We start from the raw sequence: 109311 nt of genomic DNA on the forward strand, positions 1-109311 counted from the left end.
CGAGCGGTTCAAGACCGAGCTGGACGCGTACATCGTCCACTGGAACACCAAACGACGCCAGATACGACTCGAGGGACACACCCCGGAGGAATACCGGAACATGTCCCTCGCAGCCCGACCCCCGTATCCTAATAAACAACGTCCAACAAACAGGGCGCAGTTCAGAAAGGGAGGCCTTGATTGTTTCCGCGGACTTATGTATTACTCGCGGTCGAGACACATAAGATGCATTCGACACGCCGGAACGCGACACGCCGAAGAAGTCCCGCATATGAGAAAAGGCCCCTCCTCCAAGACGCACATGCCGACAGTCGTCGGAATCTGCGTGTCTTAGAAGAGGGGCGTGGCTCAGGATGCCGTGGCTATCTCCCGAATCTTCTGTCGCACTTCAGTGTTTGACAAGACGATCTTCAGCATGACCTCACTGATGAACAACTGCGCCGAGAGATCGCTGGACATCAGTCCTTGGATTATGTTCAGCGCGGCATTTTCGCCTTTGTCGTAGGACAAGGAGCTCACGATGTCCTCGGATCGGATGAATCCAAGGCCGTCCTTGTATCCGCCGTTAACCGCATACAGCGTGGTCTGGTTGTTGACGTACTCATCATAAGCCGCATTGAAAGCCTTGACCCCGCCGAGCGTGGTCTCAGTGGCTATCGGAAGCTCATAGTCGGAAGCCCCCCCCCGATACGGGACTGGTGTTCAGCACGCTCATCGATTGTCTCCGATCTTGGCGGCCACCCTGTCGGCGATGGCATCCAACTGCGCGTTCGTCAGTTCGATGCGCGCGACCGGGTTGAGGGGCACGGTGGTGTCGTTGTCCTTCATCCCGACGAGGCGTTTGAGCATGAGCATGGTGCGGTAGGTGCGGCTGTTGTTCCAGTCGCGCTCCGTCTTCTCGTTGTTCAGGATCGCCAGCGTCTTGTTGGCGGCCGCGTCGGTTCCCTGAACGCGGTCGCGCATGAGGGTCCCGTTTTGGTTGAAGTTCCAGACCGCTTGCGCGATCTCCTGTGCAGAGGGCATGTCCTCTCCTTCCAATAGTTCGTTCGCCCGTGCGATGACGCGGTCCACGGGCAGGCCGTTGATGGTGTTGTCGGGGCAGCCGTAGTGGTCGGTCCCGGGGATCTCCCTGTGCAGATAGATGTTGCCGTTCAATCCGTCGTGCCACAGGCGGCCGAGGTTGTGGCGGCGGCTGATGTCCGCGCACAGGCGTGCGGAGGCCTCGACCTCCTCGTCGGTGACGGGGATCGACGCGAGGCCTCCGGCGTGTTCGATGGTCACGCCGGAGCAGTCGGACGCCATGTTCGCGTCGGCCCACGAGCCGTTGTCCTCGTCGACCCATTGCAGGACGGTGCCGTCCGTGCCTACCCCGTAGTGGCTGGCGGCGCGGAACGACGCCTGTTGGAAACACGAGTCGGTGCCCCACAGGCTGCCGACCATGATGTGCAGGGTGATGTGGTCCACCGTGTACCCGTTGCGCCCCTGGTAGTGGTTGGGGCTGCCCCTCCAGATGGCCTGCGCGTATCCGCTCATAGGGCCTCACCCGCCTGCGGGGCCGGCTCCTCGCCCTCGATGGGGGCGGCGACCGGCTCGGGTTCGCCCTCCGACGCGATGCTTTCGTGGACGGCGCCGCTGGCGGTGGCGACGATCTGCCGCTTTCCGGCGGTCATGCCCAACGGCAGCGCGCCGGTCTCGCGCAACGCGGCCGTGAGCTGCTGGCCGGCGAGGGCAGCGTCGTCGGTGCTGCGCACGAGGCTGGCCGCGCCCATGGTGTCCGTCTTGCCGCTCGACGCGATGGACGTGAGCACGGATAGGATCATCGCCATCAGGGTGACGGACAGCAGGTTGAGCCAGTCGACCTGTAGGATGCCGACTGCCCCGGTGCCGATGGTGGCGACCGCGACCTGCGCTCCCGTCTTGACGGCACGCTCCAAAGCGTCCTTCCAGAAATCGGCGGATGCGAGCGCCCAACTGGTGGTTTCCTTATGATCGGCCATATTGGCTTCCTTTCTCCGGGTATGCGAAGACCCCGCCGGCTGTCGCCGTGCGGGACCTTGATGTCTCGGAATGTTCGGTTAGTTTTCTTGGTTTGGTTTGATGTGGGCTTCGCGGATGTCCTCGATCATCGAGGTGCCGACCCCGTTGCCGCCGAGCGCGTGGTAGGACGTGTAGATGGCCTCCGCGTCGCGTTTGCGCGCGGTCGGGCACACGCCGTCGTCGCGCACCATGTCCTCGTGGATCGCCTGCAATTTGAGGAAGAGAAGCAGGCGGAGGCCGGCGCGTTCGGGGTTGGCTTTGTCGAGCCTGTTGAGCAGCCAGGGGACGAGGGCTCCGAAGCCGCCGGAGCCGATGACCGCGACCACGAGGAAAGCCCACACGGGCATGTTTCCGCTCATCAACTCGCCTCCCCGGTCCCCAGTCGGACGATCATCCAACGGCTTCCGCTGAACGTGCCGCCCTCCTTCGTGGTCTGCCATGCCCATTCGATCGTGTTGCCTTTCTTGAGGCTGACGGTCATGAAGCCGGTGCAGGATTGGGCGCCGCCGCTGGTGCTTCCGTCGCCGCCCACGGCGATGGTGCATTGGGAGCCCATCGTCTTGCCTCCGGCCGTGCATAGCACGGAGCAGGATGTGGTGCCGTTGCCGGGCGCTCCTCCCAGTCGTCCTTCCCATAGGATCAGGTAGTAGCCATCCTCGGGCACGTTCGTGGATGCCATGATCGCTTTGTCGGTCAGCGTGTTGTTGAAATCAAGCGACCCGGATTTGAACACGAGGTCGTTCTTCTCCGTGGATGGCGTTTCCTCCCCGCCACCGCCGCCTCCAGTGCCGCCGGAGTCCTTCTTCTGGAACGTGGCGTCTGCGAGTTCCTTCGTGTAATAGCTCGTGAGCTTCTGATCGACCTGCGTGCGCGTGTAATAGTCCGACATGTCGGGGGCGTCCGGCTGGATGCTGGACAGGGCGCCGTTCTCGTCGAACACCATGTTGTCGCCCAAGCGCACGTTCATGGTACCGTCGGCGGAAACGCTCACGCCCTTGCCGGGCTTGACCACACCGGTCTTGTCCGCCGTGGCGACCGGGATCTCCTGTTTGAGGACGCTGAGCACGCCGTCGGCAGTCACGGACAAACCGTCCCCAACGATCACACCACCCAATGTGCTGGTGGTGGCGGGCGGCAGCACGTATCCGTCCGCGCCGGCCTGCACGATGCCGGCGCCGTCAAAGTAGATGATGCCGCGGGATTGCATCTGCTGCCATGAGTCCATGTCGAACAGGCCGACCTTGAGCACCGTCAACGGCTTTCCGTCGGCCGGCACATGCAGGCGCGCCTGCTCGGGCTTGTCCATGCGCACGACCATCGCGTGCGCATACCCGGTCTTGCCTCCGCGCAGCCACACGAGCCGACTGTTGTCGGCCATGCCAATGCTGGAACCACCCACGGGATCGAGCCCGTCGGCCGGCTGGGTGAGCACCACGCCAACGCAATCCATGTCAGGCTGCCCGTACCACGGATTCACGTATCCGTCTGTCTGCCCGGTGTTCAATGTGAGCACCAGGCCTGTGCCCGTGGAGCGTTTCTGCTGGTCGACTCCGGTCGCGGACGCGAACACGTCGGTCAGCCGTGGGTCCGTGACGAGATTCGTGGCGATGACCTTCTCTTCGATGTCTTCTGCCATATGCGCGTTCCTCCCTTAAGCGACCTTGACGATCCCGTAGCGGCCGTTGGTGATGCTTCCGCCGCTTTTGGTCGTCTCGTATTTGAAACTGATCGAAGCGCCGCTCGACAATGTGGTCATGGCGAATCCGGAGCATGTCTGCGCGCCGCCGCTGGTGCTGCCGTCACCGCCCACGGCGACCGCACACTGAGCCTGATACGTGCCGCTGCCGGCATGGCAGATGATGGAGCATGACGTGCTGCCGTTGCCTGGCAGGCTTCCCAACCGGGCGTTCCAGAAAATCAGATAGGTGCCGGCGCCGCCGCCTGCGCTGGCGCTGCCAAGCGTGGAGCCGTTGCTCAGCGAGCCGGACAGCGAGCCGCTTCGCGTCCACAGAGTCATCTCCGGCGTCTCCTGTTTCGGCACGTTGATCGTCAGCGTGCCCGAGTCCGCGTCGAACGAACCGTATCCGCTGCCGCTAGAACTGGTGTTGACGACGACGCTGGTGATGTTCGCTCCCGGATCGCCTTTCTCACCGGTCTCGCCCTTCGGGCCGATGGCGGGAATGCCGATGGTGAGCACGCCGTCGGTCAGGTCGGCGGTCGCGTTCTGGCCTCCGCCGATGGTCTTGGCGACGACCCGTTGCACGCCCGCGGGACCTGTCTCGCCTCGTTCGCCGTCCTTGCCGGCGGCGCCAGTGTCGCCTTTGGGTCCCTGCGGGCCCTTGAGGTTGACGTTGCTGATTTGCGTGACGTTCACGCTGTTCGACGCGACGCCGGTCACGCGCCAGATGTCGCCCTGCGAGTCCAATAGGAAGTCTCCGACGTTTTTGGCGAGGTCGGTGGGGTACATGTGGTCCAATGCGACGGTCGAACCGGCGTTCACGTCAAGGTCGGTGACGAACCATCCGTTGCCTCGCACGCCTTGCGCGCCTCTGATGGTCGCCAATAGGGTTCCGACGGTGACGTTCGACTCGGTGACCGTGGTGACCTTGTAGCATCGTCCGTCCACGCCCATGAGCGTGTCGCCCACGGTGATGCCTTCCGGCGCGGAGATGTCGGTCAGGTTCACGCTGGCGTTCGGTTCTATCGCCTTGAGTCCCGTGTAGAAGCCGCGTCCCTGTGGGCCGACGAGTTCGCCCGCGTCATCCCACTGCTTGCTGGTGTTGTTCCACACCCAGAAATGCTTGGTGTCGGCGGTGATGTACGCGTAGTTCGTCAGACCCATCGCGGGTAGGTTCGCTTGGGATGCGACGACTCCCTGCAACTGGTATCCCTGCCCGGCGTCTCCCTTGGCTCCCTTGTCTCCGCGCGGCACGCCCAATGCGAGCGTCCCGTCGATCAGGGTGATGGTCGCGTCAGCGCCGGCCGCCAGCGTGCTGACGGAAACGTGCTCCACGCCTGCGGGTCCGCGTTCGCCGGTCGGGCCGGCGGGCCCTAGCGGGATGCCGAGAATCAGCGTGGTCCCGTCGATGGTGGACGTGGCCGGCAGACCGGTGTCCAACGTGTGGGATTCGACCTTGGTGATTCCCGGTGTTCCCGGATCGCCCTTCGGGCCGGCGACGCCCACGTCAACCCGGTCATGCATTTCGATTTCCATAAGAAAGCTCCTTGGATATGCGAACGCCCACCGGCAAACCGCCGGTGGGCGTTCATGGGGAGATGAAGAATTATCGAGTGATTTGGGTCAGCCTGCGCGCCAGTAACCCCATGCGACTTCCTGCACTTCGCCGCTTGATAGGTCGGGCATGGTGGAAAGCAGGCTTGTTGACGCATCCTGCGCGCCGCTCCATCTGACGGTCAACGCGTCGCCATCGGGCTGGCTGGCGACGATCCGCCACACGCCGCTGCGCCGAGCCTTCCATTCGACGCCGCTCGTATCCGACGGCTTCAATTCGGGGAACGCGACGCCCTGCGCACTGCGATCCGTCACGTCCTTGTCGAGCCACAACTGGCCTTGCGCTCCATACACTTGCAGGCGCATGGTCCACGCGGTCAGGTCGACCGGTTCGCTCACCCCGTTGGCCTGGCGCGTCCAGCGGATGCGCCAACGGAAGCTCGTTCCCAACGCGAAGCTGATGTCGCCGCGTCCCACGGCGTTCGTTATCACAGCCATGTCACAACTCCTTGATCGGTTGATTGGGCGCGCAATTGGCGTATCTTGCCGACGGTCTGGTAGGCGGCGCTGGCCGACGGGCTGCTGGCCTTGCGGGTCATGCGCGCCCACGAGGCCATGCGCCGTTTCATCGCCAGCACCGGGTCGGCCGTGCCTGCCCTGACGCCTTGCACGCCCTCCCCGCACACGCGGGCCTGTAGGTCGAGCCATTGCGAATCGGTGGAGCCTGATATGTCGGTGATGATCAGGCCGAGCATCGTGTCGTCCCACGAGCCGTCGGACTTATATCCGTGCACGTACTGGTCCTTGACGCGCAGATGCACGCGGTCTCCCACCATCGGATTGAACGAGGGCGGGCATTGCAGCTTGTATGTGCGGTCGTCCCTCGACGCGGCGAGTGTGTCCTTGGCGAACGAATGCAACGCGGCCAACGACCCGTCCGTGGATTGGGATGCGTCGCCGTATTGGGCGAGGGGGAAGCCGTTGGACTCAAGGTCGATGCTGTCCGCGCGGGTCAAGAGCACCTTGTCGTCGTTCTTGCCGCCCGACGCCCACACCTGCGTGTAGGTCGCGCCTCCGCCTGAGATGCCCGTGAATCTGACCGGCTGGTCGGGCAATAGGGTGTTCCAGTCGAACGTGTGCGTGGACACGCCGTCCAACGCCCATCGTTGGCGCCAACGGAAACGTCCGTCCACGATCTCCGGGTCGAATCTGAGCTGCCCGCCCTTGTCTCGCTCCAACAGGTCCGCGAATGCGTCGGACAGTCGGGTCAGGTCCCAGCCGGTCCATTCCGCGTATTCGCCCCCGTACAGGTTCTGGGCGGGCATGGCGACGATGGGCAGGCTCCCCCATTTCTGCGTCTCCAATATGAGGCCGCGGATGATATCGCCCACTGTGCCTTGGAAACCCAATGACCATTCGGGGCCGGGATTGTCGTCGTCCACGACAATCTCGCCATCCACCTGACGGTCACGCAGACGTGCATCCAAGGCAAGCCGCCAGTCGAACATGCTCCACCCATCCCCGCACGACACCGATAGAGTGCCCGTCTGCGGGTCCCAGTCGGGCGGGCTCAGCACGGGGCCGGCGTGGATGATCCGCTCACCGTCCATCAGACAGATAAGTGCCTTGGTCTCCACTATCAGGCCATCCGGGTCGAGCGTGGAGTACTCGCTGTTCAACGGTATCGTCACGCTCATTGACCCGGCCGCGTTCCACGTCTCCTGCCAGCTGGCCTGCGACAACGGGAGGCGCGCAAGCCATGTGCCGTGGCGCATGTCGTAGAGCTCGCATCTCACAACCATGCCGGCCTCGCCTCCACCCACATAGTGCTGTTCAACGTGGCGGTCGCGTACACGTCCATGCCTTTCGGCGGTATGGGGAACGCATTGTCCGACGTGACCGTGCCCGTCGGGGGCATGAGCTTGCGGAAGTCCAGTTCCACGCTGGTGGCCGTGGCATCCGGGTCCTGCCAGTTGACGTCATGCCCCTGCCCGTCGGACACGTTCACGAAGCCGACGCCGTTCGGGTTCTCCACGACGACGACGGGCCATGTGGGCGCGTTGCCCTCGTTCTCCACGTACACGCTGTTGCCCGACATCATGTAGGCAACCGGGTCCCCGTACTTATAAGGGTCCGGGCAGGTGATCGTCAACGTGAACCTGACCGTCTGATCGTCCCGGGTGACCTGCGTCTGCGGGTCATCCGACAGGAAGCCCGTCACCGCGCGCTTGCCCGAAGACGCGATCCGATTGACCGTCAACGGCACGCCCATCAATGCGTTCACACGGTCCACGGTCTCCTCGACCTCAAGCGTGGAACGGCCGGCCCACCCGCATTCCAACGTGAGCACCCTCGTGCCCTGGTTGAATTGTGCTGGCATGTACGCGCCGGCCATGTTCACCCGGCTCACGGTCTCGTCCCGTGGCGCCGGGGTTCCGCTCCACCCCTGGTACGAGTAGAGACGGAACCCCAATGTGGCCCAACCCCAGTTCTCCTCGCGCAGCACGATGCTGTCCGACGGGCTGATGACCTCGAATCTCATGTCACACTCCTTCGAACACGCGGCGCATACGCGTCTCCACCATGCGCGCCACCAACTCGGGATCGTTCGCGTTCACCTGGAAGTTCTGCGTCACGTTCGGCGCACTGACCGTCCTGCTTGCGTAGGAGCGTTGCGTGTTCAACGTCTGTCGCGTCGAACGCGCTATCTCCTGCATGCTGGTTGCCGACATGCGTGCGCTGGCTGCCAATGCCTGCGATTCGGCACGGAACTTCGAATCCGTGGACACGGGTATGTCGCCATAGGCGTTCAGATGATCGAGGAATCCCCTGCCGTACTTCGCGTCGAGCCGCGCCACGCTTGCCGCGCGGATCACGTGCTCGCCGTTGGAAAGCATCGTGGGGATGGAGTCGCTTGTCCATGTTCCTGGTCCAGAGATCCGGCCTCCGGAAGCCTTGTAGCCGTCTTTGAATGGACCGTGTTGTTCCTGCGTTTTCATGATGTGGGTCTCGATGAAATTGCGGTAGAACGTGGCGGTGACGGACACCGACTTAGACTGAACGCTGTCAATGGCCGCCTTCAACGCCTGCACGGCCGGCAGGCCCGACGTGCTAGCCGAGATCGCGGACTTCCATTTCTGCGGGATGGCCTTGACGGCCTTCTCGGCTTCATTGGCGGTGACGATTCCATTGCCGTCCGCGTCGATGGAAGTGAACCATTTCGGCGGCACCGCGTTGACGGCGATGCTAGCTTCGTCTGCGAACGCATTGGTGTTGCCGGTCGCGTTCAGGAACGACAGCCATTCGGTCGGGATGGCGTACACGGCGTTCTTGGAATCGTTCGCCAAATACACGGTGTTGCCGTCCGCGCTCAACTTGGTCGTCCAACCGGTGGGCACGTTCCTCACGGCCTGCATCGCGGAATTGGCTTGGCCGGTCACGTTGTCGATGCAGTCGAGGACCCACTGGATCTGCTTGTCAGACAGGTTCAGCTCCGACAAGGATTCGCGCACTGTCTGCATGCGTTCCTCGGCGGTGCCGTTGCCGTTGAGCAGCCATTCGAACGTCTTCGGCTCCATGCCCAGTTTCTCTAGGTTCTTAGCGACGTTCTTCGTCTTCCATTCGGCGTCGCCATCCGCGTTCAACAGGAGCTTGACCATGCGCGTGTCCGCGCCATGAGTGAGCAGGTCGAACACGGTCTGCAATTGCGTGATGCTGGTTATGGCGCCGCTGGTCACGGCGTCGAACACCATCTTGCGTTGCGCTGAACCTTTCTTACCAGCCGGAAACTTGTCCTCGATAAGCGTGAAGTACTGCAACGTGTCGAGCTTGGCCTGCTCGGTGTCTGCTTGGAACATCGTCTTGATGCTCTCCGGCGTCGTCAGATACGTGTCGGCCAACTGTTCGACCTGACCCTGCAAGCCGGGTATCTGGCTCGCGGTCTGCTCGAACTGTCCGCGCAACTCCTTCTGCTTGGCGATGACCTCCTCCTGCGGCTTGCCGGCATCGATCATCGCATCGATGTACGAGTTCGCGCTGGAAGCCAACTGGGTGAGGGTGCTCGCCGCGGCGGCGCCGGCGGTGCTGGTGTAGTCGAAGTCGTCGGCCTGCTCATCCCACACGGGGGCGCCCTGGTCGATGAGCTGCTGGATGTTCTGGATCTGGTCGGCCATGCCCGAATACATGGAGTTGTATTGGATCGCCGCTTGAGCGTATTGGATGCTCGCGGCGCTGGCATTGTTCTGCTCGCGTGTAAGCATTTGCAACGCCTGCGCGTGGTTCTGCTCCAACTGGGTCTTCGACTGGATCTTCGCGGCGATCAGATCGGTCGCCGTGCCCTCATCCCACAGGGATTGCACGTAGCCATCCCTGATGCCGTTCTCGTCGGCGGTGGCTTTGAGCTCGTCCAGCGTGGCGTTCTTGGCGTCCTCCAACGCCTGACGCTGTTTGACCAGCGCGCTGGTGTTGGTTTGGATGCCGATGACTCCGTTCATGGCCTGACCGGTCAGTTCGGCCATTGCCTCGCTGGTGGGGGTCAGCTTCTTGAGCATCTTCTCATACGAGTCTTTGCCGCCGGCGACGGCCTTGCTCATAGCGTTGATGGACACGCCGGTCTTGGCTGACGCGTCCTTCACGCTGTCGAAGCCGGTGGTCAGGTCGCTCATCCAATTCCAGCCGGTCTCGCCGAACCTGGAATCAGACAACGCGGATTTGACCGCCGAGCCAACCGCGCCCAGCGAGGACGCCGTTTCCTTGGATACGGAGGCGATGCCCTCGATGCTTGATCTGATGTTGTTGGATGCGACCTGTGTGGCCTGGGCTTTCGACTGGTAGTCGCTGATGGCCGACGAGATGGCCGTGAACCCGGCCATGATCGCTACTCCCCAGCCGCCGCCGAACGCGCCAAGGATGCCGGAGCCGACCGTCTTGGCGACGCCCCCGACCTTCGACAATGCGCCACTGGTCTTGCCGGCCTTGGCCGCTACCTCATCCCAACTTCCCGCGGCCTTCGTGTTCACGGCCACGAGACCTGACATGGCGCTCTTCGTCTGCGCGACGTTACGCGCGGTCACGCCCATGCCACCGGACAAGGCGCCGCCGATCTGACCGTTCTTGACGGCCATCATCGCCTGTGCCAACTCGCGGAAGCTCATCGACGTGGCTTCGGCCTGCACGCCCAACTGGGCCAGCATCGACTTGTATTGCAAGGTCTGTTGGATGTTTGCCACCATGCCCTGCTTCAAGCTAGTGATGCCACTGGTCCATGTCTTGCCGAACGTGGCCCACAAGCCAACCATCGCCTGAACCGGCGCCGGCAACGCGTTGAACGCGTCGGCGACGGCCTTGGTGGCCGTGGCGATGGCCTGGATCGTCGGCGAGGCGGCGCGCAGCGTGCTGCCGAACACCGAGCCGAACGTGCTCGACAAGCTACCGGCCATGCTCAACAGGCTGCTGAACATGGGGCCGGCCTCGCCGATCGCGTCGAACGCGCTTTGGAAGCCCTCGCGCAAACCGGTGCTGAACCGGCTGATACCCGGCTCCGCCCCAGCCAACGCCTGACTGATGTTCGACACGACCGAAGCTGCGATCTCGCCGCCGTCACCCAACGCTTGGCTGATGGTGTCGCGCATGTTGTACGCGTCATCCCCAAGCTGGTCGAATATGCCACGGAACGAGGATTGTGCCGACTGGGCGCCCTCACGCCAAGTCCGTAATGTTTCCTGGAACTTGAACGAGTTGACCGCGCGATCAGCCCGATCCAGCGCTTCGGAGAAGCCTTGCAGGCCGTTCTCGCCTTCGGCGAACGCGCCGAACACGCCGGTCGTGATGCCGATCAGCGAGCCGAGCGAGTCCTTCAGGTATCCGCCTTGCTCGGCGGCCTCCCGCAGACCCTCCTGAATCTGACCGGTGTCGGCCATCTCGCGCACCCAGTCGGCCCACGAGTCCGCGTTCCGGCTGAACCATTCGGCCATGTCCGGCAGAACGTCACTGCCCGCGTCACCCAAGTCGAGGAACGCACGCATCAACGACTGCATGCCGGGCACCATGCGCATCATGGCCTCATCGGTGTCGTCGAAGATGCGTTTGATCTTGCCGGCCTCGTTGGCCTGCTCGACCATCTCCATCATCCCGGCGACGACACGGCCCTCGGCGTAAGCCATGCCGGTCATGCCGGGCACCAGTTGGCCGGCTATCGCGTCGGCCATGCTGCGGAACGTCGGAGTCACATCCGTATAGAACGCGCCGATCAGTTGGTCGTACAGTTCACCGAGCTTTGTAGTGGCTAGGTCCACTGCGGTATAGAACGTGCCGCCCTTTTGACCCCATGCCTGTTTGAGGATGTAGAACGCGCTTCCCAGTCCGATGATCGCCGCCGGGGCGGCCGCGGCGGCCTTGCTCATCGTCAGGATGGAGGAGCCGATGCCGCCGATGGTTCCCGCGATGTTGACCGCGCCAGAGCCGAGCGAGCCAAGCACGCCCGAAAGGATGCCGATCCTCGGGATGAACTTGTCCAAGGAGTCCATCGTGTTGACGAGCTTCTGGAACTGGTTCTGCACCACTCCGATGCCCGACGAGCCGGACACCATGCCATTGACGATTCGGCCCAGATCTGAGCCCTTGAAGTTCGCGATGATGTCGACCGTGCGCGGCCTGGTGAACCACGCCAAATGCGCGGACGCCAGCGCGGTCTCGAGATCAAGGTCCATCTTGAACTCGTCGTTCTCACGCTTCCACTCGTCCAACTTGTCGTTGAGCTTCGTGAAATCGCCATCAACGTCAAGCTCGTACACGGCATCCAGGTCGCCGCGTTCCACACGGTCCTTGATCTTCGCGATCTCATCGCGGATGGACTCGCTCTGCAACCTGAACTCGACCGGCACGTCGACGCGCTGATGTTCCAGCATGTCGATGCGGCGCATGACCGCTTCCATGTTCGCGTCGAGGAAATCGACGATGACCTTCTTGCGGTTCGTCTCGTCGATGTTCTCCTGCAACGCGTCGATGTCGCCCAGCAGCTCCCCGTACCCGTGTTCGATGAAATCGATGTCGATGTTCTTGAGGCTTTCGCCCCGCTCCGCCATCCTGTCGATCTGGTCGAGGTATTTGCGCATCTGGTTGATGCGACGGTTCAGACTGGCGTCGGAGCCCAACGGCTGGGCTTTGCTGATGATCCGCTGCTGTTCGGTCAGCTGCTCGTTGATGGCTTGGATCTGCTTGAGGCTTTCCGCCCACGTCTGGCGTTGACGTTCCATCGCGCTGTTCGCGTCGTTGACGACGCCCGACAGCTCCTCCTGGACATCGAAGTAATCCTTGGCGCCGGCGACGAGACGCTTATAGCGTTCGCCGCTGATCCGGTACGTTTTGTTGATCTTGTTGACGTAGGCGTTGGTCGTGTTCAACGCCTTCGACAGCATGTCGTGCGCCTTCGCGTTGTCGCTCGCCGCGTCGAGCGAACGCCGTTGAGCGGCTTCCTCGACGCCGAGCCGACGGTTCAGATCGTTTGCGAACGAACCGGTCTGGCGCAATGTCTCGGCGAACGACTCGTAGGAGGAGCCGTCGCCCTCCATCTTGGCGATGCTTTTGTTCGTCTCGTCGATTGACTTTTTGATCTGATCCAGTTGCTTTGCGACGCCGGTGAACTCGATACGGCTGTACGCGTTCCTGAGCTGGTTGAGCCTGCCCTGGTTTTTGGCGAGGCTCGCCTGCGTCGAGTCAAGGCTTTCGCCCAATTCCTCGACCCGAGCGGAAAGACGATGGTACGTGTCCCAGTCCTCGGCTTCGCCGGCGTCGGCCATGGCCTTCGACAGGTCGTCGTAAGAGGCGCCGAGCTCATCGACCTTCCGTTGAAGATCGGTGACGGTCTTGGCACGTTCGCCGATGTTGTCGCGGATGCTCAGCAGCGTGCGTTGACGATAGGAAAGGTTCTCGTATTCCTCGCCGAGGTCGTTCAGCTTGTCCTTCAACGAGGCGAACTGCCGGTCCCAGTCGGCCACGGCAAGCTGTGGCATCTTGATCCTGCCGTCGCTGAAATGATCGAGCTTGCCTTTGCCTTCGTTGATTTTCTGGTTTAGGTCGCGGAGGAACCCGGCGTCATCGACCTTGAGGCGGACCTTCATGTCCTTGAGCGCGTCGCGGGCCTCTCGTTTCGCGTTGGCGATGCTTTTCTGCAGCGGGGACACGTCGCCTTTGACGTTGATGCTGATGCTCGACCCGTCGAGCCGTTCCAGCGTGGAATCGACCTTGCGGAAATCGGGGTCGCCGTTCACGTTGACCTTGAGGTCGTCGTTGGCGATGCGCGCGAGCTTGCGTTTGAGCTCATCCCATTTCTTCAATACAGGAACGACGTCGACTCCGACTTCTCCGGCGGAATACAGTTCGGCCATAGTCAACCTCCAGAAACGGGTGGGATGATCGCGGGGAAAAAGAGCGGGTATACGAAAACCCCGGCAACCGTTGTGATTGCCGGGGTTTTCGTGTCCCTGGAAGAGGGCCCACTTGTATGGCGCGGGCCCTATGGCGCGCCGCTTTAATGGCCTCCCGAGTTGAGGAAGGCCAGCATCTCCGCATACGACGGGTCATGCCCGTCGGCCCCATGCGGAGAAGAATCGATGATCGTGTTGGGCGGAGCGAACAGTATGGGCGTGTCCTTGTCCTTGGCGCCGTGCGCTTGTCGCCACGACTGGTAGAACAGGGTGATCGTGTTCGCCATCGTCATCCACAGCATGGAGTCCTGGCTGAACCCATGCCAGCCGAGCACGCGCAGACGCTCCCTGTCCGACTCGTCAGTGCTATCGGGGTCGATGGGATGATGTTCGAGCATGTACGCCCGGTACAAGCCGTCGTACCCTTCCAAGCCCAGCAGCAACCGGTACAGGCTCAACGGGTCGATGGCATGCTTGCATGCCGGCCATGTGAGCCTGTAATAGCGTTGGAAATCAGCGGTCAGTTCGATCGGGCATTCTTTGAACCGATCCTCGACCGCGTGTATTTTCCCAACCGGTCCGAATACCAGCGCAGCAGGAGCAGGTAGGCGCCGAACGCGCCCATCGGCGGCAGGCCGCGACGCCACTCGTCGAACTCGGCCGGGTTGACGGCGATGTCCATGAGCCAGTCGTCCGCCATGGTGACGATGGCCTGCATGCGCACGCCAACCTCATACTCGTCCTTGCCTTGCATCTCGTCGCGCTGCTGGTCGCAGAACTGGCCCACGTTCATCAAACCGATGGACTGCGCCGGCAATAGGCGTTCCGGCGTGGTCAGGTCGGGGATCGTCTTCAACAGTTCGTCCGACTGCTTCAACTCATCCCAGGTCTCCGGCATCGGCGGAACCTCTTTCCCATCCTCCTCCGTCTTGACGTTCAACGTGTTCGACGCGGGCACGGGCGACGGCTGCGCGGCCTGCACGGCGACGGGCATGGTGCTGATGTTTTCTACCATGATGTTTTCTCCTGTGTTGGTTCCTGTGTGGATAAAAGGCATTCCCCGTCGGCCACAGGAAACCGGCGGGGAATGAGTTGAAATCTTCGATGGCTCAGGCTTCGTCGTCCGGAGCCTTGGGAAGCATCTTGTAGAGGGCGTCCATGTTGCGCAGCGTGCGCCCGGAGTTCAGGCGTTTCAATCCGCCTCGCCATGACTGGTAGGCGGTACGCATGTTCTCCTCGCTGATGATTCCGTTGACGGCGAGCCGGGACAGGTGCTTGAGTTTGCGTCGTTCCCTGACGATGCTTTTCCGGCATGGGCGCACTACGATGCGCCCGGTGTCGGTGATGCTCCACTTCTTCTTCAGCCATGTGAACCCGTGCGATAGTTTGACGATCTTCGTTTTCCTCGGGTTCAACGTGAGGCCGAGCTCGTAGGCCATCCATGTGATGTTGCCGAGCGCGTTCCACAAAAGGGCTTTGTCGGCGGATATGGCGTAGGTGTCGTCCATGTAGCGTCCGCTGGCTTCGACGCCGCTGCGTTCCTCAAGCCAATGGTCGATGCGGCTGGGATAGTTGACCGCGAACAACTGGTTCGGCTCCGAGCCGAGGCCAAGACCTTTGTCGCCTTGTTCTGCGTCCAACAGCATGCGTATCGCCCGCAACGCGGCCGGGTCGTCGATCCGTTCGCATGCCTGCCGATACACGATGCTCCGGTCGATCGAATTGAAATAGTCGTGGAAGTCCATGAGCAGTATCCATCCGTCGCGCCCATGCCTCCGGTAGTGCCGGACGAGCTGCTGTTTCAGCCGGTCCATCGCGTACTTGGTGCCGCGTCCCTGCATGTTCGCCGAGTTACCGGTGGTGAACGATGGCTGGTAGGAGGGTTTGACTATCGTGCGGGCGATGGCCTTCTGGATGACTCGTTCCGAGAATCTTGCTGCCTGTATGTCTCTGAGTTTGCCGCGTTCCATGATGGTGAACCGGGTGCGCGGCTGTGTGAAGTCACGTTCGGACAGGAGCAGACTATGGGCTTTGATGGCGTTGGGCAGCAATCGGAGCATGTAGCGTTGCGTGCCGGTCTTCCATGCGACGTTGCGCGCCGCCAACCGGGCGGACTGTTCGAGGATCGTGAGGCTGGCCGCATGCTCCAACGTGGCCGATCGCAGGCGTTTTCGCTTGTTTCCAGCCCTATGCCGGTCGCGTCTGAGACGACGCGCCTGTCTGCGTGAGCCCATGCTGCGCCTCCGTGTTCAGTAAAGTGTGGGGTGTCCGGCGCATCCTTGCGAAGCCGGCCTAGGTCTATGTTTTGCTAGTCCGGGTGCCGCCATGGCATGGAAAATCGGGATGCTGGGAGTGGGCGGCATGGAACGGTTTTCCACGGCCATGATGGGTTGCCGTCATGCACGTTCGCCTTGGGGATGCTACGGCGTCCGCCGCCACCCGCCGGACACATGTTCACGTCCCGTTGTGCGGGACGATGGTCTTGGACCCCTTCTGAAAAGAATGCCCGCTGCGTTCGCCCGATGATGGGGCTACTTGGTCTGGGGCATGCCGGCATATCGCCGGCGGTTTTCGGAATCAGGAAAGCGCGCCGTTGTTGTTGTTGACGTTGTTGTTGTTCGCCGTACCGTCGGTGTTGACAATGCACGCATTGTTGCTGTTCGACGCATTGGCGGCGCGGATCGGTCCAAGACCAAGACTTGTGTTAGGTCGGCCTATTTCTTGGCGTGGCCGACGAGATGCGCGTTGGTGAGCGCGCGTTCGATCTTGCGTTTCTCCTCGTCGACGGTCTCGCACAGTCCGGCCACCTGTTTGATCTGGCCTATGTTGAGCGTGCGGATCAGTTGGAGGTCGTTGATGAGGTCGTCGCAGCATGCGTTCGCTTCGATCAGATGCCGTTTGCGCTCCCATAGCCGTTGTTCGTCGGACGGATAGAACGCCATCGCATGGGTCAGATGCCGGCTCATCTCGCGCGCATGGTTGACGGTCGGCAAGCCGATGGTGAACCTGTATGACTTGGGTACGATGTGTTCGTTGCCCATCGCTTTGATGACCGACGTTTCCAATTGGCGTGCGAGCATTACGTGTCCAAGCGGCGATTCCTTGCGTTTGCGCGCTAATACTTGGCTCATTGTGCTTCTGTTGTTCTCTCTTCGCTAATTTTGATTCATGGAGTTATATCCGGAGGGAATTCTCCGCTGTAAGTCGTGAGAATGCAGTGGAACGGCTCATCGTAATCAAGGCGCGTGGGGGTTATCGAAACGTGGATCTCATCGCCAGCCTCGGCGGCGATATCCATGCTGAACGAATTCGCTATGGCGGTTATCGAGGCATAGTTCGCGGTGACGATGTTCAACCGCGATGTATATTTCACCGCGCAGACGAAATACGCACCCACTTCAAGAACGCTGTCCGGGTTGTCGGCGTAGGCGACCTGCCATCGATCGCTTGTGCTTGGGACATTATTGAGGATGCATGTTTCCCCATTGTCTATCTGCCCATAAATGCTTGTAAGCACGAGTTGCCGTTTGGAAGCCCCCCCCGATGTGGATGGGCTCAGCGCGTTCAATACACTCATATCATTCCCTTGTCTCATTTGCATCGTGTTTAAGTCGTGCCGGGCGCGCAAAGGCGCCCGGCAGAATACTCGGCGAGGCCCTGCGGGCCTAGCCGAGACAGAAGCAGGAAAGCGCGCCGTAGCTGTAGCCGACGCTGCTGTAGTCCGACGTACCGTCGGTGTTGACAAAGCACGCACGGCTGCCGTTCGACGCAGTGGCGGCGCGGCTCCAGTGGTAGTAGTTGTCGCCGTTCTCGCCGAGTTTGCGGATGCGTTTGGCGTTTGTGTCGAACCGTTCGATGTGGTGGTTCGGGATGGCGCTGGTGCCCGGGTTGACGATCTTCTCGGTGGAATACATTTTCTTTCCGAACCATTCGATCTCGCCCAGGCTGAACACCTTGCATTCGATGCCGCTGGCACGGACATCCGCGTACTCGGTCTGATTGAGTTCACGCACGATCTGGTCATACCTTTGTTCGGCGGTCGGAGCGTCCGGGTCGAGCGTGAGCATCGCATCCTCCGTGTAGGAGAACGCGCGAATCCCATCCTCTCCCGTGGCCTCTACGATGCCGGCGGTCGTCAACGCCTCAGCCAACGCCTGCTGCTCCGTGCCGCTCGAGCTCCAGCACATGACCGACACAGGTTTGATCGCATCCCTGGTCGCCTTCGGAAGAGCATTGTAGAACGTCCCCTCTTCCCACACATGCAGGTCGGACGGCTTGTACGTGTTCGAGCCGCCGCTGTCGAACTGCATGTAATTCGGCCAGCACCATGCGGACACCATGAGAGCGTGATGATCCGGGTTCGGACCGCCGCCCGTGGTCAGCCACTGGTCCATGCACGTGTACTCGTAGCGCATTTTGCTCGTCGTCCCATTGACGGTCATGTTGAACTCGTAGTAGTCGCCGGGAATGAGCGCCAGATAGTCGCCCGAATCCCAGTCCTTGACCACGCCCTGGATCATGGTCGCCGGGTCCGTGCCGCGATTCTTGAACGGCGTCCAATCGGTTCCGTTCAATGCCACGGTGAAACCGGCGGCGATGGCCTTCGGCTTGTAGGTGCCCGCGTCCACTTCCTTCATGCGCGCGTCATGCCATGCCTGCTTGTCGGCCAGCGACGCGCCGCTCTTGACCGTCACCGTGACGCTCACGCTCACACTTGGGGTGGAAACGCTCGACGCTGTGACGGTCACGTTGCCGTCCTTGACGAACGACACCGTGTACGTGGTCCCGTTCTTGAGGGCGACTGTGGCGACGCCTGTGTCGGAGCTTACGACCTTCAGGGTCTTGTTCGACGCGTCGGCGGGCATGACCGTGAACGTCACGTCCATGCTCGCGCCCGGCTTGCCCTACAGCACGGCCGGACTGGCAGTGATCGATTCCACTGGCGTTTTGGGCGTTGCGTTGACGATGATTGGATTCAAAACACTCAACTTGTTTTCTCCTTACACATAGGTGACGGTCAGGTTCACTTCGGGCATCGTGTAGCCGTTGTATTTGAGGTTGCCGAGTCTCAACGTGCCGTTGTCGGCCGAAGTCCCATACGACTTGAACGCCACACCGGTAGTGCTGACGTGGTTGTATCCTGCGGTGCCCCACTTCAACGGCGACTCGTCCAACGTGGCACGTTCATGGCTCTCATACCATTTGCCGTCATGCACCTCTTCGATGCGCCACTTCCAGTTCACCTTGACGCTGTTGGCATGGACCTTAACCGTGTCGCCGTCCTTGACCTGCGCTTGGCTGCCGACTCCGGTCGCCGAATCCTCCGGCTCCAACGTGGCATAGTAGGTGACGGTCGGCTCCGGTTCGGCCACGCTCACGCGAACCGTGTCATATGCGGACGAGTTCGCCACACTACGCACCGTGATCGTCGCCGTACCCGCTGCCCTGCATGACACCGTCCCGCTGTAATCGTTGCCGGACACTCGCGCCACACTCGTATTCGACGAACGCCAGGTGAGCGACTTGTCGGTCGCATCATCCGGATACACGGTCGGATACAAGGTCAGGGAATCGCCGACGTTCTGGCTCAACGTGCCGGACTGGTCAAGCACGACACTCGTGACATCGATGGTCGCCTCAGCAACCTCCACGTCCACGCTGTCGGATGCGGATGGGTTCGACACGCTGCGCACCGTGATAGTCGTCAAGCCGGCGGCCCTGCAGGATATCTGTCCTCTGGTCCCGTTGCCGGACACGCGCGCCACGCTCGTATTCGACGACTCCCAATCCAATGATTTGTCGTCGGCGTCGTTGGGGCGCACGGTAGCGTTCAATGTCAACGAATCGCCGATCTGCTGGTCGAGCGTGCCGGATCGGTCCAATGTGACGCTCGTGACCGGCTTGGTTTTCGCCGTGACGATGACGTTGACCGTCACCGACGGGAACTCCTGCCCGTCGTATCTCAGACCGGAGAGTGTGACCACATGGGTCCCCGTGCCAAGGGTCACAGTGCAGCCGGAGGTGGTGTTCACGCTCGTCGCAATGTTCACCGTTGCTGGATTGTCTAGCACGCTGACCGTTGACCCATCCGAGCCAGTCAGCCGGTATTCGAACGACAGGTCCGCGTTCCCATCTCCCTCAAGTTGGATGGAGCCGCCGTCTGACACCAATCCGCCGTTCGCATACACGTTCAACGTGTATGCGATCTTCGTGGTGACGACGCTGACAGTCCGATTGTTCAACTTGACACCTTGATATACGACGTCGGACACACCGTACAGGACCGTGCTGCCACCGGTGTTGATGCCGGAGAAGCCCGATGTTGTGACGGTCTCCGGAGCGGGCATGACCGTCGGCGTTTCGTCCAACGTGGTGGAGGTGGAACCGTCCGTGCCGGTCACGCGATACGTGAACGCGAACCTACGGTCCGCCCCGGCATTGACGCTACCCCCGTCCGGAACAACATTGCCAGCGGAGTCGACGAGATCAAACGTGTACGAGACCTTCGGCGGCACCACCGACCTTGACCCGCATAGGATGAGATTCGTCACACTCATTGCGGATCACCAAGTCAGCAGAATGCCCGTGAGATCCGAAGCAGGTTTCGTGGAGCAAACGCATTTCAGGCTGCCCTCGGCCACCGTCGCGTCATCCATGTGATCCACGACATACGCGCCGGCCTCGGTCCACGCGGTCATGTTGTCCGATGTCGCCTTCGGGCTGATGATCGAATCAGCGCCCAATCCATCGACCGTCACCGTGCACGAATACGGCGCAGCGGCGCCGGTGAACGAGGCAGCCGCGAACGTGACCTCCTTCTTCACGATCATCGGGTTGAACACGTTCGGCTTCACGTTCACGCCCGTGGCGTTGACCTCGATGTTCGTACCGGCCTTCACGCTCAGCGTGCCATCGCTCGCCTTGGCAAGGCCATTGCCGGTCTTCACGTCGGCGGCGTCGCCCGGATCTCCCTTCGGCCCCTTCAGAGTCAGACCGGTGTCCTGCCATTTGCCGTCGACCACCTGATACACGCCCGCGTTCACCAGCACGAGTCGCATGCTGTTGTCGACCGGCACATGCTCATCGTCAGTCGGAGGGTTCATGCTGGACGACCAGCCGGCACCGGCCGGACCGGTCTGGCCGGCCGGACCCTGCTCGCCCTGCTGGCCCCGGTCACCTTGCGGACCTTGGATTCCTGCGGCGCCGGACAGGTCCGTGATGTACGTGTATTCAGTGGCGCCCTTCACATACAGTTTCGCGTTATCGTCATCCTGCACGTTGCCGGTATCGATGAGCACGAAGCCGCCCTCAGCGACCCCATCCGTCGCATAGCCTTCATTCATCGCCGCGACAGATACGTAAGTCTTCGCGATGCTGAACGGCGCTCCCGCGTCACCCTTCTCGCCCTGGATGCCCTGGATACCCTGCTCGCCGCGAGGCCCCTGGCTTCCGGTGTCGCCCTTCGGCCCCTGAGCTCCGCGAAGATTGCCGACCTTCGTATATTGCACAGCCATAGAAGCTCCCTAAGTTCATATGGAAAAGGGAGCCACCATCTCCGGTGGCTCCCTTTCGAATCGGTTTGCGTCAGGCGACGTCCTGGCCGATGTACAGTTCGACCGCGTTGCCCTGTCCGTCGGTCTTGATCCACAGCTTTCCGGCGGTCTTGTCCTCCGGCTCTGTCGGGGAGGCGACCGGCAGAGGAGCGTCCTTGCCGGCGGCGCCCGCAGCGCCATCCTGGCCAGCCGCACCGGGCTCGCCCTGGATGCCCTGCTCGCCCTGCGCGCCCTTGAGGCTCACACCGTTGGCGACGTCGAGCTTGTAGTTGTCGTTGCCGACGGTGATGACCGGATAGGCCTTCGCGTCGCCGGCAATGATCGTGTCGCCCACCACCGGTGTGCCGGACACGGTGTTCTTCGGCACGAGGCCGTCGCCGTTCGGCGTAGCGGTGCTCGTGAAAGTGGAATGTCCGGCCACGCCGGTGTCGCCCTTCTCGCCCTGGATGCCCTGCTCGCCCTGCGCGCCCTTGATGCTGGCGACGTCTTCCACGGTCACATTGGTGGCGTCCTTGGCGGTGACGCGTAGCAGCGCGCCCGTCGTGCTGACCAGCAGATCACCCACGTTCGCCGTGGCGTCGGTCAGATCGGCGAGCGGGATCTTATGCTCGTCGGTCGGTTCGGACGTCGAGAAGCGGATGGACTTACCGTCGGCTCCGTTGGCGCCGTTCGTGCCGTCCTTGCCGGCGGCACCGGGCTCGCCCTGGGCTCCGGCGGGTCCTTCGGGTCCCTGGATGCCTGCGGCGCCGGAAAGGTCGGTCACGAAGTCGTACTTCTTCGTGCCCTTCACGTAGAGCTTCGCGTTGTCCTCGTCCTGGACGTTGCCAGTGTTGATGAGCACGAACGCGCCCTGCGCGATGTCAGCGTTGCCATAGTCGGCGTTCATCTCGTTAACGGAGGCGTACAGCTTGGCGATCTGGAACGGCTTGCCCTGCGCGCCCTGCTCGCCCTGCGGACCGGCCGCGCCGGTCTCTCCCTGCGGGCCCTTGAAGCTCACGCCCGCGATGGCGTTGGACACATGCACCGTGGTGCCGTCCTCCGCGACGGAAGTGATCGTGTACAGGTCGCCGTTCACGTCGGACACGAGGTCGTTGACGTTCAGCGGGGCGGCCGGGCTGAGGGCGCTGACCGCCACGTCGCTGTTCGACATGACGTCGACGTTGGCGATGTGCAGGCTGGCGCCGGCGAGACCGGTGTCGCCCTTCTCGCCTTGGATGCCCTGCTCGCCCTGGGGTCCGCGCAGGTTGCCGATCTTCACATACTGCAAAGCCATGTTTGCTCCTTATTTACTTGTTGTTGGTTGTTGTGTCCGAGACCACGTAGAGGTCGCCCGTGGTGGAATCGACCACGCTGTCTTCGGAGGTTTCGATGGGCACCCCGGTGGGAACGCCTTCATGCACGCGCATCGACGCGCCCTTGAATCCCTTGACCGACGGAATGAACGCGTAATTGGGTTTGGTGCGCCACCCCGGCTCCTGCAACGCCGTGTAATCCGCGGACGCCGCGTCGGGGACGATCACGTTGCGCACATTGACCTGACCCGTCTTCGGGTCCTGTTCGCTGGCGCAATACGCCCAATCCACGCCCGAGGCGGGCAGTTCGGTGGATCCGACGCCGTTCGCGTCGAGCTGCACGGTGACTGGCTGGGGAAGGATGTCGGGGATCTCGTCGTCCAACAGTCGTTTCACCGGAGTGAAATGCACGGTCCAGTTCGCGGCAGAATCACCGTAGGGGGTCTTCAGATTGATGTTGATAATGGTCACTGTTCATGCCTCCCTGAAATGAGGAAGCCGCCGACTTCGTGGGGTCGACGGCTTCCTACGGATCGGTCCAAGGTCAGGCGTTGTTGACGGTCGCCTTGCACACGACGGTCTTGGCGCCGTCGGTGCTGGTGAACGTGATGTCGACGGTTTTGCCCGAATCTGTGGCGGCGACGCCATGCACGGTGGCCTGCAGCGGGTTGCCCGTCTTCGGGGTGACGGTCGCCTTCTTCGTGTCGGCGCTGGTCCACGTGCCGGTCTTGTCGCTGGCGTTGGCCGGCTGGATCGTGACGGTAAGGTCGTCGTCGGCGCCGACGGCCACGGTGAGGGTTGGCTTGTCGATCGTCACACCAGTGACCGGAACGGTCTCCGTGGTCTTGAACGATTCCGGCGGCAGGAGGCCGAACGCGCCGGACACGCCGTTGGGTCCCTTGGGCAGCACGGTCGAGGACTTGACGGTGCCGGAGAAACCGAACTCGGCGAAGTTGTCGTCCGACGTGAAGTTAGGCATGTCGTTGAACGTGAAACTCACGTTCGGCAGGTACAGGCCGAAGCTCACGTTGTTGCCGGAATCATGCGCGAGGATGAAGAACGCCTTGTCGACGGCGCGCTTCTCCAGGGTGGCGACGATCATCTTCTGGTCGGAGGAGAGCCAGCCGTTGTAGATCAGCTGGAGGTTGTCCTTGTCGCCCTGCACGGAATTACCCGTGAACGTCAGCGTCGAAGTGCTGTACGTGGTCTGCACGCCGGCCTCGAGCCACGTGTCGTAGGTAGTGGGCTCGCCGCCGTCGAAGCTGAATTCGATGCGGTTGTCGTTGGACGTGTGGCCCATGTTCTCCCATTCGCCGACCTTCTCGGTGGTGAGGGTGAACTGGCTGGGATCGTCCGGCAGGGGCGTTTCCGCCGGAGCCATGAAGATGGTTCCGCGGACCGCCTTGAAAATGTCCTGCTTGTTGATTGCCATGATGGCTTCCTTTCAGGAATTTGGGTATGAGAAAGCCCCGCAGGCGGTTGCCATGCGGGGCCATGTAGAAATGAAGAGGAATAGAGGATGCCGTGTCAGTTGGGCGAATAGGCTTCGATGAGCTTGTCGCTGACGCGCACGTGCACGCTTTTCGCTGCGCTCATGCTCGCCTCGACGCGATGCCCGGTCGTGTTCGACAGGACGCGCGCCACCTTGCCCACGCCGGGAACCCCCGGCTGCCAGGGCCATGAGGCGACGAGCCGGTCAAGACGCCGGCTTATCTGCGAGCATTCCACCGAGTCATGCGACATGACGGTGAAGCTGACGGGCACGCGCCACGACCAAGCCTTCAAATTCGCGTCTGGCTGGTAGGTCTCCCCCACCGAATAGACGACGACCGTCTTGGTGAACGTGGTCGCGTCGGTGCTGGGGTCGATTCCTCCGCGCACGGCCACTTCCGACGTGTCGTCGTCGGGCCATTCGCGTTCCAAAAGGTTTTTGACCAGTATCTCGGCGTCGATGCCGTCCCTGATGCTCAGGTCGACGTCTTCGATGGGAACATATGTGGCTTGTTGCATATCAGCCTCCGAACGCCGCGTCGCGGATGATGTGCAGGCCGTCCATCCACCGTTGCGCCCACACATTGAAATAGCCGAACTCCAAGTGGGCGGCTATCTGGTCGTGGCGTTGCGGTCCCACGGTCTGCGTGCCGATCACGCTCAATATGACCGCATGGTGGATGCCGTGCGCATGAGTGCTGATGTCGATGTCGCGGGCGACGCTCTTGTGCTTGGCGCGAGCGTCGGCCAACGCCCTCGCCCTCAACGCGATCTTCTCGGCTATCATGCGCGTCGCACCAGGACCGTATTTACGGGCGATATCAAGTTTCAACGATGGTTTGAGCCTCACGTACCCCACGGTCTGCTGCCTTCCGGCACCTTGGGCTCCGGCACAAGGACTGGGCTGAAGTCCTTGTTGAGGACTCGCCTCGCCTGCACCTCCCAATGCTTCACGTATTTGGAGCCGTGCTCGAGGTAGGAGGGCGAGCCGTCGACCTCGTAGCAGTCGCCCTTCCACCAGACCAACGTGTTGATGTCGCCATGCCATTCCGGCGCGGCGATCGTCAACGTGAAGATCTCCGTCAGACCACCCTGCGACTGCGGCGAAGTGTCCTGCGCCCAGTTGTCGGAGAACACGGCCTGCTTGCGCGTGCGCGGCTCCACCGAACACAGGCAGTATGCGGGATCGCCCTTGTCGCGATAGTCGACGCCGTAGGGCGTCTGATACTGTTCGCGCAATTGGACGGTGATCCGGTCATGCCACAGCATCGTGTCCGGCACGCTCGCGTTCACGTTGGTGCCGTCGTACAGGTATCCGCTGGCCGCCGGATCAATGCCGTCGTACAGGTATCCAAGATCGAATGCTTCGACCATGACGGCCTCACATTCCATACAACCGGTCGAGTCCCATGTGGACCGTGCCGATGGGACCGCCCGACGACGAGGAGCCTTCGAGAAGACTCTTCTCGCGTTTGCTCAGATATAGGCTGGGACTGGCATCATAGCCGGGCGGCAGCGACTGCGGGTCATGCTCGGTGTACGAGTAGACGCCGTTCGACTCGGTCTTGAACCGTTGCCAGCGGGCCACCCGAAGGACCATGCCGCAGATGATGCCCGCGAACGTCGCCTCCGAGATCCAACCCTTCCTCGCCCGGTAGGAGAGGAACGGGCATTCGGTCAACGCGATGTCCACGGCCATCTCGCATTCCGCGACGATCCACTCGTTCGGCAACCGTTGGTCGAACAGGCCAGGATCGTTCAACGCGTAGACGCGCATCCAATGCAGCCAGTCGATTCCCTTGAAAACCGGTGCGGCCATGATGCGCTCCCTATGTTCAGAGCACGCTTGCCTTGGCGGTGCTGACGGCCTCCTGGAGAATCGGCATCATCGTGCCGTTGGCCCACAAGTCGTACTTGACCGGAGCGCCGTCGGCGAACATGGCGCCGACGAAACCGTCATTGACGCTCTTGTTGATGCCGTACTCGGGGTTCTGTCCCTCGGCGGTCGGGCCGGACGCGGTGAAGCCGAGGCCGGTGTCGTTGAACGCGGGGAACATGAGGAACGTGGAATCCGGGATCAGCGTGTTCACGTCATACGGGAGCTTGACGCCGGAGTCGAGTTCGAGGTTCAGATACAGGTCGTCGATCATGCGGATCTCGGTGAAGTCGCCCACGGCCATGAGCACGTTGATGACCTCTGTGCGTTCGAGGCGCTTGGGCGAATCGGCGAGGCTGCGGCCATAGAACTTCTGGATGAAGTATTCGTTGGTGCGGAGCGCGTCGATGACCTTGGTGGTGGTGAGCACGGCGCGCGGGGCGCGGCCCTTCTGTCTGCGGATCGTCTCACGCCAGTCAGTGATGTCCTGGCCGGGGTCAGCGGTCGGATCGGACCACAGCTTGGCCGGAGTCATGTTCGAAAGGGCGGTGGGGCGTTGGAACGTGTACGTGTTCTTCATGCCGTTGTCCTCGATGACGATCTTCGCGTCGATCATCGCGGTGATGCGCGCCAGCTCGATGCGGGCGGCGGCCTCCTGGCCGAGACGGGTGAACGTCTCCTCGGCCTTGTCGTGCAGGAACTGGTTGTCCCCCACGTGGCCGATGAGGTCGCGTTCCGTTATGTGACCCATCTTCGACAGAGGGATGAGGCCCGTGTACGATTCGGCGGTCGCCTCGCTGGTCTTGCCATAGTCTGCTTCGGCGTCCCAAGCGCGGAACTTCATCATGTCGGTAGTCTTGCCGGGGATGACCGGGGTCCACGCGACCGTGGTCAGACCGTCGTTGGACTTGACGGGGAACACCTGACTGAACGGCAGCAAGTTGTTGAGATAGTCGAATCCGGCCTGAACGTCTCCGGACGCTTCGGCCGGGCTGATGATGTTCTTCTCAAGAGCCATCATTCATTCCTTCCTGAATATGAAAAAACCCACCTCGATGGGTGGGTTTTCATTGATGCTGTGAGTGTTCGGCTACTTGGCGCTGCCGGACTTCTTCAATGCCTTGACGGTTTCGGCAACGGTCGCGTCATCCTCGATGGCGGCCTGCTTGACCAGTCCGGCCTTGCCGGTGGTGGCCTCGCCGGGAATAACTCCGTCGGCGATCTTCTCGGCGGTCACGGCCTTATCGGCGATCTTGTCGCTGGTGACGGCGTTGTTGGCGAGCTTCTCGGCGGTGATGGAACCATTGGCGATGACCGTGCCGCCGGGAGTAGTGGAGCCTGCGGCCGGGCTCAACGCGGTGACCACGTTGTCCTCAATGTCGTAGAACACGCCTCCCCATACCGCGTCGTCCGGCGGGATGACCGGCAGCTTCGACTTGACGATGTTGCCGCGCCAACGCATTCCCGCGTCCTCGCTGTCGACAATCTCCCAACCATCGAAGTTGATGTCCACGGCAAGTTCGCTTTCGAGCAGGCCCTCGATCTTGAGCTGACGGCCGTCGGTCGCATCGGAGTCATACGGGCCGAACAGGCCGGTGTCGGTGATACGGGCCAGCGGGATGCCGCTCTTGATCCACACACGCTGGGCCTTCGGACCGACGCCAGTGATGTACTGGTTCCGCTTGGCGGTGTCCGCGACGTTGAACGTGTTCACGTCAAGGGTGACGGACACCCAGTTGCCGTCGTTGTGCGGTGTGATGCGCCACTCGTCGCTCGACACATGTTCGACGACGCCGGTGGTGCGAACCATTTCGACTGCCATTGCAGTCTCCTTTCTATGAGTTACTTGTTCCTCGCGTTGCGGGCCTCGCGCTGCGCGTTAAGCTCTTGCAGCTTGCGGTCGCGCTGCTCCTGAAGGTCGACTCGCCCGCCGGCGGGATGGCCTTGGGCGACGGTGCTCAACGTCGCGCCACGGCTCGCCATCGCCAACGGGGACGGAATCTCCTTCGGCTGCGGCGCCGCGATCGGATTGAGCTGCGCGTACCTGTCGGCCCAGTCGGCAATCTTGTCCGGATCGGTTTCGGAGCACAGGGCGAGCACCTGGTCGGTGACCTGCGGGTAGGCTTGCATCGCCTTCATGCGCGCCATCTCCGTGCGCATCGAGGCAAGCTCGGCGTTGGACTGGTCAAGCTCGGCCTTGGTTTTCTGCCAAGCCGCGTAGTTGTCCTTCTCCCGGCGCTCGTGCTTGCGGCTCAGTTCCTTCCAGTCGGGGTCCTGATGCTCCGATTGGGCGGGCTGTTCCTCCGCGACGTTGTTCTGGGCGGCCGTGGCGGCCGGCTCCTGGTTGGAACCGTCCATGACGGCGGTCTGGTTCTCTTCGTTGGGCATGTGCCCTCTCCTTATGGTTCAGGCAGCCAGTTGCGACTGCACTTGATCGAGCAGGGCACGTTGGTATGCCCATGCCTGTCTCAGATGCTTGGACGGCGCGAACCGATAGCTCCGCCCGTCGTATCTGAAAGAAACTTCCTCTCCGCTGTCCGCCACCTGCTTGTAGCGTTTGGAGAATTCGATGGCCCGGTCCCTCATGCGCGCGAACTGTTCGAGCGTGCTCCTGCGGTCCGGGGTATGCCATTGCTCGCTGTCCCTGCCGGGCACTGGGTTCGGTTTCTCACGCGCGTCGTTGGCGGTGAGGATCGGCCCGAGTTCGCCGTGCGTGATGGTCCGCACGCGGATGTTCGACAGGTCGCTGGCCTTGTTGCCGCCCGCGGCCCGGTAGAGTTTGCTCAGGTCGGAGGCGTTGAGGTCGAGTCCGGGATCGTAGTCGCTGCCGGCCGGCGCCACACCGCACTTGCAATTGTTGTGCAAGGGCATCAGGCTGTCCGTGGAATACCATCGGTCGGCGGCGACGACGCATAGGCCGCACGATCCGCTCTTCGATAGTTCCGGATGCAGTACGCGCCTGTATTGCAGGACCTTGCTTCCCCGGTATCGTTCTATCGTGCTGGACGTGGACGCGGCCTGCATGTCGGTGTCGGCTATCGCCTGCATCCGGGACAACGCCGCGTCGATCCACTTGCCGACGGTCTCGTAGTATTCGTCGCCTTGCTTCGGCCATGACGTGGGACGGATGCCCGGGGTGAGCACCGCTTCGCCACGGTATGATTCCGCCGGACGCGCGTTCACCAGCCACGGGTCGGTGTTGAGCCTCGGATAGACAAGCTGCGGAACGTTGCCCCGCGGGGTCACGCCAATCATGCGCAGCGTCTGGTCGGCGTAGCTTATGCCGGCCCTGCGCGCAGCCGCGACGGCCTGTAGTTCGATGAGCGTGAGCTTGGCCGCGGCGCCATGCGTGATGGCGTCGTTCCACCAGTCAGACGGCGTCAGACTGTTCCACATGACGCGCGCCTGACGCACATACGCCTCGACGATGCTTCTGCGCAGCCGTTCGGTGGTGTCGCTCAACGTCGCCAACGTGTCGGCCATGTGCTGCTCCTAACCCGTGGCGGAACCCTTCACAACGTCACATCGGAACCGGCGCCGGCATTGGTCTCGCCGGTCGTGTCCGACTGCTCTGTCGTGTCCGGGTCGAACGATGCGGCGGTGGTGTCAACGATGGTCTGGTTCGAACCCATGCCGGTCTCGTCAGGCAGCACCGCCGGCGACTGCTCGACGGCCTTGCCGTCCAACAATGCGTTCTCCGTGGCCATCGCCTGCTGGAACTGGGAGTCCATGAGGTCCTGCATGGCCTCGGCTATCTCGATCTCGGTCATGCCATAGTTACGGCGCATGTTCGTCTTGACCGGCAGGATGCCCTTGCTGTAGTTCGCCGCCTGCGCCTGTTCCAACGCGCTCGGCGGGTTGATGGGCTTCCACACCGTCTCGAACCTGTCGTCGGCGGCGTCCTTGTGCTTGTCGGCCACCAGCGCCATGCGCATCAAACGCACGAACGCGTCGTTGGCGCGCGCGTTCGCATCTTCGACCTTGAACACAAGGCCCTCGCGCTTCAGGCTCGCGCCCTCCGCGCTGCCAGCCACGTCTGGGCTGAGGATGTCCAACGGGGTGCCGGACGACGCGGCCAACTGCTTGACATCCGCGGCGACAGCGTTGACAAGGCTTGACACGTCCACGGGGCTTGACTCCCAGAACTTCGCGTCACCGGGCACAAGCCACAAGGCGTCGGGCCCTTGTTCGAACATCTGGCTGAAGTCCACCGGGTCGCCCGCGTTGGCCTGCCCGTACATGACCTGCGGGTCGGTTTCCTTGTAGGTCATCTGAAGATTGTCGATGCTGACCGCACGCTGTTTGAACGCCTGCAATTCCTGGATGCAGAAACGTTGGAACCGCTGCTGGTCGATGCCGGACAGGGCGCGCACATGCGGCTCGAACTGTCCCTTGCCCCCTGGAGCGCCCATGCGCACGACAGGCAGGCACCCGCATTCCGCCGCGAACTCAAGGCCCTTAGAATTGGGGTGATCCTCGACCCATTCGAACACGGGCTGCAACGACGGCGGCTGCTTCGAATCATCGTTCGCCAGCTCGTAGATGTCCTCGGCGTCCTCCTCGAAATAGAGCGTGCGTTTCTGCACTTCGCGCCTGGCGTTGCGACAGTAGACGGTCTTGACGCTCCCATCGGGATTACGGATCAGACGGTACAACGTCAGGCATTCCATGGAATCGGCTTCGCTATACCAGTAGTAGACGGCGGAATCGTCATCGTCGGAGACGGCGCATGTCCACGGAGACAGCACCTTGATCCTGTTGTGCTCGTCGGCACCGTCGATCATCGCGTAGGCGGCGCCGTACACGGAGTAATCGTGGAACATCTGGCGCGACTTCAACTCCATGCGGTTCAGGTCCCACTCGTCGTCGGCCGCCGTGGAACGCATGGTCCTGTCGGCTATCAGCCTGAAGCCGGTGGGACGCTGACGGTGAATCACCGCGTCCGCGATGGCCTTCGCGAAGTCCATGCTGCACACGTCGAGGAACCGCTGATAGACCGCGTACCCCTTCATGTTGACGCTCTTGGGAATCGACTTCGAGGGGATGACCTCCTGCCCGTCGTAGAACGTCTTCAACGTGCACAGCATGGGGATGCGCTTGACCATCCGATCGACCAGCAAGGTCAACGCCATGCCGTCACCGCCCGGCTCATCATCGCCGACGACGATGCTCTGCAAACCGGCCATACGGTCCTCCTCTCACCAGATTCGTTGCGGCAGGACACTCGACTGTTCCTCGACGTTGCCGCCCAAATACTTCTGACGCGCCGCATAGGCGAGCACGCCCGCCATGGTCGCGTCGATCTTGTGCGGCGACTTCGGGGTCTCCTTGAAGATCAGGTAGCCGAAGCTCTTCTCCCTGCGTTTCGCGTTCCTGAAATGCTCGACCAACCTCGGGTCGGCCATGAGCAGAATGTTCTCCGGGTCAGGCGTCTCGCAATCATCGGGTTGGACCGGATCGTATTCGAACGCGCTGTGCGCGTTCTGCAACGCCCGGTACATGTCATGCGACCAGTTGTTCGTGTAGAAGCGCATCATGTACGCGCTGCCACGCGCATACGCCCGCATGTCGCGCCCATAGTCCGTCTCCCAGCCTTGGATGATGTTCTCGAAATACGCGGCGTCCGCGAAGCAGCCGACCACGTTGTAGCGTTCGAACACGCGGCGGGCGGCCGCGTCGAACCCATCCCTGTCGACCTTCCAATCGGGCACCGGCATGTCGGGCTTCTGCTGGAGCTTGATGACGAACAACAATCCGTCCCTGACACGGCAACCGACCAACGCGGTCGAATCGTTCCTGATGGAACCATCGAAGCCAAGCGTGATCTCCTCGTCCTTGCCAACGACCTGAGTCCACATGGAGTCCAAATCGCCATGCGCGTCGATGGTTTTGTCGACCAATGGCTTGTAGGCGAGATGGCTGATGATGGCAGGCTCGGTCAGCCACGCGTCCTCGCTGGACGCGCGACCGTTGAGGAAGTACCGGATGCTGTCGTTAGGATCGGAGTCGGGCTGGTAGATCTGCCCCATCAACCCCTCGACGTCAACCCACCCGTCCTTCGACGGGCCCGGTTCCACGCCGGGGTCGCGCAACGACCAGCCGTCCACGGTGCGCCCATCCTCGTCGACCGGTTCCAGGATCCCGTCGGGCAGGATCACATAATCCTTCCCATCGTCGGAATGCGCGGCGGAGCCATACGACTCGTACAAGGCGTGCCTCAGCTTCCTCTCGTCGGAGAACTCCTCGATGGGAAGCTGCGCGTACCGGTAGTCGAAGTACAGGCCCTTGTAATGCTTCATGCGCCCGGACCGCAGGTCCTCGGCGATCTTGAACGTGTTCTCCGCGACCGAGTTCAAACCCGGTTTGAAGAACGTCGTCATCTCCAATATCCACGGGTCCGCCTCGAGGCTGCGCTTCGGCAGGTTCCTCTGCACCGTCTTATACGTCTTGTGATGCTTCGGCAGGATCATCTCGTGGATCTCGTCGGCGGCGGCGAACGATTCGAGGTTGCCGTCGCGGGACGCGCCGCCAGACGTGGCCGGTGAAATCTCCCCGCCGTCCGGCAAGCTCACGCCTGTCTTCGTGACGACCATGCCCAAGCCCTGGAACTCGGCCAACGGGCCGGAGGTCAGGTTGTAGTAGATGCTGTCGAAGATGTTGCCGGTCTGGTCCTCGGCGGTCGCGATCAACGTGATCTTCGGATGCTGCACCGGACGGCCCACTGGCTCGCCCGGCATGTAATGATAGGTGCGGCCGAACAGCGTGTACGACTCGCCCTCTCCGGCCCAATGGTCGAAACGGCACGGACCCAACGCCTCGAACAAGCTGAGGTCATTGCCCAGGCCGCTCTTGTTGCAACCCTTCGGCCTCCACAAGGAAACACGGTTGAACCTGCGACGCCCGTTCGCCTTCAACGCGTAGGCGTTCAAATAGAACTGGATGTACTCGGGAGAATGCGTCACCGGCCTGCCGGCGGCGTCGCCACGCCCATACACGCAGAACGTCTCGACCCACCACAACGCCAGACCGCCAAGACTGCGCCTGCGATCCTCGTAGGTCAGGTTGGGGATCATCACGTGCATGGCATCACATGGCGGCGTTCAGCTTGCGCCGCCACTCCTCCATGTTGATGACCTTGCCCGTCCCGCCCTCCGGGGCAGCGGCGTGATCGTTGGCCTCCGGCACATCGAACTTCAACGCGCGCAAACTCATCGGAGTCCAACCATACTGGTCGAACAATTGACGCACCACAGGCCCTAGGGTCGCGTACCTGCCCGAGACCAGCATCTCGTCCAATTGGGCGAACGCCAATATCACGCCCATCCACATCGGATCGGTGCGGCACAGCATGGCGTTCGGACTGGAACGAAACTCGTCATACCATTTCAGGATGATCGGCTTCCACTCACGCCCCTTGGGAAGAATCTGACTGCCTGGAGGCAACTCGGGACCCAATTTCACGTCAGGGCATCTGAGCACCTGATTCGACTGCTTCTGCTTCGCGACCATCAGCACCTCGCTTGCAACCATGACGGTTGTCCCTCATGCGCGCCTCGTGACGAGCCACGCACCTGCGATGAACCACAACACGATTCGAAAGCGAATTGGCGCCACCCATGTCGAGCGGAAGCATCCAAGTCCCCTCCGGATAATCGTCTGAAAGAATGTCAACGCTCCTATCGAGCGGCTGCCCGCACTCAGGGCACACATGCGACGAACGAGACCACTCGTCCTCGCGGGTCCAGAAACCATCGGGCTCAGGCAGCATGGTCTCCACATGCCTGCGCTTGTTCGCCCGAGGCTCCCACAACACAGTGCGCAAAGGGTTCGGCTTCGAACTCACCCGTGTCCCACGGTATTTACGCGACCAAGCCATACGACATCGGGTCGAACAAAACTTACTGTCCTTGCGACTCGTCTCGAAAAACCGGCCGCACATAATGCACGCGCGCGACATACGACGACGCCGCGCCTCACCGTGATAACGCCAATGATCGTAATGACGCCGGCACATGCCCCTCGCACGCGCAGGCTCACCGCAACCATTGACCGAACACATGCCTACCCGAACGCCGGATGCCGATACCACTTCTCCTCCTCGCGCCTCCGGGCATTCAAACGACGCTGCTCGGCAGCCTCACGGCACGTCTTCTGCTCATGGTGATACGAGCACAACGACTGCAGATTCGACAAACTGTCGTCATCGCACACAGGATTACGGACGATGTGATCCACCTCCGTGGCAAGATGCCCGCATTTGCACGGACGCCCATACTCGTCATCCACAATCCACTGGCATTGATGAAGGTCACGATCCAACGCCGCGCGCCTGATACGATCCCAATCCTTGTTGAACCGGTACTTGCGGCGCGAAGTGGACCAAACCATCACCCACCCCCAGACAAATGAAAGTGACTCGCCGGCGTCAGAGCGATAGCAATGCGTGAAAGGAGGATCAACGCCAGCGAGTCACAAGCACATCGGGAGGGAATCGAACCCCCGTCAACGGTTTTGGAGACCGCCGCTCTACCACTGAGCTACCGACATACACAGCGCGCACACGGCGCACTGCGGGCAGGACCTTTTAACGTCAGGCCCAACACGACAAACGCACGACCAACACCACACAACACGACGCCGGTCAATGCGCCGGGGCCAGCCAGAATGCAATTCAACCAACAAATACTCATAGCAATTGTTTCAAATGCAGAAAAACGAACACGCAAGCAATCGTCTCAGCCAACCCCATTGACATGCCGATCCGGTTTCCACACCATCAACAACACGCCCGTTGACGAACCGTTGTTTAACGTCCCACGGCACGACCATAAGGACGGTGAAGGCCCAACACATTATGGGTGGAAGAGCCAAACCACGAGCATCGAACCGGAGTCGAACCGGCACCATCAGCTTGGAAGGCTGAGACGCTACCATTACGCCACCGATGCAAAACCGCAGCGAGAGAAGGGGAAGAGGTAAGAAACTCACTGCGGCAAGCGGATGATGCAGGATTCGAACCTGCGGGCCATCCAAGGCCACTCGTTTTCGGAACGAGCGCATTAATCCACTCTGCCAATCATCCAATATGTGTTGCAGCTGCCTTGGTTTAACGTCGCTGACTGCTGCCGGAACGACATGCCGACTCTAGAAGCGGCATGCCCGAAACATGGCGTTCCATGCAAAGGGTCTTCGCAATCTATCTCAAATCCCTACCGCCATAAAGCTAGCCTGACGTTCAGGACGAGGGCTACAAGACTGCCGAACTGCCTTCCCCGCGGATGATGCAGGATTCGAACCTGCGATGCCCCGATATATGAGCATGGCGCATTAGCACTGCGCTGCCTTAAACCACTCAGCCAATCATCCAAAGTGGTTGCGACTGGACTCGAACCAGCGAAACCCGAAGGTAGTGGATTTACAGTCCACCGCAATTGCCGCTATGCGACGCAACCAAGGGAGCTGCCTGATGGACTCGAACCATCGACCTGAACATTACGAGTATCCCGCTCTACCATCTGAGCTAAGACAGCACCGACGTGACCATTGATACCGAGTCTACGCGGCCCCGATCAACAATCCGCACAAACGACAGTGTACTCAGAAACCACGTGACAGGCAGCGTGACAGCCTGGGAATGGCAGAACCCCAATGAAAAATTCTCTTTCTGTTACGGCTTTTCCAACAAAAGCTCCCAGATGGCGCGCACTATTTTTACCAGAGGGCCAGCGGCCAAATCGCTTGCATGCCGGGTACCCTCCCCCGCCCCGGGTTTGGGTTTTCTTCGGCGTGTCGTGTGGTATTTGCGCGCGTGCGCCTAGGCATAGGCGTAGGCAGTGGCCTAGGCGTGGGTGTGCGCGCCGCGCTGTATGGGTGTGTGGCGTGCGTCGTATGGGCCATGCGCCGCGTGCAGTGCGTGCGCCGCGTGGGCCATGCGTGTGTGCCGCGTGCTGTGGGTGTGGCCGTGTGCCGCCGTGGCCGCGTGGGTGCCGCCTGGGCACTGTGTGTGGGTGCCGCGTGGGTAGGTGCTGTGGTGTGACTGTCGTGATCGTGTGACGTCGCTGTGGCGTGCGTCGTGCCGCATGGCTGTGGCTGTGGTCGGGCTGGGGCTGTGGCGTGGGCCGCGCTGCTGCCGGGGCCGGGGCCGTGCCGCGTGGCTGGGGTGCTGTGGGTGGCGTGATATGGGGTGTGCGACACGCCGATGAATGCTAGTGTTTGCAAGGGTTTGCAGTACCCGACTTGCGTCTCACTAATGAGGCGCGTATAGTCATAACTACCGCAAGGCAGACAGCCAAGAAGCCAAGGCCAAGCGGTTCGGGCCCCGGGTCAGGGGCGGATACCAATAGCAAGGCCCGCACGGGTGACAGACGCGCGGCGCGATGGCAGCTTGATAACTCAACAGTGGACGCGACTCTGTCGCTAAGGTGCGGCCCCATGTCCGCCATGGAATTGGCTGGGGTCATTGAGTCGATGTAATCGGCCCGCCGACGTGTGATAAGGCGGGTTACGATATGAATATGAGTCTTAAGGGATTGAGGCAGAAACGCGGGCTTAGCCAAGAACAGCTAGCCGGCCGCGTCGGTATTACACGCGGGCGCGTCGCCGATTACGAATCGGGGTACCGTCCAGTGGAAAACATGACGCTTGGCACGGCTATTAAGCTGTGCGACGCTTTGCGTGTGGCTAATCCGCGTAAGCTGCTTGAGCCGGATGAACCGGCGAAAGAAAACACTGCCGATTAGGTAGGTGTGTGCCCTTGGCGCCTAGCAAGGTTTTAGCTTGTTTCCGCGTGCGAGTCGCGGCTAGGCACTGCCGCTTTGCGGCTTCTTACTGAAATGCCCCGGGTAGTTGGCGCTGCTCGGGGCTGTGCTTAACGAATTGCATTGTCCATTTGTCAAGCCCCGCCATTCTAGCGTTGGGGCTGGAAAGGTGTTGTCATGGCTGTTATGGCTGAGTTGGATGCGAGGTTATCCCAGGAGTGGGATACGCTCATCGACCTTGGTGTGAGTGAGCAGACTTTGCAGATTGTCACGGATATCAATGGTTATAGCGAGGATACTTTGCGTGACGTGTTGTATGCGCACACCGGGTATCGTGAGTTTGGTCAGCTCGAAGAGGACTGACGTGGTTTCGGCGGCAGCCGTTTGAGTGCCGCCATTCTGCCCATTCGGGCGCTTAATCCAAGTTTTTCAATATTCAATCGATCTATCTAGGGAGAAGTATATTCAAATGCGTAATTTGAAGGTTGAGTTTTTTGCTGTCATGGCTGCTGTCGCGTTGACGTTGGGTGTGGGTGCTTGCACGTCCCCGGCTCAATCGGGCGGGCCGGAGTCTGAGCCGGTGAGTGTGAGCCGTGAGGCCGCGCCCGAACCGGAGCCGGTGAGTGAGCCGGAGCCTGAGCCGACGCCGGTGAGTGTGGCCGCGCCCGAACCGGAGCCGTCCGCCCAGGAGTTGGCCGATGCTGTTATGCGTGGCGAGTATGGGGATGGGGATACCAGGCGTGCGCTGCTTGGGGATAGGTTCGATGAGGTTCAGGAGATTGTGAATGGCATGATGCCACAGCCGGAACCGGAGCCGGAGGCTGAGCCGCAGACTGTGAGTGAGCCTGAGACCATGCAGGTTCCCCAGCCTGTGCAGCAGGTGCAGGTGTCTCAGTCCTGGACTGCCGAGCAGCAGGCCGACAACCAGGAGTATCAGCAGTGGAAGCATTCGATGTCGTATCTGCCTGACTGTGGTGTGGGCGGAGGCGCGTCGTGCAAGTGGTTTGCCGATGAGCATAATGAGGCTGATCCGAACAGCGTTGACAACGGTTCCCTGTGGTCGTATGCGACTGATTCCGATGGGTATTGGATTGGCGCATATTGGCGTGCGGACATCAACGATTCGTTTGGTGCGAGTTTCTGACGCTTCCGCGTGGCGGTTGGCGGGGCCGCCTTGTTTCCCCGCCGTTTCCGGTTCTTTCAATGTTGATTGTGGGGGTTTGCCATGTTTGATATGAGTGGTTTCAAGGATGCCGTTAGCGATGCGTTGGATGCGTGCGACACCGAAGCCAGCGAGGATTATTGGACTGTTGACGATTGCGGCCGGTTGGCGTCTTCCATTGTGTGGCACTTGTATTTGAATGCGTTGAACGCTTTGGAGAACGGGACTGGTGATGAGGACCAGTTGTCGCATGACTTGGCGGTGGCGCGTTCCTTGCGTCCCGTGGCTGACTCGGAGGGCAATGAGTGGCCGGAGTGTGTGCCATGGTGAGGCGTCGTGTGCTGGTGTCGCTGCTGGTGCTGGTTGTGTTGGTGGCTGGCGTGTTGGCTGGTTTTATTCGGCCGGCTGATTATTGCGCTGCCAGTGTTGCGGATGGCAGTGGCCCGTTTACTTCTGTGGCCCAGTGTAGGGCCGCCTTGGATTGATTGGAAGGTGATTGTTATGATGCGTATCATCGCTGTCGGCCTATGGTCGGCTAGTCCTGAGAATGGCCGGGAGACTTGGCGTTACCTGACTGTCTCCGGCATGGTGTGGCAGTGGTCCCGCAAGTCTGACGCGGTTGTGTGGGAACATCTGATGGTCCCCGCGGCCGCGAAGAGTGGCGTCGCCTATTTGATGCAGGCACAGGGTGGCGGGCGGCTCGATCCCGCCACGTCTGACTATGCGTCTGCTTTGGAGCATTTGGGTGGCGTGCCCGACATGGTGCGCAATGGCCTGACCGAGCTCAGTGAAGATGATGTGTCGGATGGCTGGCATGGCGACTTGCGGCGCGTGTGGCGTCCTATCCCCCAGGGTTTCGAGCCGGACGACTTCCAGGACACCGGGGAGTTCATGGACTCCGGTGTGGTGTGTGAGCCGGAGCCGGTGACGGCTGAGATTCCGGAGATACCGCCCGAGCCTGATGGTGAGGCGCGTAGTTCCTCGGTCCGTGTGTTGACGATTCCGGCCATGGTGCCGGTGCGTGAGCTCGAAGCGTTCCGCGGGTTTAGGCGTCCCAAGCATTTCAGGGACGCCAAGGGTCGCAAGTTGGCTTATGTCGCCACGGATGGCGTGCGCGTGCTTGTCGCGTACCGTGCCACTTATGAGGGTGGCGACAGTGATTTGGAGCAGCGCGTGAGCGATTACGCGCATGGATTGGAGGGAATGAAATGATACCGGATGATGATAACGAAATGTCGCGCGAAATATCACGCCTCGGCTTTTGGCTTGCGGCCAACACCGGACGACCGGGCCGACTCTTGAGGAGCGGAAACAGATAAAGCGTGAGGCGGTCCAATGGTTGTGCGCGCCCGAACACGGCGTGTCCCATGATGCGGTGCGGTTCGACACGCTCACGTTGCGAGTCAATCGCGGCGCGTTCTGAATTTTTCGGCCTTTGCGAGGCGGGCGATAATGCGCCTCGCTTGATTTGCCGCATTGTCGCGGAGAGAGAAAGGTTTGAAATGTCTTACTTCTATGCTTATTGCACGCCTAGTGGCGAGCCTTATGTGAAGTGCCCGGTTTCCGGCGAGTTCGCGTTCTCCGAACGTCCATCTGCCCGTGTTGTGCCCGAGATTTACGTGTTCGATTCTCGGCATGCGCGCGACGTGTTTGTTGCCGAACGCGATGATATGCGTGCCATGCCGGCGCGTGACGCCTATCCGTGGATGCGTTGGCATATGACTGGCTTGTGGGAGTCTTATGACAATGAGGCGTATCAGGAGCGTCGTTGGGGTAATCGCGTGCCCGACGATCGTGTTGTTTCGCATTACTTGGATTATGTGGACAATGATGATTATGGGGTCGGTGAGACGCGTTTCCTTATGGGTGAATCGTTGACTTTCGATAGGCGTAACAACACTGTTTCTGCCGCGCATTTCGTTTATAGGGAGGCGTGACCATGCGTGTTGTTTCGGACGCTGTGTTGTGCGAGGCGTTGCGGCGTGCCGGTTATGCTGGCACGCCTGGCAATGTTCGCGCCATGCGTGAATTGTTGGCTGATTTGCCTAGGTTGCTTCAGGTTGTGGCGGATAACGCGAGCCTGACTTGCAAGGCGCAATGCGCGCACTTGTTTTGATTCCATGTTCTTTGGCGGCGTATGGGTATGCGCCGCCCATGGAACATTAATGTTCGGCCGATATAATCGGCGTTGAGTGATAGGAGGTGGCGTTATGACTGCTGTTGAGTCTTTGCCGGTCTACAAGGCGGCCGCGTTGGTTGCCGAGAAGCGCGGCGACAATCTTGTGTCTCTGATCAGTGCGTATCTTTCTGGCTATGCGGCCGGTGGCGCGGATGGTGGCGCCGGTATGGATGCGTCGTATATGAGCGAGTCGGTGCTTCCGGGTGAGGTTGTGTGCCATACGCCCGAGGAGGCGCGTGCCCACATGGATAGGATCATTGCGGAGGCGTCGCGTGGTTGAGGTCAGGTTCACCGCTGACTATAACGCCGATTTGGCTCGTTTGACGCGTCATAGTGTGGATTTGGCGTGTCAGGTGCGTGATGTCGTCGATGAGTTTTTGGCGGTTGATGGTTCGGTGCCCGAGTCGTATCGTCCGCATGTGCTTGATTTGCCGGGTGGTTGTTACAACGGGTGTATCGAGTTTCATGCGTGCGATGATGACGATGTGTTGGTGTTGTATCATCGCGGGCGTGATTTTGTGCGTATGGTGCGTGTTTGCACTCATGCGGAGTTGTCCGCGTGTCGGTTCGGGCGAGAGTGGCCGCGCGGCTGACTGCTTGGAACCCCGGTTGCCTTTGGGTGGCCGGGGTTTTGTTTACCTGTTTGTGGGCGTGCGCTGTTTGGCGCGCGCCCTTTTGTTTGAAAGGTTTTCATTATGTCTGATGTCAAGTGCGATCGTTGCGGCAGGGAATTCTCCGAGCGCGACAAGATGAGCTGGGATTGCTGCGGTGGCTGTGCTAATTGCAAACGTTTCTGCTGCGGCAAGTGCATGGATTACGTCGAGGTCAAGGATGTCGGGAGCATGAGGTTTTGCAAGGACTGCCGGTCGAAAAGGCTGGTGTATGAGACCGATGTGTATTGCTTGTACAAGTGGGGCGATGGGTATCGTGCCGAGTCGGATGAATGTTTTGCGTGGCTTGATTATCCGACTGTTGCTTTCGACGAGGACGGGGAACCGCAGATAGATTTGCCGCCCGTTCATCTCGATGGCTTCATGGATATCGGCATGTATCAGAATTTCCTCGGGCGTCTCGATGATGCCGTCACTGATCTGAATGTTTTCATTGCGTCTCACCTGGAGGATTGACATGGACTTGTGCGAATACGTGGGTTTCGACCAGGCCAATAATGTCGAGCAGTGGCGTCGTGTGAGCGGTTTCGAGCTCAAGTGCATGTGGTTGTTGGATCGTGTGCGTGGCGAAAAACCGGCGCGTATCGGCTATGAGGCGTGGCTGTACGCGCAGGTGGCCGATGGCGTGCTACTGCCGGTGGAAATGCTGGACTGGCTTCAGCGGATCATCCAGGGATAGGAATACGAAAATGCCTATGCAGGTGGTATAGTCGGTTGCAGGGCTTGTGCCCGGTGTTACCGACGATAGCAGTTGGTTGTTTCCTCGCAGTGGCGGGGATGGTCCCGTAGATTATTCGGGATATATGGTGTTCCTCGCTTTTGCAGGGTTTTTACGCACGATGGTGGGACTTGTTGTTTCGGAAGTCCCACCGCTATTGGAGGTGTCGTCATGACTTTCGTAATAACCAATCTGAACGCGGCTGGTGTGCCGGTCGAGGCGGCGCGAGTGGAGTGCCTTCCGAAGCTGACATACGATCTGAGCGAATTGACCGAACCGTATGAGACGCGAGCGGCATATCCTACGATCACCGCCACAGACCCATACGGCAACGTCGTTTCCATTACGACGAACAGGGCCGGGGAGGGACGTTTCAAGCGTATCGAGACACCATTCGGTCCCGAATACCGTCAGACTGCTGGAACGTTGCGCGCGCTTCCAGGCAGCGACGCGGCGGTGAAGCGGATGCTGTGCGAGATCTACCGCGACACCTATGTCTGGGACGCGGACGATTGGGACAATCGTCCCACAGAGAGGTATTAGACCAAGTCAAAATGCGGGCTGATTGCATCGATAGCCTCTCTTTGAGTTTGTTTTGAAACTCATTGAGAGGCCATTTTAAAATAGCCGTATTGTCCATATTCCATTAAATGGAACATTGAAACTTACTTAATGCTATTTCTTGCGTTTGCGTGAGCTTGTTTTCTTCTTCTTGGTCTTGCAGGCCATGCGTTCACCTCCTTTCTTTATTTCCCGGTGCTGCCGAAGCCGCCGTCTCCCCTACTGGATGGGGGCAGTTCGTCAGCTTCCACGACTGTGATGCTCGGGATGGGAAGGATGACGAGCTGTAGGATGCGGTCTCCCTTGTGGATGTCTATCCGATCGTCGCCCTTGTTGTGGAGGAATGCGGTCACTTCGCCGCGATAACCGCTGTCGATCACGCCAATCGTGTTCACGACTTCCAGGCCTTTGATTCCCGTGGATGAACGGGGCGCGATGATGCCGACGTAGCCATCCGGGATCGCCATAGCGAACCCCAATGGAAGTAGACATGCGGTATGGGTCACATGGTGCGAATGATTGCACGCGTAGCTGCTCGTATATGCGCTGTCCGTCCTATCGCTTAGCAGTCTGATGTCTTCGGGCGCGTAGATATCGTATCCCGCGTCCGTCGGATGCGCCTTCGTAGGCAACGTCACGTCGTCGCGGAGCCTCTTGAAGATCAGCAGGTTGCCCATGCCGCGGCTCTCCTTCCCGGGTCGGTTTTGATTTCCTTGATTCTCTTGATTTGCGAAAGATTGAGTCGGAATTCCTTGTACATGTCGCTTCGCTTGTTGACGTCATTGAATATGAGTACTTCGTCAGGATGCTGACGGTCGACCTTCGCCGTGATGTCGGGCGGCATGCCCCATGAGAAGTTTGGGACACGCCGGTACCCGTCTTTCACCGCGTTGGTTACGCGCCAAGCGTTGGTGAACATTGGTTTGAAGCCGAGGCGTTTCAGCTCGATCTCGATGGGCCATGGCTGGTAGTCGCTCATGTCCAGCCAGCCGGCGCCGGTGTACGGATAGCCGGCGATGCCGTTGACCATTCGCAGTTCGTCCAGTCCGGCGCCTTCCCATATGACGCCGTTGTCTTCGTTCTTGAATTTGAAAAACGTGTTGCCGCCTCCGCCGCACCATTCGCTCCTGTAGGTGAAGACGATGTTGTCGTGGCCGTTCAAACGCCATTCGCCCAAGGATTGTTCGCCATCCATTCCCGAGCCGAGTCTCGGTTCTTCGTCCTTGGTTCGGTGGAAGCCCAGTAACTTCAGTTTCTCCGTCCATTTATCAACGGGCTTCATGGTCCGCATGTCGAGTATTTCGGTGGGTGTCTCACTCATATTGGCTGTCCTTTCCCGGGAGCGCTGGTTCGATGAAGTCTGGTGATTTGACGGCTGCGACTAGCTGCCGTCGCGTGGCATGCGTGATGACGTTTTGGATGTCGTCGAGACTGATGTCGTGCGGTCCCAACGCGTGCGCGATCTCTTCGGGCGTGTAGCCGTCACGGTAACGCCATTTGAGGATCATGTCACGAGTGATCTTGTTCACGCGCCGACCCTTTTCAACGTGGCAAGACGGTTGCCGTATTCCTTGACGATTTCCGACCATATGCCCGGGCGTCCGCTTATGCTCAACGCAGTCGGTTTCCCTGGCTGCTTGTCTGATAATGTCAGCCACAGCGCGTTTTCCCCTAGAACGCTGTCGGGGAAACGCATCAGCTCCAGCCCATCATCAGTGCTGTATTCGCCGTACTCTTTGGGTTCTTTGGCGCAATTGCGATCATCTATCGCTTCGAGGAATTCGATAGCATCGTCGTCATGCAAGTCGATCAAGTCTCTTTCGTCCAAAGCGATCAGATACTTCGTTGTTTTGCGCTTCCCGAACTCTAGGCAATCTTCTCGCATCATGTTCGACAATCTTCCGCGCAGAGTAACGCGGCCGTTTTGATAGGTCACTGCCACTATTTTGCCGATGTCCTCGAAAGTTAATTCGTTTGCTTTGATGCAATTCGAAGGACGGTATTTCACTTATGTTTCCCTCTCTTGGATAGTCCGTTGACCTGCATGGTCGGGTATTTGCGTTTCACGGCCTTGCGCACCCGTGCTTTCTCGGCCTGTGTGCCGTGCTGCGCCACGCGCGAGAGTGCCGCCCTAGCGTGGCTGCGGTCATTGATGGGATACGCGCGGCGCTCAGGAATGGCGAATTGGCTGGCCTTCATGCGTTTACGGTCTCTGCTGGTGAGTTTCGCCATCATTCCTCCTCTCTGTCTGCCGTGTATTGTCCGCAGATGAACGGTATGCGCACGATATGCTGGCCGTTACTGTCGATTGTCTGCGTGATCGGTTCTGCGCTGGATACGATGCCGCCCACGTCGATGCCGTTGATTTCGACGCTCTTGTCGAACATCATGCTTGAGTGGATGTCGATTCGTGGCAGCGGGTTGCCGTGGGCGAGCGTGAAGGCGTTCCTGAGTTTTTGCTTGGCCTCGTCCGCCAGCCGTTGCTGTTCGCGGAGATCTCCTGCCGTCTGGGCCAAGAGCGCCAGGCTGTCGGCTGTAGTGGAATAGAGGTCGGCCAAGGTGTTTTTGTTGATTGCCTCCCAGCCGTCCTCGTCCAGTATCGTGTCGACGTGTTTCGTCACCGGCGTGCGCCATCGGTGTTTCAAAGGCTTGTTCACATGCCCTGCCTGGCGTTTTGTGCGAAGGTTTCCCATAATCAATCCTCCGGTGTGGCGTATACGAATTCGGCGAGCCTGAGCAGTCCGTCGGACACGTATGTGGGTTGATTGCGCGCGGTGAGCGTTGCTATCGTCGTGCCCGCGTCGACGTCGAGCGAGTCCTCGAGGCTGGTGTCGTCGTAGACCAAGACCCATGGTCTGCCTGGTCCGAACAGTTCGTCTATCTTCCTGCTGATCCGGTCCTTTTCGTTGTCGTCCATTAGTTTTCCTTGGTTTTGAAGCCGTCGAGTTTCATAAGATCGATGATGTCGATGGTTTTCGCGGCGCCGTTCTTGCTGTTGGTGAATTTGAACGTCGGGAAGATTTCCTTTTCACGCTCGTCGTCGGTCTCGTATTTGACATCGCAGCCCACGTCGAGCGTGTTCTTGCCGACGGGCATCCATAATTCGCTCATGGTCTGGTATCCGTCGATGGAAACGCCGCTGTTCGTGGTGCTGATGTACGTGAAGCCGAGTTGCTTGAGTTTCGCGCGCCATGAGTCGCATGGCGTCGTCAGATCGAGTACATTTCCCATTTGTCGGTCATTTCACCGTTGTGTTCCCGCCCCATTCGTCCCAAGCCTGTTGCATCGCGTCGATCGCATGGCCGAAGCGCGCTGCTTGGTCACCTTCCATGAGACGATTGACGATCTCCTCGGCGTTGTTCTCCGTGCCTGCAGGCATGCTGATGATTCGTGTCCCGATGCAGACCGCTGGTTTTCCGTTGGTGTTGGCGATGAAGTCGATGTCCACCTGAACTTGACCTGTGCGCGTTTTCGTGTGGGTGTTCATTCGCTGTTTCCTTTCAAGCGGTGAGTTCCGTCGAATTGGCCGCGAGGAACTTGTTAACGAAATAGGTTTGTCCGCGCCCGGTCACCTTCGGTGTCTTGTTGATGGTGACGTGCCCGTCGGAATGCGTGATGGCCGTTTCCTTGATCTCGAACAGGCCGAGTTCCATGGATCGTTGGGTGGGCATGTTCCGGTCGGTGCCGTTCCGGCTGATCAGATACCCGTTGTCGCGTAGCCATTGGAACAGTCTGTTGGCGCCGATGTTGATTCCGTTGCCTTTGAGGATCTTCGCTAGGTCGCCGACGAGGATGCTGGTTTTGCTGGCCGACACCGCGTCGGCGAACAGTACCTTGGGTTTCTGTTCTTCGATGGTTTTCTCGGCTTCGTGGCGTCGTGCGCGTTCGTTCTTGAGATTGGTGAGCAGGCGGATGCCGAACTCGGGGTCGTTGAGGATGTTGTCGATGGTCGCGTCTGTAGCGTACATGCCATGCCGGCGGATCGAGGGCAGCACCTCGTGCGTGACCCAGCGTTTGAACTCCTTGGCCTCGGGTTTGCGGCTGCGGAGCACGAGACTGTAAAGTCCTGCTTCCGAGACGATGGTCTTGTTGGGGTTTCCTGGAATACCGTTGTTAATGGCGACGGTATTCTTTTCGTCTTCGTCGAGTCCTGATATGGCGTCACGGTTGTTTACGATGCCGAGGATGTCGCACACATCCTTGGCGACAAACCATGGGTCTCCGTTCTCGTCGACGAGGGTGCGCACTTGAGCGCCCTTGAAGTCGAAGATGGTGATTTCGCTGCTCATCGTTGTTCCTTTCACTTGACGTTGACCATGGGCACGCTGCCGTCGGGCACGACGGTCAGGTTCTTCGCGTTCCCCAGCGCATCGATGTACTTCTGCTTGAGCACGTTGTCGGTCAGGGAATCGTTGAGGACCTTGTTCGCGTCGGCCACGCCCTGCGCCTCGATCTTCTTGGTCTCGGCCTTGGTCTTGGCGACCTCCTGTTCGTTCAATGCCTTCTGCTTGTCGATCTCGGCGGCCTGCGCGTCCGCGTAACGGCTGGTGATCTCCTTGGGGTAGCGGATCTCCTGGATGCTGACCTGCGTGACCTGAAGCCCGAGGTTCTTCCACTTGGTTTTCAGAGCATGTTCGACGGCGTTGGTGTATTCGCCTCGGTTAGTGAGCAGGTCGATGGTGTCGAACTTGCCGGACACTTCGCGCGGGATGCTGCGCACGTCGACGGCGGCGACGGCCTTGACGAAGTTCTCCTGTTTGCCGTAGTCGCGGTAGAGGCTGATAGCGGTCCTCGGGTCGAGCGAATAGTTGACCTGGATGTCCAGGTCGGCGCTGGCGCCGCTCTTGTCGTTGACGGTGACCTGCGGGCCGCGCGCGGTGCCGCCGTCGTAGTCCTCCTTGCCGTCGGCGACGTAGCTGATGACGTTGTTGCGCGTGTCGTAGGTGACGGTGGACTGCCACGGGGCCTTCAGGTGGAAGCCGGCGTCCTCGCTGCTTCCGGCGATGCTGCCGCCCCAGTTCTTCAACACCTTGACTTCGCCCGCGTCCTGCGAGTAGAGGCAGAACGAGCCGATGGCGAGGACGAGGCCGACGATGGCGGTGACGCCGGCGAACAGTTTGCCGTCTTCCGCGATGAAGACTCCGACGATGCCGGCGATAACGAGCACGATTCCGATGATGGCGAGGATCCACATGATCTCTTGTTTCCCTTCTCTTATTTGGTTTGCTTGTGGTTGTCGGCGATGAGGTCCCATACGCTGTTGGTGCGGCGCGTGTCTCCAGTGGCGAGCAGGTAGGCGTCGGCCAGCAGGTAGGTTTTGTGTCCGTTCTTTTCTCCGGCGACGGGGAGTTTGCCGCGTTGCGCCCATTTGCGGATCGTGGGCTTGCGGGTGAGGATGCCTGCGCTGGCCAGAATCTGGTGGAGTTCGGTGGCGGTGAACGCCTGCTTGCTGTTGAGCAGGGCTTCCCTGCCGGCGGACATCATCTGGCCGATGGGCCATGTGGACCCGCATTTTTCGCAATGGACGGAAGTGTCTTCCTTGGCCGCGTAGAGTGGCGTGTCGCAGCGTGTGCGAGTGCCGAGTATGGCGGGGCAGTTGCCCATGAACACGCTCTTGTCCTGCGCCGGGTCGAGGTATTTCTGCGCCTTGCGTTGCAGTGGGATGAGGAACCGCATGTATTGGGGGGTGGCGCCGTTCCGTTCGAGCCGCGGGTTTGCTTGCAGCCATTCCGCGGCCTTTTTCACGGTCGTCAGGCGTGCGGGCTTGCCGTCGAGGCATTCGACGTATTCGTCCAGCGTGGGTTTGAGTTCGTCGGTGACGAACATGTAGATGCCGGCGCGCAATGGTTCCGGCGGCACCGCATGGGATGGAGTACCGCCGGCGCCGGTGGTTTCGTGCGCGTAGGCTTTGTTGACCTTGTAGGTCTCCAGGTCGTCGCCGTGGCGGATGAACCAGGCGAGCAGGTCATGGAGTCGTGCGACGCACTTGTCGCACAGGTTGCCGCCGTTGGTCTGCCGGTAGCAGTTGACGCATATCGTGTCTGAGAGCACAGAACACCCTTCCGTCTCCACGGGTTAAACGGGTTGTTTTGTGCGAGTCCCAATATACTCCGTCACGATATGCGTCGCAAGCCTGTCCTCCGGAATCTTCCCTACGGTTAGAATTCCGGACGTCCCGGATCGTATGGGGCAGGCGCGTCCCGCAACGCGCGGCGCACTTGTTCGATCAGGCTGGGCGGGTATCCGGTCAGGGTGACGATGCTGGCCGTCGGATACCCGTTGAGGATCAGTTTTTCCAATCGTTTGCGTCTGCCGTCGTCGCTCATTGGTCCGTCTCCCTGGAGAGGCTGTCGATGAACGCGCGCGTGGCACGCTCGATCGCTGAGGCAAGCGCCATTTCATCGACCACTTTGTAACGTTGCTTCCCAATCTCGATGTCAGTTTGCAACGGTGCGGGTGTCTTAGCTGTGAATGTGACGAGCGGATCGTAGTGGTTGTCGCCTTTGACACGAGCATTGATAGTGTATTCGACTTCAATGGTTCTCATGCTTCGGCTACTTTCTTGAGGGTTTCGAGGATGATTTGCTCGCATTCGGGCAGCGGGAGCGGCTGGAGTCCGGCGTCGAGGTAGTAGGGTATGAGTTCGGCGTTGCGTGGCATGGCGTTGGCGTCGTCCTCGTCGAAGGTGTATGGCGCTCCGCTGTCGGCGAGCTCGAGGTGCTCGGGGCAGAAGTAGCAGCGGTGGGATATGCCATCGAGGCCTAGCCATGTGGTGTCGTCGAAGATGTCGTCGTCCGCCATGCCGGTGTCGTACCACCATTCGTATTCTTCGTGGCCTTGATAGTGGTTGTCGCATCCGGGGTAATCGCAATGGATGCGGTAGAACATGTGGGTCTCGTAGCTCATTGTCTCGGCTCCTCGTTGATCTTGATGATGCGGTCGATTTCGTCACGCATCTCCTTGAGCGTGCCGAGATCGAGGCTGATGGTCGCCACGGGGTCGCCGTCCTCGTTGGTGATTTCGTCTTGGCAGTCAGCGTTGCCCACCACGGTGAGGAAAGCGTTTATCGAGGGGCCGTAGCCCATAGGCTTGACGCCTTGCAGGGCCAGGGTTCCATGCCATGCGCCCTCTTCATTCTGCAATTCGACACCGCAGCGTTCGCCCCTGCGGTTAATAAGCTCCCTCGTGATCATCTCATTTCTCCCGTCTGACGCCCGCCGTTCAACACGGCTTTGATCGCCATCCTCAACTGGTGTCGCAGCATGTTTGTGTCGTTCTCGTATCTGGTCCGGTAACCGCACTTGCACTCCTGCCAGTCCTCGTCGGGATTGATGCCGTGCAGATCGTGGTCGAGGTATGCGCACAACGCGTTTTCGACCATCTCGTCGGTGATCCCGACCGGATTGCCTACCTGCGAGAGCATGCCATCGACGAAGCCGATGCGCATGCTCTCTCGCAGCAGGAAGATCGTTTCGCGGTCATCATCGTCCCTGAACCGGGTCTTGTCCGGGATCGGATACCGTTTCGCGGCCTCGTCCCAGGCTTTCTCGTACATGTCGGTCATTTCGCCTCCAATCGTTTGAGTTGTTCGACGGCCTTGATGCAGCCGTCCAGATTGCAGTCCTTCAACGCGGTCCAGAACACCGCGGCGCCCGCATGATCCAATTGGGAGAGCGTGTCGAGCATGGACTTGGCGGGTTTGGCGCAGGCGTCGCCGCTGGTGGTCGCCTCGAATGGCAACGGAAGCTCGCCCGCGGCGCGCGCGTGTTTCAGATACCAGATCGCCTTGTTCAGGTCCTCTCGCGGATGCTGCTTCAACCGGTGGCGCCACACGTATTTGATCGCATTGCCCAAGCTGAATGAATAGAGTCCCGACAGGTCGATGCACTCGAACGGCCCCGACTCGTAGTGTTGAGGATGGTTCACGCTGTCACTCATCGCATCCCTCTTCCTCCGGGAAATGTTCCTTCATGAACTGGTCGATCTCACGGTCGCTTTGGTGTCTCAGCAAGCTCAGGAATTCCCTTGCTTCGAACATCCCGATCCTGTTGGCCTCATCCAATGCTCGTTTCCTTGAGAAATGCAGGTGTCCGAACCAGTACGGGACTTTCTCTCCCCAAGGTTCATCCTCGCACACGATCCCGCGATGCAAGAGTCCACCCAGATAGCTTCGGCATGAGGCCTTCAGATTGTCGTTATTCACGGCCGCGCCTCGTAATCCTCGACGGCTTCCGGCTCCTCGATGTGACGCACGTAGTCCACCGTGTAATGATTGCCGCCGTCATACGTGACCACGGCCTTGTCCCCTAAGTCGAGATGGCCGATGATGGGTCGCAGGCACATGGCGTTCAGCAATCACTCTTGGACTTGCTTCCGCTGCGCATGGAATGCCTCGCGCAAACGGTTGTTTTCGTCGATCAGAACGGCGCACAGGAACGCGTATCCGGCCATGATGAACGAACTGACGGCGTTCATCCAACTATGATCGGCCAACTGCGAGACGCCGCACCCCAATAGGATGCCAACAATGAGCAGCATGGGCCATTGAGCTTTCAGAAACCGTTTCATTCCATGGACTCCATCTTCTTGGAGAAATCGTCGATCGCATCGACTCGTTCCCTGAACTTGTGCAGCATGTCCGACGTGATAAGCGTGTACGCATTCGAATTCCTCAAGAAGCCTGCATCAGTCATAACGGATCCATACGGGATCTCGAATCGCACGCAATTGCTCGAATCGATGCTCACCGCCGGCATTTGACACTGCCAATCACTCATTTGATTTCCATCCATTTCGTATCGTCGTAAACGTTTCCTATGGCTATTGGCTTTTCCACCGCATTGGGGTATTTGACGATTATTGGTTTGCCTACCAATTCCGACATGTTGGTGCCGTCGTCGCCTACCTCGACGTCGGCTATCGTCAACAATTCCGGAAAACGCGCGGGCTTGATGGTCAGTAGGTTCCTGCTGTCCTTTCTCCGCACGTCCAACACGATGAAAGTCACGTTGAAATGCCCGATGTATTGAAGTTCGGCAGAGATGATCTTCATCGTCTCGCAGATTGGTTCGCTCATTCCTCAACCTCCGTCAGCGTGCCGTGCTTCGAGTCGTATATCCGGTCGGCGAGATTCCTGACCCCCTCGTTCGAGACGACGCCGGCTACCATCGCGTCCATGACCGCGCGCCGCAACCCTTCGCGAGTGAATATCTTCGCCTCATATGTTTTGACGTGGCTCATCCAAACTCCCTGAATGTTGTTGCTTGACTTGTTGAATGCCGGGCGCACAGAGGCGCCCGGCAGTATCCTCGGCGAGGCCCTACGGGCCTAGCCGAGGCAGAAGCAGGAAAGCGCGCCGCCGCTGCCGTCGACGCCGTAGTAGTTCGCCGTACCGTCGGTGTAGACAATGCACGCATAGTCGCTGAGCGACGCATAGGCGGCGCGGAGCAATCCGCTACGCTCGTCGCCGTCGGTGTCCTTGAAACAACGTGACTTCCTGTCGCCCCATAGGCGACATGCGTTCGTTGTCTCAACGTCATTCCCGTAGATGGCGGACCCGTACATCTCCTCCTCGCTGGGAGCCCACACGTCGCGAAGGATATGCTTGACTCCACCATTCCCGTCGGTCAACGCGATGCGCCTGGGAACGATCCGGTCGCGCACGGACTGCGGCAACCCGTTCTTGAACTCGTTGTTGAGCCACTTGTCGTAGGTGGAGTCCTCGTATTCGTTGTTCCCATCGGCGTTGAATTGAACGGAGCATGAGGGGATCGTGATCGGCGCCATGAACGCCACGGGCTTCACGCCATTGATGATCGAGAAGCGAGCGATGTACGAGGCGACGCGGTATTTGAGCGTCCCATACTCGGCGTGCTCGATCTCATACACGTCGCCGACCTTCATGGCAGAAGTTTCCGGCAGCGCCGGCTTCGGTTCGGCGTTCTCGTCCATCGGCATAACGGTCAATTGCACCACGCACGGCGTGCCCGCCAGGCCGCGCAACGCCTCGATGAGACCGTCCGGCGCATCGTTCTTGCCTAGCTTGAATGTTTTGCTCATTGTTTGGTTTCCTTTCCTTGGTTTTCCAACATTTCACGCTTCTTGCGCGCGCGGCTTTCCCGTTTGCGCTGGTTCTTGCGGTCGCACATGGCCTTGTAGCGTTCCGGGTCCTCGCGTCTGATGCGTTCCTTGCGCGCCCGTTCGAGACGGTTGCGGCGTTCCCGCATGGCCCGGTATTTCTCCGGGTCCTCCTCGCGCGATCGTCGGTCGCGTTCGCGCCGCTTCTCGTTCTGCTCGTCCTTGTGGGCCAGATACCAGGCGTGCATGTACGCTTTGGTCTCGGCCCTCTGCTCGACCGTCCGGCTGGCACGACGTTCGGCGTTCCTGGCCTTCGTCGTGAGCTTGTAGTCGAGATCATTCCGGTAGCGTTCGCGTTTCAACAGGTTCGCCCGCTCACGGTGCTCGGGATCTCGGTCGTACTCGCGCTGGTACGCCTTGCGACGGTCCTTGACTTCGGGTCGCTTTTGGTATTCGCGCTGGTACTCGGCCCGATGTCTGCGTTTGCGCAATGCGTTCAACGCCTTCTCGTCCGGCTCGCGGTCGGCTTCGATGATCGAGCGGAACTGCTCGTATTCGCCGAGGTCAGCCATCGCGCGCCTCCTTCAATGCCGACTGTTCGTCGAACCCTTGGAATCTGAGCCGCCGGTACTTCCACGTCTGATCCGCGTCGAGATTGTGCTTCTCGGCTTCGCGTCCCACGTCAGCCTCGCTGGGCTTGGCGGCTTCCTGTTTTCGCTTGGCCTTGGGATTACGGTCGACCCAGCCGCGCCACATCGCCGACCAGTCGGCTGACCTGTCCCCACGCCGCAGGTGGTAGTCGCGGAAACCGTTCGCCTCCGTCACGGCATCCAGACCATGGGAGACGGCGTAGTCGCGGTCCGTCTCACCGGGCATCCAGTCGGATGGGATCGTGGAATCCGATTGTTGTTGTTCGCCGTCGTCGTTTACGCCACTTACGTAAGCGGTAGAACAACAATCTTTATCTATATCTGTATCTGTATCTATATCTATATCTGCTTCGTTTTGCTTCGCGTTTGCTTCGATTTTGCTTCGCCCCGTTTGAAGCAATTGCTTCGATTTTGCTTCAGCATTTGCTTCAAGATTGCTTCGATTTTGCTTCGGGTTTGCTTCGTCGGCCCTGACCACGCCGGATCTGATGCCGCCACGTCGTCCTGCCTCGGCGCGCTTCTGGCTCAACCCATCCTGCTGTTCTACGGTCACCTGGGACTTCGAGAAATCGTGGATATACCAGCCTTTCTCGGTCTCCTCGATGAAACCGGCCTCGGCAAGAATGGTGATGTCCTTCGGCGTTCCGCCGAGGAAACTCCTCAAAGCGAAGTCATCGACCTCGCCGTTGGTCCTGCAATCTACCGAGTACGCTATGGCGAGCACCCATAGGAATGCGGCGCGAGGATTCTTCTTGGCAAGCTTGCGGACCTTTACGTTCAGGTAGATCTTCGAGGATAGTTTGGCGAATATCGTCATGTCGTTAGCCATCGTTCATCTCCCTGCCATGGTTGGCTGCGTATACGGCTCGGCTGAAGCCGAGCGGTGTTCTGCTTCTGAAGTTGGCGCGTTCTTCGCCGGGCGGCGCCATGTGTATGCGGTCGTCCGGCTCGCCCAATGTCGTGTCCCGTAATGGGGGGGGCTGGCGGTATCCGTTGCCTGTCCACAGGCATGTGCGTTTCCTGTAGTTGTCGTCTTTGCACCAGCCCGTGTATTCGTAGGGTTGGAACGTGTGGTCCGGCTTGCCGAAGATGTTTGCCAGGATGCTGACCGGGTTTTCGATGAAGTAGGGTGCGCCGGAAAGCTCGCCGATGACCCTGCATTGCTCGGCCACCGACACCGCCTTGGCTTGGAACAGGTGGTCCATGTCGTATTTCTTGGCGAACCATCTGGCGCCGCTCACCGCCATGTCGGTGCAGGGAGGGAATCCGGCGACGAACGCGATCCGCTTGTCGCGGATGAGTTCGCCGACCAGTCCGAACGCTTCCTCCACTGTGCGGCCGAGTTTCAGGTAGGCGCCGTCCTCGTGGTCGAGCCCGTGCTGCGGGTCGATGAGCACGGCCTTGTAGCCATGTTCGACCCATGGGCGGGCGAGGATGCCCGTGTAGTCGCACAGGCACAGCACCGTGTCACGCATCTGGGTTCCTTTCCTATAGTTCGGAGGATGTGAATATGGCGGCGCCGGTCAGGCCGATTGCCATCGGAGTGCCCAGCACGAAAGCGAGGATGATCGATGCTCCTTTGCCGACGTCGACGAGTCCGAACAAACAGCCGGCGAAGAAGGTCAGCAGAACAATGTCCACTAGTATCGCGAGTGCGTTGAGCGCGATCTTCCAGAACTTCATGTCGGATGACCTTTCTCATGATTCGACGTGGATGCGCATATGCGGGTGGCGCCACGCGTATTGCTGCATGTCGCGTATCGTCTGTTTGCCGGTGAGCATGTATTGGCCGTATTGGTCGCGGAGTTGCTGGTATGGGATGCGGTCGAGTTTCTGGAGGCAGCGGCGCAATAGTTCGCTGAATCGACGTGCGGTCATCCCGTTGATGCTGTCCCAGCCGTTGATGTGGAAGGATGGGGCTGATGTGTCTTCGATCATCTTGTAGACGCTGGCCCCGCATTGGAAGCGCAGGCCCTTGTCCCATCCGTCGGGCTCCTGGTCGCCGTCGAACCTGTAGTCGTAGCCGTAATAGTCGTGTTCACGGTCCTTGCACACGTAGTACAGGCAGTCCTCGGGTATGTCCTTGCGGTGGATGTACACGTCACTGCTCATCGTCAAGTTCCTCGATTCTCATGGTGATGCGGTGCCAGCCCTTGCGGGTTTTCTCCGGGTCGCGCCGGTAGTCGGGGCCGATCAGATGCCGGCTGTCGTCGTCGGGCCACCAGCCGGTCTCGGTCATCGCGTCCAATATGGCCTTGACCATGGGGGCCGCGTTCTCGGGGTCTGCCCGGTTGTTGGTCGGATAGGCGACATAGGCGGTCACATGGCAGCGGGTGAACGCGGGCCTGTCCATGCTGCGGCCTTCGGCCGTGCTGATGGCCTGTTTCGCGGAGCGGGCTATCAGCGTGGCGCGGGCTTTGACGGCGCTGGTGTGCGCGTATTTGACCCGCCAGTGGCCGCGTTTGTTCTGCGTCCACCATTCGTTGTCCGGGATCTCATAGCCGATGTTGATCACCATTGGTCCGCCTCCTTCTCTTCGGCTTCCTGTTCGCATTCGGGGCATGGGATGGGTCTCGCCGGGTAGAGTCTGCACCCATGCTTGGGGCAGACTGGCTCCACATCCCCTGGTTCTTCGCGCACCAGTGGGTTCACCATGCGCATCTGACCTCCACGTGGTATTCGCCGGGCTCCTCGCCCACGATGTCCCTGAACGCCTGATGCCGGTGTTGGAATGCCGCCGAGTCGACGCGGAACGATTCGATGCCGCCGTCGCGCGCCACTTCCATCTCACGTTCGGCCTCACTCCGGTCGCGGAACACGGTGGGCCAGTCCATCCATGTGCCGGGATGCTCGCTGATGGTCCGGGCGAGTTCGTACAGGCGTTCGTCCCACATGGCTAGAACTCCGGTTCGTTGATCGGCGGCTGTCCGAACGCGTTGCCGGCGCCTTGCGACGCGTCGGCCCACGGGTCCGCGACCGGCGGCTGAGCCTGCGACGCCTGCTGCTGCGCCCCGTAGTTCGGGGACGCCGCGAACGAGCCGGATACGCCAGGCACCTGCTGCGGCTGCTGGGGTTGCGCGCCTCCGAACGGGTTCGCGTCCGAGAAACCAGCGCCCTGGGCCTGACCGGGCTGGAAACCACCCTGCCCGGACTGTTGGCGCGCCACCTGAGCGGTCGCATATTTGAGGCTGGGGCCGATCTCGTCGACCTGCATCTCCATGACCGAACGGTTCGACCCGTCCTGCGCCTGATAGTTGCGCTGCTGCAAACGGCCCTGCGCGATCACACGCATGCCCTTCGTGAGACTGTTCGCGCAATGCGAGGCCATGTCACGCCATGCGGAGCAGCGCATGAACAACGCCTGCCCGTCCTCCCACTGGTTCGTGTTCCGGTTGAACGAGCGCGGCGTCGACGCGATCGTGAACGACGCGACCTGAGAGCCAGACTGGATCGTCCTAAATTCCGGGTCGGCAGTCAGATTACCCACGATCGTGATAACGGTGTCCCCTGCCATCACTTGTCTCCCTTCCTCTTGCGGTTCCATGTGACGTTGGCCCAACGCTGTTGGTCCTCTTTGCGGATGTCCTTCAACAGGTTGCTGGTCCTGTGGGCTTCGCGCGCCTTGCCCAGGCACATGAGCTCATGCGATTGCGCCTTGGGACAATCCCGCTTACGACAATCAGGGCATTCGCCGCCCATGATGCCTCCAATGCATCGCTGGCATGTGCAGCCGGCCCTACGGCTCCAGCTCATGCGACCGGCTCCAGACCATTCTTGAAATGCGATTTCATTTCCTGCTCGTTCATCGGATTGGAGACGGACTGCGCGCTGCCGACTATTCCGAAGGCCGTGAGCATCAGCCATTTGCCGTCGAGGGTCCGCAGGAACGTGCTGCCCGCATGGTTCCGGTACAGGTCCGGCTTGGTGGGAAGCTGAATCTCGTGTTCCTTCACGTCGAGGCGAATGAACGGGCCGAACGTGCGGACGCTGTGATGGTCGTCGTTCGGATAGTGCAGTGGAGTTCGCTTGACCCAAGTGCCGTTTAGGGCCTTAACGATGTACCATGCTCCGTCGGAGTTGACCCACACGCGGCCGCAACGATCCGTGTACAAGCCGGGCTCCGTGGGAACCTCGACATCGCTCTTCGGGATCGGCTTCGACTCGTAGACCATGACGTCTCTGACCTCCGGATCGCCCTTGGTGAGGTGCCCTTCGACGAACATCGTGATATTGTGTCCGTCCGGCATGGCAATGGAAAGAACGGAATCAATGTCGTGGATGTCGAACGCGACGGCTGTCAAATGCTTGACCAATGGGTCGAATTCATCTCCTAAAGAAGCTAGGCTTCCCGAGTAATGTCCTGGCTTGTTGCCATAGAATGATCCGAGCATGTCGAATTCGACCCACATGCCCGCCTTCGCATCCTTGAACGCCACTTGTTTGCCTGTCATTGCTGTTGCTCCTTGTGTTCGTCGGCCCTCTGCTGGGCCTGTTGTTGGATCTGCTTGTTGAGGTAGGCCATGACCTGTTCGGCCTGCACGTCGGTCAGGTCGCTGGCCTTGCCGATGGGACCGCACAAGGCAGTCAGGTACATGGCATGCGCGGTCTGCTGGTCGCCGACCCCCAGGGTCTTGAACATCGCGTTGATCGACTGCGCCTGCTGCGGCGTGCACGGCTGAGGTTGACGCGCCTGCTGCTGGGGCAGCCCGTCGGTGTCGTCGGCCGCCATGCACAACGCGCACTGCAACGAGTAGCGTCGCGCATAGCTGATGGCCGCACCCAACTGCTGCATCGGATTGCTGGCCTGCGAGGAACCGGAGAGGATGGGAACGGGGGCGAGCCAGTCGCTCCATTCGCCATCCTCCTTCGGCTTGTACCGGGTGACGACCTCGCGTCCGCCCTGCTCGTCGTGCTGGATGGTCTGTTCGATCAGGTATCCGTAGGCTTCGTCGACGGTCTTGATCGTGTCCGCGAGGCTCGCGTACTTATAGGAGTAGCGGCCCGCGTTCGCGGTCTTGGTTTTGCCTACTACCGGCGCCGCCATCAGAGTTCGCCCCCGTCCTCCAGGAGAAGGTTCGCCTCGGGCAGCGTGTTGCGCTGCCAGAGTTTCGATTCGGCCGTGCGGTCCATGACAATGCGCACCGTTGGCGCCGAACCCGTCGCAGGCTCCACACCGTCCGGCAGTTCGCCAGACTCCTTGACCAGCGAATCGAGGTACGTCTTCGACAATGCGGTCTCCTTGGGATAAGGGACCGGATACACGTCGTCGTCGCGCTTATGCTGGTACAGCCAGTTCGCGTAGGCGAGCTTGTCCTTGACCTTGTACCCGTTGCCGGCCGACCCTCGGGTCAGTTCCACGCGCCCCAACTGGGTCTCCACAGTCTCGCCCGGCTCCAGCTTCGATTCGAGCAGACGGTCGTACTGCTTCTCCAACATGCCGGCGCGGTTCTTGATGGCTCGCATCTGCGCCTTCTCCGACACCATCTCGCTGACGCTCTTATCAGAATCATCCAGTTCGATGATCTCGACCTGGCTCATAGTTCGCTCCTCCCCAAAAAATCCTCGATGGTCTTGTCGTTGTCCGGCCGCTCCCGCTGCGTCTCACGCAATCGGGCCAGCTCACGCCCCAATTCGGTCAACGTGACCTCCACCATGTCGAGCAGGTCATCGACCTCACCGGCCGCATACCATTCACGCCGGCCGAACAAGGCGGTCCGACCCGTGAACCTCACGGCCCGCACATCATTGGCCGTCAATAATCCAGTCATTTCAATTTCCCTTTGCTCACCCGTTCGAACCTTTCCGCCAACTCCGGGTCGCTCTCGGCGAGCGCGTCCCGGAACGACGGGTGCCGGCACCAGTTCACGTACAGCAGATCGAACTGTTCCGTCGTCACAGTTCCTCGTCCCACTTGGGGCAGATCACGTCCGCCCTCTCGTAGGCCTCGTTCGAAAACAGCACCTTGGTCTTGTTCTCCCTGCGGAACAGGTCGCCGTAGTCACGTCTCAACGTCTGCGCGCTGATGTTCAACCGGGCGCACGCGGTGCGGACCGGCCAGATCTCGAACGCGATTTTCGTGTCGCTCATCGGATGGCCTTCCCGTCGAACATGGCGTACAGCTCATACCTATCGTCGACCTTGCGGATCTCCGCATGGAAGCCGGACGCGCGTGGAATGCGTGACCCGTGCGAGACGGTCTCGTCTTTGAACGCGGTCCACACGCCGTGCGTGATCTGGTAGGCGTGTTGCTTGGCCTTCACGGGACTGTCCGTCCGTTCGACCAGCACCCATTTGCCAGGGTTGGCTCGGCATTGGTCGGCCTCGGCCTGATGCCGCAATTCCCGCACGGATTTCTGCTCGACCGGTTCGCCGGGCAGTTGCTCGTACTCGTACAACAATGAGGTTCCTCCCTCCATGACTTATGCCGTGTACACGGGTTCGTCGCCGTTCGCGTCCGTGACGGGCTTGTCCTTCAGCCCGGTGATGCGCGCGTACACTTCCCAGCCGTTGCCGGCCGGTTTCCTGCGCGTCGCCGTCTCGACCTTGAAGGACCTGAACGGCGAATTCCCGTTCTTCAGATAGTTCTGAAGGCTCTTTGCCTTCTTTTGGTCCGGTTTGAAGTCGACCAACGCCCACTGGTTCATGTGCGCCGGCTGGCTCATCAACTTCGCGGCCTCGGCCCATTTGCTTCCCTTTTTCCTGCTTGGCGTCAGATTCGGGGGAAGCTGGTCAACGAAGCGAATCTTCATCATCGACATCGAAGCCCCCCCCCCAATCAGTTGCCGTCCGTCAGACGAAAGCCGGTCCACACGCTTTCCATGAGCGGCCGATCCGACTCCCGGTACACGCACATCCTGTCGTTGACCATGGGCTCGCAGCCGTGGGCCTCCACATACGCCTTGCGCACCGCCACGCCGAACCTGAGCGCCGTCTTGCGCATCGGCTCCACGCCCTTGGAACGCATGAAATCCGACAGTGTGAGCTTCGGGTTCACGCCCGCGGCGGGCTTCGGCTCGAACTCGTCGGCGATGATCCTGCGCGCCTTGGCCTGCAACTCGTTCAACGGGAGCAGGCCGACGGCGGCGCGCAACAGGCGCATGCTCTCGACCGGTGTTAGACTGTTCACGAAAGGTTTCCTTTCACTCAAAGCCCGCTTCGATTTGCTAGGTCCGCAAGCGGGCTGCTTGCTTATTGGGACGTGGACCGCACCCGAATCGAACGGGTGTGACGGCGAACGGTCCATTACGGAAGGCCGTTCGACGCCGGCATGCCATGCGTCGGCCCCAAGGACCAGTCCCACACAAAACAACCCGTCCAAGCCATAAGGAGTCAATGGCTTGACTGGTTTCATGGGATCGGCCCGGTTCAGTTATCACGAGGGTTTTCAAGCCTTTTCCTTGGCAATCCCACCGGTTCTCGGATATGAGTGACACAAGGGATAGAGGAAGTGGCTTTCCACCCGTTGTTGGGTTGGTTAGCCATCCGGGGACCCGTGGGATCTGCCCCTCCCGGACCGTCCGACGCTCGCACCACGGGGTGCGGGCCACCGGCCAGTCCAGGAGGGGAAGCATTGACATGGCTTTATGCCGCGGTCGTGGTTTCCATGACCGCATCGGTGCGCCGAACTTTGGCGACCTCGCCCGGCTGGAAGCCGAACGCCTTGCACAAGCCCACGAGCATCGTGGTCGTCGCCACGCCGGTGCGCCGCGCACGGGTCAGCACATCCTTGCTGACGCCGATGGCGCCGGCGAACGCGTCATCGGTCTTGAGTCCGCTCATCCGCTTCGCGCGGTCGAGGAACCCGTCGTTGAACATGAGCTGATAGTCAACGGCCATCAGAATCGGCCTCCATATAAAGTGTTCATTGCGTTTTTCTACCTATGGGAAGGAGGTGAATATGTGGGAAATCCATTACAACGGAGAGGTGTTCGGCCCTTTGAACGATGACGAGTACGACAAGCTGCGGACTGCCATGCGTGACATCGCCGTCAAAGGATCAGGATGCGTCTACTGGCCGCGTGAAAGCGTAGCCACCGCTCCCATCGTCAGCCCCAGCGGCGTAGTTGAACTGCTGTGGACTCCCGGCACTCCCATCAGTTTCAAGCGAGTCTGACCGGCTGGTCTTCTGCGAGGCGTCAGGTTTCTTCATAGGGTCTGACGCCTCTTGCTTGTCTTTCATCGATTCGGCTTTGTCGGCAAGCAACACGATTTTCTCCGCGATCTGTCTCGCCTGTTCCGGCGTCATCGCACTCGTGTAGATCTTTGCAAACACCGTGCAATCTTCGTTAACCCAGCCATGGAATATGGTCTCTGGTCTTGCCGGGATGTCTACGGAGACCTCTTCCGCCGTCTCATCGACACTCGTCATCTCTCCCCTCCTTTCGTTTTTTGCTACCCGCAAGATTTATCTTGCGTTCTGCAATACATTAAATAGCATCATGCGAGATTTGTCAACACGAATGCAAAACACGGCGTGTTGCATTCTTTGAAAAAATATTGCATAATGCAAAACATGAATATTGAAACTTGGTATAAAGAGACAGTCGGCAACGACTCACAGAACATGGTAGCCGCCAACTCAGGCATAGTTCCATCTTCCTTATATAGGCAGTTGCCAGACAGGCTCTCCCCCCAAACGGTGGTGAAGATAGCCCACGCCTACGGCGTCTCGGCAATTAACGGACTTGTCGCATTGGGTTTGCTGTCCGATGAAGACATAAGTGAACTAGTGGCGTCCGACTCACTGCGTGACGCGACCGACCAGCAGTTGATCGACGAGCTGGCGCGCCGCATCGACGACTATCACGCGCACGACATCCGCAACAGCGTGTTCGACCAGCCAGTGCCGGGCAAGGACGAGGCCGCGAACGCCGCAGACCTGATGAGCGACGTGCGCGCCGACGACTTCGGCATACTCGCCGCGAACGACGACCCCAATAAGAACGTCGAGAAAACGGAGCCCGAGCTTGGAGCCTGAACGGGTTCTCCCCATCACCGGGGACATGACTTACGGAGACATGCGGCGCGCGGTCGACCACACGCCCGTCACCGTGTTCAGCACGCCACTGCCCGGCAACCTCATGGGTTTGTACAAAGAGTCCACGCAGACCATAGCCATCGACCTGAACCTCACGTACACGCAGAAACGCTGCACCCTCACGCACGAACTATGGCACTGGCATTACGGGGACCTAGGCTGCACCACCAAGGACCGCAAGACGGAAATGCGAGCGCGCAGGAAGACCGCGCTCCTGTTGATAGACCCCGTGGAATACGCGACCGTCGAACAAATGTTCGAAGGCGAGCCGACGCGCATGGCCCTGGAACTGAACGTGACCATGCAAGTGCTATCCGACTACCGGAACATGCTGCACGAGGGGGTAGTGGTCGCGGGATAATTGTTCCCATCTCACATCAGGGAAGAGGAGAATGATGACAGACCAATCGTCCCAGCCGGAGCCGATGCCCGGACAGCCGCAGGATCAGCAGGCCGCAACACCGCAACCACCATACACTCCGGCACCGCAGTATGGTGCGTTCGCCCCACAGGAGAACATGCCTGACGGCAGCGGGCAGCAACAATCATCCGAAGATCAGCAGGGACAACAACAGCCCGGACAAGAGCCGGCGAAGAGCAAGCCCGGTATCAAGCGCATCGCCATCGCGGCAATTGCCTTTGTTGCCGCACTGTGCGTCGGAGTGGCGTCTGGATATTATCTGCGCCAGCCAGAGGTGGATAATCTTGCGCAGAAGTTGAAGGACACCGAGAAAACATTGTCCGCCACCAGTGACGAATTGACCGAGAAAAGCAACGAGCTCCAGCAAAGCCAGGAAGAGAAGGCGCAGATCCAGCAAGATTCGAACAACGGAGGTTCCGACACGCTTGGCTCTGGTTCCGGTTCGAATGGTTCCAGCGATACCCAATCGCGTGCGACTGGCATGGAGACGACCACGATCAACGGAGGCCTCGCGATCACCTTGCACTCCATCGAGGAGCCGGCGTCCGTGCCGCAGGAATGGAACGGTCCCCAGACTCCGCTCACGCCACAGGCCAACGCGAAGTTCTTCGCCGCGCACGTGACCGTGAAGAACGACACCACCGGCCCCATAGACATCACATGCAGTTATCCGCTCGAAATCCGAGCCGTCAATTCGAAAGGCCAAACATATACGCCCATAGACGACCTGTTCAAGATCCCGGGCAATCCGATGTGCAACGACCAGTTGCAGCCGGGCATGACCTCGGAGGTCGACTACGTGTTCGAGATGCCGAACGACACCAAGGTCGTCGGCATCGTATGGCGTGACGTGACCGATCTGAGCGCGAACAACGAGTACTCAGCATTCAAATTCTGATGCGATTCGACCATCCGAGACCCCTCCCCGCGAGGGGTCTTTTATTATCCCCTATTATCCGAGTCCGGGGCAGTTGTCCCGTCTTTTCGAGCTAAGGCGTTTCCCATCCGATGCCTTGCATAGGCGCATCCACTTCTCATCGACCGCACTCCTCGGCACGCCATCGACCGGAGGAACGTACGGTCTCATCGGGCTCACGGCATCGCCCGTCCGCCTCGCGCGCAAGCATCCGGTCATGCGTTCACCAGACCAACGGCAGTCCGAGGCATTCACGCGCCCATTTCTCGACCTGACGGTTCTCCTCGTCGTCGCCGATCAGAAGCAGGTATCCGGCGTTCTTGCCCAATGAGGCGGGCGTGAGCTGCTTGATGAGGCCTTGTTCCTTGAGGAAACGCCATGCGTTGGATATGCGTTTCTTGGCGGTCGCCTCGCGCGATGCCATATACCGTTCCGCATCGTCGGACATGGCCTGTTCCGGAGTCAGAAGAATCATGGAATGATCCTCGGCGATACTGCGCCATCCGAGCGCATAGTAGCGGCACGGCTTGCCCAATCCTTTGAGCTTGGCCGTCGGAGGCCAGTCGTAGGTGGAGAAGCACATGTCGAGCAACACCATTGAGGCGGTCATGTCGAGGGCGATGTTGTCCCCGCGTTTCTTGGAGAGCCGCCCGGATGCCATGAGACGGTATGCCGCTTCGGCGTTCCTGTATCCCAATGCTTCCATCTCTTTCCCTCCATGCGCGTATGATTGTGCATGGAGATGTGTTTCGCGCATATTCCATTCAGCTCCGAACCCTGCCCGGTTCGGAGCTTTTTCTTACCGTCAATATACCACACCATAGAGGCATTGCAATACCACAACAGGAGGTATTTTGCTGCCAAATAGAGTGGCATCATAATACCCCGTATACAATATGTACAAGTTATACAGGCTAATACAAGCAGGTCTGGAGAATACGGCGGCTTCGCCTCGACTGATTTTCTCGGCTCACATAATCTTTGACCATGCCGACCACGTCCTCGTTGACCCGCATGATATGCGGGTCGGCCTCCATGCCGGCGATGGTCTTCCACCGGCAGTCCTTGCCGCCCACGGTGAACGAATCGTCATTCCACGCCTCGGGTTTCACGGTCACGTCGGCGACCCACAGCCTGTACACGTAGTCGCGCAGCGCCCCACCATGCGACAGCGACGGCTTCGCATGCTCCTTCTCGCCGACGTAGGCGAGCGAGAAGTCACATTCCGGGATGCAGAACGCATCGGACAGCCATGACTTCAGCACGGGCTGCTCCATGCGGACGGCGCCATTGCTATCGTGGTTCGGGAAGAAATCGCAGTCCCATCGCACGTCATGGTAGAGCAGGTAGCGCGACCGGTCCCCAGGATCGCGCACGGCGACGATGGAGCTATGCTTCGCGCTCCCGCCCATTGCATTCATGGTCTTCATCCTATTGCTCCTTCCAGCCGATGCCCTTGAGGTTCAACCCGGCCTCCAGCTTCTCCATCGCGGCCAATCGCTCCATGTCGCCGGCCTTGCGATAATGCTGGGTCATCGCCACGTTGGAGTGGCGCACTATCTCCTGTATCAACTGCATGTCAACGCCCTGCGCGGCCAGCAAGGTGACGACGCTGTTGCGCGTCTCGTGCCCCGTGTGCGTCTCCGGATCAATGCCAGATTCGCGCATCAGCCTGTTGAAGTCGTCGGTGTCCTCCTTGTTGAGGATGGGGGTGCCGTCGTCGTGTCGGAACAACAGTCCGTGCGGGTCGGGCACGCCGCGCATGTCCTTGATGTAGTCCTTGAGCACGGTGGCAAGCATGGGGATGATGGGCACCCGGTCGCCGGTGTGGGACTTGGGCGTCACGAGGCACATGCTGCCCTCGACGGGGATGAAGTCGGTTCCCTTCGGCATCCTCCATTTGGCTTTGGGACAGTTGCCGGGCTTGCGTTTGCCGCACGAAGGACGTCCCATTTCGGCACCCGTGCACCCATGTTCGCGTGGCACGGGCTGCAGCTGCCAGTTGACCGCGTATTCGCCGACCAGCACCTTCGTCTCCATGTTCTCGGTCACGTCCGTCATTATCGTGCCGACCCGTTCCACCCCGTCGTCGTCGACGAATCTGACCTCGGTGGGTTTCCTCACGGTGCGCGGCACCATGGTCGTCGCGTCGAACAAGCGAAGGTCCTCGCGGCGCGCGCCCAGTATCTCCCCCTGGCGCATGCCGGTCAGCAGACGGAACCACATGCGCGTCCCGTCCCTCAATCCCCATCGGGCGGCGGTGGCGAGCATGGCGTTCATCTCCGGCACCGTGAACGCGCGCCGCTCGTTGCGCGCCTCGCGGGCGATCACGTCGCGGCTCACACCCAGTTCCAATCCCTCGGCAGGGTTGCGGTCCAACCGTCCTTCCTTGACGGCGAGCGCGAATATCTGGTTGAGCGTGGAGCATAGTTTGCGCCGCAGGCTGGACCCGGCGTCGCCATCGCGGCGTCCACGCTGGTCGTGGGAGGACATGTCGTTGACGATCCGTTGCAATCCGGACGGGGTGAACTGGATCAACGGGGTCGCCAGATGGTCCTTCAAATGGCGGCGGACCAGTGACTCGTATCCCTCGTAGGTCTTGAACTTGACCTGTTCGCGTTTCAGGGACAGCCACGATTCCGTCATCTCGCCCAACGTGGTGCGCGCGTCCAGCGCATGCCCGTATTTGATGATCTGCCGTTCGTATTCCCGGGCCTTTCGTTGGCATTCGGTCTTCGATTTGCTGGTGAACGTCTTGTATTTGGTGCGCCCGTTCGGATACCTGCCGGCCACGATGTCGGTCCGGTAGTACAGGTCGCCGCCGATGGTGACCTCGTATGGTTCGCGAACGCCTTTCATATGACGACCAGTGGACATCGCTACCCTTTCCTCGGCGCGGGCGCCGACTTCAACTTATGTATTACTCGCGGTTGAGATATCGCCTGCATATCCAAGGGATATAGTAACAATCCAATGCCCCGGAACCGTTGGAAACACTTGGTTTCCATGCCGTCGGCCAGTGTTCTCTAGGGCTAAGGATAACATGCTTGACACGCCGTTCGTGAGGATTGTGGTTCAGAAGGTCGCGAGTTCGAGCCTCGTCGTCCACCCCACAGCCCTCTTCGGAGGGCTTTTTTGTTATCGCCGTCATCGGCGGCACCGACCCTTGGAGGACCCATGCTGAGCTTTGAGAACGACTATTCGCGCACCGCGCATCCCGCGGTGGTCCAGGCCATCGCCGACGCGGGCGAGGAACTCTATCCCGGATACGGCTCCGACGCGGCGTGCGAGCGCGCCAAGTCGCTGATCCGCTCCGCCTGCGGACTGCCGGACGACTCCCCCGTGTGGTTCCTCGTCGGCGGCACGCAGACCAACCAGACCGTCATCGACGCGATCACCCCGGCGTGGGCGGGCGTCGTGGCCGTCGAATCCGGGCATCCCAATGTGCACGAGGCCGGCGCCATCGAATATTCCGGTCACAAGGTGCTCACGATCCCCCATCACAACGGACTCATGGATCCGGCCGAGCTCGACGCCTTCTGCAGGACCTTCTATGCCGACGGCAACTACGAGCATATGGTCTTCCCGGGCTGCGTCTACGTGTCGCAGGCCAGCGAATACGGCACTTTGTATACCAAGGAGCGCCTGGCCGCCATCGCCGAGGTGGCGCATCGATATGACATGCCGCTGTTCGTCGACGGCGCGCGCCTGGGATACGCGCTGACGGCCACCGGCAATGACCTGAACCTGAAGGACCTCGCGTCGATCGCCGACGCCTTCTATATCGGCGGCACCAAGCAGGGCGCGCTCTTCGGCGAGGCCGTCGTGTTCCCGGACCCGGCGAAGGCCCCGAATCACTTCCTCACGCAGATCAAGCAGCACGGCGCGCTGCTGGCCAAAGGATTCCTGCTGGGATTGCAGTTCGAGGCGCTGTTCACCGACGATCTCTATTGCTCGATCGCGCGTCGTGCGAACGTGGCCGCCGACCGCATCCGCGAGGCTCTGGTCGCCAAGGGATACGAGCTGACCTTCGAGGCGCCGACCAACCAGATCTTCGTCACGCTGGACAAGCCGACCATCGCGCGCCTGAGCGAGCATGTGCGGCTCGGCTTCACGGAGAAGTTCGACGAGACGCATGATGTGATGCGCATCTGCACTAGCTGGGCCACCACCGATCGGGAAGTGGACGAGCTGATCGCGCTGCTGTAGTCGCACTGGTCTAGCCGCACTGACCCCGCGCGGTTTTCGGGAGTGTCGTGTCGAACGCGGCACTCCTTTTTCTATTGCGCGTCGGCGATGGCCTCGCGCTCCATCTCGACGAAGCGACGGACCGAGGCCTCGACCGAATAATGCTCCTTCGTATGCCGGGCATAGCGCTCGCCCCAGCGCGCCAGCTCGTCGGGGTGGTCAATCCACCAATCGATGCGGCTGGACAGCAGCGCCGCGTCACGCACCGGGAACAGCGATTCGTCGAGCAACGCGAACTGACTGGCCGCGCTCAGCTCGGAGGCGGCGATCACCGGCACCAATCCGCAGGCCATCGCCTCGATCACGCTCACCGATTCGATGTCGGCGATTGAGCAATGCACAAACAGATCGCAGGAGCGCAGCAGATCGGGCATGTCGGCGTTGCGATGGAATCCGATCTCGGCCCTGCGCGCCAGCCATCCGGCGCGGAAACGCAGATAATGCTTCAGCGGACCGGTGCCGGCGATGATCAGCTGGATATCGGAGGCATGCCGGCACATGGAGGCGGCCTTGATCAGCGTGATCTGGTCCTTCTCATGCGCGAGCCTGCCCGAGGCGACCACGCGGAAGGGCACACGGGCCGGCGCCTTGGAATCCCTCGGCTCGCGGGGCGAGAACCGGGGCGCGTATCCATTCGAAATCACATGTGTGCGGCCGCGGTAATGATGGCGGCGCAGCAGACTCGCCGTCATCTCGGTGGGCACATGGATGTGGTCGATCCGTCGGTAGAGCCAGAAGCGGAACAGCGCGTAGAGGAACGGCACGGCGCCGGGGACGAACCGCAGCGGCCCCGCGGAATACAGCACGTTCTCCGGCTGCAGATGGAAGCCGGCGGTCACCGGTATGCCCATCTTGCGCGCGACGCGTGCGGCACGGCGGCCGAATTTGAACGGCATATAGATATGCACGGCGTCGCAGCCGGCGAAGGCCGTGCGGAACAGCGTGTCGGAGGGTTCGGCGAACTGCATCTGCTGCTTGGCCGCGAACCAGGAGACGAGCGGCACCTTGTTGACGCGGGCCGGATATTCGGGTGCGCCGACGCCGACCAGCCGCACATGATGGCCCTGGCGCTCCAGTTCGGCCGCCCATTGCAGCGCCGAGTTGGAGGTGCCGTTGCCCTGGTTGCCGATCGTGTCGACGACCAGCGCGATGGTCAGCGGCTGCGTGGCGTTCTGGTGTGCGCTTGCGTTCTCTCCCATGCGTTTCATGGTACGCGCCCGCGCGCGGATTGTCGCATCGCGCACGCGGCATGGGCAGGTCATGGCGTGGGTCGGCGCGCGTTGGCACAATAAGGGATATGACGACTTTTGACCGCCCGCTGGGCACTCCCCTTGGCTCCCATCCCACCCGCGTGCTGTTCCTCGGCGCCGGCGAACTCGGCAAGGAGGTCGCGATCGAGCTGATGCGCCTCGGCGCGTGGGTGTGCGCGGCTGACTCCTATGCCGGCGCGCCCGCGATGCAGGTGGCGCATGAGGCGCGCGTGCTGGATATGGCCAACGCCGGCGAGCTGCGCGCCCTGTTCGACGAGGTGAATCCGGATATCGTGGTGCCCGAGGTGGAGGCCATCGCCACCTCGGAACTCGCCGGAGCCGCGGCGCGCGGCATCCAGGTGGTGCCGAGCGCCGGCATCGCGGCGATCTGCATGGACCGCGAACGTCTGCGCGTGCTGGCGCACGAGGAGCTGGGGCTGCCGACGACTCCGTATCGTTTCGCCGGTTCCTTGGAGGAACTGCGCGAGGGCGCGACCGAGGTGGGATATCCGTGCGTGGTCAAGCCGGTGATGAGCTCCTCCGGCCATGGCCAATCGGTGGTGCGCGGCGCCGAGGGCATCGACGCCGCCTGGACCGAGGCTCAGGAGGGACGCCGCGCCGCCGGCGAAGGCGATGTGTCGCGTGTGATCGTCGAGGCGTTGGCGCCGCTGGATTACGAGCTGACGGTCTTGACGGTGAGCTCGTCGGCGGGGGTCGTCACCTGCGCTCCGATCGGGCAGCGTCAGGAAAGCGGCGACTACCGCGAATCGTGGCAGCCGGCGACCGCGATCACGGAGGTGCTGGCCAAGGCGCACCGCATCGCATGCGCGGCCGTGGAGGGACTGGTGGCCTGCGCGAAGGCGGACGGCGAGCGCGGCTGGGGCGTGTTCGGCGTGGAGCTGTTCGTGCTCACCGACGGTTCGGTGCTGTTCAACGAGGTCTCGCCTCGCCCGCACGACACGGGCATGGTGACGATGGCTTCGCAGCGGTTGAGCGAGTTCGCGCTGCATGCTCGCGCGATCCTCGGACTGCCGGTGACCGAGGGGCATGTGGCGCTGTCTCTTCGCGACGGACAGGTGGCCGCCAGCCATGCGATCGTCGTGGAGGGCGAGGGGCAGGCCGTGTTCACCGATCTCACGCACGCACTGGCCGAGCCCGGCACGGACTTGAGGATCTTCGCCAAGCCGGAGGTCCACGGGCACCGGCGCATGGCCGTGGCGCTGGCCATCGGCGATTCGGCCGACGATGCGCGCGCCCGGGCCGCCTCCGTCGCCGACGCGCTCGATATTCGCGTGGCGTAACCGCGCGATACCATCCGCAAGCCGTTGCAGGACGGATGATGCCATTTAGCCTGAGACCCCCTTATACCAATATGAGGGGGTCTCAGTGCTACCTGAGCGCCATTATGAGGAACCTGAGTAATCCCAAACGGCATTTTTAGCGTTACTTTGATGCCACTACGTGGCGTGTGGGTAACGCGTGGAGCCCCTAGCGTTATCCGCACGCCACTATATGGAGCAGAGGTAACGCCTAGAGGATGCTTAGCGTTATCTGTGCGCCACTTTGCGGCGTGTGGATAACACATGGAACCCTTGGCGTTACCCACACGCCAGTACATGGAACGTAGGTAACGCATAGGAGACGCCCAGCGTTACTTGCGCGCCATTTTGCGGCTTGCAGGGAACGGTTAGAACCCGCAGCGTTACCCGCGTGCCAGTACGTGGAGCCTAGGTAACGCGCAGAAGGTGCTTGGCGTTACCCACGCGCCGGTATGCGGAATATGGGGAACGATGAGCGGGACCTACCTTGCCCGCGGACGGCACGGCGGATGTGACATAGGTAACGGGCGAAGCGAGTCCATATGCCGTAAGACGGCGGCGCAGCGGGTATGCGGGGTTATAGACTGAAACGCGATTCGTAATCCCTTTCGCGAAAGGTATCCCAGCATGACCGCTGAAGCAAACGTCGGCGTCGTCGGACTGGCCGCCATGGGCGCCAGCCTCGCTCGCAATCTCGCCCGTCACGGCAACAAGGTGGCGGTGTTCAACCGTTCCTACGGCCGCACCGAGAAGCTCATCGCCGATCACGGCGACGAGGGCGCGTTCTTCCCCGCCAAGACGATGGAGGAGTTCGTCGCCAGCCTCGCCAAGCCGCGCACCGCGATCATCATGGTCAAGGCCGGCGAGCCGACCGACGCCATGATCGATGCGCTGGCCGATCTCATGGAGCCGGGCGACATCATCGTCGACGCCGGCAACGCGCACTTCCCCGACACCATCCGCCGCGAAAAGGCCATCTCCGCGCGCGGTCTGCACTTCGTCGGCTGCGGCGTGTCCGGCGGCGAGGAGGGCGCGCTGCTCGGCCCCTCCATGATGCCCGGCGGCACCGAGGAGTCCTGGAAGACCCTCAAGCCGATCTTCGAGTCCATCGCCGCGAAGGCGGAGGGCGATCCCTGCGTGACGCATATCGGTGAGAATGGCGCTGGCCATTTCGTCAAGATGGTGCACAACGGCATCGAATATTCCGACATGCAGCTGATCGCGGAAAGCTACGATCTGATGCGTCGCGGCCTGGGCATGACGCCGTCCGAAATCGGCGATGTGTTCGCCGAGTGGAACAAAACCGAGCTGGACTCCTATCTCATCGAGATCACGGCCGAGGTGCTGCATCAGGTCGATAAGAAGACCGGCAAGCCGCTCGTCGACCTGATCGTGGACCACGCCGGCATGAAGGGCACCGGCACGTGGACCGTGCAGTCGGCGCTTGATCTGGCCGTGCCGGTCACCGGCATCGGCGAGGCCGTGTTCGCGCGTGGCCTGTCCTCGCAGGGCGAGCTGCGCGAGGAGGCCGCCAAGGTCGGCTTCGCGGGCCCGGATGGTTCGCTGAACGTGGCCGAGGCCGATCGCGCCGCCGTGATTGAGGATATTCGTCAGGCGCTGTATGCCTCGAAGATCGTGGCCTATGCGCAGGGCTTCAACGAGATCACCGCCGCCGCCGAGGAGCACGACTGGAAGATCGATCTGGCGGCCGTGGCGCGCATCTGGCGCGGCGGCTGCATCATCCGCGCGAAGTTCCTCAACCGCATCTCCGATGCCTTCGAGGCCGGTCAGGCGGATGTGTCGCTGCTGTTCGCTCCGTATTTCAAGGACGCGATCGAAGCCGCCGAGGCGTCGTGGCGCCGCGTGGTGGCCCGCGCCGCCGAAGCCGGCCTGCCGACCCCGGTGTTCGCCTCCTCGCTGAGCTACTTCGACGGCCTGCGTTCCAAGCGCCTGCCCGCCGCCCTGATCCAGGGCCAGCGCGACTACTTCGGCGCCCACACCTACGGCCGCATCGACGAGCCCGGCGCGTTCCACACGTTGTGGGCCGAGCCGGGACGTGAGGAAATCAAGGCTTGATTTCCTCACGTCAGGACAGCCCAGTGGGCTGTCCGACGGCTCGGCCTGAGTGAGGCGAAAGCCGAACGAAGGCAATATGCACTGATGGCCTCCCGAAAGGGAGGCCATTCCTTAATTGCTGGGCCGAAGGCGAGACAGGGCTTCAGTGAGGCGGCAGCCAAGAAATCCCTTCCTGTCATTCTGAGCGGAGGCCGAAGGCCGGAGTCGAAGAATCTTATGGCCGAAACCAATCCTTCAAGCAGGGAGATCCTTCGACTCCGCGCTACGCTCAGGATGACAGAGAAGATGTGCTTCGCCCAAGGTAATGGCGGGAGTTCAGAGCAACGACGCCGCGCCCTTGTCCACGAACCAGAAAAGCTCATCAGCGGCATCGGCATAGGAGGACGGCGCCTCGGGATTGCGTGGCTTGGCCAGCGCATTGGCCAAGGCCTGCGCCTTGCGCTCCTCGGAGGTGATCATCCACGTGCGCGTGGAGCGCGTGATCATCGGCACAGTGAACGTCAGTCGCAGCGGCGGCGGCTTTGGCGAGTCACGCACACCGGCGACGAGCACATGCGGATCATCCAGCTTCACCTGCGGCAGGCCGGGGAACAGCGAGGCGAAATGCGAGTCCGGTCCCATGCCGAACTGCACGAGGTCGAGGCCATCCCCCTCCCCCAGCTGTTCGGTCAGCTCACGCTGGTACGCCGCGGCAGCCTCGGCCAGCACGGCATCGGTTTCCTCGGGAGTGGCAGCGGCGACAACCGAGGCAGGCCGCGTGTCGGCAGGCATCTCGTGGATATTGGCCTCGGGCAGCGCATAGTCGGCGACCAACCAATCCAGCAACGCCTCACGCGCCTGCCCTGCGTTGCGGTCCGGGTCATCGGCGGCGACGAAACGTTCGTCGCCCCACCAGAAGTGCACGCGGGACCAATCCACGGCCTCGACCAGCGGGGACGCCTTGATCGCGGCGAGCAAACGGTTGCCATCGGTGCCGCCGGTCAGGGCGATATCGAAGCGCGTGCGACCGGGTTCAGCCAACGCGTCGACGATGGTCAGCAGCGTGCGCGCGGCCGTCGCCTCGGCCAGAATCTCCGGATTCGGATAGACGACAATCTGACGTTGCGCCATGGAAATCCTTTCTCATATGTCGGATTTACTGATCACGACTTTCCTTGTCATTTTGAGTGGAGGCCGAAGGCTGGAATCGAAAAATCTCTTCCCATCTGACCGGGTGAGATTTTTCGACTCGCTTCGCTCGCTCAAAATGACAAATGAGGGCAAGCCTCCACTCAAAATGACAAGAGGAAAGCAAGCCGCTCAACATGACAGGGTGACGCTCAGCACGAGGGATGGATGAAATCCCATCCGCGCGTGACGACCTCGGCGTAGACCTCGTCGGGGTCGAGGCGGCGCAGCTCCTCGCTCAGGCATTCCTCGAGCGTGCGGGCTGGCACCGACATGGTCTGCGGCGTCTGACCGGGCGTGCTGATGACGGCCACGCCCTCGTCGGCCGAGGGGCGCTCCAAGCTCAGCGTGCCATCGGCGCGTTCCAGATAGACGCCGGTGACGGCCGTCGCGCCGGGCACATCCTCCATCGCCACGGACACGCCGAGCTTCAGGCGCAGCCATGCGGCGAGCATATCCATCGGCAGGAAGCCCTTGGGGCCGGCGACCCTGACCGAGATGATCGGCAGATGCGGCGGCTGGTCGAGCATCGTGGCGAGCATCGCGCGCCACACGGTCAGGCGGGTCCACGACATATCGATGTTCTCGGGCGTGAAATTGCGGCGGCGGTCCTCGATGGCGCGGGACGGGTTGCTCGAGCGCATCGCGTCGGTGATGCGGCTGGAGGCCATGCGCCCCAGCAGATCCTTCGACAGGTTGGCGGGCGCCTCGGTCGGCCACCAGGCCACAACCGGCGAATCGGGCACAAGCAGCGGGATGACGAGCGTGTCGGGATGGTGCACAAGCCCGGCGCGCGGGCGCAGCACGATGATCTCGCCGGCGCCGGCGTCCGCGCCGAAGCGGATCTCGGCGTCGAGGTTCGAGGGCCCGGCCTCGCTGGCCAGATCGGCGGCCATGCCACCGGTCGTGTCGACCAGCGTCGGACCGTCGCTCTTCGCGGCCTTCGCCGCCTCGATGGCCTCGTCCTCCTGCTCGGCCTTGCGGGCCGCCTTGCCGGACTGCGGCACGATGGCGATCACACGGCACGGATGCTCGCGGCTGGCCGAGTTGGCCACCTCCAACGCATGCTCCAACTCGCCCTCGTCGGTGGCGATGAGCAAGGTCAGCACGCGGCCGAGCGCCGCCTCGCCGCGCTCCTCGTGCAGTTCGTCGATTTTGCGCGAAATCTCGCGCGTGCGGGTGTCCTTCAGGGTGATGATCATGGCAGCCTCCAATGGCGTCCGTCGCGGGCAAGCATCTCGTCGGCCTCGGCCGGTCCCCACGTGCCGGAGCGATAGGGCTGCGGCTGGCCCAGCGTGGACCAGAACTCCTCGATCGGGTCGAGGATCTCCCAGCTCAGCTCCACCTCGCGGGTGGTCGGGAACAGCGGCGGATCGCCGAGCAGCACGTCGAGGATCAATCGCTCATAGGCCTCGGGCGAGCTTTCGGTGAAGGAACGGCCGTAGGAGAAGTCCATCGACACGTCGCGCACCTCCATCGAGGTGCCGCCGGGCACCTTGGCGCCGAAGCGAATGGTCACCCCCTCGTCGGGCTGCACGCGGATGACGATCGCGTTCTTGCCGAGTTCGCGCGTCGCGGTCGATTCGAAGGGCAGATGCGGGGCGCGCTTGAACACCACCGCGATCTCGGTGACGCGCTTGCCCAGGCGCTTGCCCGCGCGCAGATAGAACGGCACGCCGGCCCAGCGGCGGGTGTCCACGTCGAGGCGGATGGCCGCGTAGGTCTCGGTCGTCGAATTCGGGTCGATGCCCTTCTCGTCGAGATATCCGGCCACCTCGTGCGAGCCCTGCCATCCGGCGGCGTACTGGCCGCGCGCCGTGTGGGCGGCGAGATCCTTGGGCAGGCGCACGGCGGAAAGCACCTTGGTTTTCTCTGCGGTCAGGTCGGCGGCGGAGAAGCTCACCGGCTCCTCCATGGCCGTCAGCGCCATCAGCTGCAGCAGATGGTTCTGGATGATGTCGCGGGCCGCGCCGATGCCGTCGTAGTATCCGGCGCGTCCGGCCACGCCGATGTCCTCGGCCATCGTGATCTGCACATGGTCGACGTAGTTGGCGTTCCAGATCGGCTCATACATCGAGTTGGCGAAGCGCAGCGCCAGCAGGTTCTGCACGGTCTCCTTGCCGAGGTAATGGTCGATGCGGAACACGCTCGACGGGTCGAAGACCTCGGAGACCACGCGGTCGAGTTCCTTGGCCGACTCGAGGTCGTGGCCGAAGGGCTTCTCGATGATGACGCGGCGCCAGGCGTCGCCGACCGACTTGGCCAGGCCGCAGTCGGCCAGCTGCCGGGAGACGACCGGGAAGGCGCGCGGCGGCACCGACATATAGAAGGCGTGGTTGCCGCGTGTGCCACGCTCGCGGTCGAGCTGGGAGACCGTGTCGGAAAGGCGCTCGAAGGCGGCCGGATCGTCGAAGGTGCCCTGCACGAAGCGGATGCCGGCGGCCAGCTGGGTCCAGGTGCTTTCGCGGAAGGCCGTGCGGCAGTGCGCCTCGACGTTCTCCTTGACGAAGGCGCGGAACTGCTCCTCGCTCCAGTCGCGCCGCGCGAAGCCGGTCAGGCCGAAGCTCGGCGGCAGCAGGCCGCGGTTGGCGAGGTCATAGATGGCGGGCAGCAGTTTCTTGCGCGACAGATCGCCGGTCACGCCGAAGATCACGATGCCGCAGGGTCCGGCGATGCGCGGCAGTCGCAGATCGCGCGGATCGCGCAGCGGATTCGTCCACGGTTGCTTCGCGGACGCAGGACTTGTCTGATTCATATTCCTTAGTCTACGGCCGTTCCTCCCGCCGCGCTCCCCTTTCCCATATCCCGGCTGAGAGCTGAATCACAATGCCCGGCGCACCCTGGATACATGTATCCCGCGGTTGGTATTCTGAAGCGGTCGAAAAGGCCATTTGCAAGGCCATCGAAAGGCTACAGGAAGGCATTTCCATGGAGAAGTTGGGCAAGCTCTACGAGGGCAAGGCCAAGCAGTTGTTCGCGACCGACGACCCGGAGGTGCTCTGGGTCGAATACAAGAACTCCGCCACCGCCGGCGACGGCGAGAAGAAGGAGGATTTCGAAGGCAAGGGGCGCCTGAACAACCGCATCACCACCCTTATCTTCGACCTGCTCAAGGCCCGCGGCATCGACTCCCACCTCGTCGAGCGCGTGAACGACACCGCCCAGCTGGTCAGGAAGATGGAGATGTTCCCGCTGGAGATCGTGCTGCGCAACACCACCGCGGGCCATTTCTGCTCGCGCCTGGGCGTCGAGGAGGGCATCGATCTGGACGAGCCGGTGCTCGAGTACTTCATGAAGAACGACGAGCTGCACGATCCCTTCGTCAACGATGATGATCTGGTGGCGCTGCATGTGTGCACGCGCCAGGACCTCGCCGAGATCGCCCCGCTGGCCAAGCGCATCAACGAGGCCCTGATCGAGATCTTCTCCAAGATCGACGTCAAGCTGGTCGATTTCAAGATCGAGATGGGCCGCACTTCCGACGGCACGCTGCTGCTCGGCGACGAGATCACGCCGGATTCCTGCCGCCTGTGGGACCAGCGCGACCATTCCGGCAAGGTCGAGCATCTCGACAAGGACCTGTTCCGCCGCGGGCTTGGCTCGATCATCCCCGCCTACGAGGAGATCGAACGCCGCCTGACCGCCCTCGCCGCCGAAGAGGGCGTCAACGTCGACTGACACACCGACCCGCACCCATGGATGCGGGTCGTTCCGTCCCACCGACCAACCTGCGATCGCAATAAGGAATACTTCATGGTTTTTCGCGTGTATGTGGAGAAGAAGCCGGGCTTTGACGTCGAGGCCCGCCAACTGTGCGACGAGCTGAGGGATATCCTCGGCGTCACCGCCCTCGAGGGCGTGCGCGTCGTCAACCGTTACGATGTGGAGGGCATCGCCGCCGACCTGTTCGAGCGGACCGTCCCGGTGGTCTTCAGCGAACCGCCGGTCGACGTGGCGTCGGCCGATATGCCCGATTTCGGCGACGACAAGGTGTTCGCCACCGAATTCCTGCCCGGCCAGTTCGACCAGCGCGCCGACTCGGCCTCCGAATGCATCCAGCTCATCAGCCAGGGCGAGCGCCCGACCGTGCGCTCCGCGAAGGTCTATGCCCTCGCCGGCAAGCTCTCCGATGCGGATGTCGAGGCCATCAAGCGCTATGTCATCAACCCGGTCGAGGCGCGCGAGGCGTCGCTCGACACGCGCGACACCCTCAAGACCGTGGTGCCGGCACCGGGCAAGGTGGAGGTCATCAACGGCTTCCGCGACATGGACGAGGCCGCCGCCCTCGCCTTCATCGAAACGCGCGGGCTCGCGATGGATTTGGCCGACCTCGAGTTCTGCCAGCGCTATTTCCGCGATGTCAAGCGCGATCCGACGATCACCGAGATCAAGGTCATCGACACGTATTGGTCCGACCATTGCCGTCACACGACCTTCGGCACCGAGCTGACCGACGTCACGATCGATGATGCGACCGTCAAGTCCGCCTTCCAGCGCTATCTCAAGCTGCGCGAGGAACTCGGCCGCGAGGCCAAGCCGGTGTGCCTCATGGACATGGGCACGATCGGCGCGAAGTGGCTCAAGAGGAACGGCGTGCTGACCGGCCTCGACGAGTCCGAGGAGATCAACGCCTGCACCGTCAAGGTGAAGGTCGACGTGAACGGCGAACCGCAGGATTGGCTGTTCCTGTTCAAGAACGAGACCCACAACCATCCCACCGAGATCGAGCCCTTCGGCGGCGCGGCCACCTGCATCGGCGGCTGCATCCGTGACCCCCTGTCGGGCCGTTCCTATGTGTATCAGGCGATGCGCGTGACCGGCGCCGGCGACCCGACCGTGCCCGTGGCCGACACGCTCAAGGGCAAGCTGCCGCAGCGCAAGCTGGTGACGACCGCCGCCGCCGGATATTCCTCCTACGGCAATCAGATCGGCCTGGCCACCGGTCAGGTCAACGAGCTCTACCACCCCGGTTACGTGGCCAAGCGCATGGAGGTGGGCGCGGTCGTGGCCGCGACCCCGGCCGACCATGTGCGCCGCGAGACCCCGGCCCCCGGAGACAAGCTCATCCTGCTCGGCGGCCGCACCGGCCGCGACGGCATCGGCGGCGCCACCGGTTCCTCGAAGGCGCATAACGTCGAATCCCTCGAACTCGACGGCGCCGAGGTGCAGAAGGGCAACGCTCCCGTGGAGCGCAAGCTGCAGCGCCTGTTCCGCCGCAAGGACGCCTGCCGCCTCATCAAGCGCTGCAACGATTTCGGCGCCGGCGGCGTGTCCGTGGCATGCGGCGAGATCGCCGATGGCCTCAACATCGACCTCAACACCGTGCCGAAGAAATACGAAGGCCTGGACGGCACCGAGCTGGCGATCTCCGAATCGCAGGAGCGCATGGCCGTCGACGTGGCCGCGGGCGATGTCGACGAATTCCTCGGCTACGCCCGCGAGGAGAACCTCGAGGCCGTGGTCGTGGGCACCGTGACCGAGGACCCGCGCATGGTGATGACGTGGAACGGCGACGAGATCGTGAACCTCACGCGCGAATTCCTCGCCTCCAACGGCGCTCCGAAGCAGCAGAACGTGCATGTCGAGGCACAGGGCAACTACGAAACGCCGGCCGCCTGGCGCGCCGGTTCGCTGGCAGAGCGCATGCATGCCCTCGTCACCGACCTCAACGTCGCATCGAACAAGGGTCTGTCGGAGCGCTTCGACTCCACGATCGGCGCGGGCACCGTGCTCATGCCCTTCGGTGGCGCGCGCCAGCTCACCCCGGCCGAGGCGATGGTCGCCAAGCTGCCGGTGTTCGGCGAGACGACGACGGCCTCCGCGATGGCGTGGGGCTTCAACCCGTTCATCATGTCCGCGAACCAGTTCACCGGCGCCTATCTGTCGGTGGTCGAGTCGCTGGCGAAGCTGGTCGCCGCCGGTTTCGAGCATGAGAAGGCATACCTGAGCTTCCAGGAGTATTTCGAGAAGCTGCGCGACGAACCGGAGCGCTGGGGCAAGCCGATGGCCGCCGTGCTTGGCGCGCTGATGGCGCAGGTCGATCTCGGCGCCGGCGCGATCGGCGGCAAGGACTCCATGTCCGGTTCCTTCGAGGATCTGGACGTGCCGCCGACGCTGGTGAGCTTCGCCGTCGCCGTAGGCGATGTGCGCCGCGCCACCTCCCCCGAGTTCAAGGCCGCCGGCCACCGCGTCTTCCGCGTTGCGCCGCGTTATCTGGCCGATGGGCTCACGCCCGATGCCCCGGCCCTGCTCGAGGCGTTCTCGATCGTCGAATCGCTGGTCGACGACGGCACCGCGCTGGCCGTCTCCACGCCGGGCTATGGCGCGAGTGCCGAGGCGTTGTTCAAGATGACGCTCGGCAACCGCATCGGCCTGGCCTTGGATCCGTCGATCAGCGCGGACGATCTGTTCGCCCCGGCCTATGGCTCCTTCTTCATCGAGCTCAAGGACAACGAGAAGATGCCCGCCACCTCGAATCTGGTGGAGGTCTGCGAGATCGGCGAGACCACCGAGGCCTACGAGTTCAAGGCCGCCGGCGAGACGCTTGATCTGGCTCAGGTGCAGGAGGCGTGGGAATCCGGCATCGAATCGGTGTTCCCCTATCGTTCGAAGACCGTGGACCCGGCCGGCGAGGGCAAGGCCGTCGAAACCGTCTCGTTCGACGCGACGAAGCGGACCGTGCGCACCGGCGCCCCCGTGGCCAAGCCGCGCGTGGTCATCCCCGTCTTCCCCGGCAACAACTGCGAATATGATTCCGCCGCCGCCTTCGAGCGCGCGGGTGCCGAGGCGACGACGCTGATCGTCAACAACCTGACGCCGGCCGCCGTGGCCGAGTCCACGCATGCGCTGGCCGAGGCGATCCACAACAGCCAGATCGTGATGATCCCCGGTGGCTTCTCCGGCGGCGACGAGCCGGACGGCTCCGCGAAGTTCATCACCGCGTTCTTCCGCGCGCCCGAGGTCACCGACGCGGTGCGTGACCTGCTGAAGAACCGCGATGGCCTGATGCTCGGCATCTGCAACGGCTTCCAGGCGCTGATCAAGCTCGGCCTCGTGCCCTTCGGTGACATCGTGGATGCCACCGCGGAAAGCCCGACGCTGACCTTCAACACGATTGGCCGCCACCAGAGCCGTCTGGTGCGCACGCGCGTGGCCTCGACGCTCTCCCCCTGGCTGGCGAAGACCTCGGTCGGCGATGTGCACACGGTGGCCATCAGCCATGGCGAGGGCCGCTTCGTCGCCTCCGACGAGATGCTGGCTTCGCTTAAGGCCAATGGCCAGATCGCCACGCAGTATGTGGATGAGACCGGCGTGCCGTCGATGGACCTCGGCGTGAACCCGAACGGCTCCATGCTCGCCATCGAGTCGATCACCAGCCCCGACGGCCGTGTGCTCGGCAAGATGGGCCACACGGAACGCCGTGGCAGCGGCCTCTACGTCAACGTCCCCGGCGACAAGTTCCAGCCGCTGTTCGAGTCCGGCGTGGAGTATTTCACCGCCTGACGCGAGCCATCCCCGTTCTACGAAAAGCCGCCCCATCCGGGCGGCTTTTCCTATTTCGTCTTCATCAATCCCGATAACGCCAATGTGGATAATCCAGCCTCCATCCACATTCTCCCCACGGCTTGACTTAGAAAAAACCGACGGGCAGGGTTGATCCACAACAGCTTGCATCGAAAGAGCCGACTTTACAGGGGCGAATGTCGAAGGAGATTCCATGTCGAAGACTCAGGCCTGGGGAGACGAAAGCATCCGCACCGCACATGTGACGGAACCCATGTATCTTATGGGGGCCTGTATCGGCGATTTCGACGAACCTACCGTGCGAACGGCATTCAACGAGATCAAGCCAACCGGCGCCAGGAAGCTCCATTGGAAGGACATGCGCCCCGCCAATAGACGAAAAGCCGTACGAGCCATGCGAACCATGGCAATGACGGGCATCATAACCTTGGCAGCCCCGATCAGTCGATGGAACACATCCGAACGAGCCCGGAGAAAATGCCTCGAAATCATGCTGCCATTGCTGGAGCATGAATACAGGGTGGAGCAATTCACTATAGAAGGGCGCGACATTGCTCAAGACAAAAAGGACATCCGATTCATTGATGCGCTGCGCAGCAAACACTATATCGACGCGCTCCGCATACACATCATGCGAGGTGATACCGACGCAAGGCTCTGGCTTCCCGATCAAATGCTCGGAGCATTTGGCGACCTACACTCGCTTGAGATGCCGCATACTGATGCGATGAATGAATACGAATCCCTCATCCAGCAAATACATATCGTGGCCGTTCCCTGAGACCCGGCAACGTCATTCACTGGTTCTATACTGACTACCAAGCCAACCCCGCAGGGGAAATGGAAGTGAAAGCCGGACGCCCCGTGTATCACGGGGGCCGGCTTTCGCGTTACCAGAGTCTCTGCCTCCATAACCAGTCGTGCATACGGGTGTCAGGAAACGGGAGGAAGGGCAAGACTGACCGTGACCTCGGTCGGGGTGTTTTGCGCGTCGACAGAGAAGCGCAGCTCGCCGCCGCGTTCGGCGGCCAGCGCACGCACGGACCGGATGCCAAGTCCATTGCCCGGATGCTTGGTGGAGGCAACCGCAGGCGCTTCGAGATCGGGGACCTCCCCCGCGCAGGTGTTGGCGATCTCAAGGAACAGCGTGCCCTGCACCGCGCACGAGGCACGCACGCTCAGGCGACCCTGCCCAGCCATGGACGAGGGCAACGCCGCGAGCGCATCGACGGCGTTCTCAAGTAGGTTTCCGAAGACGACGGACAGGTCGGCGTCCGGGATGGCGACGCGCGCGGGGATATCCATATGCACGTCGATCCGCGCGCCCGCGGCACGGGCCAGGTCGGCGTAATAGACGACGATGGAATTGATGGCGAGATGGTCGCAATATCGGATGCGGGAGGAGACCTCCGCCCCGACCGAAGCGTTCAGACCGTCGAGATAGGCTTTCAATCCCGCGTCATCGCCCTTGTCCACCAGCGCGCGGATCGCCACCAGATGCTGGCGCAGGTCATGACGGGCGCGTTGGGCCGCGGCGATGCGCATTTCAAGATGCTCCTGCTGCATTTGGCGCATCTCCAAACGACGGTTGGCCTCATTCACGGCCGTGTTGCGCTCCGCCTGCACGACCACGCCCCATAGCAAGGCGTAGACCAGCGCGCACAGGATGGCGAAGAGCACAGCCATCGTCAGATAGAGCAAGGTCTGCGCCCTGTCCCGGGCCACATCGTCGGGCTGCGGGGTGAATACCGTGATCATCGACACGGAGATGAACGGCATCAGCCATGCCACGGCCCACAGACGGTCAGGCAGCGCCGGCGAATCGACGATGCGAGGCAATGCCCGGCGCATCGGCCGCCAGCAGCCGGCGATCAGCACAATCGCGAGCACCCATTGCGTGATGGCCCCGGGCCACGCCGTGAACGGCATATCCTTCAGCTCCTGCGGCAGCGGGGCGTTGCTGTCGATGATCACCGACACATCGATGCACAGCATCATCGGAATCAGCGAGGTGGAGGCGATGAACAGCGAGCGCAGGAAGGTCAGCCCGGACAGCCTCCAATAGAGCGGGATCAGCACGCACATCAGCGCCATGAAGGTCGGGCGGATGCCATGTCCGGTCAGACCGCACCACACGCCGGCCATGGTGAAGGCCGCGCACATCGTCAGAAAGGCCATGACGACCGCAGGCTTTGACCACCGGGTGCGCCCCCAGACCGCCACGATGCTCAGCACCCAAGCCGGCAGAAACTCCCATTGCGACGACACACCATAGAGCACAAGCTGCCATGTCGGCAGGGTTGTCATCCGATTCCTCCCTCCAATCGACCGAATCCACGGTCATGATAAGCCCGCCGGGCCTTCGGCAGCTCACGCCTACTCACCGGCATCGTCGCGCCGCTGGTCATGGCCGCGCCTTTGGCGGAGATATCGAGCACATGGTCGAGGTTGACGATCACACCGCGAGAGACGCGGATGAAACGCCCGTCCTTGAGCAGCGTCGTTTCGGCGGCGCGCATGCTGGACCGCAGGCGTATGACATGCCCATCGTCCATCGTCACGTCGAGGTAGTGCCCCCGGGATTGGAGGGAGACAACCGACGCGGCTTGGAAATGCCGCTCGGAGGCGTTCGTTCCGACGGTCTCGTTGATGCGCCGGTCGACGGGAATGGACACGACGGTCTCATCGGGGGAAAGCACACGGTCGAGCGTGGAGAACAGGGCGTCGCGGGAATACGGCTTGACCAGGTATCCGCTGGCATAGGCGTATCCCTCCACGGCATAGTCCGCGCTCATGGTGGTGAAGACGATGGGCGTGGAGACACCCGCGGCACGCAGGGCCTTGGCCACCTCCATGCCGGTTGCGGCGCGGCCGGCGCCAAGGGCATGACCGGCCGGCTCTCCGTCCAAAAAGATATCGATCAACAGCACGTTGTATTCGCGGCATGACTCGGCGCGGCGAGGATCGGCGAAGACAAGGCCGTCGACGTCGCGTCCGAGCGACTCGGCACGCACCAGACCGAGGTCCTGCGACGTGCTCGCAGTGTCCACGGCGATCGGCATGGACCATTGTTCGCCGTATTCACGCAACCATGCGGCGAGCCGTTCGGCGTCCTCGTGCCGATCATCGATGATCATCGCCCGCATGCGAACCTCCCGTATGCTTTCAGTATGCCATCCCCGGCGTCGCGGCAGGCCACCCGGCACCTAGCCGGGTGCGGGGCGCGACGGCGTCGATGCCTGCGTTTCTCCGTATCCGGGCAACGTCGCATTCCATCGCACGCGGCCGCCCAAGAAAAATGCATCCCTCCGCAGGGACGCATACAAAGGTCACCATAGGGGGTCCCTTCTGTGCCATCAAATTTCGGGCACCAACGGCGGTCATGGGGCGTCGAACGGCATGGTAAAACCGGCTCACGGGGTGAGCGTGAGCCGGTTTCAGAAGCGCGGCGATACTGGAGAGGCGCCCCGCCGCGCAGGTTCGGCACCGGGACGGGCGGAGGCTGGCCGATGCGCCAGGCCGCACCGCCCCGTGATTCCCGACGGATTCAGGCTACGGGAAGCGCGGCATCACCTCCGTCGGATGGCCCGGCCCACGGCAAGCGCCGTGACGCCCGCCGCCAGCAGCAGGGTCGTGCCGACGAGCAGCGCGGTCACGCCGACGCCGGTGTGTGCCAGGGAATATCTGGTCGTCGTGCTTGGCACATAACGGCGTTTGGTCGTCGTCGTGGTCGTGGTGGTTGTCGTGGGCGGCGGCGTGGTCCTGTTCTCGAACCGCACCGCGCCTACGCGGACGGCCTTGCCGTTTGCGCCCGTGCGTGCGATCGTGGCGGAGGCGACCTTGAGGCTGCCGTTGCGCTTGACAACGTAGGTGACGGTGGTCACGCGCGTGTCGTAGGTGACTCCCGCCACCGCTTTCTCGCCATCGGCCGGCGTCAGCTCGCGGATGGTGTAGACGTAGGTGCCCGGTGCCTCGAACTCGACCGTGCCGAAGGGGATGCGCCCGCCGGCGATGTTGGCGATCACTCCGTCCGCGCCAACGCCGGAGAACATCGGGGCCTTGAGGTCCTTCACGCCTTCGTCGGACGGGGTGGCCTTGCCGGTGACCTTGAACCGGTATTGCCCGCTCTTCGGAGCGCTGGTCGAGCCGTCGGGCGCGACCATGACCTTGAGTCCGTCAAGGGTGGTCTCCACCGGATCGATGTTGACGAACACGCCGTATGCGCTCACCTTGCCGTATTCCGGCGCGGTGACGATGCCGCTGTTGTCATACGTCGCCGTGGCCGTGAGCGCGCCGCCTTTCTTGGTCACCGTGACGGTGACCTTGGTGACGTGCCGGTCGTAGGTGATGTCCGGATGTGTGGCGCTTTCGTCGATTTCGCGTATCGAATAGACATGGGTCTCCAGCACGCCGTCCCGTTGCGTCGACCATGCCTCGTATGTCGGCAGGTTCTTGAACACGGCCCAGCCGGAGGCGTCCGTCCGCGCGGTGTCGATCACCTTGCCGCTTCCGTCGACCAGCTCGAAGCCGAATTCCCCGGAGAACTGACGTTCCTGGCCGGTTTCGTCTCGCAGTATCTTCAGGACCTTGAGCTGCAGCGACGTGGAGAGCCTCTTGGAGCCCGGCGTGGGAGGCGGAGGCGTGTCGTTGACGAACTCCGGCACTTCGCCTATTCCCAGTTCGTTTCCGGCGACAACGGCGTAGACAAGGTCCGTGCGCACTTCATTGTCGTCAACAGCAACGGTGACCGTCGCCGTATAGACGCGCTTGTCATAGACGATGTTGGAGCCACCACTGCCGGCGACCTCGCTGATGGTGTAGACATGCGTGCCCTTATGTTTCTCCGTATAGGTCACCGATCCGAAGTCCACGCTCTCGCCTTTGTTCGTCACGGTGATCACGCCATTCTTGGCGCCGTCAGGCATCGGCGAGTTCGAATTCTCCGCCTTCAACGTGAATCGGAAGGTGCGGTCTCCCAGCGAGCCGGAGGCCATGCGCTTGCTAGCTTTGAAGCGTAGTGAACCGGACTCAGGTTGGGGCGATGGCGGCGTATTGACGAAGATGGCCTCGGCGGTCGTCTTCTTCCACGCCGCGAACCCCAGCGTCGAGTTGTCATACGACGCGCTGGCCTTCACACCTTGATCGTCCTTCGTCACCGTAACGGTGACTTTGGTGATATGGGTGTCATAGGTCATTCCGGGATCGTCGCCCTTGACCTCACGGATCCAATAGTCGTACGTCTTCGGGAACTCGCCCTTCAGCTCGTTCTCATCATACGAATATGTGATGGGAGCGAACTCGAATCTGCCATTCGTGTCCGTGAAAGCGGTCTTGATGGGTTCGGCACCAGCCTCGGCGGAAGGATTCTTGTCGAAGAGATCGAAGGAGTAGTGGCCTTCGAAATTCAACGACTCGCTGGATCCAGCATATGCCAGCAACTTCCTGCCTTTGAGCCGAATCGAAGTTCCTCCAGGCTCCTCGTCGATCCTGTGGTTGACAAAGTCGACGGTGCTCTCGTCGGGCAGAGGGCCCGATTCGATATCCGGAGCATCCTTGTCGCCCTTGAAGATCTCGGCCACAACTGCCTCGTCCTCGGCAAAGTCAACCAGATTGAAGCGCACCCAGTAGACCGTGTCGTCGTATCGGATACCGGCATCGGAATCGGGGATCTCGGTGACCTTGTACCAATACACGCCGGGACGGGTGAAGTTGATATCGTCGGACCGGAACACACCCACGGTCCTATCCTCAGTGGAAACCCCCTTGTTCTTTATCTCACCGGTCGACTTGTCTACGTTCGGAGGCAATGGTCCTCGGTCCGTGTCCATTGTGCCGTCTCCGTCCAGATCCAGCTGCACGGTCTCAATCTTGAACGTGAACATGCCGTCCTTGATCACGCCACCTTCGAAACGCTTCGTGCCGTTGATGGCGAAACGTCCCTGCGGAGCGAGATATCGATTCACGAACCTGGCATCCGAGGAGCCCTTGGCCGGAACGTCATTGAGATAGGTCACCTCAGCTGCAAGCTTGCCGTCCGCTCCCTCGGTGACTTCAACCGTGACCATGGCGATGTCCAGGTCATAGGTGAGGCCGGGAACAGTGGAGATCTCCGACTCCCACGGTACTTCAACATCCTTGAGCTCGTCCGGTGCTACCTCGTATATCACGTAGTGGTAGGTTCCAGCCTCATCGACCGCGATCTCGGGGAACGGCGCATCCGCGTTCTCACGATCGGAAGACTCGCCATTGACCGTCGAGGCGACGATCTCGCGCTTCGCCAGTTCCTGATAGCCATCGGCATTCCAGTCGCCCGGATTGAAGTCCTTGACCTCTTCCTTGCCGATCTGCACCAGATTGAACTGATACTGGTTTTCGCTAATGCCGATTGCATCCTCCCATATGCCTTCGAGCGTCTTATGCGCCTTAAGCCGGAACGACGCTTCGGGCTTGTCGGGGATGGTGTTGGTGAAGGTAAAAAGAGGTGCAGTGTTGGGATTAACAACTGCTTGAAGATTCCCGTCTTCATCCTTGTCCAACGTCACAGCGATGGTCTTGATTTCCTTGTCGATGACCATGCCTTCGATGGCAGGGTCTGGGTCAAGCTCCGTCACCGTGTAGGTGAAGGTCTGGCTTGCGGCGCCCTTCAGATCGGACTCGGTGAAGTCAATCGAACCGAAATCGATGGCATCGCCCTTGTTGCCGACCTCCACACAAGTGCGGCCGCCTTTGCAGGGCTTGGCGCCCTCGGGCATCGGAGTGCCCTGCGCAGCGGACAACCTGAACTTGAATTGGTCGTTTTCAAAGGTCCAAGTCGAATCGTCAGCGGTCTCGACGATCTTCTTGCCACGGAACGACACAGAGGCCTCGGTGGTTCGCACGGAATTCTCGAATCGCATGTCGTCCTCGGTATAGGACGCGCCATCCTTGGCGATGCTGGCCGTTGCCTTCAGAGCGTCACCCTCGCGGACGACCTCTACCGTGACCTTGTAGACGGAAGCATCATAGACAACGCCATCGCCTTCGGTCGCCCTCTCGGTGACTTCGTAGTGGTACGTGCCTTTCGTATCGAAAGACAGCGGCTTGAACGAAGCCTCGCCTTCACCTGTGACCGTGGTCGTGTCGATCTCGATGCGCTTATCGCCCTTGATCTGCTCAAGCACGAAGGTGAAGGTGCGGTTCTTGAGTGACTCTGTATTGTTACCTGCTAGAGTCTTGTCAACTTTCAGCACCACCTCGTCAGGCTGAACCGCATGGTTGGTGAAGACCGGCTTGTTAGCCGGCTTATCGCCAACCAGATATTCAGTCGAAGCTTGGAGCTTACCTTCAGAGTTGGGACCAGTGACGTTGACCTTCACCGTATAGACGGTCTTGTCATACGTAATCTTGTCGTTGGTTCCGGCTTTCTCGGTGATGGTGTACGTATGCTCACTCACCTCGTCGTAGGAAAGCTCCTTGAACTTATTGCTGCCAGAGCCCTTGATGTCCACCGTATCGATGACCTTATCGCCCTCCTTGAGTTCGAAGGTATATGTCTCGTTCTTCAGGACATCAGCATCGCCATCCAACCGCTTCTCCACCAGGAACTGCGCTGTCGCCGAACTTGGTTCGGGGATTGTGCGCTTGTTGACGAACGCGATGACATCACCTTCGGCCGAAGCACCATTCTTAGTGATGGTCGGAGTGATCGTCGCGCCATTCTGGATATCGGCCTCGCTCACCTCGAAGGTGGCAGTGTAGACGCTGCCGTCGATGGTCACGCCATCGGCGGTGGACTTGGTCTCCTTGACCGTGTAGACATAGGTATCCGCTTTAGTGAAAGTGATGGTGCCAAAATCGACAACACCGTTGGCATTGGTGACTTGGGGGCCCTTCGAAGGCGCAGGTGCATTGCCCTGTGGCGTAACCGTGAAGGTGAACTTGCCGTTGTAATCGGCAATGTCCAGCTGCTTGGTCATGTCCTTGTCATCAACCACCGTCTTGGTGGCAGTCAGGCGGCCCGTCGCATTGTTAGGTTCAGGTTCCGGCGTTGGAATAGTCGGGCGCCAAGTGCTGTGCCACTCCTGTCCACCCATATTGTTGAAGGTATTAGCAACAATCCAACCGGCACCGGGCCCATTCGACATGGTCACTTCGGCCTTCGGCGCAAGGAATGTGCCCGTCGCATTCGCAGCCCAATCAACACTCATAGCATTGGGCATGTTCCATATAACAGTGGAAGCATCGGCAAACGTTTCGGTGCTTTGCTTGCCATTGATACGGTACCGTTTAAATTGCAGCGAAGTTCCTGTATAGTTCAGAACCACCGTCTGGCTCTCTTTTTTGAGGATGTTCAAGCCGCCCTGATCGAGATGATCGTAAATCGACGTCACATCGACGTAATACGTACCATCGGACTTGTCACAGAAATCCAGCTCATAGTTGGTAGTCGTCTGATTGGCCGGCTGGCTGTTGGTGTTTGGCGTTGGCAATGACATGCCCGCCGCAAGCGAAGATTTTGTGGCAAGAGCCTGCGAACGCGCGGCAACGCCCTCAATCACACCTCGTACCCATGCTTGGATGCTGGCAACAGAGTGAGAGTACAGGTTCACCTTGGTACCAGCGAATCCATGCTCCTTGAGATTTTCTACCTTGGTTTCGTGCCCCTTACCCAGATAGAGGTCGGTTTCATATTCCTTGATTTTCAGAGGATTGTTGCCCTCGATGGCACCGACCACCCAAATCTGCCGGCCTAAACCGCTCAAATTGTCTCCAACTTGGTCACTGGGTTCAATGGTTCCGACGGCGGCGTTAGTTTGCGCCTCGCTCTGCAACCAACGGTTAGCTACGACATTGAAATACTTCGCGTCACCAAGAATTGAATCGTAGGTTTCATCACCCACATTGCCACCGAAAGTGATGTCAGTATATCCGGCTGCCTGGGACTCGGCCTCCAACGATTCCGTTTCCAAGGACTCCTCATCTCCGCCAGAAACCTCATCACCCGCAGGAATCTCATCGTTCCCAAGGCTGTCGCTGCCCGTTTCAGCTCCTGTGCCCCCAAGGACCTCATTGTCCCCGAGAGTATCGCCGCTCATTTCGGATCCCGTGAACTCGGAAATCACACCATCCGCGGAACTACTACCAGACAGCATCCTTTCTTCGGTTTCGATGGGCTGGCCGGTGGCCGGAGGAGAGGCCTCGATGGGCACCGTCGGTTCCTCGGCCATGGCAACCGGGGCCACGAGGCTGCCCAGCATGGTGGAGGCGACGATGCCTGCCACCACACGGGCCCAGATGGTTCGCGTGACTTTTGTGGAGTTGTCATTCGGCGCGCCCCTTGTGCGGGAGCTGCCACGATATTGTGCTGTGGTTCTACGCATTGTTCTCACCCTTTGTTGTGTCGGCGCGATGCCAGGCCGATGGTTTCGGCCAGCCCGCCCGTCCTCACCGACGGATGGGCATATGGAGACGCATCATCGAGCCGCCATGGTTCCACGCTATCCCCGGGCGAACAGGGCCGTGCCGCCAGCGCATGGAACGCAATCCTCGATCATCCAAATGTACGAGGGACACAGCGAAATCTCGCAAAACCAAACATTGTCAGGATCATCCAAACAAAAGCGAACATCCCCACGTCCTCACGAACACGTCAGGGAAACATGACACAGCCCCCAAGAGCGGGAGGGCTTATTCATCCACACCGGGTTTCAACGAAAAAGTCGCCTCGGTGCGCGCCGCATGAATCGCGTCAAGGATCTCGCGACGCCGACGCCGCGCGATTGGCACATGGTCTCCCGTCGTCAGCAGCACATCCTCGGTGCCCACCGACTGCACATAGAGCACATTCACCCAGAAACTGCGATGCACCTGCACGAAACCGCTGGCGACCGACAGCCCCGCGCGCACGGCAAGCCGCGCGAAACCCTCGTGCACGCGAAGCGTCCGGTCGGCCAGCCGGATGAGGCAATCCTGCCTCTTCGCTTCGATGAAGACGATGTCGAACATCCGGAGCATATGTTGCGTTCCACCGATGTCCACGAATTCGATCTGATTGCGGTAATGCTTCTGCTGGCCCACCAGTTCGAGATACCGCATGGTTTTCTTGGCGTACGCGGAGGGAAAGTTTTCGCCTTCCAACACCTGCTCCATCGGATTCGACAAATGTGCATGAATCATACGCAGGCCATCGGATTCCTCGCGCCATACCGAGCTGACGCGTTGTTCGGAGGCGAAGGTCATCCGTTCGGACGGATCGACGTATGCGCTGTATCTCCCGTCGACCACACGCATCGCGCCGGTTTTCGTGACCTGCCGGAAGTCGCAATCCGACATGACCATGCGTGGCATATGCGTGCAGTTGACCAGCACATCATGCTTGGAGAGGGCGAATTGGTCGGATTGGGCGCCAATGCCAACGAAGTCATCGGCAAGCGCCTCGGACAGCCACTCGACATCGCCTTGATAGAACGCCTTCATGAAGTGGAGCGTCATGGCCGGCGCGTCATAGGAATCAGTCAAAGCCGCCACAACGCATCTCCCCCGAACACGTGAATTCGATGACGACGATTACGTTATGCGCGCTCCTTTCGACGGCCAAATTCATGGCATGAACGTGGCGATTCTTGACATCAGTGGTTCACATGCGCGGGATATTCTGCGATCCACGCATACGTTGCTTCCCTCACGTCGCCATTCGCCGTCGCAAAACGGCAGTAAGCGCTGGCGAGCACCAGAGCAATCTTTGGCCGACGTCTCCGTCTCTTCCGTCAGCTGGGCAACCACCCTTCCCGGATGCCATCGGTTGGCTCGTCGGCGCGGGCGATGGCCTCAGCATTGCGTCGACCGGCCTCCTCAATGACGGCCTCATAGCCGGTGAGGGCGGCGAAGGGCATGAACTGGGCGGCGCGGTTGTGCCGACTCATCGGCGCATAGCGATGCGAGACATGATGCGGCAGCCCGAGCATGTCTCGGTATCGGTCGATCGGTTCGTCGGGCATCAGGCGAGATGACCTCCTATCTGCCGGTTGCGGTCCTGGCCAGTGGCGCCAGGCTCCATGTCCATTGCTTTGATGACCGCATTGCGGCCGAATTTGCGTTTGATGTCGAGAAGCGCCTGCTGAACATCCGCCTCGGAAGAATCCGAGCGCTTTCCCGAGCCCATCGAGGCATGGGAAGCATCACCACCCAACCGGCAGCACACACTAGTTCCACCAGCACCAGCACCAGCATATGCAGAGTCAGCCAGCCATCCCCCATTCGCATCAAGACCTGACGAACCTGCGTTCCCAGACTCCTCGTCGAAAAGATCGGGCTGTTCGTAGGCATGACCACCGAGCGCCACGCCGTCGGGAGCCGAGGCCGCGGACAGATCGTCGGCGATGACGGTGATGCGCCGCACCAGCAGCAGCGGATTGACATGCGCGTCGCACAGCGCGGCGAAGACCTGCCGGAACCGCGTGGACGACGAGGTGCGCACGCCCAGCCCGACCGACCCGGCCGCGGGCTTGGGCGTGCGCCGACCATACCGGTCCATGGACACCGGTCCGGCGTATTCGCGCGCGGCCCTGCGTGCCAAACGTCTGGTCCCCTCGTCGGTGCAGGCGTCGAGCTTATCCGCGTCGAGGCTCGCGATGTCATAGCCGACGGCCAGCGTGAGACGCCCGGCCACCAGTCCCTTGTCCACAAGGTCAAGGGACAGCGAATCGGCCATCTCCTTGACGATGAGTCGGGCTGTGTCGAAGTCTGCCGGCCCCGTGAGCACCTGCCCGGAGCTGATCGAATGCCCGTCCGGCCGATAGTCCTTGATATCCGCGATCGTCGTCGGCTCCCAGCCCCAGGCATGGTCGATCAACAGCTCCGCGTTGACGCCGAACATGCGGTGGAGCAGATCCTCATTGAGGAAGTCCGAGGCCCGCCCAAGCGAACATCGGGCGATGTCCCCCATCGTCAGCAGGCCCTTCGCCTCGAGCTTCCTCGCATATCCGCGCCCGACCCGCCAGAAATCGGTCAGCGGCCGATGCGCCCACAGCCGCTCCCGATAGGAACGCTCGTCGAGTTCGGCGACGCGCACGCCGTCCGCATCGGCGGGCTCGTGTTTGGCGAGGATATCCATCGCCACCTTGGCCAGATAGAGATTCGTGCCGATGCCGGCCGTGGCGGTCAGCCCGGTGCGGGCCACGATGTCACGCACGATGGCCCGCGCCATCTCATGCGCGCCCATGCCCCTGGCCTTGAGATAGCGCGTCGCGTCGATGAACACTTCGTCGATCGAATAGACATGGATGTCCTCGGGCGCCGCATACCTCAGATAGACGCCATAGACCTCGGCGCTCACCCGCATGTAATGCGCCATGCGCGGCGGGGCGATGACATAGGTCTCCTTGAGCCGAGGATTGCGCGCAAGATCGCGGGCATCGCAGGACCGGCCGACCAGCCGGTGCCCCGGCGCCTTGAGCCGCCTCATCTCATTGACCTGCCCCATCCGTTCGACCACCTCGAACAGCCGGGCTCGCCCACCGATGCCATGCGCCTTGAGCGAGGGCGAAACCGCCAGACAGATTGTTTTCTCCGTGCGCGACTCGTCGGCCACCACCAGATTCGTCGTCAGCGGATCCAGCCCGCGGTCCACGCATTCGACGGAGGCATAGAACGATTTCAGATCGATCGCGATATAGGCCCGCGCCCGACCGTCATCGGCCGCCCTTACCATCGTTCCACCTCCTCCATATATTCGAACATATGTCCTAATATCCATAGCATATCAAATATTTAGAACAGATGTTCTAACAGCGTGTCCCGCGCAATGGCGGCACGGATACGGCGAACCCCGCTGCCGAAGGGGACAGCGGGGTTCGGGGAAACGTTCAGACCACAGTCGCCATCAACCGGGACGACGACTCGGGATCCAAGGCGTCAGGCGGCCACCGGCGCGTTGACATCCTCGGGCAGGGCGGCCTTGGCGGCCTCCACGATGCCCTTGAAGGTCTCCGGATCGGAGACGGCGATCTCGGCGAGGGCGCGGCGATCCAGCTCGATGCCGGCCAGGCGCAGACCCTGGATGAAGCGGTTGTAGGTGATGCCCTCGGCGCGGACCGCGGCGTTGATGCGCTGGATCCACAGCTTGCGGAAGTCACCCTTGCGGGCCTTGCGGTCACGGAAGTTGTAGTTAAAGGAGTGGAACAGCTGCTCCTTGGCCTTGCGGTACAGACGGGAGCGCTGGCCGCGGTAGCCGGAGGCCCTCTCGAGAACGACGCGACGCTTCTTGTGGGCGTTCACTGCGCGCTTGACACGTGCCATAATCTATTTCCTCAGCTTTCTATTTCGTCTCTAAACTCGAACGGGCGCTCACTTGGCGAGCAGACGGTTCAGCTTCTTGGTCTGCGGCCCCGGGATGACGGCGTCGGCCTTGAGGGCGCGGCGTTTGCGGGCGGACTTGTGCTCGAGGTTGTGGCGCATGGCGGAGCCGACCTGCATCAGCTTGCCCGTGCCGGTGCGACGGACGCGCTTGGAAGCGGCGGAGTTACTTTTCATCTTGGGCATTGCTGCTCTCCTTGGTGTTGTTCTTCTGTTCGGAAGTCGTGTTGGCGACCTTCGCCTTGGCCTCGGCGGCGGCCGCGTTCTGGGCCTCCTGCTTGGCGGCGAGGCGCGCGGCCTGACGGGCCTGGCGCTCGGCGCGGGACTGATCGCCGCGGCGGCGCTGCTCGGACTGGGTGTGCACCTTCTTGCCCTTGGGCGCAAGCGTCATGATGATGTTGCGGCCATCCTGCTTGGGCTGGGACTCGATGGTGCCGTATTCCTCGACATCGGCCGCAAGGCGCTGCAGCAGCTCCACGCCGCCGATCGGGCGGGACTGCTCGCGGCCGCGCAGCATGATGGTGACCTTGACCTTGTCGCCACCGCTGAGGAAGCGGGTCACATGCCCCTTCTTCACCTCGAAGTCGTGGTCGTCGATCTTGAGGCGGAAGCGGATCTCCTTGATCTCGGCCGTGCTCTGATTGCGGCGGGCCTCGCGGGCCTTGATCTTCTCGTTGTACTTGAACTTGCCGTAATCGATGAGCTTGGCGACCGGAGGCTTCGCGTTGGGCGCCACCTCGACGAGATCGAGGTTCGCTTCCTTCGCCAGGTTGAGCGCGACCGTGGTCGCGATGACGCCGACCTGTTCGCCGTTCGGGCCGATCAGGCGCACCTGCGAGACGCGAATCTCGTCGTTAATGCGTGGTTCGTCGCTGATGATGACTCCAATCCTCGCTGTGTTCCTCACAGGGCCGCACCCATATGGATTCCATTCACAGCACCGGATTCATGGCATGCCAAAAGTCCGCGTCATATTGACGCCGCTTTCGACGGACACCTTGCGTGTCATACCAGCCTTCGTTTCGCCACAATCGGCGGAAACAGGCCATGCCTTGAACCCGAGGCCTTGAAAGGCTTCCAGGTGGGGTTGCCCCGCTTTCTATTTCGCAATAGCAAAGAGCTATATTACCACGCCCCCGGACAAAAACAGGCAAAACGGACAAACCTTGTCTCTCGCACTACTGCAGCGCGTCGAGCAAGCCACCGATTCCCTGCTTACGAAGGATGTCCCGATATGGTCCCGCCTGCTCGGCGATGATATTGTCGATGGCCTTCATGCCGAGCACCTCGACGGGCGCATGGTCGTCGGTGAGCACGGCGGACCCGTCGAAGCCGTCGTCGCCCGGCGCGGGCACGGTGTTGGCTCGCGACGCCACACCGGCCATGAAATCAGCGAGCTCGACATCGCCGGTGCGCGCGAGGGTCGTGTGTTCCAGATGCGCGATGCGTTCGGACAACTCGCTGACGCCGCGATCCCCCTTGCCATCGGCAACGCTCGGCGCCATCGCGAACAGCTCGCGGTTCGTATTGCCACCCACATCGGCCGTCGCCACGGCACCCGTCGAGTCATCACGGTTGAACACCGAGGAAATCGTCGACTCCAGCGCCTCGTTGATCGAATCCTCGCCGTCGGAGATCATATTCATATTGACCACCATCACGCCGCCGGGATTGAGATGAGAGCGTACCTGTTCGAAGAACTCCGTCGAACTCATCTGGAACGGAATCGTGATGTCCTGATAGGCGTCGACCATGATCACGTCATAGCGATCCTGGGAGGCGGACAGCCACGCGCGCCCGTCGTAGGTCGACACCGGCACGTCGGCCGGTTCGCCGAAATACTCCCCCGCCAGCTTGGTGATCTTCGCGTCGATCTCGACGCCCGTGACCTCCATGTCAGGGTAGTATCGCCGCAATTGCCGCGCATAGGTGCCGGTGCCCATGCCGAGGATCAGCGCGGAATCGGCGTGCTCGGCCAGCGCCGGCGCCGCGAGCGCGGTGTCGTAGTACATTCCCGTCAGGCCGTCGGATTTCATCGTGACGGACTGCACGCCGAAGAGCACATTGGTCGACAGAATCGTGCGGTCCGAAAGGTTCTTGACCTGCAGGTAGTTGTAGATCGATTCGCCTTCGTAGGCAAGCGCGTCGCCGCGCTCCCAGAACGCGAAGCCGGTGAGCGGCGACAGGCAGCTCGTGGCGGCGAAGACCACGACGGAGGCCACGCAGGCCAGACGCCGGGCCTTGAGCGAGACGAAGTAGACGATCGGGATGGCCAGCAGCACGCCGGAGAAGATCAGGAAGGTCACGAAGGTGCCGACGGCCGGGATGGTCACGAAAGTCGGCAGGAAGGTGCCGAGGATCGAGCCGATCGTGTTGCAGGCGGAAAGCCGGCCGACCACGGAGGCGTTGTCGTCGAGCGAATCGGTGGCGAATTTGTTGAGGCCGGCGGTCACGGTGCCCAGCAGGAACAGCGGCGGCACGAAGACGATCATGCAGGAGACGAAGGCCGCGACGACGAGGAAATTCGTCGACACGGTGACGATGAGCAGACCCGATATCGCCAGGATCACGAATTTGCCGACGAGCGGGATCAGCGCGATCCACACGGCCGCGCCCATGATGCGCAGATAGAGCTTGTCCGGGTTGGGGTCCCGGTCGGCCCATCGCCCGCCGAAGACGGCGCCCAGGGCCAGCGCGATCATGATGGTGCCGATGATGATGGTCCACACGATCTGCGAGCTGGAGAAATACGGCGCCAACAGGCGGGAAGCGCCGAGTTCGGCGGCCATGACGGCCATGCCGGAGAAGAATTCGGTGATATAGAGGAAGATCTTCGATTTGAGGATCGGCCGTTCACTGGCCTGGGTTTTGACTGCCATCGCCTTCCTTCCATCTGCATGCGTTCGCTGGCATCGTTCGGCGATCCGTCAATGCGCCGGCCATGGCACCAGACTAGCAGCGCGGATTTCCGTAGGCAGCTACACTAGGCAGCCATGGACAAGGTATGCGTGGTGTTCGGCGCGGGGGAATATTACGATGAGACGCCGGCTGTGCCGGCTGGCGCGTTCGTGGTGGCCGCGGATGGAGGGCTCGACCATACCCGGGCGCTGGGCGTCGAACCGGATGTGGTGGTGGGGGATTTCGATTCGCTGGCGGGCGCGCCGCCGAAAGCTCCCCGCACCGTCGTGCTGCCGCCGTTGAAGGATGACCCGGATATGCTTTCGGCGCTCAAGATCGGCTGGACGTCCGGCTGCCGCGCATTCCATATATACGGCGGGCTCGGCGGGCGGATCGACCACACGCTGGCGAATGTCGCGCTGCTGGCGAAGGTCGCCTCGGTCGGCGGCGTCGCATTCCTGCATGGCGATGGGCAGATCGTCACGGCCATCACGGATGGCGCGCTGCATTTCGCCGCGCACGACCCGCGCCCGGGGGCAATGGTTTCGGTGTTCTCCCACACGGACGTCTCGCGCGGGGTGAACGAGCCGGGCCTCAAATACGAGTTGCGCGACGGCGAGCTGCCCGCGACATCCGCCCAAGGCGTAAGCAATGAGTTCCTGCCCGGCCGGCCGGCGACGATTTCGGTGAGCGATGGCACGCTGGTCGTCGTCTTCCCCGCCGATGTTCCCCTCCCCTCGATTGAGCGCTTCCATGCCTTCGAGGGAGATCTGGGACCTTTGGACACTGAGGTCTCCTCCCTGCTGGTGCGCGAGGAGACCGCGGAGCCCATCTGACCGAGCGGTTCACCGGTGCTCCGCGGATATGTGCTCTGGCCGCGCCGAAGACGCCGCGCCGACCGCACAAGTTCCATGTGAGCGCTCACATCCTTGCAAGACACACCCCGCCCGACGTTGGCGAACGTACAGCCGGGGCACTAGACTGGGCCACGTTGCACAAACACCGGCCGAGGCGCGCCGTGCGGGCCCAGGCCTATCCCCAAGGGAGAATCACATGACAGTTAAGATTGGTATCAACGGCTTCGGCCGCATCGGCCGCCTCGCCTTCCGCCGCATCTTCGAGCTGCAGGCTCGCGGCGGCCAGGCCGGTGAGATCGAGGTCGCCGCCATCAACGACCTGACCTCGCCCGCCGCCCTCGCCTACCTGCTCAAGTATGACTCCAGCCACGGCACCTTCAAGCATGACGACGGCACCCCGGTCGACGTGAAGGCCACCGAGGACGCCATCGTCGTCGACGGCAAGGAATACAAGGTCTACGCCGAGAAGGACGCCAACAACATCCCGTGGGTCAAGAACGACGGCGTCGAGTATGTGCTCGAGTGCACCGGCTTCTACACCTCCGCCGAGAAGTCCCAGGCCCACATCAACGCCGGCGCCAAGAAGGTCCTCATCTCCGCCCCGGCCAAGGACGCCACCACCCCGACCGTCGTGTTCGGCGTGAACCATGAGATCCTCAAGGCCGACGACGTGATCGTCTCCGCCGGTTCCTGCACCACCAACTCCATGGCCGCCATGGTCAAGCTGCTCAACGACAAGTGGGGCATCAAGGCCGGCTTCATGACCACCATCCACGCCTACACCGGCACTCAGATGATCCTGGACGGCCCGCGTGGCACCAAGTCCGGCCGCGACCTGCGCGCCGCCGGCGTCAACACCATCGCCCACTCCACCGGCGCCGCCAAGGCCATCGGCAAGGTCGTCCCGGAGGTCAACGGCAAGATGCAGGGCCATGCCCAGCGCGTGCAGGTGCCGGACGGCTCCGTCACCGAGCTGACCACCGTGCTCAACACCGAGACCACCGCCGACGAGATCAACGAGGCCTTCAAGGCCGCGTTCGCCGACTGCGAGTACTACGGCTACAACGATGAGGGCATCGTCTCCGGCGACATCATCGGCGACACCCACGGCGGCGTCTTCGATCCGACCCAGACCGACGTCAACACCGTTGACGGCGTGACCCTGGCCCGCACCGTGTCCTTCTACGACAACGAGTACGGCTTCACCTCCAACATGATCCGCACCCTGCTCTACTTCGCCGAGATCTCCGAGTGAGACCGTCGCGTCTGAGCGCGAATCACTGAACGAAACCCCCGCCCCGCGCGGGGGTTTCTTCGTAGTAGAACGGATGCCATGGGCAAGAAGAAGCATGACAAGGGCGCGGGATCCACGCCGGCGACCGTCGAGTTGGAGCGCGCCGGGGTCGGGTTCCGGACCTACGAATACGAGCATTCGAACGATCATATGGATGACGGATACGGTTTGGAGGCCGCGCGCAAGCTCGGCTTCGACGAGCGGCAGGTGTTCAAGACGCTGATGGCCGATGTGGGCGACGAGCGTGTGGTGGGCGTGGTGCCGGTGAGCGGGCATATGGATCTGAAGGCCTTGGCCGCGGCGGTCGGGGCGAAAAAGGCGACGATGGCCGATCCGAAGGTCGCCATGCGCGAGTCCGGCTATGTGGTCGGCGGCATCTCGCCGCTCGGCGAACGCACGCGGCACAAGACGGTGCTCGACGCCTCCGCGATGGAACACGACGAGATATTGGTCTCCGGCGGCAAACGCGGGTTCTCAGTCGGACTGGCCCCGGCCGATCTGGTGGCCGTCCTCGACGCGATCGTCGCGCCGATCGGAACGTGGTGACGCTTAGCGCAATCCCTTGGGCAACACGAAATGCATGGTCTCCCTCACCGTTTCGACCGAGGAGATCTCGACGAAGCCAAGCCCTTGGAGCGCCTCGACGACGCCGGTGACCAAGGAGTCCGGCACGGAGGCGCCCGAGGAGACACCCACGGCCTTCACGCCGTCGAACCACGCGGGGTCCATCTCGGTGGCGTCGTCCACGCGATGCGCGGCGCCCCGGTCCCCGAGCGCCTCTTGGGCGACCTCGACGAGGCGCACGGAATTCGAGGAATTCGCCGAGCCGACGATGACGACGGCGTCCGAGCGTTCGGCGACGAGCTTGACGGCCGTCTGCCGGTTCGAGGTGGCATAGCAGATATCGGAGGCCGGAGGCTCCTCGATCCACGGAAAACGTGCTTTGAGCGCGTCGATGACATCGGCGGTCTCATCGACGCTCAGCGTGGTCTGCGTCAGCAGGATGAGCTTGGTGCCGGGAACGAAACGCAGCCCGGCCACGTCCTCGGCGCGTTCGATCAGATGGACATGGTCCGGGGCCTCCCCCACGACGCCGACGGCCTCGTCGTGCCCCCTGTGCCCGATGTAGACGATCTCATATCCGCTCCGGGCGAAACGCTGCACCTCGCGATGGACCTTGCTCACCAGCGGGCAGGTGGCGTCCACGACGTTGAGTCCGCGCGCCGCGGCCTCGGCCGCGACGGCCGGCGCCACGCCGTGCGCGGAGAAGACGACCGGAACGCCGACGGCCGCGGCCTCGTCGGGAATCTCGGACAGTTCCTCGACGAAGACGGCGCCACGCGCGGCCAGTTCCTCGACGACATGGCGGTTGTGGACGATCTGCCGGCGCACGTATACCGGCGGCAGCCCGTCGGGCCGGGGCGCGCCCGCGGTCTTGAGGATGGTGTCCACCGTCTCGATGGCCCGGTCCACGCCGGCGCAGAAACCGCGCGGATCGGCCAATATGATGCGCTTGGTCATGCGTTCCCTTCCGATCGATGTTCCGAACCACCAGTCTAACGGCTGACGCGCCCGGGGATCGAAGCGCGGTAGACTGTATGTGTTAGCGGTAACATCCGTTACCGGACCAGCACACACATGGGAGTGAAGCATTATGGCATGCAAGAACCTGCCGCCGCGCACCGGCCAGCAGTACACCATCCGCCACGGCGACTGGGAGGCCGTCATCACCGAGCTCGGCGCGACCATGCGCAAGGTGACCTATCAGGGCAAGAACGTGATCGTCCCGCTCGGCCCCGACGATCCGATCACCTGCTGCCACGGCCAGCTGCTGGTCCCGTTCCCGAACCGCATCCCCGCCGGCACCTACACCTTCGAGGGCAAGACCTACGAACTGCCGATCGACGAGCATGACCGCAACACCGCCATCCACGGCTACGGCTATCGCTCCTATTGGCATCTTGAGTCGCTGACCGAGGATTCGGTCACGCAGTCCTGGCGCGTGCCGAATATGAACGGCTATCCCTTCGACGTGATCGTCACGGCCACGCACACCGTCACCGACGAAGGACTGAAGATCACGGTAAGCGCCTACAACAACGGCGACGCGAACGCGCCGTGGGCCCTGGCAATCCACCCATGGCTCGACAACGGCTTCAACGGCTACGGCGACGAAATCGACGGACACAACGCGCAGTGCAAGCTGACCGTGCCCGCCGACACGCATGTCACCGTGGACGACAACCTCATCCCGACTGGCACCGAGCCGGTGAAGGGCACCAAGTACGACTTCAACGCCGGCGCCCTGCTGACCGAGCAGCCCTTCGACGACGCCTGGACCGATGTGCGCCACGAGGCCGACGGCACCGTGGCCGCCACCTTCGAGCGTCCCGACGGCCTCACGATCACGGTCGGCGGCGACGAGACGGTCACCTCCTTCCAGGTGTGCACCGGCACCAAGTTCCCGGCGTTCATGCACCCGGCGGGCACGGCCGTCGAACCGCAGACCGCCTATGCCAACGCCTTCAACACCGGCAAGGACCTCATCGTCATCAAGCCGGGCGAGACCAGCACGACCAAGCTGTTCATCTCCGCCGAGCAGCGCTGAGCCGGGCCGAACCAAGCCCGTGTCCGTGAGGCGGCCCGGTGCAACGGCCGCCTCACGGACACGGGCTGGACGCAAGTCGGGCGGGTGTGCGATAATCCCGTAGGCTTATTAATCGTAAGTAAAGGAGTCCATCATGGGCATGCGCGGACGTAAGCGCAAGGATCGTCGTAAGAAGGCCGCCAACCACGGCAAGCGCCCCAACGCCTGATCCTTGACGTCATAGAGACGTGGGAAGGCCCGCTGAGCTCATGCTTGGCGGGCCTTCGTTTGTTCCGTGTCATCGCATTCCGTCGGCCGATGCCTCGACCGCCTCGTTCAACCGCGGTTCTGGGCGCAGCAATCGTCGAGGCAGGCGCGCAGACGACTGAGCAGACACTCGGGGGCCTGGTCGGGGCGCAGATAGGCCCGCAGCGCGGCGATCATCGCCTGTTCGCGCCTGGAACAGCAGACGGACGGGTCGAAGCAGTCGCCGGCGTCCGCGGCGTCATGCCGATCCTGCCGGATGACCGCATGAATCGTGCGATCGGCGCGGCATGATCCGGGGTCCTCGAGTTCGTTCGAGGCCTCGCGCAGCCCGGAGACATGCTCGGTGACATGCACATCGGCGCGGCTGACGCCGTCGGCCGACCGCCGCGTGACCGTGACATGCCGTTCGATCATCCCGTTCATCGCCGACCTTCGCCTTTCGTCGTGGCGCGGCCTTCGCCGCGTCCTCTTTCCTCTCCATTATGACCGTTCGCCGCGCCGTCCGCACGCGCCTTCGCCTGCGATTGCGCGGAAGGTGAACCACCGTATCCCAGCTCCCTCGCATAGGCCGCCAACTCGCGCTTCAGCTGGGCGCGGGCGCGGTTGAGCCGGCTCATCACGGTGCCGATCTTGACGCCCTGCTCCTCGGCGACCTGACGATACGACTTGCCGTCGATGGCCGTGTCGATGAAGACCTGCCTGCGCTCCGGGCTCAGCCGACCGAGAGCCTTCATGATCTCCTCGGGGGCGAAGGCGTCGAGATATTCGTCCTCCGCCGATTTAAGCCCCTCCCCCGTGTGCTCGGAAGCGGCGTAGATGTCCCAGTCGTCGTATTCGCCCGAACCATCGTTGGCCCGCTGCGGACGGCGCTTGGCCTTCGCCCACTGGTTGAAATACGCGTTGCGTTCGATCGTGGTCATCCACGCCTCGAAGTTGGTGCCGGGCTTGAAGGAATCGAAGGCCTTGAATCCGCGCTCGAAGGTGTCCTGCACGAGATCCTGCGCGTCGTCCGGGTCGTTGGTCAGCCTCATGGCCTGCCGGTAGAGCGCGTCGACGGCGGGCATGGCGAGGCTTTCGAAACGCGCGCGGCGCTCCGCCATCGTCTCCTTGCCTGCCTCGGTCACGGTCCCCCATGCTAGCGGAAAGCACGGATGCGCGTCGATATATGCACGATATACGCATATATCCGTCCCTTTCGCGACGGTCGCGAAAGGTAGAATGGACGGCGGTCTTCAGACGGACCGGATAAGAGGAGGAACACGGGGCATGTCACTGACGCTCGCATCGGCCGCGCGGCTGCTCGAAAGGCACCATCTGCTGCGGGAGATCATCGACGGCGACACCTGGACGCTGCGTCCGGAGCGCATCGCAGACGCCGACAAGCCCTTCGCCGACATCACCTACGACACACGCGCCATCATCCCCGGAACGCTGCTGTTCTGCAAGGGCCGGTTCCGCCCCGAATATCTCGACGGCGCCGACGACAAGGGACTGGCCGCCTATGTCGCCGAAACCGACCTCTCCGAGCGCACGGGAGCCCCCGGCCTGATCGTCCACGATGTGCGCCGCGCGATGGCGCTGCTCGCCGCCGAATTCCACGGCCGCCCGCAGGACCAGCTCACGCTCGTCGGCATCACCGGCACCAAGGGCAAGACCACCACCGCATACTTCACGCAGGCGATTCTCAGCGCCCACTCGGGCGGGCGCTGCGCGCTGCTCTCGTCCGTCGACAACTGCGTGGACGGACGAACATGGGTCGAATCCGAACTGACCACCCCCGAATCCCTCGACCTGTTCCGCCTCATGCGCCAGGCCGTCGACAACGGCATGGAATACTTGGTCATGGAGGTCTCCTCGCAGGCCTACAAGGTCGAGCGCGTCGCCGGACTGACCTTCGACGTGGGCGCGTTCCTCAACATCTCCCCCGATCACATCAGCGCGATCGAGCATCCGACCTTCGAGGATTATCTCGATTGCAAGCGCCGGATCGTCGCCAACAGCCGCGCGCTGGTGCTGGGCGCCGACTGCGCGCATGGCGATCTGATCCGAGAGGACGCCGAGGACGCGGGCGTGCCGGTCGTCGCCTTCGCCGGGCCTGGTACCGGCACAGGCACAGGCACGGACGCGGGCGCCGAAACCGGCGAAACCGCCGCCTTCACCGCCGCGGTTATCGACGAGCGCGCCTCCCGATATCATTTCGCCGAACACGGCCGCGCCCTCGCCGATGTGGAGCTGGAATTGGAGGGCGGGTTCAACGCCGCCAACGCCGCGGCCGCCATCGCCATCGCGCGCACGGCCGGCGTGCCCGCCGATTCGACCGCCTTCGCCGCGGTCGGGCAGGTGCGGATCTCGGGGCGCATGGAACGTTTCCAGGCGGGAGACATCACCGCCTACGTCGATTACGCGCACAACTACGCGAGCACGCGCACGCTGATGGAGTTCGTGCAGCGCAAATACGCCGGCCTGAACCCAAGGATCATCGTCGTCACCGGCTCGGTCGGCGACAAGGCCGTGGACCGGCGCGAGGGCATCATCCGCGGCGTCGAGAACGGCGCCGACCGCATCATCCTCACGCAGGAGGACACGGTGGGCGAATCGATGCTCGACATCTGCGAGGAGATGCGCGGTTATCTCAGCAATCCGCGCGTGACCTGCGATATCGAACTCGACCGCGCCAAGGCCATCGCGATGGCCGTCGACGACGCGCGCGAGCACGCGAGCGCCGACCATCCCGCCGTCATCCTCGTCATCGGCAAGGGCGAGGAGCGCTGGATCAAGATCGACGGCAAGCATGCGCCATACGAAGGCGACGACCATATCGTGCGCCGGCTGCTCGGACTGCCGCAGGCTGTCTGACGGTTCCATATTTTTCATATATTCCAACAGGCGTTCAACGTCGGGAAGGCATAGGCATGATCGCATTCGAAGGCATCACCCCGCAGCAGATGGAAGAGCGGGCCCAGGCGGCCGGCGTCGCGCTGCCGATCGAGCAGACCGCCGCGTGGGCGGCGTTCCAGGCGGATGTGACCGGCCGCACGCCGTGGGGCGCGCTGGCCGTCACCCGCGGCGGCGAGACGGTCGCGTTCCTGTCGCTGATTGACTATGAGACGCATGGATACCATTACCTGCGTTCGACGCACGGGCCGGTGTGGGTCGGCGACAGGCCGGACGCGGCGCTGGAACGCGAGTTCGTCGAGGCGCTCGTCGCCTATGTGAGGAAGCGCGACGGCAAGGTCGCGTTCCTTCGCATCGACCTGTGGGAGGAGACCGGCACGTTCCCGGTGCTTTCGACGGTGCCTTATGACGAGACCGTCGTCGTGTCCCTGGAGGGCGGAGACGACGAGATATTGGCGCGTATGAAGAAGCGCGGCCGCCGCGATGTGCGCAAGGCGCTGCGCGAAAGCCCGGCCGAGTGCGCGGAGGAGACCGCGCGCGCCGCCGAGGATTTCGCCGAGTATTACGACGTGATGGTCGAGACGGCGGCGCGCGACGGGTTCGCCCCCGCCCCGGCAAGCGATTACACGGATATGCTGCGCGCCCTGGGGCCGGAGCATGCGCGTCTGTTCGCCGCACGCATCGACGGACGCGTTGTCGCGTGGTCGATCGTCACCGTCAACGGGCCGCGCGCCGTGTATTACTACGCGTGCTCGGGCACCGAGGTGCGCCGCGAGCTGGTGCCCGACAAACTGCTCTATGCGATCTGCTGCGCGCTGTCGGCGGAGGGCTGCGAGGCGATCGATCTGATGGGCATCGGCAACGACTTCGCGCCCTCGCTCAAGTCGCTCAACACCTTCAAGACGAAGTTCGCCGAGGGGACCTCTCCCGTCGCGCCCGGACGCGACGTGCCTGTCAAGCGCGGGTTCTATGCGGCGCTGCGGACGGCGCAGAAGGTGCGGAAGGCGCTGCGGAAATAATTCTTTTATGCGCATGACATTACGTTTGCGCACACCGTTTTTTGCATACGTAATCTTGCGTTTTGTGGGGTGTCCGGCGGCCGGTCGGATACCCTATATTCGACACGCTCCGGGCCGCTCTGGCCAAGTCTTTACGGTCGGATACAGGGTATCCGACCGGCCGCCTCGTAAGATTCTCCGCTTCCGTTTTCTTTCTTTCCCGTCCCTTTTCCGTCGGCTCGGGATTCCCATATATAGTCGACGCGCCTTCCGCTGTAGTGGAGCGGAACGGAAGGGAACGTTTCGAGGTGGGGCGGCGGATATATTGTCTTGGACCGTAGGCTTGGCCGAACGGCCTTGAGTGTGTCCAAGGCAATATATCCGCCGCCCCACCGGACGCCCACGAAAACGCAACCTCACAAATACAACCCACTAGGCACTCAGCCAGGCACTTCCCGGCGCAACCATTCAGCGCCGCTCAGCATCCAATTTCTGAGAGACGACGGCCGTCACTCCGTCGGCGCGCATCGTGACGCCATAAAGCGCGTCGGCGATGGACATGGTGCGCTGCTGGTGGGTGATGATGATGAGCTGGGCGTGTTCGCGCAGCTGGTTGAAGGCGTTGATCAGGCGCGTCAGGTTCACGTCGTCGAGCGCTGCCTCCACCTCGTCCATCACGTAGAACGGGCTCGGACGCGCGGTGAAGATCGCGAAGAGCAGCGCCAACGCGGTCAGGCTTCGCTCGCCGCCGGAGAGCAGGCTCAGCTGCTTGACGCGCTTGCCCGCCGGGCTGGCTTCGACGATGACGCCGGTGGTCAGCATATCGTCCGGGTCCTCGAGGCGCAGGCGGCCACGGCCGCCGGGGAACAGCGTGCCGAACATCGTTTCGAAGGCGGCGGCCGTGTCATCGAAGGCGGAACGGAACACTTCGACCATCGTCGAGTCGAGGTCGCGGATCAATTGCATGAGGTCGTCGCGCGACTTGGCCACATCGGCGCGCTGGTCGTTCAGATACTTGTTGCGCTCCTGCAGCGCGTCGTATTCCTCGGTGGCCAGAGGGTTGACCTTTCCCAGGGCAGTGAGGTCGCGCTTCGCCTTCTCGAGGCGCTTGGTCTGTTCCTTGCGGTCGTAGGGCACGGTTTTGTATTGAGTCTCGGGAGATCCTTCGGCTCCGGCTTCGCCTTCGCTCAGGATGACAGTGGAGGGGCCGCTGTCATTCTGAGCGGAGGGCCGGAGGGCCGGAGTCGAAGAATCCTCCACCGGCACAGGTCGGCCGTCATCGTCGAGCACGGGCACCGGCACGTCGGGGCCGTAGTCGCGCACCAGTTCCTCCAATGCCATGCCAAGCTCGTCCTGCACGCGCTGGGTGAGCTGGCCATATTCGGCCGCAAGGCGTTCGCGATTCACATCGAGCGCATGTTCCCGTCCGTTGAGGTCGGTGACCTTCGGCTCGATGGCGTTGCGCTGCACGCGCAGCTCCTTGAGCTCCTTGTCGTGGCTGGAAGCGGCGGCCTGCAATTCCTCGCGCTTGGCGACCGTCTCGGCGATGCATCGCTCGACCATGGCGGTCACCTGCGTGGCGTCCGAAGCGATGGCCCGAAGACGTTCGGATTCGGCGCGATGCTTGGCGTTCAGGGCTTCGATGCGGGCGCGCCGTTCGACGGCCTCGCGCGCGTTGCCACGCAGCAGACCGGCTTGGCGGACCAGCGATTCGGCCTTGCGGCTGGCCTCGGTCCAGGCGATCTTCGCGGCCACCTCGTGCTCACGGCCTAGGGACAGCGCGGATTCCAGCTCGCGTTCGCGTTTGGTCAGCTCCTCGGGGTCGGCATGCGCGTCAGTGGCTTGTTCGGCGGATTCCAATGCCTGACGGAGATCCTCGAGCTTGTCTCGATGGGATTGTCCCTCGTCGCCGGAGGCTGCGATGCGCTCGTCAAGGCTTGCGATCTGACGATCAAGACTTGTCACGCGTGCCTCGGCATCCTTCAGGGATTTGGCGGCTTGTTCGGCTTTGAGTCGGGCCTCGGTGCGACGTGTGGATTCAGTGTCGACGGCACGGCTGGCCTCGTCGCGCGCCGCTTTGGCGGCCTCGACCTCGGCCTCGACGCCCTGCGCTTCCTGTTCGAGAGATTTGACCTGGGCCAGAGCCTTGTCTCGGCGGGCCGCCAAGGACAGGTCGCTTTGCGACAGCGAGGAACCGCCGACCGCGGCCACACCCGCGGCGAAGACCTCGCCATCCTGCGTGACGGCGCGCGTGAACCGTCCAGAGGCGACGAACTGCTGCGCCTGCACTGCACCATCAACTGCGGCAGCCGTGCCTTCAAGCAACAGCCGCACGGCGTCGACGACGGCTCGGGCCCTTGTCTGGTCATCGGCGTCGGGATTCGGCGAGACAAGAGCGGCCAGCGAATCCTCTCCCCCGATGGCTCTGCGCGCGCCGCCACCTACACCGGCCATATCAGCCGCGAGCACAACGGCTTTGCCGAGCTTGTCTGTTTTGGCGGTTTCCAGGGCGCGCAGCATATTGGCCTCGCCCGGCACGACCAGCGCGCCGGCGAACTGGTCGAGGGCGTGCGCGACGGCCTCCTCCCAGCCGTCGGCGACGCGGATGAAGTCGGTCAGCCGGCCCAAGGCTCCGACGGTTTCGTCCGAGGCCAGCGAACCGGAGGCGTTGCGGCTTTCCAAGGTGTCGTTCAGGGCGTCGGCCTTGGCCTTCAGCGAGATGATCTTCGATTGCAGGTCGCGCTGACGGTCCAGCAGCGCGTTCAGTCCTTCGCGCCGTTCGGTCAGCAGGGCGCGCGCCTCGTCAAGCGATTTACCCCCGTCATCGTCAACGGCCTCGGCTTCGGCAGTCAATCGTTCCAACTGCGCCGCGGCTTCCTTGCGATTGGCATCCAAACCCTCGCGTTGCGCGGCGAAGTCCTTGGCCCGGGTGTCGGCCAGCTCGACGGCGGATTCCTCGCGCGCGATGAGCTCGCGCAGCTTGGCGATCCGGGCGTCGCGTTCGGCGGCGGTTTTGCGCAGTTCGGTCAGCGTCTGGCGGATCGAAGCAAGTCGGCGCTCGTCATCGGCGCGGGTCTCGGTGGCCTTATCGAGCGCCAGTCGCGCATCGTCCACGGTTTTCGCCTGAGCTTGGGCCTGCTCCTCGAGCTCGTCGGCGCGTTTGGTAAGGATATCCGGATCCTCGCCCATATTCGTAACGATCTGCCCGAGCAGCGAACGCCCGCGTTCCTCGGCGAGCGCGCCAAGCGAGGCGAGCCGTTCGCGGATCTGCGTCAGGGAACGCCATGTCTGGTTGACCCGGTCGATGGCCGGGCTGGACTCGGCCCCCAGCGCCTCGACCTGTTCGATGCGCACCTTGACCTTGGCGAGCTCATGCTGCGCCTCGGACAATTGCCCGCGCACCTCAAGCAGTTCGGCGCGCACCTGGTCGCGCCGCCGCATCGCCGTGACCGCATCCTCGGCGTAGAGTCGCGCCTGCGCATCCCTCAGCGACACCTGTATCGAATCGGCCCGCCGGGACACACGCGCCTGCCGCCCGAGCGGCCC

The 109311-nt window shown here is 61.8% G+C and carries 125 protein-coding genes, 6 tRNA genes and 2 pseudogenes (1 of these 133 only partly in view); 28 read left to right on the top strand and 105 right to left on the bottom strand.

From position 1 onward, the window contains the following. A pseudogene (locus tag AC1AUD_RS02540) lies at positions 1 to 115 on the top strand (IS3 family transposase); the annotation flags it as partial. A 233-nt stretch (positions 116 to 348) separates the two neighbouring features. Here the strand turns inward: AC1AUD_RS02540 and AC1AUD_RS02545 are convergent. The 38 genes from AC1AUD_RS02545 to AC1AUD_RS02730 all read right to left on the bottom strand — a co-directional run bounded on the left by AC1AUD_RS02545 (position 349) and on the right by AC1AUD_RS02730 (position 35434). Further along, positions 349 to 510, bottom strand: coding sequence for a hypothetical protein (locus AC1AUD_RS02545; RefSeq protein WP_476571789.1), 162 nt, complete (start codon positions 508 to 510; stop codon positions 349 to 351). 201 nt (positions 511 to 711) lie between these two features. After that, a complete protein-coding gene (locus AC1AUD_RS02550) occupies positions 712 to 1533 on the bottom strand; it encodes an N-acetylmuramoyl-L-alanine amidase (RefSeq protein WP_476571791.1) in 822 nt (273 codons plus the stop codon). After that, the gene (locus tag AC1AUD_RS02555; RefSeq protein WP_476571793.1) at positions 1530 to 1997 is read right to left on the bottom strand and encodes a holin; all 468 of its coding nucleotides are present in this window, start codon (positions 1995 to 1997) and stop codon (positions 1530 to 1532) included. The genes AC1AUD_RS02550 and AC1AUD_RS02555 overlap by 4 nt, the downstream gene beginning before the upstream one ends. Before the next feature lie 78 nt (positions 1998 to 2075). Continuing rightward, entirely contained in the window at positions 2076 to 2396 is a 321-nt protein-coding gene (locus AC1AUD_RS02560; RefSeq protein WP_476571795.1) for a hypothetical protein, read from the bottom strand. Then, positions 2396 to 3673, bottom strand: coding sequence for a hypothetical protein (locus AC1AUD_RS02565; protein WP_476571797.1), 1278 nt, complete (start codon positions 3671 to 3673; stop codon positions 2396 to 2398). Before AC1AUD_RS02565 ends, AC1AUD_RS02560 begins: the two co-directional genes overlap by 1 nt. A gap of 15 nt (positions 3674 to 3688) precedes the next feature. After that, positions 3689 to 5251 (bottom strand): hypothetical protein, encoded by a 1563-nt coding sequence (locus AC1AUD_RS02570; RefSeq protein WP_476571799.1) that lies wholly within the window; start codon positions 5249 to 5251, stop codon positions 3689 to 3691. An 87-nt stretch (positions 5252 to 5338) separates the two neighbouring features. Beyond that, positions 5339 to 5767 (bottom strand): hypothetical protein, encoded by a 429-nt coding sequence (locus AC1AUD_RS02575; RefSeq protein ID WP_476571801.1) that lies wholly within the window; start codon positions 5765 to 5767, stop codon positions 5339 to 5341. Continuing rightward, positions 5758 to 7071, bottom strand: coding sequence for a hypothetical protein (locus AC1AUD_RS02580; RefSeq protein ID WP_476571803.1), 1314 nt, complete (start codon positions 7069 to 7071; stop codon positions 5758 to 5760). Before AC1AUD_RS02580 ends, AC1AUD_RS02575 begins: the two co-directional genes overlap by 10 nt. Beyond that, complete coding sequence (locus tag AC1AUD_RS02585) at positions 7062 to 7811, bottom strand: phage tail family protein (protein ID WP_476571805.1); 750 nt, start codon at positions 7809 to 7811, stop codon at positions 7062 to 7064. Before AC1AUD_RS02585 ends, AC1AUD_RS02580 begins: the two co-directional genes overlap by 10 nt. A gap of 1 nt (position 7812) precedes the next feature. Continuing rightward, positions 7813 to 13653, bottom strand: a complete 5841-nt coding sequence (locus tag AC1AUD_RS02590) for a hypothetical protein (RefSeq protein ID WP_476571807.1) — start codon at positions 13651 to 13653, stop codon at positions 7813 to 7815. 143 nt (positions 13654 to 13796) lie between these two features. Beyond that, the gene (locus AC1AUD_RS02595; protein WP_476571809.1) at positions 13797 to 14150 is read right to left on the bottom strand and encodes a hypothetical protein; all 354 of its coding nucleotides are present in this window, start codon (positions 14148 to 14150) and stop codon (positions 13797 to 13799) included. A gap of 62 nt (positions 14151 to 14212) precedes the next feature. Beyond that, complete coding sequence (locus AC1AUD_RS02600; protein WP_476571811.1) at positions 14213 to 14707, bottom strand: hypothetical protein; 495 nt, start codon at positions 14705 to 14707, stop codon at positions 14213 to 14215. A gap of 94 nt (positions 14708 to 14801) precedes the next feature. Next, positions 14802 to 15926 (bottom strand): RNA-directed DNA polymerase, encoded by a 1125-nt coding sequence (locus AC1AUD_RS02605; protein ID WP_476571813.1) that lies wholly within the window; start codon positions 15924 to 15926, stop codon positions 14802 to 14804. 480 nt (positions 15927 to 16406) lie between these two features. Continuing rightward, a complete protein-coding gene (locus tag AC1AUD_RS02610; RefSeq protein WP_476571815.1) occupies positions 16407 to 16823 on the bottom strand; it encodes a hypothetical protein in 417 nt (138 codons plus the stop codon). Positions 16824 to 16858: 35 nt separating this feature from the next. Continuing rightward, on the bottom strand, positions 16859 to 17269 hold the full coding sequence (locus tag AC1AUD_RS02615) for a hypothetical protein (RefSeq protein WP_476571817.1): 411 nt from the start codon (positions 17267 to 17269) through the stop codon (positions 16859 to 16861). Between the two features lie 88 nt (positions 17270 to 17357). Then, on the bottom strand, positions 17358 to 18578 hold the full coding sequence (locus tag AC1AUD_RS02620; RefSeq protein WP_476571819.1) for a hypothetical protein: 1221 nt from the start codon (positions 18576 to 18578) through the stop codon (positions 17358 to 17360). A 114-nt stretch (positions 18579 to 18692) separates the two neighbouring features. Beyond that, on the bottom strand, positions 18693 to 20249 hold the full coding sequence (locus AC1AUD_RS02625; RefSeq protein WP_476571821.1) for an Ig-like domain-containing protein: 1557 nt from the start codon (positions 20247 to 20249) through the stop codon (positions 18693 to 18695). Between the two features lie 6 nt (positions 20250 to 20255). Then, positions 20256 to 21206, bottom strand: a complete 951-nt coding sequence (locus AC1AUD_RS02630) for a hypothetical protein (protein WP_476571823.1) — start codon at positions 21204 to 21206, stop codon at positions 20256 to 20258. Positions 21207 to 21276: 70 nt separating this feature from the next. Then, positions 21277 to 22518, bottom strand: a complete 1242-nt coding sequence (locus AC1AUD_RS02635) for a collagen-like domain-containing protein (RefSeq protein WP_476571825.1) — start codon at positions 22516 to 22518, stop codon at positions 21277 to 21279. Between the two features lie 13 nt (positions 22519 to 22531). Next, on the bottom strand, positions 22532 to 23008 hold the full coding sequence (locus AC1AUD_RS02640; protein WP_476571827.1) for a hypothetical protein: 477 nt from the start codon (positions 23006 to 23008) through the stop codon (positions 22532 to 22534). A 73-nt stretch (positions 23009 to 23081) separates the two neighbouring features. After that, positions 23082 to 23969 (bottom strand): Ig-like domain-containing protein, encoded by an 888-nt coding sequence (locus AC1AUD_RS02645; protein WP_476571829.1) that lies wholly within the window; start codon positions 23967 to 23969, stop codon positions 23082 to 23084. A gap of 95 nt (positions 23970 to 24064) precedes the next feature. Continuing rightward, the gene (locus AC1AUD_RS02650) at positions 24065 to 24547 is read right to left on the bottom strand and encodes a hypothetical protein (RefSeq protein WP_476571831.1); all 483 of its coding nucleotides are present in this window, start codon (positions 24545 to 24547) and stop codon (positions 24065 to 24067) included. 1 nt (position 24548) lies between these two features. Beyond that, entirely contained in the window at positions 24549 to 24815 is a 267-nt protein-coding gene (locus AC1AUD_RS02655) for a hypothetical protein (RefSeq protein WP_476571833.1), read from the bottom strand. A 59-nt stretch (positions 24816 to 24874) separates the two neighbouring features. Continuing rightward, entirely contained in the window at positions 24875 to 25402 is a 528-nt protein-coding gene (locus AC1AUD_RS02660) for a hypothetical protein (RefSeq protein ID WP_476571835.1), read from the bottom strand. Between the two features lie 7 nt (positions 25403 to 25409). Beyond that, the gene (locus tag AC1AUD_RS02665) at positions 25410 to 25847 is read right to left on the bottom strand and encodes a hypothetical protein (RefSeq protein ID WP_476571837.1); all 438 of its coding nucleotides are present in this window, start codon (positions 25845 to 25847) and stop codon (positions 25410 to 25412) included. A 16-nt stretch (positions 25848 to 25863) separates the two neighbouring features. Beyond that, positions 25864 to 26925, bottom strand: coding sequence for a major capsid protein (locus tag AC1AUD_RS02670; protein ID WP_476571839.1), 1062 nt, complete (start codon positions 26923 to 26925; stop codon positions 25864 to 25866). Between the two features lie 69 nt (positions 26926 to 26994). Beyond that, positions 26995 to 27726: a hypothetical protein gene (locus tag AC1AUD_RS02675; protein WP_476571841.1), complete on the bottom strand. Its 732-nt coding sequence runs from the start codon at positions 27724 to 27726 to the stop codon at positions 26995 to 26997. Between the two features lie 20 nt (positions 27727 to 27746). Continuing rightward, positions 27747 to 28292: a hypothetical protein gene (locus AC1AUD_RS02680; RefSeq protein WP_476571843.1), complete on the bottom strand. Its 546-nt coding sequence runs from the start codon at positions 28290 to 28292 to the stop codon at positions 27747 to 27749. 18 nt (positions 28293 to 28310) lie between these two features. Beyond that, positions 28311 to 29387, bottom strand: coding sequence for a hypothetical protein (locus AC1AUD_RS02685; RefSeq protein ID WP_476571845.1), 1077 nt, complete (start codon positions 29385 to 29387; stop codon positions 28311 to 28313). A gap of 29 nt (positions 29388 to 29416) precedes the next feature. Next, on the bottom strand, positions 29417 to 31090 hold the full coding sequence (locus AC1AUD_RS02690; RefSeq protein WP_476571847.1) for a hypothetical protein: 1674 nt from the start codon (positions 31088 to 31090) through the stop codon (positions 29417 to 29419). 12 nt (positions 31091 to 31102) lie between these two features. Continuing rightward, entirely contained in the window at positions 31103 to 32986 is a 1884-nt protein-coding gene (locus tag AC1AUD_RS02695; RefSeq protein ID WP_476571849.1) for a hypothetical protein, read from the bottom strand. A 4-nt stretch (positions 32987 to 32990) separates the two neighbouring features. Further along, the gene (locus AC1AUD_RS02700; protein ID WP_476571851.1) at positions 32991 to 33434 is read right to left on the bottom strand and encodes a hypothetical protein; all 444 of its coding nucleotides are present in this window, start codon (positions 33432 to 33434) and stop codon (positions 32991 to 32993) included. A 946-nt stretch (positions 33435 to 34380) separates the two neighbouring features. Next, positions 34381 to 34451, bottom strand: a tRNA-Trp gene (locus AC1AUD_RS02705). 330 nt (positions 34452 to 34781) lie between these two features. Then, a tRNA-Gly gene (locus AC1AUD_RS02710) sits at positions 34782 to 34852 on the bottom strand. Positions 34853 to 34901: 49 nt separating this feature from the next. Then, positions 34902 to 34986: transfer RNA gene (locus AC1AUD_RS02715), tRNA-Ser, on the bottom strand. A 193-nt stretch (positions 34987 to 35179) separates the two neighbouring features. After that, positions 35180 to 35270 (bottom strand) — tRNA-Ser (locus AC1AUD_RS02720). A 4-nt stretch (positions 35271 to 35274) separates the two neighbouring features. Next, positions 35275 to 35356, bottom strand: a tRNA-Tyr gene (locus AC1AUD_RS02725). 5 nt (positions 35357 to 35361) lie between these two features. After that, positions 35362 to 35434, bottom strand: a tRNA-Thr gene (locus AC1AUD_RS02730). Between the two features lie 978 nt (positions 35435 to 36412). On the opposite strand from AC1AUD_RS02730, the gene AC1AUD_RS02735 reads away from it, so the two are divergent. The 11 genes from AC1AUD_RS02735 to AC1AUD_RS02785 all read left to right on the top strand — a co-directional run bounded on the left by AC1AUD_RS02735 (position 36413) and on the right by AC1AUD_RS02785 (position 41934). Beyond that, positions 36413 to 36643, top strand: coding sequence for a helix-turn-helix domain-containing protein (locus AC1AUD_RS02735; RefSeq protein ID WP_476571853.1), 231 nt, complete (start codon positions 36413 to 36415; stop codon positions 36641 to 36643). Between the two features lie 204 nt (positions 36644 to 36847). Next, a complete protein-coding gene (locus AC1AUD_RS02740; protein ID WP_476571855.1) occupies positions 36848 to 37024 on the top strand; it encodes a hypothetical protein in 177 nt (58 codons plus the stop codon). Between the two features lie 106 nt (positions 37025 to 37130). Further along, positions 37131 to 37805, top strand: a complete 675-nt coding sequence (locus AC1AUD_RS02745; protein WP_476571857.1) for a hypothetical protein — start codon at positions 37131 to 37133, stop codon at positions 37803 to 37805. A gap of 90 nt (positions 37806 to 37895) precedes the next feature. Then, entirely contained in the window at positions 37896 to 38153 is a 258-nt protein-coding gene (locus AC1AUD_RS02750) for a hypothetical protein (protein ID WP_476571859.1), read from the top strand. Between the two features lie 171 nt (positions 38154 to 38324). After that, positions 38325 to 39035: a hypothetical protein gene (locus AC1AUD_RS02755; protein ID WP_476571861.1), complete on the top strand. Its 711-nt coding sequence runs from the start codon at positions 38325 to 38327 to the stop codon at positions 39033 to 39035. Between the two features lie 290 nt (positions 39036 to 39325). Continuing rightward, on the top strand, positions 39326 to 39760 hold the full coding sequence (locus AC1AUD_RS02760) for a hypothetical protein (protein ID WP_476571863.1): 435 nt from the start codon (positions 39326 to 39328) through the stop codon (positions 39758 to 39760). A gap of 273 nt (positions 39761 to 40033) precedes the next feature. Beyond that, on the top strand, positions 40034 to 40282 hold the full coding sequence (locus AC1AUD_RS02765) for a hypothetical protein (protein ID WP_476571865.1): 249 nt from the start codon (positions 40034 to 40036) through the stop codon (positions 40280 to 40282). Beyond that, a complete protein-coding gene (locus tag AC1AUD_RS02770) occupies positions 40275 to 40595 on the top strand; it encodes a type II toxin-antitoxin system YafQ family toxin (protein WP_476571867.1) in 321 nt (106 codons plus the stop codon). The genes AC1AUD_RS02765 and AC1AUD_RS02770 overlap by 8 nt, the downstream gene beginning before the upstream one ends. 102 nt (positions 40596 to 40697) lie before the next feature. Next, positions 40698 to 41129 (top strand): hypothetical protein, encoded by a 432-nt coding sequence (locus tag AC1AUD_RS02775; RefSeq protein WP_476571868.1) that lies wholly within the window; start codon positions 40698 to 40700, stop codon positions 41127 to 41129. Between the two features lies 1 nt (position 41130). After that, entirely contained in the window at positions 41131 to 41352 is a 222-nt protein-coding gene (locus AC1AUD_RS02780) for a hypothetical protein (protein WP_476571870.1), read from the top strand. Between the two features lie 210 nt (positions 41353 to 41562). After that, positions 41563 to 41934, top strand: a complete 372-nt coding sequence (locus tag AC1AUD_RS02785) for a hypothetical protein (RefSeq protein ID WP_476571872.1) — start codon at positions 41563 to 41565, stop codon at positions 41932 to 41934. 203 nt (positions 41935 to 42137) lie between these two features. Here the strand turns inward: AC1AUD_RS02785 and dut are convergent, their stop codons facing one another. From dut to AC1AUD_RS03010, 45 genes are all read right to left on the bottom strand, one after another. Further along, a complete protein-coding gene (gene dut / locus AC1AUD_RS02790) occupies positions 42138 to 42629 on the bottom strand; it encodes a dUTP diphosphatase (RefSeq protein WP_476571874.1) in 492 nt (163 codons plus the stop codon). After that, on the bottom strand, positions 42614 to 43273 hold the full coding sequence (locus AC1AUD_RS02795) for a hypothetical protein (RefSeq protein ID WP_476571876.1): 660 nt from the start codon (positions 43271 to 43273) through the stop codon (positions 42614 to 42616). The genes dut and AC1AUD_RS02795 overlap by 16 nt, the downstream gene beginning before the upstream one ends. Continuing rightward, positions 43266 to 43481, bottom strand: a complete 216-nt coding sequence (locus tag AC1AUD_RS02800) for a hypothetical protein (protein ID WP_476571878.1) — start codon at positions 43479 to 43481, stop codon at positions 43266 to 43268. Before AC1AUD_RS02800 ends, AC1AUD_RS02795 begins: the two co-directional genes overlap by 8 nt. After that, on the bottom strand, positions 43478 to 43888 hold the full coding sequence (locus AC1AUD_RS02805; protein ID WP_476571880.1) for a hypothetical protein: 411 nt from the start codon (positions 43886 to 43888) through the stop codon (positions 43478 to 43480). The genes AC1AUD_RS02800 and AC1AUD_RS02805 overlap by 4 nt, the downstream gene beginning before the upstream one ends. Positions 43889 to 43956: 68 nt before the next feature. After that, complete coding sequence (locus tag AC1AUD_RS02810) at positions 43957 to 44187, bottom strand: DUF6582 domain-containing protein (protein ID WP_476571882.1); 231 nt, start codon at positions 44185 to 44187, stop codon at positions 43957 to 43959. Then, on the bottom strand, positions 44184 to 44609 hold the full coding sequence (locus tag AC1AUD_RS02815) for a hypothetical protein (RefSeq protein WP_476571884.1): 426 nt from the start codon (positions 44607 to 44609) through the stop codon (positions 44184 to 44186). Before AC1AUD_RS02815 ends, AC1AUD_RS02810 begins: the two co-directional genes overlap by 4 nt. Positions 44610 to 44647: 38 nt before the next feature. Beyond that, positions 44648 to 44869 (bottom strand): hypothetical protein, encoded by a 222-nt coding sequence (locus AC1AUD_RS02820; RefSeq protein ID WP_476571886.1) that lies wholly within the window; start codon positions 44867 to 44869, stop codon positions 44648 to 44650. Further along, complete coding sequence (locus AC1AUD_RS02825) at positions 44869 to 45183, bottom strand: hypothetical protein (protein WP_476571888.1); 315 nt, start codon at positions 45181 to 45183, stop codon at positions 44869 to 44871. The genes AC1AUD_RS02820 and AC1AUD_RS02825 overlap by 1 nt, the downstream gene beginning before the upstream one ends. 7 nt (positions 45184 to 45190) lie before the next feature. Beyond that, positions 45191 to 45439, bottom strand: a complete 249-nt coding sequence (locus AC1AUD_RS02830; protein WP_476571889.1) for a hypothetical protein — start codon at positions 45437 to 45439, stop codon at positions 45191 to 45193. Between the two features lie 13 nt (positions 45440 to 45452). Then, positions 45453 to 46241: a phage antirepressor gene (locus tag AC1AUD_RS02835; RefSeq protein ID WP_476571891.1), complete on the bottom strand. Its 789-nt coding sequence runs from the start codon at positions 46239 to 46241 to the stop codon at positions 45453 to 45455. 11 nt (positions 46242 to 46252) lie between these two features. Beyond that, positions 46253 to 47146: a prohibitin family protein gene (locus tag AC1AUD_RS02840; protein WP_476571893.1), complete on the bottom strand. Its 894-nt coding sequence runs from the start codon at positions 47144 to 47146 to the stop codon at positions 46253 to 46255. A 20-nt stretch (positions 47147 to 47166) separates the two neighbouring features. After that, positions 47167 to 48003, bottom strand: coding sequence for a hypothetical protein (locus tag AC1AUD_RS02845; RefSeq protein ID WP_476571895.1), 837 nt, complete (start codon positions 48001 to 48003; stop codon positions 47167 to 47169). 107 nt (positions 48004 to 48110) lie between these two features. Then, complete coding sequence (locus tag AC1AUD_RS02850) at positions 48111 to 48278, bottom strand: hypothetical protein (protein WP_476571897.1); 168 nt, start codon at positions 48276 to 48278, stop codon at positions 48111 to 48113. After that, entirely contained in the window at positions 48275 to 48499 is a 225-nt protein-coding gene (locus AC1AUD_RS02855) for a hypothetical protein (RefSeq protein ID WP_476571899.1), read from the bottom strand. Before AC1AUD_RS02855 ends, AC1AUD_RS02850 begins: the two co-directional genes overlap by 4 nt. Next, positions 48496 to 48858 (bottom strand): hypothetical protein, encoded by a 363-nt coding sequence (locus AC1AUD_RS02860; protein WP_476571901.1) that lies wholly within the window; start codon positions 48856 to 48858, stop codon positions 48496 to 48498. Before AC1AUD_RS02860 ends, AC1AUD_RS02855 begins: the two co-directional genes overlap by 4 nt. After that, positions 48855 to 49145, bottom strand: coding sequence for a hypothetical protein (locus AC1AUD_RS02865; protein ID WP_476571902.1), 291 nt, complete (start codon positions 49143 to 49145; stop codon positions 48855 to 48857). The genes AC1AUD_RS02860 and AC1AUD_RS02865 overlap by 4 nt, the downstream gene beginning before the upstream one ends. Further along, on the bottom strand, positions 49142 to 49516 hold the full coding sequence (locus AC1AUD_RS02870) for a hypothetical protein (protein ID WP_476571904.1): 375 nt from the start codon (positions 49514 to 49516) through the stop codon (positions 49142 to 49144). The genes AC1AUD_RS02865 and AC1AUD_RS02870 overlap by 4 nt, the downstream gene beginning before the upstream one ends. Continuing rightward, entirely contained in the window at positions 49513 to 49890 is a 378-nt protein-coding gene (locus AC1AUD_RS02875) for a DUF3310 domain-containing protein (RefSeq protein WP_476571906.1), read from the bottom strand. The genes AC1AUD_RS02870 and AC1AUD_RS02875 overlap by 4 nt, the downstream gene beginning before the upstream one ends. Next, positions 49883 to 50155, bottom strand: coding sequence for a hypothetical protein (locus tag AC1AUD_RS02880; RefSeq protein ID WP_476571908.1), 273 nt, complete (start codon positions 50153 to 50155; stop codon positions 49883 to 49885). Before AC1AUD_RS02880 ends, AC1AUD_RS02875 begins: the two co-directional genes overlap by 8 nt. Next, positions 50152 to 50295: a hypothetical protein gene (locus AC1AUD_RS02885; RefSeq protein WP_476571910.1), complete on the bottom strand. Its 144-nt coding sequence runs from the start codon at positions 50293 to 50295 to the stop codon at positions 50152 to 50154. Before AC1AUD_RS02885 ends, AC1AUD_RS02880 begins: the two co-directional genes overlap by 4 nt. Positions 50296 to 50307: 12 nt before the next feature. Further along, a complete protein-coding gene (locus tag AC1AUD_RS02890; RefSeq protein WP_476571912.1) occupies positions 50308 to 50520 on the bottom strand; it encodes a hypothetical protein in 213 nt (70 codons plus the stop codon). Further along, positions 50517 to 50645 carry a hypothetical protein gene (locus AC1AUD_RS02895; protein WP_476571914.1) on the bottom strand — a complete coding sequence of 43 codons (129 nt, stop codon included), beginning with the start codon at positions 50643 to 50645 and terminating at the stop codon, positions 50517 to 50519. The genes AC1AUD_RS02890 and AC1AUD_RS02895 overlap by 4 nt, the downstream gene beginning before the upstream one ends. A gap of 80 nt (positions 50646 to 50725) precedes the next feature. Further along, on the bottom strand, positions 50726 to 51028 hold the full coding sequence (locus AC1AUD_RS02900; protein ID WP_476571916.1) for a hypothetical protein: 303 nt from the start codon (positions 51026 to 51028) through the stop codon (positions 50726 to 50728). Further along, positions 51025 to 51192 carry a hypothetical protein gene (locus AC1AUD_RS02905; RefSeq protein WP_476571917.1) on the bottom strand — a complete coding sequence of 56 codons (168 nt, stop codon included), beginning with the start codon at positions 51190 to 51192 and terminating at the stop codon, positions 51025 to 51027. Before AC1AUD_RS02905 ends, AC1AUD_RS02900 begins: the two co-directional genes overlap by 4 nt. 87 nt (positions 51193 to 51279) lie before the next feature. Then, a complete protein-coding gene (locus AC1AUD_RS02910) occupies positions 51280 to 52011 on the bottom strand; it encodes a DUF6273 domain-containing protein (protein WP_476571919.1) in 732 nt (243 codons plus the stop codon). Beyond that, on the bottom strand, positions 52008 to 52601 hold the full coding sequence (locus AC1AUD_RS02915; RefSeq protein ID WP_476571921.1) for a hypothetical protein: 594 nt from the start codon (positions 52599 to 52601) through the stop codon (positions 52008 to 52010). Before AC1AUD_RS02915 ends, AC1AUD_RS02910 begins: the two co-directional genes overlap by 4 nt. Beyond that, the gene (locus AC1AUD_RS02920; protein WP_476571923.1) at positions 52594 to 53508 is read right to left on the bottom strand and encodes a hypothetical protein; all 915 of its coding nucleotides are present in this window, start codon (positions 53506 to 53508) and stop codon (positions 52594 to 52596) included. Before AC1AUD_RS02920 ends, AC1AUD_RS02915 begins: the two co-directional genes overlap by 8 nt. Next, positions 53501 to 54154 carry a hypothetical protein gene (locus AC1AUD_RS02925; RefSeq protein ID WP_476571925.1) on the bottom strand — a complete coding sequence of 218 codons (654 nt, stop codon included), beginning with the start codon at positions 54152 to 54154 and terminating at the stop codon, positions 53501 to 53503. Before AC1AUD_RS02925 ends, AC1AUD_RS02920 begins: the two co-directional genes overlap by 8 nt. Before the next feature lie 13 nt (positions 54155 to 54167). Then, complete coding sequence (locus tag AC1AUD_RS02930; RefSeq protein WP_476571927.1) at positions 54168 to 54362, bottom strand: hypothetical protein; 195 nt, start codon at positions 54360 to 54362, stop codon at positions 54168 to 54170. Positions 54363 to 54377: 15 nt separating this feature from the next. Continuing rightward, positions 54378 to 54791, bottom strand: coding sequence for a hypothetical protein (locus AC1AUD_RS02935; protein ID WP_476571928.1), 414 nt, complete (start codon positions 54789 to 54791; stop codon positions 54378 to 54380). Further along, positions 54781 to 55197 (bottom strand): hypothetical protein, encoded by a 417-nt coding sequence (locus AC1AUD_RS02940; protein WP_476571930.1) that lies wholly within the window; start codon positions 55195 to 55197, stop codon positions 54781 to 54783. The genes AC1AUD_RS02935 and AC1AUD_RS02940 overlap by 11 nt, the downstream gene beginning before the upstream one ends. 130 nt (positions 55198 to 55327) lie before the next feature. Continuing rightward, entirely contained in the window at positions 55328 to 55573 is a 246-nt protein-coding gene (locus AC1AUD_RS02945) for a hypothetical protein (RefSeq protein WP_476571932.1), read from the bottom strand. Positions 55574 to 55575: 2 nt separating this feature from the next. After that, complete coding sequence (locus AC1AUD_RS02950; protein ID WP_476571934.1) at positions 55576 to 56193, bottom strand: single-stranded DNA-binding protein; 618 nt, start codon at positions 56191 to 56193, stop codon at positions 55576 to 55578. Beyond that, positions 56193 to 56378, bottom strand: coding sequence for a hypothetical protein (locus AC1AUD_RS02955; protein WP_476571936.1), 186 nt, complete (start codon positions 56376 to 56378; stop codon positions 56193 to 56195). Before AC1AUD_RS02955 ends, AC1AUD_RS02950 begins: the two co-directional genes overlap by 1 nt. A 50-nt stretch (positions 56379 to 56428) precedes the next feature. Then, positions 56429 to 57130 carry a hypothetical protein gene (locus tag AC1AUD_RS02960; RefSeq protein ID WP_476571937.1) on the bottom strand — a complete coding sequence of 234 codons (702 nt, stop codon included), beginning with the start codon at positions 57128 to 57130 and terminating at the stop codon, positions 56429 to 56431. Then, positions 57127 to 57723 (bottom strand): ERF family protein, encoded by a 597-nt coding sequence (locus AC1AUD_RS02965; protein ID WP_476571939.1) that lies wholly within the window; start codon positions 57721 to 57723, stop codon positions 57127 to 57129. Before AC1AUD_RS02965 ends, AC1AUD_RS02960 begins: the two co-directional genes overlap by 4 nt. Next, positions 57723 to 58217, bottom strand: coding sequence for a hypothetical protein (locus AC1AUD_RS02970; protein WP_476571941.1), 495 nt, complete (start codon positions 58215 to 58217; stop codon positions 57723 to 57725). The genes AC1AUD_RS02965 and AC1AUD_RS02970 overlap by 1 nt, the downstream gene beginning before the upstream one ends. After that, on the bottom strand, positions 58214 to 58447 hold the full coding sequence (locus AC1AUD_RS02975) for a DivIVA domain-containing protein (RefSeq protein ID WP_476571943.1): 234 nt from the start codon (positions 58445 to 58447) through the stop codon (positions 58214 to 58216). Before AC1AUD_RS02975 ends, AC1AUD_RS02970 begins: the two co-directional genes overlap by 4 nt. Continuing rightward, positions 58444 to 58575: a hypothetical protein gene (locus AC1AUD_RS02980; protein WP_476571944.1), complete on the bottom strand. Its 132-nt coding sequence runs from the start codon at positions 58573 to 58575 to the stop codon at positions 58444 to 58446. The genes AC1AUD_RS02975 and AC1AUD_RS02980 overlap by 4 nt, the downstream gene beginning before the upstream one ends. Next, complete coding sequence (locus AC1AUD_RS02985; RefSeq protein WP_476571946.1) at positions 58572 to 58766, bottom strand: hypothetical protein; 195 nt, start codon at positions 58764 to 58766, stop codon at positions 58572 to 58574. The genes AC1AUD_RS02980 and AC1AUD_RS02985 overlap by 4 nt, the downstream gene beginning before the upstream one ends. Further along, positions 58763 to 59077 (bottom strand): hypothetical protein, encoded by a 315-nt coding sequence (locus AC1AUD_RS02990; RefSeq protein WP_476571948.1) that lies wholly within the window; start codon positions 59075 to 59077, stop codon positions 58763 to 58765. Before AC1AUD_RS02990 ends, AC1AUD_RS02985 begins: the two co-directional genes overlap by 4 nt. Before the next feature lie 21 nt (positions 59078 to 59098). Continuing rightward, positions 59099 to 59437 (bottom strand): hypothetical protein, encoded by a 339-nt coding sequence (locus AC1AUD_RS02995; RefSeq protein ID WP_476571950.1) that lies wholly within the window; start codon positions 59435 to 59437, stop codon positions 59099 to 59101. 17 nt (positions 59438 to 59454) lie between these two features. After that, positions 59455 to 59805 carry a hypothetical protein gene (locus tag AC1AUD_RS03000; RefSeq protein ID WP_476571952.1) on the bottom strand — a complete coding sequence of 117 codons (351 nt, stop codon included), beginning with the start codon at positions 59803 to 59805 and terminating at the stop codon, positions 59455 to 59457. A gap of 455 nt (positions 59806 to 60260) precedes the next feature. After that, on the bottom strand, positions 60261 to 60515 hold the full coding sequence (locus AC1AUD_RS03005; protein ID WP_476571954.1) for a hypothetical protein: 255 nt from the start codon (positions 60513 to 60515) through the stop codon (positions 60261 to 60263). Between the two features lie 160 nt (positions 60516 to 60675). Beyond that, positions 60676 to 61047, bottom strand: a complete 372-nt coding sequence (locus tag AC1AUD_RS03010) for a hypothetical protein (protein ID WP_476571956.1) — start codon at positions 61045 to 61047, stop codon at positions 60676 to 60678. A 360-nt stretch (positions 61048 to 61407) separates the two neighbouring features. Between AC1AUD_RS03010 and AC1AUD_RS03015 the strand changes: the two genes are divergently transcribed. The 3 genes from AC1AUD_RS03015 (at position 61408) to AC1AUD_RS03025 (ending at position 63035) form a co-directional block, all read left to right on the top strand. Next, positions 61408 to 61656 carry a hypothetical protein gene (locus AC1AUD_RS03015; protein ID WP_476571958.1) on the top strand — a complete coding sequence of 83 codons (249 nt, stop codon included), beginning with the start codon at positions 61408 to 61410 and terminating at the stop codon, positions 61654 to 61656. Positions 61657 to 61681: 25 nt separating this feature from the next. Continuing rightward, positions 61682 to 62077 (top strand): ImmA/IrrE family metallo-endopeptidase, encoded by a 396-nt coding sequence (locus tag AC1AUD_RS03020; RefSeq protein ID WP_476571961.1) that lies wholly within the window; start codon positions 61682 to 61684, stop codon positions 62075 to 62077. Between the two features lie 157 nt (positions 62078 to 62234). Next, a complete protein-coding gene (locus tag AC1AUD_RS03025) occupies positions 62235 to 63035 on the top strand; it encodes a hypothetical protein (RefSeq protein ID WP_476571963.1) in 801 nt (266 codons plus the stop codon). A gap of 241 nt (positions 63036 to 63276) precedes the next feature. On the opposite strand, the gene AC1AUD_RS03030 is transcribed toward AC1AUD_RS03025, so the two are convergent. The 3 genes from AC1AUD_RS03030 to AC1AUD_RS03040 form a co-directional block, all read right to left on the bottom strand. Then, entirely contained in the window at positions 63277 to 63759 is a 483-nt protein-coding gene (locus AC1AUD_RS03030; RefSeq protein ID WP_476571965.1) for a hypothetical protein, read from the bottom strand. A gap of 208 nt (positions 63760 to 63967) precedes the next feature. Next, positions 63968 to 64483, bottom strand: a complete 516-nt coding sequence (locus AC1AUD_RS03035; RefSeq protein WP_476571967.1) for a hypothetical protein — start codon at positions 64481 to 64483, stop codon at positions 63968 to 63970. Between the two features lies 1 nt (position 64484). Then, positions 64485 to 65912: a tyrosine-type recombinase/integrase gene (locus AC1AUD_RS03040; RefSeq protein WP_476571969.1), complete on the bottom strand. Its 1428-nt coding sequence runs from the start codon at positions 65910 to 65912 to the stop codon at positions 64485 to 64487. Positions 65913 to 66230: 318 nt separating this feature from the next. Here AC1AUD_RS03040 and AC1AUD_RS03045 point away from each other — a divergent pair, with 318 nt between their 5' ends. Beyond that, on the top strand, positions 66231 to 67262 hold the full coding sequence (locus tag AC1AUD_RS03045) for a threonine aldolase family protein (RefSeq protein ID WP_476571971.1): 1032 nt from the start codon (positions 66231 to 66233) through the stop codon (positions 67260 to 67262). A 71-nt stretch (positions 67263 to 67333) separates the two neighbouring features. Here the strand turns inward: AC1AUD_RS03045 and AC1AUD_RS03050 are convergent, their stop codons facing one another. After that, positions 67334 to 68509: a glycosyltransferase gene (locus AC1AUD_RS03050; RefSeq protein WP_476571973.1), complete on the bottom strand. Its 1176-nt coding sequence runs from the start codon at positions 68507 to 68509 to the stop codon at positions 67334 to 67336. A gap of 89 nt (positions 68510 to 68598) precedes the next feature. On the opposite strand from AC1AUD_RS03050, the gene purT reads away from it, so the two are divergent. After that, positions 68599 to 69852 (top strand): formate-dependent phosphoribosylglycinamide formyltransferase, encoded by a 1254-nt coding sequence (purT, locus tag AC1AUD_RS03055; RefSeq protein ID WP_476571975.1) that lies wholly within the window; start codon positions 68599 to 68601, stop codon positions 69850 to 69852. A gap of 645 nt (positions 69853 to 70497) precedes the next feature. Continuing rightward, positions 70498 to 71946, top strand: coding sequence for an NADP-dependent phosphogluconate dehydrogenase (gndA, locus tag AC1AUD_RS03060; RefSeq protein WP_476571977.1), 1449 nt, complete (start codon positions 70498 to 70500; stop codon positions 71944 to 71946). 315 nt (positions 71947 to 72261) lie between these two features. Here gndA and pgl read toward each other — a convergent pair whose 3' ends face one another. The 3 genes from pgl to zwf all read right to left on the bottom strand — a co-directional run bounded on the left by pgl (position 72262) and on the right by zwf (position 75868). After that, entirely contained in the window at positions 72262 to 73056 is a 795-nt protein-coding gene (pgl, locus tag AC1AUD_RS03065) for a 6-phosphogluconolactonase (RefSeq protein WP_476571979.1), read from the bottom strand. A gap of 209 nt (positions 73057 to 73265) precedes the next feature. Then, positions 73266 to 74315 (bottom strand): glucose-6-phosphate dehydrogenase assembly protein OpcA, encoded by a 1050-nt coding sequence (locus AC1AUD_RS03070; protein ID WP_476571981.1) that lies wholly within the window; start codon positions 74313 to 74315, stop codon positions 73266 to 73268. Beyond that, positions 74312 to 75868 (bottom strand): glucose-6-phosphate dehydrogenase, encoded by a 1557-nt coding sequence (zwf, locus tag AC1AUD_RS03075; protein ID WP_476571983.1) that lies wholly within the window; start codon positions 75866 to 75868, stop codon positions 74312 to 74314. Before zwf ends, AC1AUD_RS03070 begins: the two co-directional genes overlap by 4 nt. Before the next feature lie 173 nt (positions 75869 to 76041). On the opposite strand from zwf, the gene purC reads away from it, so the two are divergent. The 3 genes from purC (at position 76042) to AC1AUD_RS03090 (ending at position 81418) form a co-directional block, all read left to right on the top strand. Then, the gene (purC, locus tag AC1AUD_RS03080; RefSeq protein ID WP_476571985.1) at positions 76042 to 76791 is read left to right on the top strand and encodes a phosphoribosylaminoimidazolesuccinocarboxamide synthase; all 750 of its coding nucleotides are present in this window, start codon (positions 76042 to 76044) and stop codon (positions 76789 to 76791) included. Positions 76792 to 76866: 75 nt separating this feature from the next. Next, positions 76867 to 80616, top strand: coding sequence for a phosphoribosylformylglycinamidine synthase (locus AC1AUD_RS03085; RefSeq protein WP_476571987.1), 3750 nt, complete (start codon positions 76867 to 76869; stop codon positions 80614 to 80616). 214 nt (positions 80617 to 80830) lie between these two features. Then, complete coding sequence (locus tag AC1AUD_RS03090; protein WP_476571989.1) at positions 80831 to 81418, top strand: hypothetical protein; 588 nt, start codon at positions 80831 to 80833, stop codon at positions 81416 to 81418. Positions 81419 to 81570: 152 nt separating this feature from the next. On the opposite strand, the gene AC1AUD_RS03095 is transcribed toward AC1AUD_RS03090, so the two are convergent. From AC1AUD_RS03095 to AC1AUD_RS03145, 11 genes and pseudogenes are all read right to left on the bottom strand, one after another. Then, positions 81571 to 82944, bottom strand: coding sequence for a sensor histidine kinase (locus tag AC1AUD_RS03095; RefSeq protein WP_476571991.1), 1374 nt, complete (start codon positions 82942 to 82944; stop codon positions 81571 to 81573). Further along, the gene (locus tag AC1AUD_RS03100) at positions 82941 to 83783 is read right to left on the bottom strand and encodes a LytR/AlgR family response regulator transcription factor (protein ID WP_476571992.1); all 843 of its coding nucleotides are present in this window, start codon (positions 83781 to 83783) and stop codon (positions 82941 to 82943) included. Before AC1AUD_RS03100 ends, AC1AUD_RS03095 begins: the two co-directional genes overlap by 4 nt. 423 nt (positions 83784 to 84206) lie before the next feature. Continuing rightward, positions 84207 to 88610, bottom strand: coding sequence for a Spy0128 family protein (locus AC1AUD_RS03105; RefSeq protein ID WP_476572564.1), 4404 nt, complete (start codon positions 88608 to 88610; stop codon positions 84207 to 84209). 96 nt (positions 88611 to 88706) lie between these two features. Then, a pseudogene (locus tag AC1AUD_RS03110) lies at positions 88707 to 89996 on the bottom strand (collagen-binding domain-containing protein); the annotation flags it as partial. A 307-nt stretch (positions 89997 to 90303) separates the two neighbouring features. Next, the gene (locus AC1AUD_RS03115; RefSeq protein ID WP_476571994.1) at positions 90304 to 91143 is read right to left on the bottom strand and encodes a LytTR family transcriptional regulator DNA-binding domain-containing protein; all 840 of its coding nucleotides are present in this window, start codon (positions 91141 to 91143) and stop codon (positions 90304 to 90306) included. A gap of 239 nt (positions 91144 to 91382) precedes the next feature. Further along, positions 91383 to 91613: a hypothetical protein gene (locus AC1AUD_RS03120; protein WP_476571996.1), complete on the bottom strand. Its 231-nt coding sequence runs from the start codon at positions 91611 to 91613 to the stop codon at positions 91383 to 91385. Beyond that, positions 91613 to 93325 carry a Y-family DNA polymerase gene (locus AC1AUD_RS03125; RefSeq protein WP_476571997.1) on the bottom strand — a complete coding sequence of 571 codons (1713 nt, stop codon included), beginning with the start codon at positions 93323 to 93325 and terminating at the stop codon, positions 91613 to 91615. Before AC1AUD_RS03125 ends, AC1AUD_RS03120 begins: the two co-directional genes overlap by 1 nt. Before the next feature lie 203 nt (positions 93326 to 93528). After that, complete coding sequence (rplT, locus tag AC1AUD_RS03130) at positions 93529 to 93912, bottom strand: 50S ribosomal protein L20 (protein WP_476571999.1); 384 nt, start codon at positions 93910 to 93912, stop codon at positions 93529 to 93531. A gap of 48 nt (positions 93913 to 93960) precedes the next feature. After that, positions 93961 to 94155, bottom strand: a complete 195-nt coding sequence (gene rpmI, locus AC1AUD_RS03135) for a 50S ribosomal protein L35 (RefSeq protein ID WP_476572000.1) — start codon at positions 94153 to 94155, stop codon at positions 93961 to 93963. Continuing rightward, positions 94136 to 94876 (bottom strand): translation initiation factor IF-3, encoded by a 741-nt coding sequence (gene infC, locus AC1AUD_RS03140; RefSeq protein ID WP_476572001.1) that lies wholly within the window; start codon positions 94874 to 94876, stop codon positions 94136 to 94138. Before infC ends, rpmI begins: the two co-directional genes overlap by 20 nt. A gap of 271 nt (positions 94877 to 95147) precedes the next feature. Continuing rightward, positions 95148 to 96848, bottom strand: coding sequence for a spermidine synthase (locus AC1AUD_RS03145; protein WP_476572003.1), 1701 nt, complete (start codon positions 96846 to 96848; stop codon positions 95148 to 95150). Positions 96849 to 96962: 114 nt separating this feature from the next. Here AC1AUD_RS03145 and AC1AUD_RS03150 point away from each other — a divergent pair, with 114 nt between their 5' ends. The 3 genes from AC1AUD_RS03150 to ybaK all read left to right on the top strand — a co-directional run bounded on the left by AC1AUD_RS03150 (position 96963) and on the right by ybaK (position 99564). Continuing rightward, the gene (locus tag AC1AUD_RS03150) at positions 96963 to 97703 is read left to right on the top strand and encodes a thiamine diphosphokinase (protein ID WP_476572004.1); all 741 of its coding nucleotides are present in this window, start codon (positions 96963 to 96965) and stop codon (positions 97701 to 97703) included. 217 nt (positions 97704 to 97920) lie between these two features. Then, on the top strand, positions 97921 to 98979 hold the full coding sequence (gene gap / locus AC1AUD_RS03155) for a type I glyceraldehyde-3-phosphate dehydrogenase (RefSeq protein WP_476572006.1): 1059 nt from the start codon (positions 97921 to 97923) through the stop codon (positions 98977 to 98979). Between the two features lie 78 nt (positions 98980 to 99057). After that, complete coding sequence (gene ybaK / locus AC1AUD_RS03160; protein ID WP_476572007.1) at positions 99058 to 99564, top strand: Cys-tRNA(Pro) deacylase; 507 nt, start codon at positions 99058 to 99060, stop codon at positions 99562 to 99564. Between the two features lie 3 nt (positions 99565 to 99567). On the opposite strand, the gene AC1AUD_RS03165 is transcribed toward ybaK, so the two are convergent. Next, on the bottom strand, positions 99568 to 100539 hold the full coding sequence (locus AC1AUD_RS03165; RefSeq protein WP_476572009.1) for a 4-hydroxy-3-methylbut-2-enyl diphosphate reductase: 972 nt from the start codon (positions 100537 to 100539) through the stop codon (positions 99568 to 99570). Positions 100540 to 100672: 133 nt separating this feature from the next. Between AC1AUD_RS03165 and AC1AUD_RS03170 the strand changes: the two genes are divergently transcribed. Continuing rightward, positions 100673 to 101626, top strand: a complete 954-nt coding sequence (locus AC1AUD_RS03170) for an aldose 1-epimerase family protein (RefSeq protein ID WP_476572010.1) — start codon at positions 100673 to 100675, stop codon at positions 101624 to 101626. A 133-nt stretch (positions 101627 to 101759) separates the two neighbouring features. After that, on the top strand, positions 101760 to 101834 hold the full coding sequence (locus AC1AUD_RS03175; protein WP_003817083.1) for a 50S ribosomal protein bL37: 75 nt from the start codon (positions 101760 to 101762) through the stop codon (positions 101832 to 101834). Positions 101835 to 101941: 107 nt separating this feature from the next. Here the strand turns inward: AC1AUD_RS03175 and AC1AUD_RS03180 are convergent, their stop codons facing one another. Further along, positions 101942 to 102295, bottom strand: coding sequence for a hypothetical protein (locus AC1AUD_RS03180; protein WP_476572011.1), 354 nt, complete (start codon positions 102293 to 102295; stop codon positions 101942 to 101944). Beyond that, positions 102292 to 102972 carry a sigma-70 family RNA polymerase sigma factor gene (locus AC1AUD_RS03185; protein WP_476572566.1) on the bottom strand — a complete coding sequence of 227 codons (681 nt, stop codon included), beginning with the start codon at positions 102970 to 102972 and terminating at the stop codon, positions 102292 to 102294. Before AC1AUD_RS03185 ends, AC1AUD_RS03180 begins: the two co-directional genes overlap by 4 nt. Positions 102973 to 103138: 166 nt before the next feature. Here AC1AUD_RS03185 and AC1AUD_RS03190 point away from each other — a divergent pair, with 166 nt between their 5' ends. Together AC1AUD_RS03190 and AC1AUD_RS03195 are read left to right on the top strand one after the other, a co-directional pair. Next, complete coding sequence (locus AC1AUD_RS03190) at positions 103139 to 104728, top strand: UDP-N-acetylmuramoyl-L-alanyl-D-glutamate--2,6-diaminopimelate ligase (RefSeq protein ID WP_476572013.1); 1590 nt, start codon at positions 103139 to 103141, stop codon at positions 104726 to 104728. Positions 104729 to 104784: 56 nt separating this feature from the next. Further along, positions 104785 to 105786, top strand: a complete 1002-nt coding sequence (locus AC1AUD_RS03195) for a lipid II:glycine glycyltransferase FemX (protein WP_476572014.1) — start codon at positions 104785 to 104787, stop codon at positions 105784 to 105786. Between the two features lie 447 nt (positions 105787 to 106233). Here AC1AUD_RS03195 and AC1AUD_RS03200 read toward each other — a convergent pair whose 3' ends face one another. Beyond that, a protein-coding gene (locus AC1AUD_RS03200; RefSeq protein WP_476572016.1) for an AAA family ATPase crosses the window boundary here: on the bottom strand, positions 106234 to 109311 show its 3' portion. The gene runs 606 nt beyond the window's last position; the window shows 3078 of its 3684 coding nt (coding positions 607–3684); the start codon falls outside the window, past its right edge; the stop codon is at positions 106234 to 106236.

It is taken from the genome of Bifidobacterium sp. LH_730, assembly GCF_056355835.1.

Bases quoted from the DNA above. Each gene is read 5' to 3' on its own strand.
- AC1AUD_RS02550 (WP_476571791.1), bottom strand. From the start codon at position 1,533: ATGAGCGGATACGCGCAGGCCATCTGGAGGGGCAGCCCCAACCACTAC.
- AC1AUD_RS02555 (WP_476571793.1), bottom strand. From the start codon at position 1,997: ATGGCCGATCATAAGGAAACCACCAGTTGGGCGCTCGCATCCGCCGAT.
- AC1AUD_RS02560 (WP_476571795.1), bottom strand. From the start codon at position 2,396: ATGAGCGGAAACATGCCCGTGTGGGCTTTCCTCGTGGTCGCGGTCATC.
- AC1AUD_RS02565 (WP_476571797.1), bottom strand. From the start codon at position 3,673: ATGGCAGAAGACATCGAAGAGAAGGTCATCGCCACGAATCTCGTCACG.
- AC1AUD_RS02570 (WP_476571799.1), bottom strand. From the start codon at position 5,251: ATGGAAATCGAAATGCATGACCGGGTTGACGTGGGCGTCGCCGGCCCG.
- AC1AUD_RS02575 (WP_476571801.1), bottom strand. From the start codon at position 5,767: ATGGCTGTGATAACGAACGCCGTGGGACGCGGCGACATCAGCTTCGCG.
- AC1AUD_RS02580 (WP_476571803.1), bottom strand. From the start codon at position 7,071: ATGGTTGTGAGATGCGAGCTCTACGACATGCGCCACGGCACATGGCTT.
- AC1AUD_RS02585 (WP_476571805.1), bottom strand. From the start codon at position 7,811: ATGAGATTCGAGGTCATCAGCCCGTCGGACAGCATCGTGCTGCGCGAG.
- AC1AUD_RS02590 (WP_476571807.1), bottom strand. From the start codon at position 13,653: ATGGCCGAACTGTATTCCGCCGGAGAAGTCGGAGTCGACGTCGTTCCT.
- AC1AUD_RS02600 (WP_476571811.1), bottom strand. From the start codon at position 14,707: ATGGTAGAAAACATCAGCACCATGCCCGTCGCCGTGCAGGCCGCGCAG.
- AC1AUD_RS02605 (WP_476571813.1), bottom strand. From the start codon at position 15,926: ATGGGCTCACGCAGACAGGCGCGTCGTCTCAGACGCGACCGGCATAGG.
- AC1AUD_RS02610 (WP_476571815.1), bottom strand. From the start codon at position 16,823: ATGAGCCAAGTATTAGCGCGCAAACGCAAGGAATCGCCGCTTGGACAC.
- AC1AUD_RS02615 (WP_476571817.1), bottom strand. From the start codon at position 17,269: ATGAGTGTATTGAACGCGCTGAGCCCATCCACATCGGGGGGGGCTTCC.
- AC1AUD_RS02620 (WP_476571819.1), bottom strand. From the start codon at position 18,578: ATGGACGTGACGTTCACGGTCATGCCCGCCGACGCGTCGAACAAGACC.
- AC1AUD_RS02625 (WP_476571821.1), bottom strand. From the start codon at position 20,249: ATGAGTGTGACGAATCTCATCCTATGCGGGTCAAGGTCGGTGGTGCCG.
- AC1AUD_RS02630 (WP_476571823.1), bottom strand. From the start codon at position 21,206: ATGGCTGTGCAATATACGAAGGTCGGCAATCTTCGCGGAGCTCAGGGG.
- AC1AUD_RS02635 (WP_476571825.1), bottom strand. From the start codon at position 22,518: ATGGCTTTGCAGTATGTGAAGATCGGCAACCTGCGCGGACCCCAGGGC.
- AC1AUD_RS02645 (WP_476571829.1), bottom strand. From the start codon at position 23,969: ATGGCAATCAACAAGCAGGACATTTTCAAGGCGGTCCGCGGAACCATC.
- AC1AUD_RS02650 (WP_476571831.1), bottom strand. From the start codon at position 24,547: ATGCAACAAGCCACATATGTTCCCATCGAAGACGTCGACCTGAGCATC.
- AC1AUD_RS02655 (WP_476571833.1), bottom strand. From the start codon at position 24,815: ATGATAGCCGAGAAGATCGCGTTGAGGGCGAGGGCGTTGGCCGACGCT.
- AC1AUD_RS02660 (WP_476571835.1), bottom strand. From the start codon at position 25,402: ATGGTCGAAGCATTCGATCTTGGATACCTGTACGACGGCATTGATCCG.
- AC1AUD_RS02665 (WP_476571837.1), bottom strand. From the start codon at position 25,847: ATGGCCGCACCGGTTTTCAAGGGAATCGACTGGCTGCATTGGATGCGC.
- AC1AUD_RS02670 (WP_476571839.1), bottom strand. From the start codon at position 26,925: ATGATGGCTCTTGAGAAGAACATCATCAGCCCGGCCGAAGCGTCCGGA.
- AC1AUD_RS02675 (WP_476571841.1), bottom strand. From the start codon at position 27,726: ATGGCAGTCGAAATGGTTCGCACCACCGGCGTCGTCGAACATGTGTCG.
- AC1AUD_RS02680 (WP_476571843.1), bottom strand. From the start codon at position 28,292: ATGCCCAACGAAGAGAACCAGACCGCCGTCATGGACGGTTCCAACCAG.
- AC1AUD_RS02685 (WP_476571845.1), bottom strand. From the start codon at position 29,387: ATGGCCGACACGTTGGCGACGTTGAGCGACACCACCGAACGGCTGCGC.
- AC1AUD_RS02690 (WP_476571847.1), bottom strand. From the start codon at position 31,090: ATGGCCGGTTTGCAGAGCATCGTCGTCGGCGATGATGAGCCGGGCGGT.
- AC1AUD_RS02695 (WP_476571849.1), bottom strand. From the start codon at position 32,986: ATGCACGTGATGATCCCCAACCTGACCTACGAGGATCGCAGGCGCAGT.
- AC1AUD_RS02700 (WP_476571851.1), bottom strand. From the start codon at position 33,434: ATGGTTGCAAGCGAGGTGCTGATGGTCGCGAAGCAGAAGCAGTCGAAT.
- AC1AUD_RS02735 (WP_476571853.1), top strand. From the start codon at position 36,413: ATGAATATGAGTCTTAAGGGATTGAGGCAGAAACGCGGGCTTAGCCAA.
- AC1AUD_RS02740 (WP_476571855.1), top strand. From the start codon at position 36,848: ATGGCTGAGTTGGATGCGAGGTTATCCCAGGAGTGGGATACGCTCATC.
- AC1AUD_RS02745 (WP_476571857.1), top strand. From the start codon at position 37,131: ATGCGTAATTTGAAGGTTGAGTTTTTTGCTGTCATGGCTGCTGTCGCG.
- AC1AUD_RS02750 (WP_476571859.1), top strand. From the start codon at position 37,896: ATGAGTGGTTTCAAGGATGCCGTTAGCGATGCGTTGGATGCGTGCGAC.
- AC1AUD_RS02755 (WP_476571861.1), top strand. From the start codon at position 38,325: ATGATGCGTATCATCGCTGTCGGCCTATGGTCGGCTAGTCCTGAGAAT.
- AC1AUD_RS02760 (WP_476571863.1), top strand. From the start codon at position 39,326: ATGTCTTACTTCTATGCTTATTGCACGCCTAGTGGCGAGCCTTATGTG.
- AC1AUD_RS02765 (WP_476571865.1), top strand. From the start codon at position 40,034: ATGACTGCTGTTGAGTCTTTGCCGGTCTACAAGGCGGCCGCGTTGGTT.
- AC1AUD_RS02775 (WP_476571868.1), top strand. From the start codon at position 40,698: ATGTCTGATGTCAAGTGCGATCGTTGCGGCAGGGAATTCTCCGAGCGC.
- AC1AUD_RS02780 (WP_476571870.1), top strand. From the start codon at position 41,131: ATGGACTTGTGCGAATACGTGGGTTTCGACCAGGCCAATAATGTCGAG.
- AC1AUD_RS02785 (WP_476571872.1), top strand. From the start codon at position 41,563: ATGACTTTCGTAATAACCAATCTGAACGCGGCTGGTGTGCCGGTCGAG.
- dut (WP_476571874.1), bottom strand. From the start codon at position 42,629: ATGGGCAACCTGCTGATCTTCAAGAGGCTCCGCGACGACGTGACGTTG.
- AC1AUD_RS02795 (WP_476571876.1), bottom strand. From the start codon at position 43,273: ATGAGTGAGACACCCACCGAAATACTCGACATGCGGACCATGAAGCCC.
- AC1AUD_RS02810 (WP_476571882.1), bottom strand. From the start codon at position 44,187: ATGATGGCGAAACTCACCAGCAGAGACCGTAAACGCATGAAGGCCAGC.
- AC1AUD_RS02820 (WP_476571886.1), bottom strand. From the start codon at position 44,869: ATGGACGACAACGAAAAGGACCGGATCAGCAGGAAGATAGACGAACTG.
- AC1AUD_RS02825 (WP_476571888.1), bottom strand. From the start codon at position 45,183: ATGGGAAATGTACTCGATCTGACGACGCCATGCGACTCATGGCGCGCG.
- AC1AUD_RS02830 (WP_476571889.1), bottom strand. From the start codon at position 45,439: ATGAACACCCACACGAAAACGCGCACAGGTCAAGTTCAGGTGGACATC.
- AC1AUD_RS02835 (WP_476571891.1), bottom strand. From the start codon at position 46,241: ATGAGCAGCGAAATCACCATCTTCGACTTCAAGGGCGCTCAAGTGCGC.
- AC1AUD_RS02840 (WP_476571893.1), bottom strand. From the start codon at position 47,146: ATGTGGATCCTCGCCATCATCGGAATCGTGCTCGTTATCGCCGGCATC.
- AC1AUD_RS02850 (WP_476571897.1), bottom strand. From the start codon at position 48,278: ATGAGCGACGACGGCAGACGCAAACGATTGGAAAAACTGATCCTCAAC.
- AC1AUD_RS02855 (WP_476571899.1), bottom strand. From the start codon at position 48,499: ATGAGAACCATTGAAGTCGAATACACTATCAATGCTCGTGTCAAAGGC.
- AC1AUD_RS02860 (WP_476571901.1), bottom strand. From the start codon at position 48,858: ATGAGCTACGAGACCCACATGTTCTACCGCATCCATTGCGATTACCCC.
- AC1AUD_RS02865 (WP_476571902.1), bottom strand. From the start codon at position 49,145: ATGATCACGAGGGAGCTTATTAACCGCAGGGGCGAACGCTGCGGTGTC.
- AC1AUD_RS02870 (WP_476571904.1), bottom strand. From the start codon at position 49,516: ATGACCGACATGTACGAGAAAGCCTGGGACGAGGCCGCGAAACGGTAT.
- AC1AUD_RS02875 (WP_476571906.1), bottom strand. From the start codon at position 49,890: ATGAGTGACAGCGTGAACCATCCTCAACACTACGAGTCGGGGCCGTTC.
- AC1AUD_RS02885 (WP_476571910.1), bottom strand. From the start codon at position 50,295: ATGTGCCTGCGACCCATCATCGGCCATCTCGACTTAGGGGACAAGGCC.
- AC1AUD_RS02890 (WP_476571912.1), bottom strand. From the start codon at position 50,520: ATGAAACGGTTTCTGAAAGCTCAATGGCCCATGCTGCTCATTGTTGGC.
- AC1AUD_RS02895 (WP_476571914.1), bottom strand. From the start codon at position 50,645: ATGACTGATGCAGGCTTCTTGAGGAATTCGAATGCGTACACGCTTATC.
- AC1AUD_RS02900 (WP_476571916.1), bottom strand. From the start codon at position 51,028: ATGAGCGAACCAATCTGCGAGACGATGAAGATCATCTCTGCCGAACTT.
- AC1AUD_RS02905 (WP_476571917.1), bottom strand. From the start codon at position 51,192: ATGAGCCACGTCAAAACATATGAGGCGAAGATATTCACTCGCGAAGGG.
- AC1AUD_RS02910 (WP_476571919.1), bottom strand. From the start codon at position 52,011: ATGAGCAAAACATTCAAGCTAGGCAAGAACGATGCGCCGGACGGTCTC.
- AC1AUD_RS02915 (WP_476571921.1), bottom strand. From the start codon at position 52,601: ATGGCTGACCTCGGCGAATACGAGCAGTTCCGCTCGATCATCGAAGCC.
- AC1AUD_RS02920 (WP_476571923.1), bottom strand. From the start codon at position 53,508: ATGGCTAACGACATGACGATATTCGCCAAACTATCCTCGAAGATCTAC.
- AC1AUD_RS02925 (WP_476571925.1), bottom strand. From the start codon at position 54,154: ATGCGTGACACGGTGCTGTGCCTGTGCGACTACACGGGCATCCTCGCC.
- AC1AUD_RS02930 (WP_476571927.1), bottom strand. From the start codon at position 54,362: ATGAAGTTCTGGAAGATCGCGCTCAACGCACTCGCGATACTAGTGGAC.
- AC1AUD_RS02935 (WP_476571928.1), bottom strand. From the start codon at position 54,791: ATGAGCAGTGACGTGTACATCCACCGCAAGGACATACCCGAGGACTGC.
- AC1AUD_RS02940 (WP_476571930.1), bottom strand. From the start codon at position 55,197: ATGGTGATCAACATCGGCTATGAGATCCCGGACAACGAATGGTGGACG.
- AC1AUD_RS02945 (WP_476571932.1), bottom strand. From the start codon at position 55,573: ATGTGGGACGAACGCCTGTACGAACTCGCCCGGACCATCAGCGAGCAT.
- AC1AUD_RS02950 (WP_476571934.1), bottom strand. From the start codon at position 56,193: ATGGCAGGGGACACCGTTATCACGATCGTGGGTAATCTGACTGCCGAC.
- AC1AUD_RS02955 (WP_476571936.1), bottom strand. From the start codon at position 56,378: ATGGGCGGCGAATGCCCTGATTGTCGTAAGCGGGATTGTCCCAAGGCG.
- AC1AUD_RS02960 (WP_476571937.1), bottom strand. From the start codon at position 57,130: ATGACAGGCAAACAAGTGGCGTTCAAGGATGCGAAGGCGGGCATGTGG.
- AC1AUD_RS02965 (WP_476571939.1), bottom strand. From the start codon at position 57,723: ATGGCGGCGCCGGTAGTAGGCAAAACCAAGACCGCGAACGCGGGCCGC.
- AC1AUD_RS02970 (WP_476571941.1), bottom strand. From the start codon at position 58,217: ATGAGCCAGGTCGAGATCATCGAACTGGATGATTCTGATAAGAGCGTC.
- AC1AUD_RS02975 (WP_476571943.1), bottom strand. From the start codon at position 58,447: ATGACTGGATTATTGACGGCCAATGATGTGCGGGCCGTGAGGTTCACG.
- AC1AUD_RS02985 (WP_476571946.1), bottom strand. From the start codon at position 58,766: ATGAGCGACACGAAAATCGCGTTCGAGATCTGGCCGGTCCGCACCGCG.
- AC1AUD_RS02995 (WP_476571950.1), bottom strand. From the start codon at position 59,437: ATGTCGATGATGAAGATTCGCTTCGTTGACCAGCTTCCCCCGAATCTG.
- AC1AUD_RS03005 (WP_476571954.1), bottom strand. From the start codon at position 60,515: ATGGCCGTTGACTATCAGCTCATGTTCAACGACGGGTTCCTCGACCGC.
- AC1AUD_RS03010 (WP_476571956.1), bottom strand. From the start codon at position 61,047: ATGACGAGTGTCGATGAGACGGCGGAAGAGGTCTCCGTAGACATCCCG.
- AC1AUD_RS03020 (WP_476571961.1), top strand. From the start codon at position 61,682: ATGACTTACGGAGACATGCGGCGCGCGGTCGACCACACGCCCGTCACC.
- AC1AUD_RS03025 (WP_476571963.1), top strand. From the start codon at position 62,235: ATGCCTGACGGCAGCGGGCAGCAACAATCATCCGAAGATCAGCAGGGA.
- AC1AUD_RS03030 (WP_476571965.1), bottom strand. From the start codon at position 63,759: ATGGAAGCATTGGGATACAGGAACGCCGAAGCGGCATACCGTCTCATG.
- AC1AUD_RS03035 (WP_476571967.1), bottom strand. From the start codon at position 64,483: ATGAAGACCATGAATGCAATGGGCGGGAGCGCGAAGCATAGCTCCATC.
- AC1AUD_RS03040 (WP_476571969.1), bottom strand. From the start codon at position 65,912: ATGAAAGGCGTTCGCGAACCATACGAGGTCACCATCGGCGGCGACCTG.
- AC1AUD_RS03045 (WP_476571971.1), top strand. From the start codon at position 66,231: ATGCTGAGCTTTGAGAACGACTATTCGCGCACCGCGCATCCCGCGGTG.
- AC1AUD_RS03050 (WP_476571973.1), bottom strand. From the start codon at position 68,509: ATGAAACGCATGGGAGAGAACGCAAGCGCACACCAGAACGCCACGCAG.
- purT (WP_476571975.1), top strand. From the start codon at position 68,599: ATGACGACTTTTGACCGCCCGCTGGGCACTCCCCTTGGCTCCCATCCC.
- gndA (WP_476571977.1), top strand. From the start codon at position 70,498: ATGACCGCTGAAGCAAACGTCGGCGTCGTCGGACTGGCCGCCATGGGC.
- pgl (WP_476571979.1), bottom strand. From the start codon at position 73,056: ATGGCGCAACGTCAGATTGTCGTCTATCCGAATCCGGAGATTCTGGCC.
- AC1AUD_RS03070 (WP_476571981.1), bottom strand. From the start codon at position 74,315: ATGATCATCACCCTGAAGGACACCCGCACGCGCGAGATTTCGCGCAAA.
- zwf (WP_476571983.1), bottom strand. From the start codon at position 75,868: ATGAATCAGACAAGTCCTGCGTCCGCGAAGCAACCGTGGACGAATCCG.
- purC (WP_476571985.1), top strand. From the start codon at position 76,042: ATGGAGAAGTTGGGCAAGCTCTACGAGGGCAAGGCCAAGCAGTTGTTC.
- AC1AUD_RS03085 (WP_476571987.1), top strand. From the start codon at position 76,867: ATGGTTTTTCGCGTGTATGTGGAGAAGAAGCCGGGCTTTGACGTCGAG.
- AC1AUD_RS03090 (WP_476571989.1), top strand. From the start codon at position 80,831: ATGTCGAAGACTCAGGCCTGGGGAGACGAAAGCATCCGCACCGCACAT.
- AC1AUD_RS03095 (WP_476571991.1), bottom strand. From the start codon at position 82,944: ATGACAACCCTGCCGACATGGCAGCTTGTGCTCTATGGTGTGTCGTCG.
- AC1AUD_RS03100 (WP_476571992.1), bottom strand. From the start codon at position 83,783: ATGCGGGCGATGATCATCGATGATCGGCACGAGGACGCCGAACGGCTC.
- AC1AUD_RS03120 (WP_476571996.1), bottom strand. From the start codon at position 91,613: ATGCCCGACGAACCGATCGACCGATACCGAGACATGCTCGGGCTGCCG.
- AC1AUD_RS03125 (WP_476571997.1), bottom strand. From the start codon at position 93,325: ATGGTAAGGGCGGCCGATGACGGTCGGGCGCGGGCCTATATCGCGATC.
- rplT (WP_476571999.1), bottom strand. From the start codon at position 93,912: ATGGCACGTGTCAAGCGCGCAGTGAACGCCCACAAGAAGCGTCGCGTC.
- rpmI (WP_476572000.1), bottom strand. From the start codon at position 94,155: ATGCCCAAGATGAAAAGTAACTCCGCCGCTTCCAAGCGCGTCCGTCGC.
- AC1AUD_RS03145 (WP_476572003.1), bottom strand. From the start codon at position 96,848: ATGGCAGTCAAAACCCAGGCCAGTGAACGGCCGATCCTCAAATCGAAG.
- AC1AUD_RS03150 (WP_476572004.1), top strand. From the start codon at position 96,963: ATGGACAAGGTATGCGTGGTGTTCGGCGCGGGGGAATATTACGATGAG.
- gap (WP_476572006.1), top strand. From the start codon at position 97,921: ATGACAGTTAAGATTGGTATCAACGGCTTCGGCCGCATCGGCCGCCTC.
- ybaK (WP_476572007.1), top strand. From the start codon at position 99,058: ATGGGCAAGAAGAAGCATGACAAGGGCGCGGGATCCACGCCGGCGACC.
- AC1AUD_RS03165 (WP_476572009.1), bottom strand. From the start codon at position 100,539: ATGACCAAGCGCATCATATTGGCCGATCCGCGCGGTTTCTGCGCCGGC.
- AC1AUD_RS03170 (WP_476572010.1), top strand. From the start codon at position 100,673: ATGGCATGCAAGAACCTGCCGCCGCGCACCGGCCAGCAGTACACCATC.
- AC1AUD_RS03180 (WP_476572011.1), bottom strand. From the start codon at position 102,295: ATGAACGGGATGATCGAACGGCATGTCACGGTCACGCGGCGGTCGGCC.
- AC1AUD_RS03185 (WP_476572566.1), bottom strand. From the start codon at position 102,972: ATGGCGGAGCGCCGCGCGCGTTTCGAAAGCCTCGCCATGCCCGCCGTC.
- AC1AUD_RS03190 (WP_476572013.1), top strand. From the start codon at position 103,139: ATGTCACTGACGCTCGCATCGGCCGCGCGGCTGCTCGAAAGGCACCAT.
- AC1AUD_RS03195 (WP_476572014.1), top strand. From the start codon at position 104,785: ATGATCGCATTCGAAGGCATCACCCCGCAGCAGATGGAAGAGCGGGCC.